This is a genomic window from Streptomyces sp. NPDC001787, from assembly GCF_040297465.1.
GTDB lineage: Bacteria > Actinomycetota > Actinomycetes > Streptomycetales > Streptomycetaceae > Streptomyces.
Genome location: NZ_JBEOZE010000031.1, coordinates 1 through 92,716 on the forward strand (window position 1 = coordinate 1; position 92,716 = coordinate 92,716).

Annotated in this window: 79 protein-coding genes and 2 pseudogenes; 49 read left to right on the forward strand and 32 right to left on the reverse strand. The window is 72.1% G+C overall.

All coding sequences use genetic code 11. The features are described 5' to 3' along the window. Positions 1 to 114: 114 nt before the first annotated feature. The 4 genes from ABT170_RS31905 to ABT170_RS31920 all read right to left on the reverse strand — a co-directional run bounded on the left by ABT170_RS31905 (position 115) and on the right by ABT170_RS31920 (position 3,739). The gene (locus ABT170_RS31905; RefSeq protein ID WP_329940896.1) at positions 115 to 309 is read right to left on the reverse strand and encodes a ferredoxin; all 195 of its coding nucleotides are present in this window, start codon (positions 307 to 309) and stop codon (positions 115 to 117) included. Between the two features lie 61 nt (positions 310 to 370). Beyond that, a complete protein-coding gene (locus ABT170_RS31910) occupies positions 371 to 1,594 on the reverse strand; it encodes a cytochrome P450 (RefSeq protein ID WP_351873205.1) in 1,224 nt (407 codons plus the stop codon). A gap of 50 nt (positions 1,595 to 1,644) precedes the next feature. Beyond that, positions 1,645 to 3,030, reverse strand: coding sequence for an NAD(P)/FAD-dependent oxidoreductase (locus ABT170_RS31915; protein ID WP_351873208.1), 1,386 nt, complete (start codon positions 3,028 to 3,030; stop codon positions 1,645 to 1,647). 67 nt (positions 3,031 to 3,097) lie between these two features. Continuing rightward, entirely contained in the window at positions 3,098 to 3,739 is a 642-nt protein-coding gene (locus ABT170_RS31920; RefSeq protein WP_329940894.1) for a TetR/AcrR family transcriptional regulator, read from the reverse strand. A gap of 146 nt (positions 3,740 to 3,885) precedes the next feature. Between ABT170_RS31920 and ABT170_RS31925 the strand changes: the two genes are divergently transcribed. Further along, positions 3,886 to 5,385 (forward strand): MFS transporter, encoded by a 1,500-nt coding sequence (locus tag ABT170_RS31925; protein WP_502970593.1) that lies wholly within the window; start codon positions 3,886 to 3,888, stop codon positions 5,383 to 5,385. Positions 5,386 to 5,443: 58 nt separating this feature from the next. Here ABT170_RS31925 and ABT170_RS31930 read toward each other — a convergent pair whose 3' ends face one another. Next, positions 5,444 to 6,205, reverse strand: a complete 762-nt coding sequence (locus tag ABT170_RS31930; RefSeq protein WP_351873211.1) for a DUF4118 domain-containing protein — start codon at positions 6,203 to 6,205, stop codon at positions 5,444 to 5,446. Between the two features lie 221 nt (positions 6,206 to 6,426). Here ABT170_RS31930 and ABT170_RS31935 point away from each other — a divergent pair, with 221 nt between their 5' ends. Then, positions 6,427 to 8,331, forward strand: a complete 1,905-nt coding sequence (locus ABT170_RS31935; protein ID WP_351873214.1) for an APC family permease — start codon at positions 6,427 to 6,429, stop codon at positions 8,329 to 8,331. A gap of 50 nt (positions 8,332 to 8,381) precedes the next feature. Here the strand turns inward: ABT170_RS31935 and ABT170_RS31940 are convergent, their stop codons facing one another. Continuing rightward, a complete protein-coding gene (locus tag ABT170_RS31940; protein WP_329940891.1) occupies positions 8,382 to 9,419 on the reverse strand; it encodes a C40 family peptidase in 1,038 nt (345 codons plus the stop codon). A 290-nt stretch (positions 9,420 to 9,709) separates the two neighbouring features. Here ABT170_RS31940 and ABT170_RS31945 point away from each other — a divergent pair, with 290 nt between their 5' ends. Together ABT170_RS31945 and ABT170_RS31950 are read left to right on the forward strand one after the other, a co-directional pair. Further along, positions 9,710 to 10,078 (forward strand): BlaI/MecI/CopY family transcriptional regulator, encoded by a 369-nt coding sequence (locus ABT170_RS31945; RefSeq protein ID WP_266924749.1) that lies wholly within the window; start codon positions 9,710 to 9,712, stop codon positions 10,076 to 10,078. After that, the gene (locus ABT170_RS31950) at positions 10,075 to 10,995 is read left to right on the forward strand and encodes a M56 family metallopeptidase (protein WP_329940890.1); all 921 of its coding nucleotides are present in this window, start codon (positions 10,075 to 10,077) and stop codon (positions 10,993 to 10,995) included. Before ABT170_RS31945 ends, ABT170_RS31950 begins: the two co-directional genes overlap by 4 nt. A gap of 47 nt (positions 10,996 to 11,042) precedes the next feature. Here the strand turns inward: ABT170_RS31950 and ABT170_RS31955 are convergent, their stop codons facing one another. Next, entirely contained in the window at positions 11,043 to 11,609 is a 567-nt protein-coding gene (locus tag ABT170_RS31955; RefSeq protein WP_351873219.1) for a GNAT family N-acetyltransferase, read from the reverse strand. A 228-nt stretch (positions 11,610 to 11,837) separates the two neighbouring features. On the opposite strand from ABT170_RS31955, the gene ABT170_RS31960 reads away from it, so the two are divergent. Genes ABT170_RS31960 through ABT170_RS31975 form a run of 4 tightly spaced genes read left to right on the forward strand, consistent with a single transcriptional unit; the run spans position 11,838 to position 15,642 of the window. Then, a complete protein-coding gene (locus tag ABT170_RS31960) occupies positions 11,838 to 12,887 on the forward strand; it encodes an iron-siderophore ABC transporter substrate-binding protein (RefSeq protein ID WP_351873222.1) in 1,050 nt (349 codons plus the stop codon). A gap of 24 nt (positions 12,888 to 12,911) precedes the next feature. Beyond that, positions 12,912 to 13,949 carry a FecCD family ABC transporter permease gene (locus tag ABT170_RS31965; protein WP_351873225.1) on the forward strand — a complete coding sequence of 346 codons (1,038 nt, stop codon included), beginning with the start codon at positions 12,912 to 12,914 and terminating at the stop codon, positions 13,947 to 13,949. Continuing rightward, positions 13,946 to 15,031: a FecCD family ABC transporter permease gene (locus ABT170_RS31970; RefSeq protein WP_351873228.1), complete on the forward strand. Its 1,086-nt coding sequence runs from the start codon at positions 13,946 to 13,948 to the stop codon at positions 15,029 to 15,031. The genes ABT170_RS31965 and ABT170_RS31970 overlap by 4 nt, the downstream gene beginning before the upstream one ends. Before the next feature lie 59 nt (positions 15,032 to 15,090). Beyond that, the gene (locus ABT170_RS31975) at positions 15,091 to 15,642 is read left to right on the forward strand and encodes a hypothetical protein (RefSeq protein ID WP_329940885.1); all 552 of its coding nucleotides are present in this window, start codon (positions 15,091 to 15,093) and stop codon (positions 15,640 to 15,642) included. A 37-nt stretch (positions 15,643 to 15,679) separates the two neighbouring features. Here ABT170_RS31975 and ABT170_RS31980 read toward each other — a convergent pair whose 3' ends face one another. The 4 genes from ABT170_RS31980 to ABT170_RS31995 all read right to left on the reverse strand — a co-directional run bounded on the left by ABT170_RS31980 (position 15,680) and on the right by ABT170_RS31995 (position 19,404). Then, the gene (locus tag ABT170_RS31980) at positions 15,680 to 16,315 is read right to left on the reverse strand and encodes a response regulator (RefSeq protein ID WP_329940903.1); all 636 of its coding nucleotides are present in this window, start codon (positions 16,313 to 16,315) and stop codon (positions 15,680 to 15,682) included. Next, entirely contained in the window at positions 16,315 to 17,460 is a 1,146-nt protein-coding gene (locus tag ABT170_RS31985; RefSeq protein WP_329940902.1) for a sensor histidine kinase, read from the reverse strand. The genes ABT170_RS31980 and ABT170_RS31985 overlap by 1 nt, the downstream gene beginning before the upstream one ends. A 152-nt stretch (positions 17,461 to 17,612) precedes the next feature. Then, positions 17,613 to 18,275 (reverse strand): DedA family protein, encoded by a 663-nt coding sequence (locus ABT170_RS31990; protein WP_329940884.1) that lies wholly within the window; start codon positions 18,273 to 18,275, stop codon positions 17,613 to 17,615. Positions 18,276 to 18,519: 244 nt separating this feature from the next. Then, entirely contained in the window at positions 18,520 to 19,404 is an 885-nt protein-coding gene (locus ABT170_RS31995) for an SIS domain-containing protein (RefSeq protein ID WP_351873233.1), read from the reverse strand. Positions 19,405 to 19,613: 209 nt separating this feature from the next. On the opposite strand from ABT170_RS31995, the gene ABT170_RS32000 reads away from it, so the two are divergent. The 18 genes and pseudogenes from ABT170_RS32000 to ABT170_RS32085 all read left to right on the forward strand — a co-directional run bounded on the left by ABT170_RS32000 (position 19,614) and on the right by ABT170_RS32085 (position 39,578). After that, the gene (locus ABT170_RS32000) at positions 19,614 to 20,411 is read left to right on the forward strand and encodes a DeoR/GlpR family DNA-binding transcription regulator (RefSeq protein ID WP_351873236.1); all 798 of its coding nucleotides are present in this window, start codon (positions 19,614 to 19,616) and stop codon (positions 20,409 to 20,411) included. Between the two features lie 409 nt (positions 20,412 to 20,820). Then, entirely contained in the window at positions 20,821 to 21,864 is a 1,044-nt protein-coding gene (locus ABT170_RS32005; RefSeq protein ID WP_329940881.1) for an MBL fold metallo-hydrolase, read from the forward strand. A 130-nt stretch (positions 21,865 to 21,994) separates the two neighbouring features. Then, positions 21,995 to 23,578 (forward strand): ATP-binding protein, encoded by a 1,584-nt coding sequence (locus ABT170_RS32010; RefSeq protein WP_329940880.1) that lies wholly within the window; start codon positions 21,995 to 21,997, stop codon positions 23,576 to 23,578. Then, the gene (locus ABT170_RS32015; protein ID WP_266924772.1) at positions 23,575 to 24,000 is read left to right on the forward strand and encodes a roadblock/LC7 domain-containing protein; all 426 of its coding nucleotides are present in this window, start codon (positions 23,575 to 23,577) and stop codon (positions 23,998 to 24,000) included. Before ABT170_RS32010 ends, ABT170_RS32015 begins: the two co-directional genes overlap by 4 nt. Further along, a complete protein-coding gene (locus ABT170_RS32020) occupies positions 23,997 to 24,350 on the forward strand; it encodes a DUF742 domain-containing protein (protein WP_329940879.1) in 354 nt (117 codons plus the stop codon). The genes ABT170_RS32015 and ABT170_RS32020 overlap by 4 nt, the downstream gene beginning before the upstream one ends. After that, positions 24,328 to 24,930, forward strand: a pseudogene (locus tag ABT170_RS32025) (GTP-binding protein); the annotation flags it as partial. The gene ABT170_RS32020 and the pseudogene ABT170_RS32025, both read left to right, overlap by 23 nt. 116 nt (positions 24,931 to 25,046) lie before the next feature. Then, positions 25,047 to 26,300, forward strand: a complete 1,254-nt coding sequence (locus tag ABT170_RS32030; RefSeq protein WP_351873241.1) for a cytochrome P450 family protein — start codon at positions 25,047 to 25,049, stop codon at positions 26,298 to 26,300. A gap of 75 nt (positions 26,301 to 26,375) precedes the next feature. After that, complete coding sequence (locus ABT170_RS32035; RefSeq protein ID WP_329940876.1) at positions 26,376 to 26,777, forward strand: cell division protein SepF; 402 nt, start codon at positions 26,376 to 26,378, stop codon at positions 26,775 to 26,777. 54 nt (positions 26,778 to 26,831) lie between these two features. Then, complete coding sequence (locus ABT170_RS32040; protein ID WP_351873245.1) at positions 26,832 to 28,142, forward strand: AAA family ATPase; 1,311 nt, start codon at positions 26,832 to 26,834, stop codon at positions 28,140 to 28,142. Beyond that, a complete protein-coding gene (locus ABT170_RS32045) occupies positions 28,139 to 28,498 on the forward strand; it encodes a nucleotide pyrophosphohydrolase (protein WP_329940874.1) in 360 nt (119 codons plus the stop codon). Before ABT170_RS32040 ends, ABT170_RS32045 begins: the two co-directional genes overlap by 4 nt. A gap of 124 nt (positions 28,499 to 28,622) precedes the next feature. Then, complete coding sequence (locus tag ABT170_RS32050; RefSeq protein ID WP_329940873.1) at positions 28,623 to 29,138, forward strand: DUF6099 family protein; 516 nt, start codon at positions 28,623 to 28,625, stop codon at positions 29,136 to 29,138. 144 nt (positions 29,139 to 29,282) lie between these two features. Then, on the forward strand, positions 29,283 to 30,206 hold the full coding sequence (locus tag ABT170_RS32055; RefSeq protein WP_329940872.1) for an LLM class F420-dependent oxidoreductase: 924 nt from the start codon (positions 29,283 to 29,285) through the stop codon (positions 30,204 to 30,206). A 192-nt stretch (positions 30,207 to 30,398) separates the two neighbouring features. After that, positions 30,399 to 31,316: a homocysteine S-methyltransferase gene (gene mmuM / locus ABT170_RS32060; protein ID WP_329940871.1), complete on the forward strand. Its 918-nt coding sequence runs from the start codon at positions 30,399 to 30,401 to the stop codon at positions 31,314 to 31,316. A 103-nt stretch (positions 31,317 to 31,419) separates the two neighbouring features. Beyond that, a complete protein-coding gene (locus ABT170_RS32065; RefSeq protein WP_351873251.1) occupies positions 31,420 to 32,916 on the forward strand; it encodes a 3' terminal RNA ribose 2'-O-methyltransferase Hen1 in 1,497 nt (498 codons plus the stop codon). Then, a complete protein-coding gene (locus ABT170_RS32070) occupies positions 32,913 to 35,456 on the forward strand; it encodes a polynucleotide kinase-phosphatase (RefSeq protein ID WP_329940869.1) in 2,544 nt (847 codons plus the stop codon). Before ABT170_RS32065 ends, ABT170_RS32070 begins: the two co-directional genes overlap by 4 nt. A 67-nt stretch (positions 35,457 to 35,523) precedes the next feature. Next, positions 35,524 to 36,756: an arginine deiminase gene (locus ABT170_RS32075; protein WP_329940868.1), complete on the forward strand. Its 1,233-nt coding sequence runs from the start codon at positions 35,524 to 35,526 to the stop codon at positions 36,754 to 36,756. A 72-nt stretch (positions 36,757 to 36,828) separates the two neighbouring features. Continuing rightward, entirely contained in the window at positions 36,829 to 37,839 is a 1,011-nt protein-coding gene (gene argF, locus ABT170_RS32080) for an ornithine carbamoyltransferase (RefSeq protein WP_329940867.1), read from the forward strand. Positions 37,840 to 38,138: 299 nt separating this feature from the next. Beyond that, positions 38,139 to 39,578, forward strand: a complete 1,440-nt coding sequence (locus ABT170_RS32085) for an amino acid permease (RefSeq protein ID WP_329940866.1) — start codon at positions 38,139 to 38,141, stop codon at positions 39,576 to 39,578. On the opposite strand, the gene ABT170_RS32090 is transcribed toward ABT170_RS32085, so the two are convergent. Then, positions 39,529 to 39,978, reverse strand: coding sequence for an ATP-binding protein (locus ABT170_RS32090; RefSeq protein ID WP_351873257.1), 450 nt, complete (start codon positions 39,976 to 39,978; stop codon positions 39,529 to 39,531). The genes ABT170_RS32085 and ABT170_RS32090 overlap by 50 nt on opposite strands. 274 nt (positions 39,979 to 40,252) lie before the next feature. Here ABT170_RS32090 and ABT170_RS32095 point away from each other — a divergent pair, with 274 nt between their 5' ends. Together ABT170_RS32095 and ABT170_RS32100 are read left to right on the forward strand one after the other, a co-directional pair. Then, complete coding sequence (locus tag ABT170_RS32095) at positions 40,253 to 41,080, forward strand: enoyl-CoA hydratase family protein (RefSeq protein WP_329940864.1); 828 nt, start codon at positions 40,253 to 40,255, stop codon at positions 41,078 to 41,080. Further along, positions 41,034 to 43,367 (forward strand): bifunctional salicylyl-CoA 5-hydroxylase/oxidoreductase, encoded by a 2,334-nt coding sequence (locus ABT170_RS32100; protein ID WP_329940863.1) that lies wholly within the window; start codon positions 41,034 to 41,036, stop codon positions 43,365 to 43,367. The genes ABT170_RS32095 and ABT170_RS32100 overlap by 47 nt, the downstream gene beginning before the upstream one ends. On the opposite strand, the gene ABT170_RS32105 is transcribed toward ABT170_RS32100, so the two are convergent. The 4 genes from ABT170_RS32105 to ABT170_RS32120 form a co-directional block, all read right to left on the reverse strand. After that, positions 43,354 to 43,866 (reverse strand): hypothetical protein, encoded by a 513-nt coding sequence (locus ABT170_RS32105; protein ID WP_329940862.1) that lies wholly within the window; start codon positions 43,864 to 43,866, stop codon positions 43,354 to 43,356. The two genes, ABT170_RS32100 and ABT170_RS32105, sit on opposite strands and share 14 nt — an antisense overlap. After that, positions 43,863 to 44,687, reverse strand: a complete 825-nt coding sequence (locus ABT170_RS32110; protein ID WP_351873262.1) for a GNAT family N-acetyltransferase — start codon at positions 44,685 to 44,687, stop codon at positions 43,863 to 43,865. The genes ABT170_RS32105 and ABT170_RS32110 overlap by 4 nt, the downstream gene beginning before the upstream one ends. Before the next feature lie 113 nt (positions 44,688 to 44,800). Next, positions 44,801 to 45,622, reverse strand: a complete 822-nt coding sequence (locus ABT170_RS32115) for a PaaX family transcriptional regulator (protein WP_329940860.1) — start codon at positions 45,620 to 45,622, stop codon at positions 44,801 to 44,803. 67 nt (positions 45,623 to 45,689) lie between these two features. Beyond that, positions 45,690 to 47,348 carry an AMP-binding protein gene (locus ABT170_RS32120; RefSeq protein ID WP_329940859.1) on the reverse strand — a complete coding sequence of 553 codons (1,659 nt, stop codon included), beginning with the start codon at positions 47,346 to 47,348 and terminating at the stop codon, positions 45,690 to 45,692. A 91-nt stretch (positions 47,349 to 47,439) separates the two neighbouring features. Here ABT170_RS32120 and ABT170_RS32125 point away from each other — a divergent pair, with 91 nt between their 5' ends. Beyond that, a complete protein-coding gene (locus tag ABT170_RS32125; RefSeq protein ID WP_351873266.1) occupies positions 47,440 to 48,573 on the forward strand; it encodes an acyl-CoA dehydrogenase family protein in 1,134 nt (377 codons plus the stop codon). Then, the gene (locus ABT170_RS32130) at positions 48,570 to 48,971 is read left to right on the forward strand and encodes a RidA family protein (RefSeq protein WP_329940857.1); all 402 of its coding nucleotides are present in this window, start codon (positions 48,570 to 48,572) and stop codon (positions 48,969 to 48,971) included. Before ABT170_RS32125 ends, ABT170_RS32130 begins: the two co-directional genes overlap by 4 nt. A gap of 56 nt (positions 48,972 to 49,027) precedes the next feature. Here ABT170_RS32130 and ABT170_RS32135 read toward each other — a convergent pair whose 3' ends face one another. From ABT170_RS32135 to ABT170_RS32155, 5 genes are all read right to left on the reverse strand, one after another. Further along, complete coding sequence (locus ABT170_RS32135; RefSeq protein ID WP_351873269.1) at positions 49,028 to 50,161, reverse strand: FAD-dependent monooxygenase; 1,134 nt, start codon at positions 50,159 to 50,161, stop codon at positions 49,028 to 49,030. A 66-nt stretch (positions 50,162 to 50,227) separates the two neighbouring features. Further along, entirely contained in the window at positions 50,228 to 50,797 is a 570-nt protein-coding gene (locus ABT170_RS32140; protein ID WP_266924817.1) for a GTP-binding protein, read from the reverse strand. A 6-nt stretch (positions 50,798 to 50,803) separates the two neighbouring features. Continuing rightward, positions 50,804 to 51,208: a DUF742 domain-containing protein gene (locus ABT170_RS32145; protein ID WP_443034219.1), complete on the reverse strand. Its 405-nt coding sequence runs from the start codon at positions 51,206 to 51,208 to the stop codon at positions 50,804 to 50,806. Continuing rightward, positions 51,205 to 51,642 (reverse strand): roadblock/LC7 domain-containing protein, encoded by a 438-nt coding sequence (locus ABT170_RS32150; RefSeq protein WP_266924819.1) that lies wholly within the window; start codon positions 51,640 to 51,642, stop codon positions 51,205 to 51,207. The genes ABT170_RS32145 and ABT170_RS32150 overlap by 4 nt, the downstream gene beginning before the upstream one ends. Then, on the reverse strand, positions 51,639 to 54,689 hold the full coding sequence (locus ABT170_RS32155) for a nitrate- and nitrite sensing domain-containing protein (protein WP_351873273.1): 3,051 nt from the start codon (positions 54,687 to 54,689) through the stop codon (positions 51,639 to 51,641). The genes ABT170_RS32150 and ABT170_RS32155 overlap by 4 nt, the downstream gene beginning before the upstream one ends. Before the next feature lie 193 nt (positions 54,690 to 54,882). Between ABT170_RS32155 and ABT170_RS32160 the strand changes: the two genes are divergently transcribed. From ABT170_RS32160 to mnhG, 7 genes are all read left to right on the forward strand, one after another. After that, positions 54,883 to 55,314 (forward strand): (4Fe-4S)-binding protein, encoded by a 432-nt coding sequence (locus ABT170_RS32160; RefSeq protein ID WP_351873276.1) that lies wholly within the window; start codon positions 54,883 to 54,885, stop codon positions 55,312 to 55,314. A gap of 104 nt (positions 55,315 to 55,418) precedes the next feature. Further along, positions 55,419 to 58,322, forward strand: coding sequence for a Na+/H+ antiporter subunit A (locus ABT170_RS32165; RefSeq protein ID WP_351873279.1), 2,904 nt, complete (start codon positions 55,419 to 55,421; stop codon positions 58,320 to 58,322). Then, a complete protein-coding gene (locus tag ABT170_RS32170) occupies positions 58,319 to 58,924 on the forward strand; it encodes a Na(+)/H(+) antiporter subunit C (protein ID WP_329940852.1) in 606 nt (201 codons plus the stop codon). Before ABT170_RS32165 ends, ABT170_RS32170 begins: the two co-directional genes overlap by 4 nt. After that, positions 58,921 to 60,573 (forward strand): Na+/H+ antiporter subunit D, encoded by a 1,653-nt coding sequence (locus ABT170_RS32175; protein WP_351873282.1) that lies wholly within the window; start codon positions 58,921 to 58,923, stop codon positions 60,571 to 60,573. Before ABT170_RS32170 ends, ABT170_RS32175 begins: the two co-directional genes overlap by 4 nt. After that, on the forward strand, positions 60,570 to 61,202 hold the full coding sequence (locus ABT170_RS32180; RefSeq protein WP_351873285.1) for a Na+/H+ antiporter subunit E: 633 nt from the start codon (positions 60,570 to 60,572) through the stop codon (positions 61,200 to 61,202). The genes ABT170_RS32175 and ABT170_RS32180 overlap by 4 nt, the downstream gene beginning before the upstream one ends. Next, positions 61,199 to 61,534, forward strand: coding sequence for an MrpF/PhaF family protein (locus ABT170_RS32185; protein WP_329940849.1), 336 nt, complete (start codon positions 61,199 to 61,201; stop codon positions 61,532 to 61,534). Before ABT170_RS32180 ends, ABT170_RS32185 begins: the two co-directional genes overlap by 4 nt. Beyond that, positions 61,531 to 61,884 carry a monovalent cation/H(+) antiporter subunit G gene (gene mnhG, locus ABT170_RS32190; RefSeq protein WP_351873289.1) on the forward strand — a complete coding sequence of 118 codons (354 nt, stop codon included), beginning with the start codon at positions 61,531 to 61,533 and terminating at the stop codon, positions 61,882 to 61,884. Before ABT170_RS32185 ends, mnhG begins: the two co-directional genes overlap by 4 nt. Positions 61,885 to 61,896: 12 nt before the next feature. On the opposite strand, the gene ABT170_RS32195 is transcribed toward mnhG, so the two are convergent. Further along, positions 61,897 to 62,265, reverse strand: a complete 369-nt coding sequence (locus tag ABT170_RS32195) for a nuclear transport factor 2 family protein (protein WP_329940847.1) — start codon at positions 62,263 to 62,265, stop codon at positions 61,897 to 61,899. 190 nt (positions 62,266 to 62,455) lie between these two features. On the opposite strand from ABT170_RS32195, the gene ABT170_RS32200 reads away from it, so the two are divergent. Next, positions 62,456 to 63,199 (forward strand): CDP-alcohol phosphatidyltransferase family protein, encoded by a 744-nt coding sequence (locus ABT170_RS32200; protein ID WP_351873292.1) that lies wholly within the window; start codon positions 62,456 to 62,458, stop codon positions 63,197 to 63,199. On the opposite strand, the gene ABT170_RS32205 is transcribed toward ABT170_RS32200, so the two are convergent. Further along, positions 63,168 to 63,617, reverse strand: coding sequence for an FAD synthase family protein (locus tag ABT170_RS32205; RefSeq protein WP_329940845.1), 450 nt, complete (start codon positions 63,615 to 63,617; stop codon positions 63,168 to 63,170). The two genes, ABT170_RS32200 and ABT170_RS32205, sit on opposite strands and share 32 nt — an antisense overlap. Before the next feature lie 151 nt (positions 63,618 to 63,768). Here ABT170_RS32205 and ABT170_RS32210 point away from each other — a divergent pair, with 151 nt between their 5' ends. Genes ABT170_RS32210 through ABT170_RS32220 form a run of 3 tightly spaced genes read left to right on the forward strand, consistent with a single transcriptional unit; the run spans position 63,769 to position 68,008 of the window. Then, on the forward strand, positions 63,769 to 65,031 hold the full coding sequence (locus tag ABT170_RS32210; protein ID WP_329940844.1) for a glycosyltransferase: 1,263 nt from the start codon (positions 63,769 to 63,771) through the stop codon (positions 65,029 to 65,031). After that, entirely contained in the window at positions 65,028 to 66,743 is a 1,716-nt protein-coding gene (locus ABT170_RS32215) for a lipopolysaccharide biosynthesis protein (RefSeq protein ID WP_351873296.1), read from the forward strand. Before ABT170_RS32210 ends, ABT170_RS32215 begins: the two co-directional genes overlap by 4 nt. 20 nt (positions 66,744 to 66,763) lie before the next feature. Then, positions 66,764 to 68,008 (forward strand): MATE family efflux transporter, encoded by a 1,245-nt coding sequence (locus ABT170_RS32220; protein WP_351873299.1) that lies wholly within the window; start codon positions 66,764 to 66,766, stop codon positions 68,006 to 68,008. Here the strand turns inward: ABT170_RS32220 and ABT170_RS32225 are convergent. Then, positions 67,977 to 69,539 carry a hypothetical protein gene (locus ABT170_RS32225; RefSeq protein ID WP_502970594.1) on the reverse strand — a complete coding sequence of 521 codons (1,563 nt, stop codon included), beginning with the start codon at positions 69,537 to 69,539 and terminating at the stop codon, positions 67,977 to 67,979. The two genes, ABT170_RS32220 and ABT170_RS32225, sit on opposite strands and share 32 nt — an antisense overlap. Positions 69,540 to 69,644: 105 nt before the next feature. Here ABT170_RS32225 and ABT170_RS32230 point away from each other — a divergent pair, with 105 nt between their 5' ends. Continuing rightward, positions 69,645 to 70,808: a glycosyltransferase gene (locus ABT170_RS32230; RefSeq protein ID WP_351873305.1), complete on the forward strand. Its 1,164-nt coding sequence runs from the start codon at positions 69,645 to 69,647 to the stop codon at positions 70,806 to 70,808. A 114-nt stretch (positions 70,809 to 70,922) separates the two neighbouring features. On the opposite strand, the gene ABT170_RS32235 is transcribed toward ABT170_RS32230, so the two are convergent. The 4 genes from ABT170_RS32235 to gmd all read right to left on the reverse strand — a co-directional run bounded on the left by ABT170_RS32235 (position 70,923) and on the right by gmd (position 76,105). After that, positions 70,923 to 71,750: a glycosyltransferase family 2 protein gene (locus ABT170_RS32235; protein ID WP_329940839.1), complete on the reverse strand. Its 828-nt coding sequence runs from the start codon at positions 71,748 to 71,750 to the stop codon at positions 70,923 to 70,925. Beyond that, positions 71,747 to 72,484, reverse strand: coding sequence for an RAD23 family protein (locus tag ABT170_RS32240; RefSeq protein ID WP_351873309.1), 738 nt, complete (start codon positions 72,482 to 72,484; stop codon positions 71,747 to 71,749). The genes ABT170_RS32235 and ABT170_RS32240 overlap by 4 nt, the downstream gene beginning before the upstream one ends. Beyond that, positions 72,484 to 74,736: a LamG-like jellyroll fold domain-containing protein gene (locus ABT170_RS32245; protein WP_351873312.1), complete on the reverse strand. Its 2,253-nt coding sequence runs from the start codon at positions 74,734 to 74,736 to the stop codon at positions 72,484 to 72,486. Before ABT170_RS32245 ends, ABT170_RS32240 begins: the two co-directional genes overlap by 1 nt. 355 nt (positions 74,737 to 75,091) lie before the next feature. Further along, positions 75,092 to 76,105: a GDP-mannose 4,6-dehydratase gene (gene gmd / locus ABT170_RS32250; RefSeq protein WP_329940836.1), complete on the reverse strand. Its 1,014-nt coding sequence runs from the start codon at positions 76,103 to 76,105 to the stop codon at positions 75,092 to 75,094. A 112-nt stretch (positions 76,106 to 76,217) separates the two neighbouring features. On the opposite strand from gmd, the gene ABT170_RS32255 reads away from it, so the two are divergent. Further along, positions 76,218 to 77,201, forward strand: coding sequence for a GDP-L-fucose synthase family protein (locus tag ABT170_RS32255; RefSeq protein ID WP_351873316.1), 984 nt, complete (start codon positions 76,218 to 76,220; stop codon positions 77,199 to 77,201). Between the two features lie 45 nt (positions 77,202 to 77,246). Here ABT170_RS32255 and ABT170_RS32260 read toward each other — a convergent pair whose 3' ends face one another. Next, positions 77,247 to 78,698 carry a sugar transferase gene (locus tag ABT170_RS32260; RefSeq protein ID WP_443034217.1) on the reverse strand — a complete coding sequence of 484 codons (1,452 nt, stop codon included), beginning with the start codon at positions 78,696 to 78,698 and terminating at the stop codon, positions 77,247 to 77,249. Positions 78,699 to 79,358: 660 nt separating this feature from the next. On the opposite strand from ABT170_RS32260, the gene ABT170_RS32265 reads away from it, so the two are divergent. Then, on the forward strand, positions 79,359 to 80,102 hold the full coding sequence (locus ABT170_RS32265) for a DUF4232 domain-containing protein (RefSeq protein WP_329940833.1): 744 nt from the start codon (positions 79,359 to 79,361) through the stop codon (positions 80,100 to 80,102). 422 nt (positions 80,103 to 80,524) lie between these two features. On the opposite strand, the gene ABT170_RS32270 is transcribed toward ABT170_RS32265, so the two are convergent. Together ABT170_RS32270 and ABT170_RS32275 are read right to left on the reverse strand one after the other, a co-directional pair. Continuing rightward, positions 80,525 to 82,411: an acyl-CoA dehydrogenase family protein gene (locus tag ABT170_RS32270; protein ID WP_351873320.1), complete on the reverse strand. Its 1,887-nt coding sequence runs from the start codon at positions 82,409 to 82,411 to the stop codon at positions 80,525 to 80,527. A 389-nt stretch (positions 82,412 to 82,800) separates the two neighbouring features. After that, entirely contained in the window at positions 82,801 to 84,213 is a 1,413-nt protein-coding gene (locus ABT170_RS32275) for a prenyltransferase/squalene oxidase repeat-containing protein (protein WP_351873323.1), read from the reverse strand. Positions 84,214 to 84,877: 664 nt separating this feature from the next. On the opposite strand from ABT170_RS32275, the gene ABT170_RS32280 reads away from it, so the two are divergent. From ABT170_RS32280 to ABT170_RS32300, 5 genes are read left to right on the forward strand one after another with little or no spacing between them, the layout of a single operon-like run. Further along, positions 84,878 to 87,682, forward strand: coding sequence for a prenyltransferase/squalene oxidase repeat-containing protein (locus ABT170_RS32280; RefSeq protein WP_502970596.1), 2,805 nt, complete (start codon positions 84,878 to 84,880; stop codon positions 87,680 to 87,682). Next, complete coding sequence (locus ABT170_RS32285; RefSeq protein ID WP_351873326.1) at positions 87,679 to 88,602, forward strand: hypothetical protein; 924 nt, start codon at positions 87,679 to 87,681, stop codon at positions 88,600 to 88,602. Before ABT170_RS32280 ends, ABT170_RS32285 begins: the two co-directional genes overlap by 4 nt. Positions 88,603 to 88,616: 14 nt before the next feature. Further along, a complete protein-coding gene (locus ABT170_RS32290; RefSeq protein ID WP_502970597.1) occupies positions 88,617 to 89,813 on the forward strand; it encodes a CbiQ family ECF transporter T component in 1,197 nt (398 codons plus the stop codon). Further along, a complete protein-coding gene (locus ABT170_RS32295; RefSeq protein WP_351873329.1) occupies positions 89,810 to 91,624 on the forward strand; it encodes an ABC transporter ATP-binding protein in 1,815 nt (604 codons plus the stop codon). The genes ABT170_RS32290 and ABT170_RS32295 overlap by 4 nt, the downstream gene beginning before the upstream one ends. Next, entirely contained in the window at positions 91,621 to 92,448 is an 828-nt protein-coding gene (locus tag ABT170_RS32300; protein ID WP_351873332.1) for an ECF transporter S component family protein, read from the forward strand. Before ABT170_RS32295 ends, ABT170_RS32300 begins: the two co-directional genes overlap by 4 nt. A gap of 101 nt (positions 92,449 to 92,549) precedes the next feature. On the opposite strand, the pseudogene ABT170_RS32305 reads toward ABT170_RS32300, so the two are convergent. Beyond that, positions 92,550 to 92,716: pseudogene (locus tag ABT170_RS32305) on the reverse strand (ABC transporter permease); the annotation flags it as partial.

Here is a 92,716-nt window from a genome sequence, read left to right on the forward strand (position 1 = left end):
ACGCACGCCGACCACCCGCAGCGCGCCCTCGTCCTGAGGCTCATCCAGAACACCGGTGTGCTGACCCGCCACCTCGTCCAGGCACCGTCGACGACGGTCGCGGCGGGACGGCCTTCAGCCCTCCACTTGGATGGCCAGGGCCGGGCAGACGATGGCGGCGTGGCGGACGCCGTCCGAGTCGTCCGCGGAGGGCGTGGCGTCCAGGAGCACGGCGATGCCGTCCTCGTCGCGCTGGTCGAAGACGTCGGGGGCCGCCATGACGCACTGGCCCGACGAGACGCACTTGTCCTGATCGAGAGTGACTTTCACCGTGCTCCTTGGTTGAGGGGGCGAAGCGTGCTGGCCGTGTCAAGCACCGTACCCGGTGGGATCACCACGTAACGGGGAGTTCGTACACGCCGTACACGGAACCGTCGTGCTTGAACGGGATGTCGTCCATCCCGGCCGCGAGGCGCAGGGTGGGGATGCGCCGGTAGAGGGTGCTGAAGACGACCTGGAGTTCCATCCGGGCCAGCGGCTGGCCCAGGCACTGGTGGACACCGAAGCCGAACGCCACGTGGTGGCGGGCGTCGCGGTGGATGTCGAGGCGGTCGGGATCGGTGAAGGCCTCCGGGTCGCGGTTGCCGATGTCGTTGGGGATCACCAGCCCGTCGCCCGCCCTGATGGTCCGTCCGGCCACCTCGATGTCCGCCAGTGCCACCCGGCGCCGTCCGCTGTGGGTGATGTGCAGATAGCGCAGCAGTTCCTCGACGGCTCCGGCGACCAGCGCCGGATCGTCCGTCTCCCGCAGCGCGGTCAGCTGCTCGGGGTGCTGGAGCAGGGCGAGCGTGCCGAGCGCGATCATGTTCGCCGTCGTCTCGTGGCCGGCGATGAGCAGCAGCACCCCGGTCCGCGCCGCCTCCTGCTGGGACAGCTCACCCTGGTTGACGCGTCCGGCGAGACCCGAGAGCAGGTCCTCGCCGGGGTTCTTCCGCTTCCGGGACATCAGACCGTCGAGGTAGTCGGTCAGACGTCCCAGGGCGGCGCCGCGTTCCTCCGTCGTGGCATCGCGGTTGATGACCGTCCTGCTGTTGTCCTGGAAGAAGTCATGGTCCGCGTACGGGACTCCGAGCAGTTCGCAGATGACGAGGGAGGGCACCGGCAGGGCGAACGCCCCGACGAGGTCCGCGGGGCCGGGGGCGGCGAGCATGCCGTCGATGAGGCCGTCCACGATCCGCTGGACGCTCGGGCGGAGGGCCTCGACCCGTTTGATGGTGAAGGGCGCGGTGACCATGCGCCGCAGGCGGGCGTGCTCGGGGTCGTCCATCAGGATGAAGCCGACGCTGTTCGTCCTGCTGTCGGAGGGGCTGGGGTAGCCGGGCCGGGTGATGTCGGCGCTGACCCGGGGGTCGGCCAGGAGCGCCCGCTGCTCGGCGTACCGGGTCACCAGCCAGGGTGTGCTGCCGTCCCACAGCCGGACCTTGGTGAGGGGCCCGGCCTGCTGCTGCTCCCGCAGGGCGGGCGGAGGGTCGAACGGGCATCCGGCGGCGCGCGGCATCGGGAATCCGGGTATCGCGGCCTCGTGCTGTCCGGCTCGGGACAGGGTCTCTGCCATGACGTCCTTTCATGGGGGCTACGGAGCTACGGAGCTACGGGGTTACGGAGCTACGGGGTTGCGGAGCCGGGGGCGGCGGAGGCGTACGCGTCCACGAGGCGCTGCCGCAGCAGGCGTGCCTGCTTGGGCATGTTCCAGCCGAGCACGCCGGTGACGGTGCCGTCGCGGTGGTACAGGGCGACGAAGCGCTGTTCGGCCATGTCGCCCTCGACGACGGTGAGTTCGGCGTCGGCGGCCGGTGTTCCGTAGACATGGATCCGGGTGGCGTACTGCTCGGTCCAGAAGTAGGGGACCGGACGGTAGGGCCGGGCGTCGCCCAGGACGGTGCGGGCGACCGCCATGGCCTGTTCGGTGGCGTTGGTGCGGTTCTCCAGCCGCTGGAGCGTGCCGAGCCCGTCGTGGTGCCAGCGCGCCACATCTCCGGCCGCGTAGATCCCCTCGGCGGCGCGGCACCAGGAGTCGCACACCAGGCCGTCGTCGACGCGCAGTCCGCTGCCGGTCAGCCAGGCGGTGTTGGGGGCGGCGCCGATGGCGACCACCGCCACATCGGCGGGCAGCGTCTCGCCGGAGTCGAGGTGGACCCCGTCGACGCGTCCCCCGGCCGCGCGCAGGCCGCGTACCGCCGAACCGGGCAGCAGCCGCACACCGTGGTCCGTGTGGAGACGGGCCAGCCGCGCCGCCACCTCGGGGCCCAACTGGTCGGTCATGGGCGCGGGCTGAGGTCCCACGAGTGTGACCTCGGCCCCCATGGAGCGGGCGGTGGCGGCGATCTCGCTCCCGAGGACCCCGTCGCCGATGACGACCAGGCGTGCCCCGGGGGTCAGTTCGCGGCGCAGGGCGAGCGCGTCGTCGAGGGTGCGCAGGACATGGGCGCCCGCCAGGTCCGCCTGGCCGGGAAGGGTCCGGGGGCTCAGGCCGGTGGCGACGACGACGGCGTCCGCGCGCAGGGTCCGCCCGGCTGCCGTGCGGACCGACCTGGCCCCGGCGTCCAGCGCCACGGCGGGCGAGCCGAGGACGAGTGCGGCGTCCAGCCGGGCCAGCGCCTGCGGGTCGCGCAACGTGGCGCGGGAGGGTTCCCAGTGCCCGGACAGCACGTGCTTGGACAGCGGCGGCCGGTCGTAGGGAAGGTGCGGTTCGGCTCCGAGCACGGTCAGCGCGCCGGCGTAGCCGAGGCGGCGCAGGGTCTCCGCGACGGTGAGCCCGGCGGCGGAGGCGCCGACCACCAGGACGCCGGAGGGGTCCGTCGTGAGGCGCGGAGGGGGGACGGCCGGGGCGGGGAGGGCGCGCGGGGCTTCCAGCACCCGCTTCCGCAACGGCTCCGGTGGGGGCTGCTGTGCCGGCTCCGGTAACGGCTTGTGCACCGGCTCCCGTAACGGGCCGGCCGCGAGGGCTTCCGACGGGGCGGCGGTGCCGCCCTCGTCCACGGTCGATTTCATGGGATCTCCTCTGCCGGAAGGGGGTGGGCCCCGCGGTGCCGCGGGGCCTGGGGCGGGCGGCCCGCTCTCAGGGGCCGGGCGTCACGGGGGCGAGCCAGATCGCGGTGATCGCGTCGATGAGACCGGTCGCGAACTCCCGCCAGCTGGCGCGTGCGGTGTGCGTGCCGTCGGCGAGGGCGCGCTCCCGCTCGGCGAGCATGTGCACCAGCAGGTTGCGGGCCATGTCGCCCCGCTCGATCCGTACCGGGAGCGGCAGGTCGAGGCACCGGTTGAGACCGTCCAGGGTCTGCTGGATGGACGGTCCGAACGTCTCGTCGACCATCACCTCGCGCAGGACCGGATCGGTCATCAGCTGCGCGCCGAACCGGGCGTACCACGTCGGACACGGGAGCTCCGTCAGGTGCTCGGTGCTCGGGCGGACCAGACAGGCCACCCAGTCCCGTACGTCGGTGGAGTCCCCGGTCCGTTCGAGCATGCCCCGGCGCAGGGCGTCCATCGGCTCGCTGTGCCGGCGGACGATGGCTCGCAGGAGATCGGTCTTGGTCCCGAAGTGGTAGCCGACGGCGGCGTTGTTCCCCTGCCCGGCGGCCTCGCTGATCTGGCGGTTCGACACGGCGAACACACCGTGCTCCGCGAACAGCCGCTCAGCCACGTCGAGGATGACTTCCTTCGTTCCGTCGGCCCGTTGGGAACGGACGGTCCTGGTCATCGCGGTCTCCTTCCCGTCCTGCGCTGTGTACGGAGCCAGTGAATCAGCTTGCTAACGTAAGTCAAGCGAGTGACTTAAAACTCGGCCGGGTGCCGACGCCGCGCCGGCGGCGCGGCCCCGATACGTGAACAGCGGAGGTAGCAGTGGTGGCCAGCACTTCATCGCAAGCCGGGGACAGCCCCGGGAACAGCCCCGGGGGCAGCCCGAGGGAACCCTCGAAGGGCCTGGTGGCCGTGCTCGCCCTGGCAGGCGTCGTCGTCGCGCTGATGCAGACGATCGTGATCCCCCTGGTGCCCGAACTGCCCCGGCTCCTGCACGCGTCGGCCGCCGACACGACCTGGGCGATCACCGCCACACTGCTCGCCGGAGCCGTCGCCACACCCGTCATGGGGCGGCTCGGCGACATGTACGGCAAGCGGCGCATGCTGCTCGTCAGCCTGGGCCTGCTGGTGGCCGGTTCGGTCGTCGGCGCGCTCAGCGACACACTCGTCCCGATGGTCGTCGGGCGGACCCTCCAGGGCCTGGCCGCCGGGGTCATCCCGCTGGGCATCAGCATCATGCGTGACGAACTGCCGGCCCACCGTCTCGGCTCCGCGACCGCGCTGATGAGTGCCTCGCTGGGCATCGGCGGCGCGCTCGGACTGCCCGCCGCGGCCTTCCTGGCCCAGCACGTCGACTGGCATGTGCTGTTCTGGGGGGCGGCGGGCTTCGGTGTGCTCGCCGCCGTACTCGTCCTGGCGCTGATACCGGAGTCGCCGGTCCGCTCCGGCGGCCGTTTCGACGTGGTGGGCGCCGTCGGGCTGTCGGCCGCGCTCGTGTCCCTGCTCCTGGCGATCTCCAAGGGCGGTACGTGGGGGTGGGGCAGCGCGCTCACGGTCGGCCTGTTCTGCGCGGCCGTCGTGATCCTGCTGCTGTGGGTCCGGTGGGAGCGGCGCGTGTCCCAGCCGCTGGTCGACCTGCGTACCGTCACCCGGCGCCAGGTGCTGCTCACGAACATCGCCTCGGCGGTGTTCGGCTTCGCGATGTTCGCGATGTCGCTCGTGCTGCCCCAGGTGCTTCAGCTACCGGAGGCCACCGGCTACGGACTCGGTACGTCGATGGTCACCGTGGGCCTGGTGCTCGGCCCCTCCGGCCTGATCATGATGGTGATGGCGCCGGTGTCCGCGCACATCACCCGTACCAGGGGCCCGAAGGTGACGCTGATGGCCGGTGCCGTGGTGGTCGCCGCCGGATACGGCCTGAGCATCGGCCTGATGTCGGCGATCTGGCAGCTCGTGCTCGTCTCCACCGTGATCGGGGCCGGGATCGGGCTCGCGTACGGGGCGATGCCCGCCCTGATCATGGGCGCCGTGCCCGTGTCCGAGACGGCCGCGGCCAACAGCTTCAACACCCTGATGCGGGCCATCGGTACGACCATGGCCAGCGCCGTGGCGGGTGTGGTCCTCGCCCAGATGACCACCGCGCTCGGCCCGGTGTCCGTGCCGTCGGAGAACGGCTTCCGCACCGTCATGATCATCGGTGCCGGATCGGCCCTCGTGGCCCTCGTCTTCGCCGCCTTCATCCCCGGCGGGCGCCCCGCCCGGTCGTCCGGGGACCTGCCCGCCGCCGCGGGGGCCGGCGCGGCGGCGGCACCCGTGAAGAGCTGACGCGCAGCGCTGCCGCACACGGGCCGGCGGCGGGCCGGGCGCCGACCCCGCCCCGCCGTCAGCCCGCGCGGGACAGGCCGGCCGTGTCCAGCGCGGAACCGGTCTGCGCGGCCAGGGCGACCGCCACCAGACGGTCCTGCGGCGACGGGAGGGGACCCGCGGCCGGTTCGAGCAGGAAGCGGCCGTAGTGGTGCCCGCCGCCGACGACGCGCAGTTCGACCGTGCCGGGCGGCCACCGGTCCGGCCAGTAGGTGCACTCGGTGTCGCCGGGTCCGAGACCGAGCCATACGTTGCCGTCGTGCTCCAGGCGCGGCAGGTGCCCGATGAGCGACCCGTACGCGAAGCGGCAGCCGCGCAGACCGAGCAGACCGGTCAGCTCCCGCCGCACATGCTCGACCACGTCCTCGGGCGGGCCGCCGCGCTCGACGAGCCGGGCCGTACCCTCAAGCCGCGACAGCCGCGCGGCATCGTCGCCCGCCGTGCGGCGGAGCCCGCGAATCCGGACCGCGAGCCGGGAGACGATCAGCCCGACGGCCAGCAGCAGAACGGCCGTCCGGATGTCGTCGCCGTCGGCGATGGCGACCCGCTCGTACGGTCTGGTGAGGAAGAAGCCGAAGCAGGCCGCCGCCGAGAGGGCGGCCAGGGCGCCGGCGGCCCGGCTGCCGATGGCGGACACCGCCACCACCACGACGACGAGCACCAGAGCCGTGTCCGTCGTGGACAGATCCGTGCGCAGCGGCACGAGTGCGAGGGCCGCCGCCAAAGGGGCCACCAAGCCCACGACCAGTGCGAAACGGTCAAGAAGACGGTAACCGGACATGTGATGCCTCTCGTCCGCACCTCCACCGTGCTCCTCGGCGGGGGGAGGGACCGTGGACGTCCCCGGGTCTTGACGAATCTCGTACGGCGCTGTGGATCCGGCGTCAGGAGTACGTCAGGAACAGCACCGCGGCCGTATGGAAGCCGCCAGAGGCGCTCGCCGCGGGGCCGTGGCGTTCCCACGCTGTCCTTCAGTCAGTCCGACGGAGGAACGAGCGAAAAATGTCCATCGACATGGGAAAACCGAGCGCACCGGGGCACGGTCCGGGCCAGGAGCAGCCTCCTGATACCGGCGCGGCCGTGCCTGCGGAAACCGGAGACAGACACCGGCTGACCGCACTCCAGGGCCTGTCCGCACTGTCCCTCGACGCGATGGCGTCCGTGGCGTACGGCCCGGAGTCGATCGTGCTCGTCCTGGCCGCCGCAGGGGCCTACGGACTGGGCTTCACGCTCCCCGTCACCCTCGCGATCGCCGTGCTGCTCGCCGTCCTGGTCGCCTCGTACCGGCAGGTCATCGCCGCGTTCCCGGACGGCGGCGGCTCGTACGCGGTGGCCGGGAAGCACCTCGGCCGGCGCACCGGCCTGGTCGCGGCCGCCTCACTGATCCTGGACTACGTACTCAATGTCGCCGTTTCGGTCACGGCGGGCGTCGCGGCGCTGACCTCGGCGTTCCCCGGGCTGTACGGGCAACGGGTGTGGATCTGCCTGGCCGTCCTGGCCCTCGTCACGGCGGTGAACCTGCGGGGCGTCGTCGACTCGGCCAAGGCGTTCCTCGTCCCCACCGCGCTCTTCGTCGGCTCGATCCTCTCGATGATCGTGGTCGGGCTCTTCCGGGACGGACCGGTCAGCACGGCCTCCGCCGACGGCCATGCCTCCGCGCTCGGTGAGGGCGCCACCACCGTCGGCGCGCTGCTGCTCCTCAAGGCCTTCGCGGCCGGCTGCTCGGCACTGACCGGAGTCGAGGCGGTGGCCAACGCCGTACCGTCCTTCCGCGCCCCGGCCGTCCGCCGCGCCCAGCGCACGGAGGTGGCGCTCGGCGCGCTCCTCGGGGTGATGCTGATCGGACTCTCGGTCCTCATCGGGCGCTTCCACCTCCAGCCGGTCGAGGGCGTGACCGTACTGGCGCAGCTCGCGGACGCGTCCTTCGGACACTCCCTCGCCTTCTACGTGGTCCAGTTCGCCACCATGGTGCTGCTGGCGCTGGCCGCGAACACCTCCTTCGGCGGACTTCCCGTCCTGATGAGCCTGCTGGCCCGGGACAACTATCTGCCGCACGTCTTCGCCCTCAAGGCCGACCGCCAGGTGCACCGCCACGGTGTCCTCGCCCTGGCGGCCGTCTCCGCCGTACTGCTGGCCGTCTCCGGTGGCGACACCAACACGCTCGTACCGCTCTTCGCGATCGGTGTGTTCGTCGGCTTCACCATCTGCCAGGCCGGGATGGTCCGGCACTGGTGCACGCAGCGCCCCGGCGGATGGCGGGCCAGGGCCGCGCTCAACGGCCTGGGCGCGCTGCTCACCGGCGTCTCGGCGGTCGTCGTCACCGCGACCAAGTTCACCGAGGGCGCCTGGCTGATCGCCCTCGCGCTGCCGCTGCTGGTGCTCGGCTTCGAGAAGATCCACCGCAGCTACGCCCGTGTCGGAGCCCGCCTGGAACTGGGCCGCATCCCCCAACCGCCGCGACGGGAGCGCTCGTTGGTCGTCGTGCCCGTGTCCGGGCTGTCGAAGCTGACCTGCCGTGCCCTGACCGCCGCCCGCTCCCTCGGCGAGGAGGTGCGCGCGGTCACCGTCACCCACCCGGCCCCCGAGGACCGGAAGGCGGCCGAAGCGCTGCGCCGCGACTGGGAGCTGTGGAACCCGGGCGTCGAACTCGTCGAGATCCCCTCCCCGGCCCGCTCCCTGGGGCGCCCGGTCTCCGCCCATGTGGCCGGGCTCGCCCGGTCGCGCCCCGGCGTCCAGGTGACCGTCCTCATTCCCGAGACCGAACCGGACCGGCTCTGGGAGCGGCTGCTGCAGAACCAGCGCGGTGCCGTGGTCGCCCGTGCCGTACGCCGCGACACCGACGCGGTGATCTGCCGGCTCCGGTTCCGGGTCACCCCCGGGCCCGGTTCCACGCCCGGAGCACCCTGACGCGCCGTCGCGGTGACCCCGCGCCGGTGTCAGGGCGACCGGCGCGGGCGTCAGAGGCGCACGCCCCACATGAACGGCATACCGCTGCGTGCGATCGATTCGTAGCGGACCTTGGCACCCGGCTTGGGCGCGTGAAGGATCTGGCCGTTGCCGGCGTAGAAACCGACATGGCTCAGGTCGGTGCGCATGATGACGAGGTCGCCGGGTTTGAGGGCGCTCAGCGAGTTGACGCGGGTGCCGACCTCGGCCTGGGCCTGCGAGGTGCGGGGGATGGAGACACCGGCCTGTCTGAAGGCCCATGAGGTCAGGCCCGAACAGTCGAAGGAGCCCGGCCCCGAGGCGCCCCACACGTACGGCATGCCGACGCGGCTCTGTGCGGCGGAGAAGGCCGAGGCGGTGCGTCCGGAGGCGCTGGCCTCATTGCCCAGATCCGTACGGGCGCTGGCGCGGTCGGCCCGCGCCTCCTCGGCGGCGGCCTTGGCCCTCTCCTCGGCGCTGAGGGTGTTCAGGAGCCGTCGCGCCTCGGCGAGCTTGCCCTGGATCTTCTTCTTCTCGCGCCCCATCTCGGCGCGTACGTCCTGGAGGTCACCGAGTTTCGCCGAGGCCTGGGCACGCTGCTGGTGCAGGGCGCGCTGCCGGCTCTCGAACGTCCGCAGGACACTGAGCTGACGGTCGCCGAGCCGGTCCATGAGGGACGCCCGGTCCAGGAAGCCGTCCGGGTCGGAGGAGAGCATCAGCTGTACGGAGGGGTCGATGCCGCCGCCGCGGTACTGGGCGTTGGCTATCGCGCCGACGCCCTCGCGCAGGGTGTTGAGGTCCGCCTGCTTGCGGGCCGCGGTGTCCTGCAGGTCGGCGACCGACTTCTGGAGGGTGTCGGCCTCCTCCTTCGCGCCGTTGTACTTCTCCGTCGCCTGCGTGGCCTCCTCGTAGAGGCGGTCGATCTGCGCCTGGACCCCCTTCTTGTCCGGGTCGGGGGCGGGGTCGGCCGAGGCGGTCTGCGCCGAGAGCGCGACGGCAGCGGCGGCGGTGGCCGTCAGCGCGCTGGTGTACGCCCGGTGGGGCGGCTTGGGCCTGCGGTGGGACGCCACGATGGGGCCAACTCCTTCTTCCTCGGCTGCCTCCCTGCCGGAGCGGGGGCGCCGGGGTGCCGTGTCCGGGTGCTCCGCAGGGCCACGAAAATACTAAGCGGATTAGCACTTGGTTTCCAAGTGTGGCCGAGTGATTCCCCGTGAGCCATCCGAGATGCCGCTAATCCACTTGGCGGTCCATCGCGAAGAGGTCCGGCGTGCGGCATCCTCCGGCCGCGGCTGTGGTGACGACTACGATGAACGGATACCGATCCCGGAGGGCGTGTTCTCCGGGCGTGAGGGGAGCGGCCGTGCGACAGCTGGGTGAGCTGGAGGCGGAGATCATGCACCGCCTGTGGGCCTGGGGGCGCCCGGCGACCGCCCGTGACGTCCTGACCGACCTCAACAAGAAGCGCCCCATCGCCTACAGCACGGTCAAGACCGTCGCCGACATCCTGCACGGCAAGGGCATGCTCCGGCGCGAGAAGGAGGGACGGGCCTGGGTCTACGAGCCCACCTGCACGCGCCAGCAGTACACCGCGACCCTCATGCAGCAGGCCCTCGGCAGCAATCCCGACCCCGCGGGCGCGCTGCTGAGCTTTGTGGAGCAGATGTCGCCGGACGAGGCCGACGCGCTGCGCGCCGCCCTGCGTACGGCCAAGAGGCGGACGGACGGATGAGTGCGGCGGTGGTGCTGGCCGGGTACGCGCTCCTGGCCGGCGTCGTGGTGCCGGCCGTGCTGTCGCGGGCGCGGTGGCCCCACCGGGCGCCGGCGGCGGCCGTCCTGGCCTGGCAGGGGCTGATGGTGACCTTCGTCGTCTCCACCGCCCTGGCGGTCTATCACCTGGTCGTCTCCGAGCACCATGTGCACGAGGGCTTCCTCGGGCTGCTGAGTGCCTGCGGGCTCGCCCCGGGTGCCCTGGCGGGTGACTCGTGGGCCTCCGGCGGCGAAGCGCTCCTGCTGGCCCCGGCGGCGGTCGTCCTGCTCCCCTCGGCCTCGCTCGTCCGCACGGCGCTGCTGACCCGGCGCGCCCGGAGCCGCCACCTCGATCTGCTCACCCTGGTCGGCAGCCCGGCTCCCGAGTACGGTGCCACCGTCGTGGAGCACGGGGTGCCGGCCGTCTACTGCCTTCCCGGGCGCTCCTGCCGGGTGGTCGTCACGCGGGGCGCGCTGGACGTGCTCTCGGAGGAGCAGTTGCGCGCCGTGCTGGAACACGAACGCGGTCATCTCGTGGGCCGCCATCACCTTCTCCGGATGGAGACGGAGGCGTTCGCCCGCGCCTTCCCCGGCCTCCCGCTCGCCCGGCACGCCAGGGAACAGACGGCGCTCCTGCTGGAGATGGCCGCCGACGACGTCGCCCTGCGCTCCCACCCGCGCGAGGTGCTGGCCGCCGCGATGTGCGAGGTCGCGGGTGGCCGGACGCCCCGGGCGGCGCTGGGCGCGGCGGGCCCGGACAGCGCGGGTGCGCTGATCCGGCTGCGACGGGTGCTCCTTCCGCAGCCGGAACCGCATCGCGTGACCTGGCTGGGCATCGTGGCGGCCTCGGTCCTCGCCCCGCTGCTGCCGCTCTTCCTCGCCTGCGGACCCGTCGCCTGACCCCGTACGGCGGATCCGCCCGTACGCGGCCGATGACGGCGCGGCGGTCACCGTACCGACGGGCGCCGGTGCGCCGCCCAGTGCTCGGCGGCGGTGATGCCGAGCAGCACGACATCGTGGTGGGCGCCCGCGAAGAACTCGTGCTGGCGAAGCCGCCCTTCCTCGGCGAAGCCCAGCGCGCGGTAGAGGGCGAGTGAGGCGTCGTTGAAGGCGTGGACCTCCACCTCGCACTTGTTGTAGCGCTGTTCGGCGAACATGTAGGTGAGCAGGAGTACGGTCGCCTCGGCCGCGTACCCCCGGCGGCGGTGCCGGCGGCCGATCTCGATGCCCGTCCTGAACCGTCCCGCGCGGCGGTCGCTCTCCCCGACGGTCACGGCCCCGGCGAACACCCGGTCGCCCAGTGTCTCGACCACCAGACGGAACGACTCGCCCCCCGGCGGACGGCCGGCCCTCTCGGCGGTCCAGGAACGGAAGCTCCCGTCCGAGCGCGGGGGTTCGACCAGGCCGGCGCCGCGGGCGTCGAGGGTGTTCCGGGCCAGGTCGCGAAAGCCCTCCCAGTCCCCGGGCTCGACACCTCGCAGGCGTATCTTCTCCCCGGTCCACATGTCCGTCATCGCCCCACCGTTTCGCTCCTGGTCGCGGACGGCGACCGCCGGCGGCTTCCGTCCGCGTCGGGTTCAGGGCGCCGGGTCGTCATGGGCGTCCCGGCCGGCCCGCGCCCCTCGGGCGGACGACCATACCCGCGACGCCCGAGGGGTGAGGAGGGGGCGGTGCGGAAGCACTCGTACGTTTAGCTTAGGCTTGCCTAACTCTCACAGGTCCGTCAATCACGAGGAACACCCATGCTCGGCTTCACCCGCGTGCGTCGTCACACACTTGCCGCTTCGGCCACCGCCGCCGCCCTCGCCCTCGTCCTGGGCGGCTGCTCCTCGGACGGCGACAGTGACAAGGACGCGGCCAAGGCCTCGGCGAAGAACGGGGAGGCCTTCCCGGTCTCGATCAAGAGCTCCCTCGGCACCGCGAAGATCGAGGAGGAGCCCGAGCGCGTCGTCACGCTCGGCCAGGGCTCCGCGGAGACCGCCATCGCGCTCGGCCACACCCCGGTGGGCATCGAGAGCTACGAGTGGGGCAGCGACAAGTCCGGCTATCTGCCGTGGATCAACGAGGCCGTGAAGAAGTCCGGCGACAAGCTGCCCAAGCAGTTCACCGGCGGTGAGGACATCGACTTCGAGGCCATCACCGAGCTGGAGCCCGACGTGATCCTCGCCCCGTGGTCGGGCGTCACGCAGAAGCAGTACGACATCCTCAAGGACATCGCGCCGACCGTCGCCTACCCCGACAAGGCGTGGAGCACCGACTGGGACGAGCAGATCGACATCATCGGCAAGGCGCTCGGCCGGACCGAGGACGCCGAGGGCCTGAAGACGACGATCGAGAAGCAGCTCGCCGACGCCGCGGCCACCCGGCCGGACTACAAGGACGTCACGTTCTCGTACATCTACACCTCCGGCCCCGGCACCCTCGGTGTCTTCAAGCCCGAGGAGCAGCGCGTCAAGATGGTCTCCTCGCTCGGCCTGACCGTCGACCCCGTCGTGAACGGCTTCAAGGAGACCGAGGGCACCGACTCGGCGCTCATCGGCCTGGAGAACGCCGAGAAGCTCAAGGACAGCGACGTCGTCTTCACGTTCTACACGGACGAGAAGACCCGCAAGGAGACCGAGGCGCAGCCGCTGTACGCCGCGATCCCCGCGGTCAAGAAGGGGGCCGTCGTCGCGAGCGACGACAACTCCTTCGTCACGGCCTCCTCGATCATCAACCCGCTGACCGTCCCGTGGACGATCGAGCGCTACCTGCCGATCATCGACAAGGCCGTCGCCGCCGCCGGCAAGTAGGGCACCGGGGCACCCCTCACACCCATGGCAACCACCACGGCCGCACCCCCGGGCGGCGCCGGTACCTCGCGTACCGGCGCCGCCCGGCCGGTGTCGTTCCTGCTCCTGGGGCTCGCCGCCCTGGCTCTCGCGCTCTGCGCGAGCGTCATGTTCGGCAGCCGCAGCACCTCGTTCGGAGAGGTGATCGACGTGCTCACCGGCACCGCCGATCCCCACATCACCACCATCATCGAGAGCCGCTACCCCAGAACCGCGCTCGGAGTCCTGGCCGGACTCTGCCTCGCCGTCGCGGGCACCCTCATGCAGGGCGTCTCCCGCAACCCGCTCGCCGAACCCGGCCTTCTCGGCATCAACGCGGGCGCGTCCGCGAGCATCGTCGCCGCGACGGCCTGGTTCGGCGCGTCGGGCGCCACCGACACCATGTGGTGGGCCCTGCCCGGCGCGTTGACCGCCGGAGTGCTGGTCCATGTCATCGGCTCGGCCGGCTCCGGTACGAGCGTGGTGCGGCTGGTGCTCGCCGGGGCGGTGCTCTCCGCGGTGCTGATGGCCTTCATCCAGGCCGTGACCCTCAGCAAGCCGCAGGTGTTCGACAGCTACCGCTACTGGGTCGTCGGGGCGCTCGGGGGCCGCGACTTCGACGTCTTCTGGTCCGTGTTCCCGTTCGCCGCCGTCGGCTTCCTCCTCGCCCTGGTGCTGGGCCCCGGCCTCAACACCCTCGCGCTCGGCGACGCCACCGCGGTCTCGCTCGGCTCGCACCCGGGCCGGATCCGCGTCGGCGGTCTGCTGGCCGCCACGCTGCTGAGCGCCGCCGCGACCGCGGCCGTCGGCCCGATCGCCTTCGTCGGCCTCGCGGTCCCGCATGTCGTACGGGCCCTGGTCGGCGTCGACTTCCGGCTCCAGATCCTGTTCTCCGCGCTCCTGGGCCCCACCCTGCTGCTTCTGGCCGATGTGGTGGGCCGGGTCGTCATGCGGCCCACCGAACTGATGGTCGGCGTCGTGACCGCCTTCATCGGCGCGCCCGCGCTGCTCGTCGCCGTACGCAGGATGAGGGGCACCACATGACCACCGCCACCGGAGGGGACGGCGCGCCGCGCACCACCGCGCGCCCCACCCCGCCCAAGGGCTTCCTCAGAGCCGGCCCCCGGGTGGCGATCCCGGTGCGACGGGTCTCCGTCGTCGCGGCGATCGTCCTGCTGGTACTCATCGTCGTGGCCGCCGTCGCGACCCTGTCCATGGGACGCCTGGGCGTCGACCTGGCCGATCTGCCGGCCGCGCTGACCGGGGACGCGGAGGGCAAGAACCGGTTCGTCATGAACCGGCTGCGCGGCCCCCGGCTGACGGTCGCCCTCGGTACGGGCGCGGCGCTCGGACTCTCCGGCGCGCTGTTCCAGTCCGTCACCCGCAATCCGCTGGGCAGCCCCGATGTGATCGGCCTGGCGGCCGGCGCCGGGGCGGGCGCCGCCATCTCCGCGCTGATGTTCCCCGACACGGTCCCGGTGGCCGTCGGCGCCCTCGTCGGAGCGGTTCTCGCGATGGCCCTGGTGTACGTGTCCACCGGCACCGGCTTCCGCAATCCGGCACGGCTCGTCGTCGCCGGCATCGGGGTCGCCGCCATCGGCGCCGCCATCACCCAGTACGTCGTGTACGCGATGGAGCGGGACAAGGCCTCCGTGCTCACGGCCTATGTCAACGGGAGCCTGGCCGCCCGCTCCTGGAGCGACGCGACCACCATCTGGCTGGTGCTGCTCGTGGTGGCCCCGCCGACAGCCCTGATCGCCCGGCGGCTGGACATCGGCGAGATGGGCGACGACATCGCCGAAGGGCTCGGTTCCGAGCCGAAGCGGACGAAGAGCGCCGCCGTCGTTCTCGCGATCGTCCTCTCCGCGGCGGCCGTCAGCGTGGCCGGACCCGTCGCCTTCATCGCCCTGACGGCGCCCCAGATCGCCAAGCGCGTCACCCGGGTCTCCGGACCCCACCTGCTGCTGTCCGCCCTGACCGGCTCGCTGCTGCTCGTGGCGGCCGACCTCTGCGCCCAGCAGCTCCCGCTGTTCGACGATCTGCCGGTCGGCATCTACACAATGGCCATCGGCGGCGCCTACCTCGGATATCTGCTGGTCCGTGAATGGCGCAGGGGGGTGCTGTAGCAGCGAGGTCCGGCCGGGGCGACTGGTCTCGTACAGGTTCGTCGGCCATACTGCGCGCCGTGGAGCAGAGCATAGAGTCGAACAAGAAACCCGAGTTCGCCGCGGGGACCGACCCGGCGTACATCCCCGGCCTGACGGCCCCTTCAGCGGTCCGGACGGAGGAGAAGGAGCCGACGGCCGACGACGTGACGGACGATGTCCCCGAGGCCGCGGAGGCCGCCGTCGAGGCCGCTCCCGCGACCGCCGTCGAACCGGAGGACGAGCCCGGAGCCGGGGCCGGACCCGAGGCGGCGGCCGATGAGGAGGAGGCGGCCGACGGGAGCGCGGATGAGGGAGCCGTCTTCGAGGTCAGCGACCGCCGGGGCTCGATCCGGGTGGACCGCCTGGGCGTCCGGTTCCGGCTGGACGACCAGGAGGCGGAGTTCCTGTGGGAGGAGATCGGCGCGGTCGAGGTCAAGACCGCCCGTACCGGCCGCAGGCTCACCGTCACCGTGCATCTGTCGACCCGCCGTTGGTTCAACGGCGAGGTCGAGGCGGAGAGCAGGGCCCGGCTCAAGGAGTGGCCGGGCGAGCTCGACGCCGTTCTGGACGCCTACTTCGAAGAATCCTGAGCCCGCCGGACGGCTCCGCCGCCCGGTGGCGGAGCCGTCAGGACTCCAGATAGCGCAGGACGGCCAGCACCCGGCGGCTGTACCCCGTGGTCTGCGACAGACCGAACTTGTCGAAGACGGCGTGCAGGTTCTTCTCGACGGCACTCAGCGAGAGGTGCAGCTGCTGGGCGATCGCCGCGTTGCTGCGCCCCTGGGCCAGCTCCTCCAGCACCGTCCTCTCCCGCGGTGTGAGCCGGGCCAGCGGGTCGCTGTGCGTCGTGAGGGCCACCAGCTGCCGTACGACCTCCGGGTCGATGACCGCTCCGCCCGCCCGGATCCGTTCCAGCGCGTCCAGGAACTCCCCGACCTGCGCGACCCGGTCCTTGAGCAGATAGCCGACCCGCTCGGCGCCCGCGGCGAGCAACTGGGCGGCGTAGGTGCGCTCCACATGCTGGGAGAGCACCAGGACACCGACCTCCGGCCAGCGCTCGCGGATCTCCAGCGCGGCCCGCAGCCCCTCGTCCGTGTGGGTCGGCGGCATCCGGATGTCGACCACGACGATGTCCGGCGTCCGGGCCTCGACCTCGCGGATCAGCGCCGTCCCGTCGCCCACGGCGGCCTGCACCTCATGGCCCTCCTCGGCGAGCAGCCGGACCAGCCCTTCCCGCAGGAGGGTCGAGTCCTCGGCGAGCATTACACGCACGGCAGCTCCGCGATGATGATGGTGGGACCCCCTGGGGGGCTGTCGATGCCGAGCCGCCCGTCGAGCGCGGCCACCCGGCTGCGCAGCCCGGTCAGCCCGCTGCCCGCCGGGTCGGCGCCGCCCCGGCCGTCGTCCTCGATCCGCACGGTCAGCAGGGACGTGTCACCCGTCAGGCTGACCCGGACCCGCCCGGCCCCCGAGTGCTTGGCGGCGTTGGTCACCGCCTCCGACACCACGAAGTACGCGGCCGTCTCGACCGGCCGGGGAAGCTCCGGGGGCAGCGCGAAGTCCATCCGCAGGGGGAGGGCGCACCGCTGGGCGACCCCGCCCAGGGCTTCCTGGAGCCCCAGGCTGTCGAGCGCCGTCGGGTAGACCCGCCAGGCGACGTCCCGCAGTTCCGTGAGGACGTCGGTGGACTCCTGGTGCGCCTGCTCCAGCAGCGCACCGGCCTGTTCGGGTGCGCGGTTGCGGCGGACCCGGCCCAGCAGCATGGCCAGCGCGACCAGCCGCTGCTGCACACCGTCGTGGAGGTCGCGCTCGATGCGGCGGCGTTCGGCGTCGACCGCCCGGAGCACGGCGGCCCGGCTGGCGGCCAGTTCGTCGATCCGCGCCTCCAGCAGCTCCTTCTCGGAGGGCCCGAAGTACTCGCGGGCCAGCCTCGCGTCCAGCGCGCCGAGCGAGGCCAGGCCCTGGAGGTCGAGGAAGAGCAGCACACCGCCGAGGAGCACCTGCGGCGCCAGCTCCCGCCAGCCCGTCGTGGAGCGGGCGACTCCGGCGGCCAGGACGACGGCCAGCACCGCGCCGACGGCCAGCAGACCGATCACCACCGTGCTCAGCAGCCCCGTGTACGTGCGGGCTGCGAGGTGGCGCAGGGCGCGCCGGTCGTCGGGCTCGCGGGCGCCCGGGGGCGGGAACCGGTCGCCGAAGAAGACGGTCCGCCGCATCCGCTCCGGCCCGGTCAGCCGCCGTGCCCCCGCACCGAGCAGGGCCAGCGCCCGGTCGCGGGTGCGGGGCCAGAGGAGGAAGGGTCCCAGCAGGGTGCCCGGCCCGGCGAAGTACAGCAGCCCGAGGAGAGAGGTGCCGCAGCCGAGGAGTACGCCCACGGCCCTGCGGGCCCACCCGGGCGGTCCCGCCACCGGGTCGCCCCGCCCGTCGTCCCGCCCGTCGCTGTCCGGCACGGAAGGCGAGGCTAGCGGCGCGGCGGGGCGGGGGCAAGATCGTCCGGCGGGCGCGGGGGCGGGGCCCTCGTCGAGAACCCGTGCGGGACGCGCGGCCGGGCGCCCGGCGGTCACGAGGTGCGGCGGTGCTGGGCGCGTCCACGGCCGCGTACCCGTGCGACCACGTAACCGGCCACGGCCAGCAGCACCACGACGAGCACCGCCTTGGACAGGACGCCGACGTACGACTCCACCAGGTCCCACTGGTCCCCGAGCACATACCCGGCCATCACCAGGACCGTGTTCCACAGCAGACTTCCGGCCGTCGTCAGCGCGACGAACGTGGGCAGCGGCATGCGCTCGACGCCCGCGGGCACGGAGACCAGGCTGCGGAAGACCGGCACCATGCGGCCCAGGAACACCGCCTTGGTGCCGTGCCGCGCGAACCACTGCTCCGTACGCACCAGGTCGGAGGCCTTCACCAGCGGCAGCTTCGCCCACCACGCGTGCATCCGCTCCCGGCCGAAGACCGTTCCGATCCCGTACAGGACGACCGCGCCGACGACCGAACCGAGCGTGGTCCAGAACAGCGCCGAGGCCACGCTCAGCACGCCCTGCGAGGCGGCGAAGCCGGTCAGCGGGAGGATGACCTCACTGGGCAGCGGCGGGAACAGGTTCTCCAGCGCGATGGCCAGACCGGCGCCGGGCCCGCCGAGGGTCTCGACGAGGCCGGCGGCCCAGCCCGCGATGCCGTCCGTGGGCTCCTGTGCGGCAGCTGACAGTACGAGGTGCATCCGGGCTCTCCAAGGGTGGCGGGAAGACAGCCGCTGGGCATCCTCCGCGGCATACCGTCAACGCTAGGAACCGCAGATCAGTGCCGGTATGAGGTCTTCCGCCGAACCACCCTGCGGTTTCCCGCACCCCCGTGGAGGGGCGGATTCCCGTGCTCCCGCGGCCCGGTGGTGTCCCGCACCCCCGCACCCCCTGCGGGGAGGGTGCGGGACATCACAGCGAACGGGGCCCGGAAGCCGCCCGGTCTCAGCCCTCGCCCAGTACCACCGAGCGCGACAGGTGCCGGGGCAGGTCCGGGTCGAGACCGCGCGCCGCGGCCCGCGCGACGGCCAGCCGCTGTACGCGTACGAGATCGGCCAGCGGGTCCAGCTCGGTCTGCACCCAGCGCGCACCCGTGGCGAGCACCTGCTCCGCCAGGCCCTCGGGGGCGGCGCCGAACATCCAGGTCGCCGTGCCGGTGGTGGCGATGCTGATCGGGCCGTGGCGGTACTCCATGGCCGGGTACGACTCGGTCCAGGAGAGCGATGCCTCCTTCATCTTCAGCGCCGCCTCATTGGCGAGACCGGCCGTCCAGCCCCGGCCGAGGAAGGAGAACTGGGTGCAGTCCACCAGCCCCTCGGGCAGCGGCTCGGCGAGCGCGGTCTCCGCGTCCCGCACCACATCGTCCGTGTGCAGCCCGAGGTGGGCGCGGAGCAGGGTGAGGACCGTGGTGGCGAAGCGGGTCTGGACGACGGACTTCTCGTCGGCGAACTCCAGGACGACGATGTCGTCGGCCGCGGCCATCACCGGGGTGTCCGGGTCGGCGGTGACGGCGACCGTACGCGTCGTGCCGCGCAGCCGGGTCAGCAGCTCCAGCACCTCGGTCGTGGTGCCCGAGCGGGTGAGCGCGACGACCCGGTCGTAGGACCGGCCGAAGGGGAACTCCGAGGCGGCGAAGGCGTCGGACTCGCCCTGGCCGGAGTTCTCGCGCAGCGAGGCGTAGGCCTGCGCCATGTAGAACGAGGTTCCGCAGCCCACGACCGCGATGCGCTCGCCGGTGGCGGGCAGGGCCGCCGCGTGGTCCCCGGCCAGTGCTGCGGCACGGCGCCAGCACTCGGGCTGGCTGGCTGTCTCGGTCTCGACATACGACACGTCTGCACTCCGCTTGGGCGTGGGCGAATGAAGCACTGGATGTTCGATTCTGCACGTTACATCTGCCGATCGAGCAAAAACAAGCAAAACCGGGTGGGTGACGAGCTGAACGGCCGGTGGCCTGTGGCACGCTTGCGCCTGTCCGGCCGGCGGTGACCGCGTTCCCGGGAAGCGCGGTGCGCACGCCGCACGGTGAAGGAGACACGCTCTTGTCCAGGGACGCCCGGTGGGACGCTTTGCTGGAACTGGTCGGCAGGAACGGCCGGGTCGACGTCGAGGACGCCGCGCTGGCGCTGGACGTCTCGGCCGCGACGATCCGCCGTGACCTGGACCAGCTCGCCGAGCAGCAGCTGCTCACCCGGACCCGGGGCGGCGCCGTCGCGCACGGCGTCTCGTACGAGCTGGCGCTGCGCTACAAGACGGGCCGTCGCGCCCCCGAGAAGCAGGCCATCGGCCGTGCCGTGTCGGAGCTGGTCGTGGTCGGCGAAGTGGTCGGCCTGACCGGCGGTACGACGGTGACCGAGGTGGCCAGGGCGCTGGCCACGCGCCCCGACATCGTCGGTGAGACAGCCGCGGCGGGCGGGCAGCCGATGCTGACCGTGGTGACCAACGCGCTCAACATCGCCAGTGAGCTGGCGATGCGGCCGCAGATCAAGATGGTCGTGACCGGCGGTGTGGCCAGGCCGCAGTCCTATGAGCTGACCGGCCCGCTGGCCGTCGGCGTGATGAACGAGATCACCCTGGACATCGCCGTGCTCGGGGTCAACGCGATCGACACCGAGCGCGGGGCGTACGTCCACCATGAGGGCGAGGCCAGTGTGAACCGGCTGCTCGCGCAGCGGGCGCAGCGTGTGGTGGTGGCGGCCGACTCCTCGAAGATCGGCAAGCGGGCCTTCGCCCGCGTCTGCGACCTCGGCCCGGTCGATGTGCTGGTCACCGACTCCGGCATCACGCCGGAGGCGAGGGCCCGGTTCGCCGAGGCGGGCGTGAGCGTGATCGCCGTCTGACGTCGGCCGCGCCGCCGTGTGGGGGCGTTTCGTGCGTCCTCCCGTCCTCGCGGCGGTGCCGCCACGTGCCGGTGCTGCGGTGCGGCCGGGTGTCGGTGCGGCCACGTGCCAGTGCGTCGGAGCGTCTGTTTTCGGCCATGCTCGGTGGGTAGTCGGCTGCTTCCGGTTTGGGTGCAGAGGGGTGGGAAGCGGTCGTACGGAGTCATGGAACCGGGCGACATTCAGTGTTTGGTCCGGAAAGTTCCCGGCATGGTGAGGGGTCGATGACCCCGGACCGTCACCGCCCGCCGTCGGCGGTGGCGTGATGGGGGGTGAATGAGGGCGGAAGAACGGCGAATTCACGCCATTGAGCCCCCTTGATGGCCGAGTTCGAACGCGTGGCCGGATCGTGGTCGGCATAATCGCGTCCATGTCGATCACGGGTGGGGACGTCGTTGATCTGGGCCGGGGCCTGTATGCCTGGCTGCCGCCGAAACGCGGCTGGGGACTGGCCAACTGCGGCCTCCTCGTGTCGCCGCGCGGCGCACTGTGGATCGACACCCCGTACGACCGCGCGCTGGCCGGACAGTTCCTGGCGGAGAGCACCGAACGGCTGCCCGACGGCGTCACCGTCGACCGGGTGATCGTCACCCACGCCAACGGGGACCACTTCTGGGGCGCGGGTGTCCTCCCGGACGCCGAGATCATCGCCACGCGCGAGGCCAGGGAACACATCCACTACGAGCCCACTCCGCAGCAGCAGCACGCCCTGGTGACGGGTGGCGATCCGGCCACCCCGCTCGGCGCGTACCTCGCCCGGCACTTCGGGCCGTTCGACTGGTCGGCGACCGAACCGGTGCGCCCCACCACGTACTTCACCGGGGAACTGGAACTGACCCTGGGGGACTACCCGGTCCGGCTGACGGCGCTGCCGCCCGCCCACACCACGGGCGACCTGATCGTGCATCTGCCCGCGCAGCGCGCCGTGTTCAGCGGTGATGTGATCTTCTCCACCACCCCGCGGCAGCCGGGCGACCACCCGGTGCACTGGGCGGGCCCGCTGAGCAATGTGATCGGGGCCTGCGAGCGGGTGCTCGCGACCGGCGCAGAGATCATCGTCCCGGGCCACGGCCCGGTGCTCGACCCGGCAGGTGTACGGGACCACATCGGCTACCTGGAGTACGTACGCGAGCGTGCCCACGCCTTCCACGCGGCGGGCGTGCCCGCCCCGGAGGCGGCCCGTCGGGTGATCGCCGAGGGCCGTCATCCCGAACTCGGGCTGCCCGAGCGGCTGTCCGTCACCATCGGGACCGAGTACCGGCACCTGGACGGCTCCGAACTGCCCGGTGTGCTCCAGGTGATGACCGGGGTGGCCGTGCTGGCCCAGGAGGTCGAGCGGGCGCGTACGGGCGGGGAGCCCGGCCGTGCAGGCACCGCGGAAGCCGTGCGCGAGCCGGCCGGCGGACCCCGGTGAGTAAGGCCCCGATGGGCACGGCTCCGATGGGCACGATCCCCGTGCTGACGGCCCCGGTGGCTACGGCCCACATGTCCACCGCCACCCGCCGCCGTCCGGTGCGCGGGCTCCGCTCGACACGAAGGACGCGGTGACCGCAGTGGGATGGATCGTGGCGCTCCTCGCCGCCGCCTGGGCCGCGACGGCGGTGGTACGGGCTCAGCAGTCGTCCCGTGACGTCTACGCGGCCACGGCCCGCGCCGAACTCGCGGAGCGGCAGGCGAAGGCCGCCGAGGCCCGCACCCTCGCCCTCACCGACGAGATACGCCAGCTCGCCGAACGGCGCATACCCGCCGCGGCGACCGCGCTGTCGCACCCCACCGCGTCCGTCCCCGGGCTGCGCGAGGCCGCCGACATCGACGGTGATGCCGCCCGTCTGCTGACCGAGGCCGTACAGGCGGCCCGAGCGGCGGTCGTCGAGGAGCGGCAACGTGTCGACGCGGCGGCGAGAGCGGCCATGCGCGGCACCTCGGCCAAGATCCAGTCGCTGCTCAACCAGTCCCAGCAACTGCTCCACGAGCTCCAGCACGAATACGACGACCCGCGCATCCTCCAGCTCGACTTCCGCAACGAACTGGCCCTGCGCCGCACCCAGGCCACCGCCGTGCTCTGCGATGCCTGGCCCGGACTCGCGCGGCAGAACTCACCCCTCGTCGAGATCGTGCTCGGCGCCCAGTCCCGGGTCGCGGGCTACGAGCGCATCCGGGTCGCCAACCATCTGCGCGAGGAGCGGCTCGCGCTCGTGGCCCGTGCCGCCGAACCCCTCGCCATCGTCCTGGCGGAGCTGCTGGCCAACGCGACGGCGTACTCGCACCCGGACACCGAGGTGCCGGTCACCGTTCAGCAGACCCCGGGACGCGGGGCCCTGGTGCTGGTCGACGACGCGGGCATCGGCATGGACGACGACGCGCTGGAGCGGGCCCGAGCGCTGCTGGCCGGGCCGTCGGAGGTGCTGCTCACCGAGTTGGGGGACCCGCCGCAGACCGGGTTCGCCGTGGTCGGCCGGCTCGTGGCGCGGTACGGCTTCAGCTGTCACATCGAGTCCTCGCCGTACGGGGGAATGCGCACCATGCTCCGCGTACCGGCCCATCTGCTCACCGTGATGGAGGACGACCGCACCCTGTCGGTGCTCGCACCGAAGCCGGTGGACGCCCGCCCGCAGCCGGCCCCGGAAGCGCGGTCGGCACCGGCACTGGCACCGAAGACGACGGAAGCAGCGGAGGCGGTGGAGGCGGTGGAGACACCGGGGGCGCCGGGAATTCCGGCGGCACCGGGTGTGCCGGCAGCGGCCGTTCCCGGACGACCGGCCGCCGACGCCGGACCGCGTACCGAGCTTCCCACCCGCCGGCGGCGCACCCGCCGCCCGGCCGCCCAGGAGCCCGCGGGCGCGGGCGGCCCGGTGGCCGAGGAGCCCGCGCCCCGCACACCGGAGCAGGCCGGGGCGTCCTGGACGGCGCTCCAGCAGGGCACGGTCAGCGGCCGCAACGCCGACGCGACCGCCACCACCGCCCAGTCCGGCGGAACCGCGGAGCCCGGCGGAACCGCCGAAGCCGCCCGGTCCGGCGAAGCCGCCGGGCCCGCCGAAGCCGCCGAGTCCGGGCCACCGGTCCCCGTATCACCCGCCCCAGCAGCATCCGCATCGCCATTGGACGATCAAGGAGACGACGAGACGTGAGCGCCCCCAACCCCACCACCGGTGACCTCGCCTGGGTGCTGACCCCGTTGCTGGAACTGCCCGGTGTCCAGCATGCGGTGGTCGCCACCGGTGACGGGCTCGTCGAAGGCGCCTCCCCGGGGCTCGACCGGGCGTCCGCCGAGCGGGTGGCCGCCATGACAGCCACCCTGCACGCCGCGGCGCGTGCCTTCACCACGGCCTTCACCGAGGCGGAGACGCCCCGGCTGGCGCAGACGGTCGTGGAGTCCGAGCTGGGCTTCGCCATCGTCGTCCCCGCGGGCAGGAACACCACCCTCGCGCTCTTCGCCGCCCCCGACGCGCACCTGGGGAACATCGCCTACCAGATGCAGGTGCAGGTCACCGCGCTGACCCGGGCGATGAACGCCCCCGCCCGCCAACCGGACGCTGCCGCCCGGCCATGACCCCCGGCCCAGGACGCCGTCTGATCCCCGCCTATCTGGTCACCGGTGGCCGCTCCGCACCCACCGGCCCCGCGCTCGACCGGCTCGCCGTGCTCGTGCGTACGGACTCGACGCTGCCCCAGGACACCGGAACCGAACACCGCAGGCTGTGCGAACTGCTGGAGCCGGGGGCACTCACCGTCGTCGAGTGCGCCGCCCACCTGGAACTCCCGGTCAGCGCCACGGTCTTCCTGGCCGCGGACCTCGCGACCGCCGGACATCTGCACACCCGACCGCCGATCCCCAGCGCCGGGGAGATCGACCGGTCGCTCGTCGAGAGGCTGCTCGTTGGACTCCGCTCCCTCCACTGACCGGACCGGCATCGGCTATCTGCCGAGTGCCGACCAGACCCTGATGAAACTCGTCGTCACGGGTCCCTTCGGCGTGGGCAAGACGACCCTGATCCGCACCCTGTCGGAGATCCCGACGCTGCACACCGAGGAGGTGATGACACAGTCCAGCACCGGGCTCGACGACACCGCGGGTCTCCCCGACAAGACCACGACGACGGTCGCCGTCGACTTCGGCCGGCTGACCGTCCCCGGTGACCTGGTGCTCTACATGTTCGGCACCCCGGGGCAGGAACGCTTCTTCCCGCTGTGGGCGGACATCGCCCGCGGTGCCCTCGGCGCCCTCGTCATGGTCGACACCCGCCGGCTGGAGGACTCGTTCGCCGTGATGGACATGGTGGAGGAACAGGGACTGGCGTACGCCGTCGCCGTCAACCGCTTCCCGGACGCCCCCGCCCACACCGACGAGGTCCTGCGCAAACACCTCGACCTGGCCCCGGAGACCCCTCTGGTGCAGTGCGACGCCCGCGAACGCCGGGGCTCCATCGGCGCGCTCATCGCCCTGGCCGAGCACGCGCTGACCTGCCTGCCGCAACCGGAATCCCACCCTCAGCAGCAGCCCGCCCCCCGGCCGGGGACCCAGCCCCAGCCCCCGCTCCAGTCCCGTCCCCAACCTCCGTCCCAGTCCCGTCCCCAACCCCTTCCCCGGGATTCGTCATGACGCTCTCCCCGCCCGACCCCGAGCACGACTCGCCGCACCGGCCGCTCGCGCTGTACGGTCCCGACTTCGCCGCCGATCCGCACGGCCACTACCGGCTCCTGCGCGCACAGGGGCCGCTCGCCCGCGTCAGGATCGCACCCGGTATCGACGCGATGCTCGTCACGGACTACCAGGCGGCCGTCGACCTCGTGCGCGACACCGACACCTTCACCAAGGATCCGCGCGCCTGGCAGGCGACCGTACCGGCGGACTCGCCCGTCCTCCCCGTGCTCGGCCACCGGCCCACCGCCCTCTTCAGCGACGGGGCCGTGCACACCCGCTACCGCGACACCATCAACGACAGCATCGCCCTGATCGAACCGCACATTCTCCGGGCCGAGGTCACCCGGGTCGCGCAGCAGCTCATCGGCGAGTTCTCGGCGACGGGCAGCGGCGACCTCGTCGCGCAGTACGCGCGCCGGCTGCCGCTGCACGTCTTCACCACCTGGTTCGGTGTGCCGCCCGAGGACGGCGAACGCATCGTGAACGGCGTCGGCGGCATGATGAACTCCGCCGCGGACGCCGCGGCGGCGTACGCGGATCTCGTCCGTGTCGTCACCGAGCTGGTGGCCGCCCGTCGCGCCCGCCCCGGCCGTGACCTCACCTCGTACCTGCTCGCACACCCGGCCGGGCTCGACAACGACGAGACAGTGCGTCAGATCACACTCATCATGAGCGCGGGACACGATCCCACGACCAATCTGATCTCCAACGCACTGCTCCACATGCTCACCGACGCGCGCTACTCCGGTTCGCTGCACGGTGGTGCGATGACCGCCCACGAGGCGATCGACGAAGTCCTCTGGCAAGACCCTCCGCTGGCCAATCTGGGTGCCCACTACCCTCGTCGCGACACGGAGTTCCATGGCGTCGCGCTGCGCGCCGGACAGCTGGTCCTGGTGTCGTTCGCCGCCGCCAACACCCAGTCCCCGCCCGCGCTTTCGGACCCCGGGGCGGGTTCCGGGTCCAGTGCGCACCTGGCCTGGTCGACCGGGCCGCACCGGTGCCCGGCGAAGCAGCCGGCACTGCTCATCGCGATGACCGCGATCGAGCAGCTGACCAGTCAGCTCTGCGATCTCGAACTCGCCACGGAGCCGTCGCGGCTGATGTGGCGGCCCGGCCCCTTCCACCGCGCGCTCGTGCACCTGCCGGTCCGTTTCACTCCGCTCGATCCGGGTCTTGGCCGTGTCGGTGGTACGCCGAACGGGTGAGGGGCGAGAGGATTGCCCGATGAACATTGAGCGCAGCCGGCGCAAACCCAACAGGCGCACGGACGGGGTGGCCCTGTGAGCAGGTACGACAGGTACGACAGGTACGACGCCACCGACGAACAGTGGGAGGGTCTCGCCCAGGTCGTACCGCTGCGGGGCCGCAACGAGTGGCCGTCCCGGGTCGACCACCGCGCGGTCCCGGACGAGCGCGCCGAACAGCGGCGTCTCGTGGTGCTGCGGGTGCAGGTCTTCGCGGACGCACGCGAGGTCGCCGAGTATCTGGTCGCGCAGGTTCCGGTGCTGCTCGACCTGACGGCGGCGGAGACGGATGTGGCCAAACGCATCCTGGACTTCAGCAGCGGCGTCGTCTTCGGACTGGGCAGCGGCATGCACCGCGTCGACAAGAACGTCTTCCTGCTGGCGCCGGTCGGCATGGAAGTCGAAGGAGTCACGCCCGCGGGACTCCCTCAATCGTAGGAAGGTCTCCGGGTAAAACGGTTCGGCTGCGGCGGGCGTGCATACGGTCCGCACATGACAGCCATCACCTCGCCGCCCCACCCGGACGCTTCGCTCCCGGCCCCCGGAGGCACCGCTCGTCCCTCCGGTCCCACTGGCCGCACTCGCCCCACGGGTCGCTCCCGCCGTGCCGGATCTGCGGGTCCTGTCGGTCCTGTCGGCCCTGTTGGTTCCGCCGGTCCTTCCGGTCCCGCCGGTCCCGTCCGTCATGTCCGCCCGGCGGTCACCGAGTTACGGCTCGCCGCCTTCGCCTCGCTCCGCCGCACGGTCCTTCCCCTCGGGCCGATGACGCTCGTCACCGGCGGGGCGGGCACCGGCAAGACGACCGCGCTGCGGGCGTACGGGGCGCTGGCGCGGCTGGGGGCCGGTGCTCCGCTCGACGAGGTCTTCCCGGACCCGGTCGCCTGTGTGCCCGAACGGGCGGGCACCGACGCCCAGGGCAGGCGCGGGTTCCGGCTCGGCTGCACGGTGGACGGCCCGGCCGGCCCGGTCCGGCTGGAGGTGGCGGTGCAGGCGGAGCCGACCCTCCGCATCGTCGGGGAACGGCTGACCGGAGGAGGCGAGACCCTGCTGGCCACCGCGCTGCGCGATCCGCGGCGCCCGACGGTCCAGGCCGCCTGGCACACGGCGGGGCTGGTTCCGGTGACCCGGGCCCCGCTGCCGGACGACCGGCTGGCGACGGCGCTGCTGCCGCTGCGGGTCGCGGGCACCACCCCGGGGCAGTTGCGGGTGCTGGCCGCCGCCGAGCAGGTGGTGGTGGCGCTGCGGTCGGCCTTCGTCTGCGATCCGCAGCCGCAGCTGATGCGGGCGCCGGTACCGGCCGGTCCGGGGCGCCTGCGGTCGGACTGCGCCAATCTCGCCGAGGTGCTGGCACGGACGCACACCCGGTGCGGTCAGCGGCACGCCAGGGTGGTCACCGCCGCCGACGCCGGGTGCGCCGGACCGGTGACGGGGCTGGGCGCGGAACGGCTCGGGAGCGGGGCGGTACGGGCCTGGGTGGGACGCGAGGCGGGCCGCCGGACGCCCCTGGGCCGGCTCGGCGACGGTGAACTGAGGTATCTGGCCCACACGCTCGTCCTGCTGGCCGGCCCGCAGGCGCTGGCGGTGGACGCTCCGGCGGAGGTGCCGCCCGCGATGCGGGTGCTCACCGTGCTGGCCGACGGGCTGGACCGGAGTCTGGGCGGGAGACAGCTTCGGGAGCTGCTGGCGCTGGCGTCCTCGGTCTGCGGGGACGGGCACATCCGGCTGGTGGGGACGGTCACGGACCTGTCCGCGGCAGGCGCCCGCGGGACAGCGGGAGTGACAGTGGTAGACCTGGGACCGTGACAGAACTCGATGTGGCAGAACTTCAGCGGCGACTGGCGGCGTTCGCGGCGGCCCGGGACTGGGAGCAGTACCACTCCCCGAAGAATCTCGCCGCCGCCCTGAGCGTGGAGGCGTCCGAACTGCTGGAGATCTTCCAGTGGCTGACGCCCGAACAGTCGGCGCGGGTGATGGAGGAGCCGGGATCGGCGCATCGGGTGGCGGACGAGGTCGCCGATGTACTCGCGTATCTGCTTCAGTTCTGCGAGGTGCTGGGCATCGATGCGCTGGCGGCGCTGGCGGCCAAGATGGACCGGAATGAGAAGCGGTTCCCGGTTCCTGACTCTTCGGAACCCTCAAATTGTCACTCTTCGGAGTGATCCACTTATTAACAGTCGACTTTGTGTCCACAGATTTCCGAATTCCTCTGGCCTTTCGGTGCCGTCCACCTCACTGTGGGTAATGGATGGGGTGAGCGGGTTTTCGTACGGACGGGGGAGTGGCATGGAAGCGGAGCGACTCATCGAGATCGGTCGTCGTGCTCTGGCGGAGAGCCGGGGCGCGCTGAGCATCATGGCGGAGGCCTGGCAGGCCCAGGCCCTGGCGCGGACGGTCGGCGGCAGGCTGGCCCAGGGCGGCCCGCTGGAGTTACGGAGCGAGGCGCGGGGCCTCAGCGAGATCGGCGGGAGCGGGGTCTCGGCGCTGGACCACCCGATGGTGCTCGCCGGAGGGACACGGGCCTCGCAGCTGTCCGAAGTCACCGATGTGCGACGGACGCTGGCAGGACTGGCCCTGCTGCTGGGCGAGTCGGGGATCGCGCTGGTGGGTGTTGCCTGCGACACCGGGGAGGACGGGCTCTACTGGCAGTGCATCGAGGCCATAGACGCCACGGACGAGTCGATGGACCGGGTGCACGGAATGCTGAGACGGCTGGCGGAGAAGGAGCGGGAGAGGGGGCGGGAGCGTGATGGCCCCTACGGAGTGCTCCATGGCCCGGCGGGATCGGCGGCGGGTCCATGAGGGGAGCGGCGCGACGGGTGGGCCATGAGCCGCCGGACGGTGCTGGGGCGGTGATGGGCCCGGGGCGGTGACCGGACGCCGGGTGCACGGGGCGGGGCCGGGTGAGGGGAGGAAGACCGGCGCCCGAAGGGGCAGGATGGATGTATGGATCTTCGAATCTTCACCGAGCCCCAGCAAGGGGCGAGCTACGACACTCTGCTCACCGTCGCCAAGGCCGCCGAGGACCTCGGCTTCGACGCCTTCTACCGCTCGGACCACTATCTCCGCATGGGCTCCGGAGACGGACTGCCCGGCCCGACCGACGCATGGATCACCTTGGCGGGACTGGCGCGCGAGACCAAGCGGATCCGCCTCGGCACCCTGATGACGGCGGGCACCTTCCGACTGCCCGGAGTGCTGGCCATCCAGGTCGCCCAGGTGGACCAGATGTCCGGCGGCCGGGTCGAACTGGGCCTGGGAGCAGGCTGGTTCGAGGAGGAGCACAAGGCGTACGGCATTCCGTTCCCGAAGGAGAAGTTCGGCCGGCTGGAGGAACAGCTGGCGATCGTCACCGGCCTGTGGGCGACGGAGACCGGCAAGACGTTCAGCTATGACGGCACGTACTACCAGCTCACGGACTCGCCCGCGCTGCCCAAACCGGCACAGGCCAAGGTGCCGGTCCTGATCGGGGGGCACGGCGCGACCCGTACCCCGCGACTGGCCGCGCAGTACGCGGACGAGTTCAACATCCCGTTCGCCTCGATCGAGGACAGCGAGAAGCAGTTCGGGCGGGTCAGGGAAGCGGCGCGAACGGCGGGCCGCCGGCCGGAGGACCTGGTGTACTCCAACGCGCTGGTGGTGTGTGCGGGCAGGGACGACGCGGAAGTGGCGCGACGCGCGTCCGCCATCGGGCGTGATGTGGACGAGCTCAAGGCCAACGGGCTGGCGGGCTCGCCCGCCGAAGTGGTGGACAAGATCGGCCGGTTCGCCGGGATCGGGTCCTCCCGCATCTACCTCCAGGTATTGGATCTGGACGACCTGGACCATCTGGAACTGATCTCTTCACAGATTCAGTCCCAGCTGACCTGACCTGACCTGACCTGACCTGACCTGACCTGACCTGACTGCGCGAACTGGCCTGACCTGACTGCGCGACCGGCCCGGCGTGCCCGACCGGCCCGGCGTGCGCGACCGGCCCGGCGTGCCCGACCGGCCGGCCTGTCCGACCGGCCCGACCCGGACCGCGGAGAAGCCGGCCCCGGAGAAGAGGGAGTGGTATCTGTGCGGTCCGTCCGTACGCTCGCGGCTGCGCTCGACGCGGGGCCCGTCCTGCTCGACGGCGGGCTCTCCAACCAACTGGAGGCGCAGGGGTGCGATCTGTCCGACGCGCTGTGGTCGGCGAGGCTGCTGGCCGACGCGCCCGAGCAGATCGAGGCCGCGCACCTGGCGTATGTGCGGGCGGGCGCGCAGGTGCTCATCACCGCGAGCTATCAGGCGACGTTCGAGGGTTTCGAGCGGTACGGGATCGGACGGGCCCGCGCCGAGGAGCTGCTGGCCCGCAGTGTGGACCTGGCCGGGTCGGCCGCCGACGCGGCACGGCGGGAGAGCCCGGGACGGGAGGTCTGGATCGCCGCGTCGGTCGGGCCCTACGGGGCGATGGCGGCGGACGGCAGCGAGTACCGGGGGCGGTACGGGCTCTCCGTGCGGGAGCTGGAAGCCTTCCACCGCCCCCGGGTGGCCGTGCTGGCCGCCGCCGGCCCCGATGCGCTGGCCCTGGAGACGGTGCCCGACATGGACGAGGCCGAGGCGCTGCTCCGGGTGACCGGGGAGTACGGGCTTCCGGTGTGGCTCTCGTACAGCGTCCTCGGGGACCGGACCCGGGCCGGGCAGCCGCTGCGGGAGGCCTTCGCGCTCGCCGCCGGGCAGGACCATGTGATGGCCGTCGGGGTCAACTGCTGCGATCCGGCGGACGCGGACCGGGCGGTCGGGCTCGCGGCGGAGGTGACCGGCAAGCCGGCCGTCGTCTATCCGAACAGCGGGGAGCGGTGGGACGCCGGGGGCCGGGGATGGACCGGGGCGAGCACCTTCGACCCGGAGCGGGTGCGGCTGTGGACCAGGGCGGGGGCCCGACTGGTCGGCGGCTGCTGCCGGGTGGGACCGGCGCGCATCGCGGAGCTGGCCGGCCAACTGGGGCGATGACATGTCCTCCGGCGCCGAGTGCGGGTTCCGCGGTGGCGAACGGCCCTGCTGCCGCGGCGAAAATGCCTGGTCGGGCAGGTGCCGGAGGACCATACTCGGACGGGTGTTCCTGACAATCAGCACGACCGGCACCCCGGAACGACCCGCGACCGACCTCGGCTTCCTGCTGCACAAGCATCCCGACAAGGCGCAGTCGTTCTCCACCTCGCACGGCATCGCGCACGTCTTCTACCCCGAGGCGTCCGCCGAGCGCTGCACGGCCGCACTGCTGCTGGAGGTGGATCCGGTGGCGCTGGTGCGGCGCGGAAAGGGCAAGGGCCGGGGCGGTGCGCCCGACGCGGCGCTCGCGCAGTACGTCAACGACCGTCCCTACGCGGCGTCCTCGCTGCTGGCCGTCGCCATGTCCGCGGTCTTCAAGTCCGCACTCAACGGGGCCTGCCGGGCCATGCCGGAGCGGGCCGGGGAGCCCCTGCCGCTGCGCGTCGAGGTGCCCGCGCTGCCCGCGCGCGGCGGTGCGGAGCTGGTCCACAAGCTCTTCGGCCCGCTCGGCTGGACCCGGGTGGAGGCCGAGGCCGTACCGCTGGACGAGGAGTTCCCCCAGTGGGGCGACTCGCGCTATGTGCGGCTCCTGCTGGAGGGCGAACTCCGGCTGGCGGACGCGCTGCGCCAGCTGTATGTCCTGCTGCCGGTGCTCGACGACGCCAAGCACTACTGGGTCGCGCCCGACGAGGTCGACAAACTGCTGCGGGCGGGTGCGGGCTGGCTGGCCGACCATCCCGAGCGGAAGCTGATCACCAGCCGCTATCTGTCCCGTCGCTGGAGCCTGACCCGGCAGGCCGCGCAGGCACTCGAACTGGTGCGGCTGGCCGAGTCGGACGACCTCGACGTGGACCATGTCGACAACGCCGTGGACGAGACCGAGGACACCGAGGAGAAGCCGGTGCCGCTCGCCGAGCAGCGCCGTACGGCGATCCTTGAGGCGCTGCGCTCCGCGGGGGCGAGCCGGGTGCTCGACCTGGGCTGCGGCCAGGGCCAGTTGGTCCAGGCGCTGCTCAAGGACACCCGCTTCACGGAGATCGTCGGCGTGGATGTGTCCATGCGCGCTCTCACCATCGCCTCGCGGCGGCTGAAGCTGGACAGGCTGGGGGAGCGGCAGGCCGGCCGGGTCACCCTCCGCCAGGGCTCGCTGACCTACACCGACAAGCGGCTGGGGGGCTATGACGCCGCGGTGCTCAGTGAGGTCATCGAGCACCTGGACCTGCCCCGCCTGCCCGCGCTGGAGTACGCGGTATTCGGTTCGGCCCGCCCCCGGACGGTGCTGGTGACCACGCCGAACGTCGAGTACAACGTCCGCTGGGAGACCCTGCCGGCCGGGCACGTCCGCCATGGCGACCACCGTTTCGAGTGGACCAGGGCGGAATTCCGGGCCTGGGCGGAGAAGGTCGCCGGGCGGCACGGCTACACCGTCGTGTTCGAGCCCGTCGGGCCCGAGGACCCCGAGGTCGGACCGCCCACACAGCTGGCCGTCTTCACCACGACAGCGGCCGTCGGCGACAAGCCGGCCGAGAACAAGAACAAGAAGGAGGCGGAAGCCGCATGACCAGTACCTCTCGCACCCTGCCGGTGACCGACCTCTCCCTCGTCGTCCTCATCGGGGCCAGTGGCTCGGGCAAGTCCACGTTCGCCCGCAAGCACTTCAAGCCCACCGAGATCATCTCCTCCGACTTCTGCCGTGCCCTCGTCGCCGACGACGAGAACGACCAGAGCGCCAGCCGCGACGCCTTCGACGTGCTGCACTACATCGCGGGCAAGCGTCTCGCGGCCGGCCGGCTGACCGTCGTCGACGCCACCAGCGTCCAGTCCGAGAGCCGCCGGGAACTGGTGCGGCTGGCCCGGGAGCACGACGTCCTGCCCATCGCCATCGTGCTCGACCTGCCCGAAGAGGTCTGCGTCGCGCGCAACGCCGCACGCCCCGACCGCGCCGACATGCCCCGGCACGTCATCCAGCGGCACCGCCGCGAGCTGCGCCGATCCCTGCGCGGCCTGGAGCGCGAGGGCTTCCGCAAGGTGCACGTCCTGCGCACCGAGGAGGAGGCCGAGCACGCCGAAGTGGTGCTGGAGCGCCGCTACAACGACCTACGCCACCTCACCGGACCCTTCGACATCATCGGTGACATCCACGGCTGCCGCTCCGAGCTGGACACCCTGCTCGCCAAGCTCGGCTACATCGACGGCGCGCACCCCGAAGGGCGTACGGCCGTCTTCGTCGGCGACCTCGTCGACCGGGGACCCGACAGCCCCGGTGTGCTGCGCCGCGTGATGTCCATGGTGTCGGCCGGCCACGCCCTGTGCGTACCGGGCAACCACGAGAACAAGCTGGGCCGTTATCTCAAGGGCCGCAACGTCCAGCACACCCACGGCCTCGCCGAGACCATCGAGCAGCTGGACCGCGAGGACGCCGAGCACCCGGAATTCCGCGGACAGGTCAAGGAGTTCATCGACGGGCTCGTCAGCCACTATGTCCTGGACGGCGGAAAGCTCGTCGTCTGCCATGCCGGGCTGCCCGAGAAGTACCACGGGCGCACCTCCGGGCGGGTCCGTTCGCACGCGCTGTACGGCGACACCACCGGCGAGACCGACGAGTTCGGGCTGCCCGTGCGCTACCCGTGGGCGGAGGAGTACCGGGGCCGGGCCACCGTCGTCTACGGCCACACCCCCGTGCCCAGCACCTCCTGGATCAACAACACCATCTGCCTCGACACGGGCGCGGTCTTCGGCGGGAGGATGACCGCGCTGCGCTGGCCGGAGCGCGAACTCGTCGACGTACCGGCGGAGAAGGTCTGGTACGAGCCGTCCAGGCCGCTCACCACGGAGGCCCCCGGCGGGCGGGAGGGCCGCCCGCTGGACATCGCCGATGTGCAGGGCCGCCGGATCGTGGAGACCCGGCACATGGGCCGGGTCGCCGTGCGCGAGGAGAACGCGGCGGCGGCGCTCGAAGTCATGAGCCGGTTCGCCGTCGACCCGCAGCTCCTCGGCTACCTCCCGCCGACCATGGCGCCGACCGCCACCTCCCGGGAGGACGGTTTCCTGGAGCACCCGGCCGAGGCCTTCGCCCAGTACCGGGCGGACGGCGTCGCCAAGGTCGTGTGCGAGGAGAAGCACATGGGTTCGCGCGCCGTGGCCCTGGTCTGCCGGGACGCCGAGGCGGCCCGGGAGCGCTTCGGGGTCGACGGCCCGACCGGGGCGCTGCACACCCGTACCGGGCGGCCGTTCTTCGACGACGAGGAGCTCACCGAGGCGGTGCTCGGCCGGCTGCGCGGCGCCGTCACCGCCGCCGGGCTGTGGGAGGAGTGGGACACCGGCTGGGTGCTCCTCGACGCCGAGCTGATGCCGTGGTCGCTCAAGGCCGCCGGGCTGCTGCGCTCGCAGTACGCCGCGGTCGGCGCCGCCTCCGGTGCGGTCCTGCCCCCGGCCCTCGCGGCCCTGGACGCGGCGTCCGCCCGGGGCGTCGATGTGACGGACCTCGCCGGGCGGCAGCGCGGACGGGCCGAGGACGCGGCAGCGTTCACCCGGTCCTACCGCCGCTACTGCTGGGGCACCGAGGGACTGGACGGGGTGCGCCTGGCACCGTTCCAGATCCTCGCCGTGCAGGGCCGCTCGCTCGCCTCCGTACCGCACGACGAGCAGCTGGCCTGGCTCGACCGGCTGGTCGAGCACGACCCGACCGGGCTGCTCCAGGTCACCCGCCGGCTCGTCGTCGACACCGGCGACGACGACTCGGTCCGCTCCGGCACCGACTGGTGGCTGGAGATGACCGGGCGCGGCGGTGAGGGCATGGTCGTCAAGCCGCTCGGCGCGCTCGTCCGCGACGGGAAGAGCCGTCTCGTGCAGCCCGGCATCAAGGTGCGCGGCAGGGAGTATCTCCGGATCATCTACGGACCCGAGTACACCCGCCCGGAGAATCTGGAGCGGCTGCGCTCCCGGTTCCTCGGCCACAAGCGCTCGCTGGCGCTGCGGGAGTACGCACTGGGCCTGGAGGCCCTGGACCGGCTGGCCGACGGGGAACCGCTGTGGCGGGTCCATGAGGCGGTCTTCGCGGTCCTCGCCCTGGAGTCGGAGCCGGTGGACCCCCGGCTGTAGACCGGGGCCCGGGAACCCGTTGGCGATTCGCCGGGTGAACGGCGCTCCGCGCGGTGAGGATGGAGTCATGGGATTCCATGTCGACTCCGAGACCGGGCGGCTGCGCCGCGTCATAGTGCACCGTCCGGATCTGGAGCTGAAGCGGCTCACCCCCAGCAACAAGAAGGCACTGCTCTTCGACGATGTGCTGTGGGTGCGCCGTGCCCGGCAGGAGCACGACGGGTTCGCCGACGTCCTGCGGGAGCGCGGTGTGGCCGTGCATCTCTTCGGTGATCTGCTCCAGGAGTCCCTGGACATCGCGGTGGCCCGGCGGCTCGTGCTGGACCGGGTCTTCGACGAGAAGGAGTACGGCCCGCTGGCCACCGAGCATCTGCGGGCGGCCTTCGAGGAGCTGCCCTCCGCCGAGCTGGCCGAGGCGCTGATCGGCGGGATGACCAAGCGGGAGTTCCTGGAGCGGCACGCGGAGCCGACCTCGGTCCGTTTCCATGTGATGGACCTGGACGACTTCCTCCTGGGGCCGCTGCCCAACCACCTCTTCACCCGTGACACCTCGGCCTGGATCTACGACGGTGTGTCGATCAACGCGATGCGCTGGCCGGCCCGGCAGCGCGAGACCGTGCACTTCGAGGCGATCTACCGTCACCACCCGCTCTTCACCGGCCCCGAGGCGGGTGCGTTCCACCACTGGTCGGAGGGGCAGGACGACTACCCCTCCACCATCGAGGGCGGCGACGTCCTGGTCATCGGCCGGGGTGCCGTGCTGATCGGGATGAGCGAGCGCACCACCCCGCAGGCGGTGGAGATGCTGGCCCGGGGGCTCTTCGACGCCGGGTCCGCCCGGACGATCGTGGCGCTCGACATGCCCAAACGCAGGGCGTTCATGCACCTGGACACGGTGATGACGATGGTCGACGGCGACACCTTCACCCAGTACGCGGGGCTCGGGATGCTCCGCTCGTACACGATCGAGCCCGGTGGCGGCCCCCGCGACCTGAAGGTCACCGATCATCCGCCCGAGCACATGCACCGGGCCATCGCCGCCGCGCTGGGCCTCGACTCGATCCGGGTCCTCACCGCCACCCAGGATGTTCATGCGGCCGAGCGCGAGCAGTGGGACGACGGCTGCAATGTGCTGGCGGTCGAGCCGGGGGTCGTCGTCGCGTACGAGCGCAACGCCACCACCAACACCTTTCTGCGCAAGCAGGGCATCGAGGTGATCGAGATCCGCGGCAGCGAACTGGGGCGGGGGCGTGGCGGCCCGCGCTGCATGAGCTGTCCCGTGGAACGGGATCCTGTATAGCAATGCAAGCGGTCGTATAGACTTCCAGGGTTACTGTATGACGCGATCACGCCCGACCCAGGAGCAGTCACCATGGCCATAGACCTCGCAGGCCGCCACTTCCTCAAGGAGCTGGACTTCACGGCCGAGGAGTTCCGCGGCCTGATCGCCCTGGCCGCCGAGCTCAAGGCCGCGAAGAAGGCGGGCGAAGAGGTCCAGCGACTGCGTGGCCGGAACATCGCGCTGATCTTCGAGAAGACCTCCACCCGCACCCGGTGCGCCTTCGAGGTGGCCGCAGCGGATCAGGGGGCGTCCACCACCTACCTCGACCCCTCCGGTTCGCAGATGGGGCACAAGGAGTCGGTGAAGGACACCGCCCGCGTCCTCGGCCGGATGTTCGACGGCATCGAGTACCGCGGTGACAGCCAGCAGACGGTGGAGGACCTGGCCGCGTTCGGCGGAGTCCCCGTCTTCAACGGTCTCACCGACGACTGGCACCCCACCCAGATGCTCGCCGATGTGCTCACCATGACCGAGCACACCGAGAAGCCGCTGGACGCGGTCGCCTTCGCCTATCTCGGCGACGCGCGCTTCAACATGGGCAACTCCTATCTGATCACCGGCGCGCTGCTCGGCATGGACGTACGGATCGTGGCCCCCGAGGCCTACTGGCCGCAGGAGGCCGTCGTGGCCCGCGCGCGCGAGCTGGCCGTGCACAGCGGTGCTTCGGTCACTCTCACCGAGGACATCACCGAAGGTGTCCAGGGGTGCGACTTCGTCGCCACGGACGTCTGGGTCTCCATGGGGGAGCCCAAGGAGGTCTGGGCGGAGCGCATCGCGGCCCTCTGGCCGTACGCCGTGACCATGGACGTCCTGCGGGCCACCGGCAACCCCGAGGTGAAGTTCCTCCACTGCCTCCCGGCCTTCCACGACCTCGGCACCAAGCTCGGCCGGGAGATCCACACCGCCCACGGGCTGGCCGAGCTGGAGGTCAGCGACGAGGTCTTCGAGTCCGCGCACTCGGTCGTCTTCGACGAGGCGGAGAACCGGATGCACACGATCAAGGCGGTCCTCGTGGCCACCCTCGCGGGCGGCGGCCGGTAGGCGGCACGACGGGGCGGCACGACGAGGCATCGGTGCGGGGCGCCGGTGCGGGGCGTCCGTGCGGGGCGGCCTGGCGGCGCGTCCGTGCGGGGCGGTGTGGTCGGACGTCCGGCAGTCGCATGATCATGCACCCGATTGGGTGAATATGCGTATCGGTGGCTACGATGTCGCCTCTTGGTGGGGTTCGGGCTCGCACGCTCGGACCCCATTCCCATGTGCCGCCCCGGGGTCCCCCACGACTCCGTGCCCCGGCTCCCCCCACACGCGTCACCTGCGCCACCAGAGAAGAGACCCCCGCCATGAGTTCCGGTCTGCGCCGCAAGAGCCCCGAGCAACTGGTCGCCGAGTCCGGCGCCGACCTGGAGGGGCACGGTCTCCGGCGCACCATGGGCCTGTTCCAGCTCGTCTGTTTCGGGGTCGGGGCCATCGTCGGCACCGGAATCTTCGTCGGGCTGTCCGACAGCGTGGCCGAGGCCGGGCCCGCCGTCGTGCTGTCGTTCGTCCTCGCCGCTGTCACCTGCGTCTTCACCGCCTTCTCCTTCGCGGAGCTGGGCAGTGCGATCCCGGTCTCCGGCAGCTCGTACTCCTTCGCCTACGCGGCGCTGGGGGAGCGCACCGCGTTCCTGGTCGGCTGGTGCCTGCTGCTGGAGTACGGGGTCTCGGTCTCCGCGGTCGCGGTCGGCTGGAGCCAGTACGTCAACGAGCTGCTCGACAGCCTCGTCGGCCTGGAGCTGCCCGCGGCGCTGTCCGCCGGGCCGGGCGACGGCGGCGTGATCAATCTGCCCGCCGTCGTGGTGATCATGATGGCCGCCACCCTGCTGGTGCGCGGCATCCGGGAGAGCGCGACGGCCACGGCGGCGATGGCGGTTCTCAAGATCGGCATCCTGATCGCGTTCTGCTCGATCGCGTTCACGGCGTTCGAGGACGGGAACCTGTCACCGTTCGCCGGCCAGGGGCTGGGCGGCGTCACCGCCGGCGCGTCGCTGGCGTTCTTCTCGTACATCGGCTTCGACGCCATCACCACCGCGGGCGAAGAGGTCAAGAACCCCCGCCGGAACATCCCGATCGCCATCATGATCTGCATCGGAGTGGTCACCCTGCTCTACTGCGCGGTCGCCGTCTCGGCCATCGGCGCGCTCGGTGCCGACGCCGTCTCCGGCAAGCCGGCCGCGCTCTCGCTGATCGTCGACCAGGTCACCGAATCCACCGTGGGCGGCGGGATCATCGCCTTCGGCGCGGTCGTCGCGATCGCGTCCGTGGTGCTCGCGGTGATGTACGGGCAGACCCGCATCCTGATGTCGATGTCCCGGGACGGGCTGATCCCGCAGGTCTTCGAACGCGTCTCGCCCCGGACCCACACCCCGGTCGCCAACACCTGGATCGTGGCGACCGTCTTCGCGCTCCCGGCGGCCTTCTCGTCCCTGGACGTCGTGGTCGGCCTGACGACCATCGGCACGCTGGCCACCATGGTCGCGGTGAATGTCGCGGTGGTCGTGCTGCGGCGGAGCGACCCCGGGCTGAAGCGCGGCTTCCGGGTGCCGCTCTACCCCGTGAGCCCGGTGCTGGGCGTCGCCTTCTGCCTGTATCTGATGTACGGGACGGGCTGGAGGACCTGGGTCCAGTTCGCGGTCTTCCTGGCGGCCGGATCGCTGCTGTACGCCTGTTACGGACGTGGCCGCTCGCGGCTGGTCAGCTCAGCGGCGACGGGCCCGGCTGGGCCGGAATCGCCGGCAGGGTGAACCAGACCGCCTTGCCGTGCTCCGTGGTGCGGTGACCGCAGGCGGAACTGAGGGTGCGGATCAGGAGCAGGCCGCGGCCGTGCTCCTGCCAGGGGTCGGGCTCGCTGCCGGGCCGCGGGCGGGAGAGATCGCCCGGCGGGGCCGGGTCGCCGTCATGGACCTCGACCTGGCAGCCGGTCGGCATCAGCTCCACGACCAGTTCGATGGGCCCGTGACCCTCGGTGTGCTCGACGGCGTTGGCGACCAGCTCGGCCGTGAGGAGTTCGGCGGTGTCGCAGTCGGCGGGGGCGTCGATGTCCGACAGGGCGGTACGGATGAGGGCGCGGGCGATCGGGACGGCGGCGGTGGAGTGCGGCAGGGCGATACGCCAGGAGGCGGGCACGGGGACATCGGGCGGCACGGCGTGGTTCCGTTTCGGGAGCGGGGCTTCCTTGGGGCGGACTTCTCGGACCCGGACTTCTCGGAGTGAGACTTCCTGGTTTCAACCTTACGAATGGCAACGACGCATACATAGAGGCGGTCGACCGGTACAAACGGGACCTTCGGTACAACGGTCTCATGGTCGATGTATCGCGTCCTCGTGACGGTAGTCACGTACGGGTGATAGCTTCGAAGGCGGAACGAGACCCGCGCAGTGCCATCCGGCAGCCCTACGGCTGAAGGGGACCGCCTCCATGAGCCCTTTTCCCAGCTCCGCCCCGCGCACCGAGGACTGGCGCCATCTGCGGCTGACCAGACAGGACGGTGTGGCGACTGTCACTCTCGCCCGCCCGGAAAAACTCAACGCGCTCACCTTCGGCGCCTACGCCGACCTGCGTGACCTCCTCGCCGAGCTCTCCAGGGAACGTTCCGTACGCGCCCTCGTGCTCGCCGGTGAGGGGCGTGGCTTCTGCTCCGGCGGCGACGTCGACGAGATCATCGGGGCCACGCTCGCGATGGACACCGCGGAGCTCCTCGACTTCAACCGGATGACCGGCCAGGTCGTACGGGCCCTGCGCGAATGCCCCTTCCCGGTCGTCGCCGCCGTCCACGGGGTCGCCGCGGGAGCGGGTGCCGTACTGGCCCTGGCCGCCGATTTCCGGATCGCCGACCCGTCCGCCCGCTTCGCGTTCCTCTTCACCCGGGTCGGTCTCTCCGGCGGTGACATGGGCGCGGCCTACCTCCTGCCGCGGGTCGTCGGCCTCGGCCACGCCACCCGGCTGCTGATGCTCGGCGAAGCCGTCCGCGCGCCCGAGGCGGAGCGGATCGGACTGATCAGCGAACTGGCCGAGGAGGGACAGGCCGACGCCCGTGCGGCGGAACTCGCCCGCCGCCTCGCCGATGGACCCGCCCTCGCGCTCGCCCAGACCAAGGCCCTGCTCACCGCCGAACTCGACATGCCGCTGGCCGCCGCCGTCGAGATGGACGCGGCGACCCAGGCACTGCTGATGCACGGCCAGGACTACGCCGAGTTCCATGCCGCCTTCACCGAGAAGCGGCCGCCGAAGTGGCAGGGGCGGTAGCGCCGTGGCAGCCGCCGCACAGCGGATAGCGGTCATCGGCGGCGGGCCCGGCGGGCTCTACGCCGCGGCCCTCCTCAAACGGCTCGACCCGCACCGCGACATCACCGTCTGGGAGCGCAACGCCCCCGAGGACACCTTCGGCTTCGGCGTCGTCCTCTCCGACGAGACGCTCGGCGGCATCGAGAGCGCCGACCCCGTGGTGTACCGGCACCTGAGCGAGGAATTCGTCCGCTGGGACACCATCGACATCGTCCACCGGGGCCGTACCCACACCTCCGGCGGCCACGGCTTCGCCGCCCTCGGCCGGCGCCGCCTCCTGGAGATCCTGCACGCCCGCTGCGCCTCCCTCGGCGTACACCTCCGCTTCCGCACCCCGGCGCCCCCGGCCGCCGAACTCGCGGCCCGCCACGACCTGGTCATCGCCGCCGACGGAGTGCACAGCGCCACCCGCGAGGCCCATGCCGACGCCTTCGGCCCGCGACTGACCACGCACCGCAACCGCTACATCTGGCTCGCCGCGGACTTCGCCCTGGACGCCTTCCGCTTCGAGATCGCCGAGACCGGGCACGGCGTGCAGCAACTGCACGCCTACCCCTACGCGGCGAACGCCTCCACCGTCATCGTCGAGATGCGCGAGGAGGTCTGGCGGGCCGCCGGACTCGACACCGCCGGCCCCGCCGAGTCCGTCGCGCACTGCGCCAAGACCTTCACCGAGGCACTGGACGGCAGGCCGCTGCGCGCCAACAAGTCCTCCTGGCTCACCTTCCGCACCGTCGTCAACTCCCACTGGTCGCACGGCAACACGGTCCTCATCGGGGATGCCGCCCACACCGCGCACTTCTCCATCGGATCCGGCACCAAACTCGCCGTCGAGGACGCCCTCGCGCTCGCCGCCTGCGTGGAGGAGCAGCCCGACCTGCCCATGGCCCTGGCCGCGTACGAGCGGGAGCGCCGCCCGGTCGTCGCCTCCACCCAGCGCGCGGCGGCGGCCAGCCTGCGCTGGTTCGAGGAACTGGCCGCCTATGTGGACCAGCCGCCCCGCCGCTTCGCGTTCAACCTGCTCACCCGCAGCCGCCGTGTCACCCACGACAACCTGCGGCTGCGCGACGCCGCGTTCACCGCCGGCGTCGAGGAGGAGTTCGGCTGCCCGCCCGGCACCCCGCCGATGTTCACCCCGCTGCGGCTGCGCGGTCTCGAACTGCGCAACCGCGTCGTCGTCTCCCCGATGGACATGTACTCGGCCGTCGACGGGGTCCCCGGCGACTTCCACCTCGTCCACCTGGGCGCACGGGCGCTCGGGGGCGCCGGTCTCACCATGACCGAGATGGTGTGCGTCAGCCCCGAGGGCCGTATCACGCCCGGCTGTGCCGGTCTGTACACCGACGAACAGGCCGCCGCCTGGCGCAGGATCACCGACTTCGTGCACACGTCCGCGGACGGCGCCGCGATCGGCGTCCAGCTCGGCCACTCCGGCCGCAAGGGTTCCACGAAACTGATGTGGGAGGGCATCGACCAGCCGCTCGACACCGGCAACTGGCCGCTGTCCGCCGCCTCCCCGATCCCGTACGCGACCGGCGTCAGCCAACTGCCCCGGGCGCTGGACCGGGCCGGACTCGACGCGGTCCGCGACGAGTTCACCGCCGCCGCCCGGCGCGCCGCCCACTGCGGCTTCGACCTCCTCGAACTCCACTGCGCACACGGCTATCTGCTCTCCGGTTTCCTCTCCCCGCTCACCAACCACCGCACCGACGCCTACGGCGGCCCGGTCGGCAACCGGCTCCGCTACCCCCTGGAGGTCTTCGACGCGGTCCGCGCCGTCTGGCCGCAGGACCGGCCCATGACCGTCCGGATCTCCGCCACGGACTGGGCGGAGGGCGGCACCAGCGCCGAGGACGCCCTCACGGTGGCACGCGCCTTCGCCGCGCACGGCGCCGACGCCATCGACGTCTCCACCGGCCAGGTCGTCCCCGGTGAACGCCCCGAGTACGGCCGCTCCTACCAGACCCCGTACGCCGACCGCATCCGCAACACCGTCGGCGTCCCCGTCATCGCGGTCGGCGCCATCTCCTCCTGGGACGACGTCAACTCGCTGCTCCTCGCGGGCCGCGCCGACCTCTGCGCCCTGGCCCGCCCGCATCTGTACGACCCGCACTGGACCCTGCACGCCGCCGCCGAACAGGGCTACAGCGGTACGGCCGCGCCCTGGCCCCTGCCGTACCGGGCGGGCAGCCGTCCCCCGCCCACCGGCCGCACGGACGCGCCGAAGCCGAGACTCACCCTGGACTGACCCGGCCCGCGTCCCCGTCCGCCCCCGCCTCCGCGACCCTGCCCGTCTCCTGGGCCTCGGCGGCCGTCAGGCACTCGTGGCAGCGGCAGGGGACCGGGTGCGGCGCCGCGTGATGCGCGTGCCGCTCCTCCCGGGCGATCCGTTCCAGCAGGGCGGCCAGCTCCTTTGCCCCCTCCTGGGTGCCCGTCGGCGTCCCGGTGCTCCCGGCGCGTGCCAGCACGGCCGGGCTGTACACCAACTGCGCCCGGAAGGTGTGCAGATGACGGGTTCCCGTGTCGATGGTGATGAAGCGCCGGGTGTGCCGGCCGCGCCCCACGGTGGTCAGCTGCTGGTGGCCCGTCCCGGGGTGGGTGCCGATGACGTACACCTTGGTGCCGCCCCGGTACGCCTTGGTCCCCGGGCGCAGTTCCTGGCCGAGATCCCCGTACCGGCGCCACCGCACCACATTGGCCGCGACCAGCCAGACGGCCTCCGGCGCGGACTCCCCGTCCGCGCTCATCGTGTCTCCCGCGCGCTGATCAGCAGCCGGTCGGAGACCGGCTCGTACCCGATGCGCCGGTACACCCCGTTGCTGGTCGGATTCGCGAGGTCCGTGAACAGCAGGACCTCGGCCGCACCCGCCGCCCGCGCCGCCCGGCTGACCTCCGCCGTCACCGCGGCGGCGTAGCCGTGGCCCCGGTGCTCCGGCGGGGTGTACACACCCGCCACCCGCACCGCTCCCGCGGTCTCCGGCGAGACGCAGGCCATCGACACCGCGACGCCCCCGTCCTCCCACAGGGTCAGCCTGCCGTCCGCCGTCCGCTCGTCGACGAACCGTTCCGCGTGGCCGCCCGGCTGGCCGACCTGCTCCGCGAACGCCAGGTGCCAGGCCACGAGCAGTTGCCGGTCGGCGGCGACGGCCGCCCTGGGCCGGCCCGGCGGCGCGGGCGAGGGCGGGACCAACTCCCCCAGCCGGTAGAGCCGCTGTTCCTGCTCGACCCGGTGTCCGGGCCAGCCCGCGGCCAGGACCTCGGCGCTCGCCCGGTCCGCGTTGATGGCCGTCGGGCTCAGGGCCTCGGCCAGCGGACCGAGCGCCTCCGGGGCCACCGAACGCAGCATCGGCGGATACGGCGGGGTGTGCACCAGCGTTCCCGCCACCTCGCCGTCGGCCCCGCGCCACCAGCCGAGCAACGGGTCCTCCTCGCCAAAGGCACGCGGGCCGGTACGCCGCAGCGTCCCGGTGACGGTCAGCACCAGGGTGTTCTCGGCGGGGCGGGCGGCGAGCGAGGCTCCGGCCGCGTTCAGGAACGCGTCGACATCATCGGTGAAGGTCCAGGTCATGCTTCATCCTGACGGGAACGCGGACCGCGCGGCATCCGGATTTCGCCCGGTGGACGGGGCGTACGCCGCGGGTACGGCGCCGTGCGCCGCCGCCGTACCGCCGGCCCCGCGCCTCACCGCCGTACGAACCGCTCCCCGGCATCCCGCAGCCGCTCGTGCAGCAGCCCGAACACCTCCGCCGCGCGGCCCCCCGGCCACTCCTTCGGCAACAGCTCCTCCGGCAGCCCCGGGTCCGCGTACGGCAGCCGGCGCCAGGAGTCCAGCGCCGGCAGATAGTCCCGGTAGGCCTCCTGCGGATCGGGGGCACCGTCCTGCGCGGACCGGTCCTCCCAGGCCCGCAGCACCGGTTCGTGCCGCGCGAGGAAGTCCAGGTGGAGCCGGGCGACGGCGTCCAGGTCCCACCAGCGCGCCACCGACTCCCGTGTCGCGGCGAAGCCGAGGTGCTGGGCGCGGAACAGGTCCACGTAGGGGGCGAGTTCCAGCCGCTCCAGGGTGTGCCGGGTCTCCTCGTACAGCCCGGCGGGTGCGATCCACACGCCGGGGGCCGCCGTGCCGAAGCCCAGCCGGGACAGCCGTGAGCGCAGCAGGTGCCGCTTGTGGCGCTCGGCCTCGGGTACGGAGAACACGGCGAGCACCCAGCCCTCGGCGAGCCGGGGCGCCGGATGCCGGTAGATCCTCCGGTCACCGTCGTCCAGCAGCTGGCGGGCGTCGGCCGACAGCGCGTATCCGGCCGCGCCGTCCGCCGTACGGGCCGGGACCAGCAGTTCGCGTCGTTTGAGACGGGAGACGGAGGAGCGTACGGACGGCGCGTCGACACCGACGGCGCCCAGCAGCCGGATCAGCTCGGCCACCGGCAGCGGGGCGTTGCCGGGGGAACGGCCGTAGGCGCCGTAGAGGGTGACGATCAGGGAACGGGGGGTATGGAGCTCGGCCACGTGATCACTCTAGGGGCTGTCCGGTACATGGCGCCGTCCGCCCGGAGGGCGGGCCGGGCGGGAGGTGTCACCGGGGCGGGACGGTGTTCTCCCGCAGCCGGAACCGTTGGAGCTTGCCGGTCGCGGTCCGGGGCAGGGAGGCCGTGAACTCGAAGACGCGTGGGCATTTGTGCGGGGCGAGCGTGCCTTTCATATGGGCGCGCAGGGAGTCCGCCGACTGCGAGGAACCCTCCCGCAGGACCACGTACGCCACCACGATCTGGCCGCGCAGCTCGTCGTCCCGGCCCACCACGGCGGCTTCCGTCACCTCGGGGTGGCGCAGCAGGGCCTCCTCCACCTCGGGGCCCGCGATGTTGTAGCCGGAGGAGATGATCATGTCGTCGGCGCGGGCGACGTAGCGGAAGTAGCCGTCCGGATCACGGACGTACGTATCGCCCGTCATGTTCCAGCCGTTGCGCACGTACTGCGTCTGCCGGGGGTCGGCGAGATAGCGGCAGCCGACGGGGCCGCGCACGGCGAGCAGCCCCGGTTCGCCGTCGGGCAGTTCCTCGCCGTCCTCGTCGACCACCCGTGCCTCCCAGCCCGGGACCGGGACGCCGGTGGTGCCGGGGCGGATGGCGTCGTCGGCGGCCGAGATGAAGATGTGCAGCAGCTCGGTGGCCCCGATGCCGTTGATGATGCGCAGCCCGGTCCTCTCGTACCAGGACCGCCAGGTCGCGGCGGGCAGATTCTCCCCCGCCGACACACAGCGGCGCAGCGCGGACAGGTCGTGGCCGTCGAGCCGGTCGAGCATCGTGCGGTACGCGGTCGGCGCGGTGAACAGCACCGAGACCCGGTGTCTGGCCAGCGCGGGCAGCAGCTGCCCGGGGCCCGACTGCTCCAGCAACAGCGACGAGGCCCCCACCCGCAGGGGGAAGATCACCAGTCCGCCGAGGCCGAAGGTGAAGCCGAGCGGCGGGCTGCCGGCGAACACGTCGTCGGGCACGGGACGCAGCACATGGCGGGAGAAGGTGTCGGCGACCGCCAGTACGTCGCGGTGGAAGTGCATGCAGCCCTTGGGCCGGCCCGTGGTCCCCGAGGTGAACGCGATCAGGGCGACATCCTCGGCGGCGGTGTCCACGGCCGGGTAGGGGCCGGGGCGCGACTCGGCGAGCCGGGTCAGATCGTCCGGACCCTCCCCGCCGTAGAGGGTGATCCGCACTCCTGGGACCCCGGCGTCCACCAGGTCGTCGGCGCAGCGCGCGTCGCACAGCGCGTGGCTCACCCGGGCCAGCGAGCAGATGGTGGCCAGCTCCTGCGAGCGGGCCTGTGCCAGTACGGTGACGGCGACCGCGCCCGCCTTCATCACCGCGAGCCAGCAGGCGGCCAGCCAGGGCGTGGTGGGGCCGCGCAGCAGCACGCGGTTGCCGGGGGAGACGCCCAGATCGTCCGTGAGGACATGGGCGATCCGGTCCACCCGGTCCCGCAGCTCACCGTAGCTCCAGACGGTGCCGTCGTCGGTGCGGAAGGCGGGGCGGTCGGGGCCCAGATGGCCGATGGTGGCGTCCAGCAGTTCGTAGCCGCAGTTCAGCCGGTCGGGGTAGCGCAGCTCCGTACGGTCGAGTGCCAGCTCGGGCCACTGTGCGGGCGGCGGGAGATGGTCACGGGGAAAGCTATCGGTGTGCGCGCTCGATATGCGCGTGGCGCTCTTGGACGCCTGCGCACCCGGCGAGGAATTCGGCTCCATGAAGGATCGCCCCCTTGTCGCCTCTGGAGCGTATCGTTTGGGTGACGGTAGTCAACGGTCCGCGATAAGACGTGACAAGAGAGGCGCCGGTATGACGGTATTCTCCCTCGATCCGGCACAAACCGCATGGTGTGAAGAGCTGCGTACCCTCGCCGAGGAGCGGCTGCGCCCGCTCGCGGAGAAGGGCGAGCCCGGACACGTCAACCGTCCGCTCCTCGCCGCGCTGGGGGAGCTGGGCCTGCTCGGCAGGCTCTTCGGCTCCGGCGCCCTGGACCTCTGCCTGCTCCGGGAGTCCCTGGCCCGCGGCTGCACCGAGGCCGAGACCGCACTCGCCCTCCAGGGCCTGGGCGCGTCCCCGATCGTCCACGCGGGCACGGCCGCCCAGCGCGAACGCTGGCTGCCGCAGGTCCGCGCGGGCCGTGCCGTCGCCGCCTTCGCGCTGAGCGAGTCCGGCGCGGGCTCGGATGCCGCGGCCCTCTCGCTGGCGGCCGACCGCACACCGGACGGCTGGCGGCTGACCGGGGGAAAATGCTGGATCTCCAACGCCCCCGAAGCCGATTTCTACACCGTCTTCGCCCGCACGACGCAGGGCGCCGGAGCCCGTGGTGTCACCGCGTTCCTGGTGCCGGCCGACCGCCCCGGACTCACCGGAACGGCCCTCGACATGCTCTCCCCGCACCCGCTGGGCACCCTGGACTTCGACGGCGTACCCGTCACCGCCGACGACCTGCTCGGCGAACCGGACCGGGGCTTCCGGGTCGCGATGAACACCCTCAACCTGTTCCGGCCGAGCGTGGGGGCCTTCGCCGTCGGCATGGCGCGGGCCGCCCTCGACGCGACCCTGGACCACACCTCCGTACGCACCGCGTTCGGCGGCCCGCTGCGGGACCTCCAGGCGGTTTCCCACCAGGTCGCCGAGATGGCCACCCGCACCGAGGCCGCCCGGCTCCTGGTGTACGCGGCCGCCGCCGCCCACGACGCGGGCGAACCGGGTGTGCCCCGGCGCGCGGCCATGGCCAAGCTCTACGCCACCGAGACCGCGCAGTACGTCGTGGACGCGGCCGTCCAACTGCACGGCGCCCGCGCACTGCGCCGCGGCCATCTCCTGGAACACCTCTACCGGGAGGTCCGCGCGCCCCGGATCTACGAGGGCGCCAGCGAGGTGCAGCGCACGATCATCGCCAAGGAGCTGTACGCCCGTCCGACCCAGGAGCCGCCCGTATGAGCCCTGTCCAACGCATCAACCCCGCCGAACTCGCCCCGCCCACCGGCTTCTCGCACGCCGTCACGGCCGAGGGCGGACAGCTGGTCTTCCTCGCCGGGCAGACCGCCCTCGACCCCGACGGCAAGATCATCGGAACCACGCTGCCCGAGCAGTTCGCGACGGCGCTCACCAATCTGCTCACCGCCCTGCGCGCGGCGGGCGGCGCCCCCGCGGACCTGGTACGGGTCACGGTGTACGCCACCGACATCGCCGACTACCGCGCCCACGCCGGTGAACTGGGCCGGGTCTGGCGGAGCCTGGCCGGGCGGGACTATCCCGCGATGGCGGTGATCGGCACGGTCAGGCTCTGGGACGAACAGGCCCTGGTGGAGCTCGACGGGATCGCCGTGCTGCCCTGAACGCGGCGGTGGGCGGACCGGTCCGGCCGGGCCCGCCCACCGCGGCGTACCGCGGATCAGTACGGCTTGACCAGCACGTGGGCGGCCCCCGGAATACCGACCTTCAGCAGCTCGTCCTCCTCGGGCGTCGTCGCGTTGCCGGTCTCCTGCTTCAGGATCGCCCGCGACATGTTCTGCACCCACATGGCGCGCGGCCTGCGCCGGGCCTCCCAGGCGGTGAGCGCCGCGGCGACGTCGTCCTCGGCGTCCAGCGACTCGGCCAGCACCTGCGCGTCCTCGACGGCCATCGCCGCGCCCTGCGCCAGATGCGGGGTGCTGGCGTGCGCGGCGTCACCGGCCAGCACGACCCGGCCCACGTGCCACGGCTCCTCGACCGTCACCTGCGAGATCCGCGAGTACACCACGGCCCGCGGGTCGGTGACGTGGCGCAGCGCCTCGGCGACCGGCCCGGAGAACCCGGCCAGCCGCTCCGTGAGCTGCTCGTGCGCCCGCTCCGGGTCCGGCCGGAAGTCCTCGGCCTCGGCGAACACCGCCCCCAGATACATCAGTTCGTCCGTGATCGGGGTCAGCAGCGCCTTCGCGGCCTGATTGCCCGTGCTCATCACGACGCCCCGGACCTCGGGCTGACGGGGCACGGTGACCCGCCAGTTGGCGAAGCCCGTGTACTCGGGCCGGAAGCGGTCGCCGTAGAGCCGGGTGCGCAGGGGCGAGCCGATGCCGTCGAAGCCCACGACCAGGTCCCAGCGGGCGGACGAGCCGTCGGACAGGGTCACATCCACCCCGGAGCCGTCGTCGGCCAGCCCGGTGATCGTCGCGCCGAAGCGGACCGGCACCCCGGCGGCCGTCGCGGCACGGCCGAGCACCTCGGCCAGGGCGGGGCGCGGTATGCCGTTGTTGGAGGGGGCATCGCCCATCCGCGGCTGCGGGATCCTGGCGAGCGTGGCGCCGGCCGGGTCGCAGATCGTCAGCACCTCCCACTCGAAGCCCGCCTTCACACAGGCGTCGAGCACCCCGATCTCCCGCATGACGTGCAGGGCGTTGGAGGGCTGGATGATGCCGACGCCGAGCGCGTCCAGCTCGTCGCGCAGCTCGACGACCTCGACGGTGTGACCGCGCCGGGCCAGCGCGACGGCGAGGGTCAGTCCGCCGATCCCGCCGCCGTGGATCAGTACGCGCAGGGGTGATGCCATCTCGGATCTCCGATACGAAGGGGTGAAGAGAAGAGGTACAGAGAAGAAGGGGGGAGGGGCTGCGGGTCAGCCGGCCGCCGCGGGCAGGCTCATCAGGTGGTCCACCAGGGCCAGCAGCACATCGCGTCCGAACGGCCGCTCGCGCACATCGCCGATCAGCAGCGGGACATGCGGGTCGAGGTCGAGCGCGGCCCGGATCTCCTCGGTGGTACGGGTGTTGTGACCGTGGAAGCAGTTGATCGCCACGACGAACGGGATGTCCCGGCTCTCGAAGAAGTCGATCGAGGCGAAACTGGTGTCCAGGCGCCGGGTGTCGGCGATCACGACACCGCCGAGCGCCCCGTTGACCAGGTCGTTCCACATGAACCAGAAGCGTTCCTGGCCGGGGGTCCCGAAGAGGTACACCACCAGCTCCGGGCTGACCGTGATCCGCCCGAAGTCCAGGGCCACGGTGGTGGTGTCCTTCTGGCCGACACCGGCCAGGTCGTCCACTCCGATGCTGGCCTTGGTCAGGTACTCCTCGGTGCGCAGGGGCGCGACCTCGCTGACGGCTCCCACCAGGGTGGTCTTTCCGACACCGAAGCCGCCGGCTATGAGGATCTTGACGGCGCTGGGCGCGGTCTGAGGGGTTGTCATCTTGGTTCAGAGTCTCCGGAGTCCGTCACGTACAGCGGCCAGCAGGCCCATCTGGGCCCCGCCGGACGCCCGTGCCACCGACAGCGGGGCACGGGCCAGCAGCAGGCCCTGGGAGACCAGATCCGCCAGCAGAATCTTGGTCACCGAGACCGGCAGATCGAGGTCGGCGGAGACCTCGGCGACCGCCGCCGGGCGGCGGCAGCGGTCCAGGATCATGCGGTGCTCCGGCTGGAGCCTGCCCGCCCGCAGGGGAACGCCGTGGACGTCCCGCGGGTCGTCCGCGGTCGTCAGCACGGTGATGAGGGTGAAGTCGTCGCGCTCGGGAGCGGTCCGGCCCCGGGTGATGGTGTACGGGCGGACCATGGTGCCCGCGCCGTCCTCCTCCGGCTCCTCGTCCCAGTAGGGCGTCACACCCGCTGCCCGTCCCCGGTACCGAAGGCGTCGAAGTCACCGCGCACCGGCGCGCTGAGCTTCTGGCCGACCTGCTGGACCAGGTTGTGCATGGCCAGGGACATCACCTCGGCGTCCACCTCCTGCGAGGCGACCACGGCCAGATGGGTGCCCTGGCCCGCCGTGATGATGAAAAGCCACAGGTCGGCCAGTTCGACGATGACCTGGTGGACGGAACCACCGTTGAACAGCTGGCCGACACCCCGGGCGAGGCTCTGCTGACCGGTGCAGATGGCGGCCAGCCGCTCCGCGTCGGCGCGGTCGATGGTGCGCGAATGGCTCACCACCAGCCCGTCGTCGGACAGCAGTACGGCGTTCAGCGTCTCGGCCACCGAGTCCACCAAACCGTCGAGCAGCCAGTCGAGATCCTGGAGGGTGGCCGTTGTGCGTGTCATGACCGTTCTTCTCTCGTGGAAAGGGGGGCTGAGGGGGATTCGGGCCGTGCCTGCGGGTCCTCGGCCGCGCGTGCCGCGCGCGACCTCCGCTGGAACGCCCCGATCGCGGCTCCGGCCCGGCGGGGGGCCGGCCGGAGCAGCGGGTTCTCGTCCCAGCTCGGGGGCCTGGGTACGGCGGGCCGGGCGGCCGGGTCGATCCGCAGCTCGTCCACCAGGCTGGCCTGGCGGACCCGGCGCGGGAGCGGGGGCTCCCCACCGGACTCCGCGGGCGCCGGTGCCGGGGGGAGGGCCGGGTGTTCGGACACCGTTGTGGGCAGCGGGGTGACGGGACCGCGCTCCGTGTACGGCTCGGACGGCGACAGCTCGGAGTACGACGGCTCGGAGTACGAGGGTTCCGGGAACGACGGCTCCGGGAACGCGGGCTCCGGGAACGCCGGCTCGGACGCCGGGTACGGGTCCTCCGCGGACGCGTACGGGTGGCCCGGCACCGGGTACTGCCCCGCGGCCGTCATGTACGGCTGCTCCTGCGCCGCGTACGGGTCCTCGGCCGGGGCGTAGCCGCCCGGCTCCCCGGCGTACGGGCTCTCCGGCGGCGGGTAGCCGGACCCGGCACCGGAACCGGCGGCCGGGTAGGAGGATCCGGAGGCGTACGGCTGCCCGTCCGGACCGTAGGACTGCTCGGGCGACACGTACGGCTGGTCGGACGGGGAGTACGTCTCCTCGGGCGACGTGCAGGGCTGCTCCGGTACGGAGTACGCGCCCTCGGCGCCGCCGTAGGACCGCGGGCCGGCCTCGTACGGGTTCTGCGCGGCGGTGTACGGCTGCCCGGGGGCGGCGAACGGACCGGGCTGCTCGGGCTGCTCGGGCCGGCCCGGCAGGTCCGGCCGGCCGGAGGGGGCCGGACGTTCGGCGCGGGCGGCGGCGTGGTCGACCAGAGCGGTGACCCCGGCCATCGCCCTGCCCTGAACCCGGGTGGGCAGGGCGCCGGGAGCGGCGGCGGGCGCCGCGGGCCGGTCCTGCGGGGAGGGGGTCCCGGCGGCCGACGGCACAGCCACGGGTCCGGCGGACGGATCGGGGACCGTCAGCTCGTCGGGGACCAGGACGACGACCCGCGTACCGCCGAAGGCGGACGGCCGGAACTCGACCCGCAGACCGTGCTGGTCCGCGAGGCGGGCGATCACATAGAGACCGAGCCGGATGTCGTCGGCGTGTGCGAGGACGTCCATCCGGGGCGGCCGGCTCATCAGCTCATTGGCCTCGGCCAGCTGGCTCTCGTCCATCCCGAGACCGCGGTCCTCGACCTCGATGGCCAGGCCCCGGCTCACCTTGGCGGCCCGGACCTCGACCGGGCTCGGCGGCCGGGAGAAGGTCAGCGCGTTCTCGATCAGCTCGGCCAGCACATGGGAGACCGGACCGATGGCCCGTTCGGCCAGCCACGGGGCGCCGTCGAGATCCAGCACCACCCGGCGGTAGTCCTGCACCTCGCCCTGCGCCGAACGCATGACGTCCAGCAGCGGTACGGGCTTGCGCCAGCGCCGGTGCGGGGAGCCGCCGGCGAGGATCACGAGGTTCTCCTCGTACCGCCGCAGGCGCGCGGTCAGATGGTCCAGGTCGAAGAGCCCGTCCAGCACCTCCGGGTCCTCGTGCTTGCGCTCCAGCTCGTCCAGCTTCTTCAGCTGCTGGCCGATCAGCTGCTGGGTGCGGCGGGCGATGCGCTGGAGCAGCCGCTCGAAGCCGCGGTGCTGGTCGGCCTGTTTGACGGCGGCGTTCAGCGCGCTGGTGCGCGCCAGGTTGAGCGCGTCGCCGAGCTGGGTGAGCTCGTCGGCCCTGCCGTCGGCGTTCTCCGGCTCGATCGCGCGTGCTTCGGCCTCGACATCGATCTTCTCGCCCTGGCCGAGCCGTTCGACGACATCGGGGAGGGTCTTCTCCAGCTCCTCGGCCCGCTCCTGGAGGCGGCCGATCCGGCGGCGCAGGTTACGGGTGAGGCGCCAGGTGGTCACGATGACCGCGATCACGGCGGCCAGACCGATCACGGTGGTGAGCGCCATCTTGAGGAGCAGGGACATCACGGTGCCCTTGCCCTCCTCGACGACCAGCGCGGTGCGGTGCTCCAGCAGGTCCACCAGCTGGGGGGTGAGGTCGTCCATCGCCCCGCGCCAGGTCTTCTGCTCCGTGCCGAGGGCCACCATGCCCGCGTCGTCGGGGGAGGCGGGCCGCAGGACCTGCTCCTCGACCGCCGTCTTGGCCTTCCACGCCTCGCTGCCGGTGATCTCCCGCCACATCGCCCGCTCTTCGTCGGGGAGGTAGGGCACGACCTTGGTGCCGTACTGGAAGGACTGGCCGGACACCTCCTGGCGCAGCTGCTGGAGGTCCTCGACGCTCAGCTTCCCCTTGGGCCAGCCGCGGGCCAGGATCGCGTCCGAACGGGAGATCATCTCCTTGGTCCAGAACAGGTCGACGAGCGGCTGTGACAGCGTGGTCACCCGGCCGTTGTCCACATGGCTGAGGGCGGAGAAGAGCTTGAGGTCCACAGCGATCAGATCGGTGTAGTAGTCGTACACCACGGTCTGCTGCTTGTTGTCGCCCTGGTCGACCAGGGTCCGCTGGGCGGGGAGCTGGTTGATCTCCTCGCGGGCCTTGGCGACGGCGTCCCGGACCTCGGCGGGAGCATCGTCCGTGGACACGTCGGAGAAGGACCGGAAGGTGTCGATCGCGTCGTCGGTGAGCTTGCGCTGACGCTCCAGAGCGTCGGTGGAACCTCCGGGGCGGGCGAGAGCCTCGGCGCTGAGCCGCCGCTCCTCCTGCAGGTTGTAATACACGATATTGGACGGCTGGCCGGCCTTCTCGGCCAACTGTCCCTGGGCTGCCTGGCGTTGAAAGTCGAGCAGTGTCTGTCCACTGGTGACGGCCCAGAGGGCTGCCAGTGCGACACCGGGGACGATGGCCAGTACGAGCAGGGCTGTCCGCAGCGACATGGTGGTCGAGTCGGTCCGCCGAGACGCGCGCGTGCGCAGGGCTAGCTCCTTGACGATGGGTACCAGCCTCACGACTGGTCAAATCCGTTGAGAACTTCGACACATAGATATTAGTCACACTGCAAAAAAGAAAAGAAAGCGGCCTCACACGGACAACACGGCGCACCCACGTCTTCGCCATGAATCCCGTGCGGGCGGGCCGTCCGGAGGTGAGGCCGGCTCCGTTCAAGTAGCGGGCCGGCCCGGCCGGGGTGAGGGTGGAACCGTGACCAGTGAACCGCCCCCGCACCCCGCCGCCAGGTCGTACGACGGCGAGGGCATCACCGTGAGCTACGACGCCCACCGCTGTCTGCACGCCGCCGAATGCGTGCACGGGCTGCCCTCCGTGTTCGAGGTCGGGCGCAAGCCGTGGATCATGCCGGCCAACGCCTCCGCCGACGAGGTGGCCGACGTCATCCGCCGCTGCCCGAGCGGAGCCCTCCAGTACCACCGCACCGACGGTCTGCCCGACGAGGTCCCCGATGTGCCCACGCATGTCTCCCTGCACGCCGACGGCGTACTCCATCTGCGCGGGGATCTGCTGGTGGACACCCTCGACGGCCCCCGGCGCGAGACCCGGGTGATGCTGTGCGGCTGCGGGCGCACGGGGAACGCGCCGTACTGCGACCACAGCGGGACGTGCGCCGACCACATCTGACCGTCGTGCGCCGTGCGGTCCGGGTGCCGTACGGCGCGCCGTACGGGTGAACGGTCCTGGGGGATATATCTGTATTTAGTGCTTCTTCTTCCGGATGCTCAGCCGTGACCGCGCTCATCGTCTGTCATTTCCTGCTGGCGGCCTGCGCGGGCCCTCTGGTGCACCGGTTCGGCAGCCGGGCCTTCGTGGTCCTCGCCCTGCCCCCCGCCGCCGCGACCGTCTGGGCGGCCACCCAGTGGGGCGCGGCGGCCTCCGGGCGGGCGGTCACCTCGTCCTGGCGGTGGATCCCGCAGTACGACGTCTACGTCGCCCTGCGCCTGGACGCCCTGGCCGAGCTGATGGTGCTGCTCGCCGCCGGGGTCGGCACCCTCGTACTGCTCTACTGCGCCTCCTACTTCGCCGACGGCACCCCGCAACTGGCCGGGTTCGCCGGAAATCTGCTCGCCTTCGCGGGTGCGATGCTCGCCCTCGTCCTCGCCGACGACCTGATCTCGCTCTATGTGTTCTGGGAACTGACCACGGTCTTCTCCTACCTGCTGATCGGCCACGGCAGCGAACGCAAACAGAACCGCCGCTCCGCCCTCCAGGCGCTGACCGTGACCACGTTCGGCGGGCTCGCGATGTTCGTCGGCTTCCTGATCCTCGGTCAGGCGGCGGGCACCTACCGCATCTCCGCCATCGTCAGCGACCCGCCCGGGACGAGCCTCGCCGTTTCGGTGGCCGTCGTCCTGGTCCTGGTCGGGGCGCTGTCGAAGTCCGCGCTCTGGCCGTTCTCCATGTGGCTGCCGAACGCCATGGCCGCACCGACCCCCGTCAGCGCCTATCTGCACGCCGCGGCGATGGTGAAGGCCGGTGTCTACCTGGTGGCGCGGCTCGCCCCCGCCTTCGCCGACATCCCCGTCTGGCGCCCGGTGGTCCTGGTGCTCGGCGCCGCGACCATGCTGCTCGGCGGCTGGCGCGCGCTGCGCCTGAACGACCTGAAACTCGTCCTCGCCTACGGAACCGTCAGCCAGCTCGGCTTCCTCACCCTGCTCGCCGGGGTGGGCAACCGGGACGCCGCGCTCGCCGCCGCCGTCATGATCTTCGCCCATGCGCTGTTCAAGGCCCCGCTGTTCCTCGTCACCGGCATCATCGACCACGCGACCGGCACCCGCGACCTGCGCGGACTCTCCGGGGTCGGCCGGGCGCTGCCGCATGTCGCCGTCGTCGCCGTGCTCGCCGCGGCGTCCATGGCCGCCCTGCCGCCGCTGCTCGGATTCGCCGCCAAGGAGGCCGCCTTCGAAGCGCTGCTGCACGGGGACACCGCCGACCGGTGGGCGCTCGCCGCCGTCGTCGCGGGGTCGGCGCTGACCACCGCGTACACCGTACGGTTCGTCTGGGGCGCCTTCGCCCGGAAGCCCGGCCTCAAGGACACCCCCGTCCACCGCGTCGGCTGGGCCTTCCTCGCCCCGCCCGCCCTGCTCGCCGTCTGCGGGGTGGTCCTGGGACCCGGTGTCGGCTGGACCGACCGGCTGTTCAGCGCGTACGCCGACGTCTTCCCCGCCCCCGCGCACCCGTACCACCTCTCCCTCTGGCACGGTGCGGGCACGGCCCTGCTCCTGTCGGCGCTGGCCTGGGCGGGCGGTGCCGTGCTCTTCGCCGGGCGCGCCCCCGTCGCCCGGCTCTCCCGCCGCGTCGCCTGGCCCAAGGCCGACAGCGTCTTCGGTCATCTGCTGCTGGGGCTGGAACGCCTGGCCCTCCAGGTCACCGGCTTCGTCCAGCGAGGCTCGCTCTCCGTCTACCTCGCCACCACACTCCTGGTGATGCTCGCCGGGCAGCTCGCGGTGCTCATCACCGACCGCCCCTGGAACGGGGCCGCGGCACCCCGGCTCTGGGACACCCCGCTCCAGGGCGCCGTCGCCGTACTGACCTGCGCCGCGGCCCTCTGCTGTCTGACCGTGAGCCGCCGGATGAAGGCCGTCGTGCTGGCGGGCCTGACCGGATACGGGGCGGCGCTGCTCTTCGTCGTCCAGGGCGCCCCGGACCTGGCGCTCACCCAGTTCTGCGTCGAGACCGTGTCGATGATCGTGTTCGTGCTGGTGCTGCGCCGGATGCCGGTGCACTTCCAGGAGTCCGTGAGCAGCTGGCGGCGCGCGGCCCGCGTCCCGGTGGCCCTGGGCGCCGCGGCCACCATCGGCGTGGTGGTGTGGGTCGCCGCCGCCGCGCGCATCGCCGCTCCGGCCGGTGCCGCGATGGTCGAGGAGGTCGCCCACCACGGACTCAAGGACGTCGTCGCCACGATCCTCGTCGATCTGCGGTCCTGGGACACGATGGGGGAGTCCGCGGTACTCGCCGCCGCGGCCATCGGCGTGACGAGCCTGATCTATCTGCACCGCCGCAGCGAAGGCCCCATGGGCCCGGAGGAGCTGCGCGGCCGGACCGCCTGGTCGCTCTCGGCGAGCTCGCTGAGCGGACTGTCGCGGGGCCTGGAGACGGCCCCCGAGCGAAGCTGGCTGGCGGCCGGCGAGACGCTCGCCCCCGAACACCGCTCGGTCGTCTTCGAGGTGGTGGCCCGGCTGCTGTTCCACCCGATCCTGGTGCTCTCCGTGTACCTGCTGTTCTGCGCCGAGAACATGCCGGGCGGCGGATTCGTCGCCGGACTCGTCGCCGGGGTCGCCCTCATCACCCGCTATCTGGCCGGCGGCCGCTTCGAACTGGCCCAGGCGGCACCCCTGCAGCCCGGACTCTTCACCGGGCTCGGCCTCTTCGTGTCCACCGGGGTCGCGCTGCTCGGCCTCGTCGACGGCACCGTGCTGCACGCCTGGACGTACAAGGGCCGTCTGCCGGTGTTCGGCGACTACCACCTGGGGACGGCCGTGCTCTTCGACTTCGGGGTCTACCTGCTGGTCCTCGGCGTCGTCCTGGACATCGTGCGGGCCCTCGGAGCCAAGATCGACCGGCAGATCGAACGGGCGGCGGGCGTCCTCGCCCCCGCCGGCGGCCCCGAAGCGGGAGGCGGCCCCCGATGACCGTCAGCGCCTCGCTCCTGGCCACCGCCGTGGTGCTCTGCGCGGTCGGCGGCATCCTCATGCTCACCCGGCCGCTGACCCGGATCCTGCTCGGCGCCGTCATCGCGGGCAACGGCATCAACCTGCTCGTCCTGTCCGCGACCGGCTCGGCCGGTGCGGCTCCGCTGCTCTACGGCGTACCGCTGCGCCAGGTCACCGACCCGCTGCCGCAGGCCATCGCGCTCACCGCCATCGTCATCACCCTGGCCACCACCGCGTTCCTTCTCGCCATGGCCTACCGGGGCCACCAGCTCACCGGCAGCGACGAGGTGCACGACGACCTGGAGGACCGGCGCATCGTGCTGCGCGCCGAGGTGATGGGGGAGCGCGCCCAACTGCGCGAGGAATACCGCTCCGGGGCCGAACCCACCCGCGAGGAACGTGACCGCTACCTGGAGGAACGCCGCCGCCTGCGCGCCCGGCTGCGCGCCGACCGCGCCCTCCAGGCCCGCGGCCGCGACGCTTCGGGCGACCTGTGGCACGACGTCCTGGGCGCGGACCCGGAGGACTACGCGCGCCAGGAGAACCCCGGCGTGCGCGACGACCGAGGAGTGACCGGATGAACGCGCTCGTCCCGCTGCCGGTGCTGCTGCCGCTCTGCGCCACCGGCCTCAGCCTCGCCTTCGGCACCAGGCTCAAACGTTTCCAGCGCTTCATCAGCGTCGCCGTGCTCTCCGCCGTCACGGCGCTCTCGGTCGTCCTGATGATCGCCGCCGACACCGGTGGACCGCTCTCCGTCCACCTCGGCGACTTCGCACCGCCGCTGGGCATCACCCTGGTCGCGGACAGGCTCACCGGACTGATGCTGACCGTCTCCTCGGCCGTCACGCTCTGCGTGCTGGTCTACTCCCTGGGCCAGGGCATGGCCGACCGGGACGAGGAGACACCGGTGGCCGTGTTCCACCCCGCGTATCTCATCCTGGTCGCCGGGGTCTCCTGCACCTTCCTGGCCGGAGACCTCGTCAACCTGTACGTCGGCTTCGAGATCATGCTGGTGGCCAGCTTCGTCCTGCTGACCCTCGGCGGCACCGGTCCCCGCATCCGGGCGGGATCCACCTACGTGATCATCTCGCTGTTCTCCTCGATGCTGTTCCTCACCGCCATCGCCATGACGTACGCGGCGACCGGCACCGCGAACTTCGCCCAGCTCGCCCAGCGCCTGGGCGAACTCCCGCTCGGCGTACAGACCCTGATCCAGGCGATGCTGCTGACCGTCTTCGCGATCAAGGCCGCCGTGTTCCCGCTCGCCGCCTGGCTCCCCGACTCCTATCCCACGGCCCCGGCCCCCGTCACCGCCGTCTTCGCGGGACTGCTCACCAAGGTCGGCGTCTACTGCATGCTGCGTACGGAGACGCTCCTGTTCCCCGGCAACCGGCTCGGCGATCTCCTGATGGCCGCCGCGCTCGCCTCCATGGTCATCGGCATCCTCGGCGCGGTCGCCCAGACCGACCTGAAGCGGCTGCTCTCCTTCACCCTGATCAGCCACATCGGCTACATGGTCTTCGGCATCGGACTCGCCACCCGGCAGGCGTACGGCGGTGCCATCGTCTACGTCGCCCACCACATCACCGTCCAGACGACACTGTTCCTCGTCGCCGGGCTCATCGAACGCCGCGGCGGCACCACCGAACTCACCCGGCTCGGCGGTCTGGCCCGCGCCGCGCCGGTCCTGGCTCTCCTCTTCTTCGTCCCCGCGATGAACCTCGCCGGCATCCCCCCGCTGTCGGGGTTCATCGGGAAGCTCGGACTCATGCGGGCGGGTGTCGCCGACGGCGGCGTCTGGCCCTGGATCCTGGTCATCGGGTCGGCCGTGACCAGCCTGCTCACGCTGTACGTGATGGCCAAGGTCTGGAACCTGGCGTTCTGGCGGGCCGCGCCCCCCGGTCAGGCCGCCGACGGCACCGTCCTGGAGTCCGACGACGACAACGACGACGACACCGACGAGGGCCCCGACAACATCCCCGGCACCGGCGACGAGGGCATCGCCCCCCGCCCCCACCCGGCCGGCCGGGTCGTCGCCGCCACCCTGCACGGACGGGCCGTCACCACCACGACCCGGCTGCCCCGCACCATGACCGCGGCCACCGCCGCCACCGTCGTGCTCGGGCTCGCCTTCACCGTGCTCGCGGCCCCCCTGACCTCGTACACCGACCGCACGGCCGCCGAACTCCTGAGGCGGACCCCGTACATCGAGGAGGTGCTCGGCCGGTGAGACGATTCCTCACCCTGTCGTTCCGCGACGCCGATCTGCCGCCCTTCAGCTGCCAGTTCGGCGACCGGCGCAGACGGGTGCTCGACCTGCCGCTGATCGCCTGGCTCACCGTGATCTGGGTCCTGCTCTGGTCCACGCTGACCTGGGCCAACGTGGTGACCGGCGTGGTCGTCGCCGTCGCCGTCTGCCTGGCCTTCCCGCTGCCCCGCGTCGATCTGGGGCTGCGGCTGCACCTCTGGGGCATCCTGCGGCTCGTCGCCTATCTGCTCTACGACATGTACACCTCGGGAGTGAAGGTCACCCGGCAGATCTTCGCCGGGCACCCCCACCGGGCCGCCGTCATCGGCGTACCGCTGCGCTGCCGCAGCGATCTGATGCTCGCCGCGACCGCCGTGGCCGTCTCCAATGTGCCGGGCGGCTCGATCGTCGAGGTGCGCCGGGCCACCTCCACGGTGTTCCTGCACGTCCTGGACGCGGACCGGCCGGAGGAGCTCGAAGCCGCCCGGCGTTCGGTGTGGCGGCTGGAGGAACTGACGGTACGGGCCTTCGGTACCCCAGACGAGATCGACAGGGTGGCCGGACCGCCCCCACCGCACCGCGCCCGGACAGCGGGAGGGGACCTGACATGAGCGCACCCGAGAACGTCGACCGGATCCTGCTGATCGCCGCCGTCGTGATGGTCGTCGTCGCCGGGGCACTGCTGCTGATCCGGATCTGGCGCGGCCCCTCCATGCTGGACCGGGCGATCGCGCTGGACGTGTGCGCCGCCCTGATCATCGCGGGCCTCGGCGCCAAGTCCGCCTTCGCCCGGGACTCGTTCTACTTCCCGATCATGCTGGTGCTGGCGTTCCTCGGTTTCACCGGGTCGGTGGGCATCGCCCGCTTCATCGCCGTACGCGACCGCCCGCTTGCCCGCCGGGTACCACCGCCCGGCACCGGAAGTCAGGAGGGACCGCGGTGAACGTCTGGTTCCGGATCGCCGACACGCTCGGTGCCCTCGTGCTCCTCGTCGGGGCGCTGATCTGTCTGCTCGGAGTCATCGGCATGCTGCGGCTGCCGGACGTCCTGTCCCGCAGCCACGCCGCGACCAAGCCGCAGACCCTCGGGATGCTGCTCGTGCTGGCCGGGGTGGCACTGCGGCTGCGCAGCGGCATGGACCTCGCCACCCTCGCCCTCATCGGCTTCTTCCAGATGCTGACCGGCCCGGTCGCCGCGCATCTGGTGGCCCGGTCCGCGTACCGGACCGGGCAGATCGACCACGCCGAACTGCTCTTCGACGAACTCGACGAACAGCTGACCGAGGAGAGGTGACAGGGAGACCGGTCAGGCCCCCGGGAGCCGGTCCAGGAAGCCGCTGACGGAGCGGATCCGCCCGTCCTCGGCCAGCCTGATCACATCGAACCCGGCGGCGGGCGCCGAACCGTCCGCCCCGGAGACCAGGTCCCAGGTGAAGCGCACCAGGTCGTGGTGCGCGTCCGGGGTGCCCGTCGGCCGGAAGCCGAAGCCGGGGAACTGCCGGTGCGCACCGCTGATCGCGGCCACCAGCCCGTCGTGGCCCCGCACATCGGCCAGCGGGTCGGTGTAGGTGGCGTCCTCGGTGAAGGCCGCGGCCACCGCCTTCTCCAGCTCCTCGGGCGAGGTGGTGTTCCAGGCGGTGAAGTAGCGCTGAACGGCGTCCTCGTATGCGGTCACGGTGCGTCCTCTCGCCGGGGGCCGCGGGGCCCTCGTCCTGCCGCTCCGGTGCTCCGGGGCGGTGGACACACCCTGACGCGGGGGCCGGGCCGGGGTCGATTACCTCCCGGGTAAGGGAGATCGCCGCTCCGCCCCACGGGGACGCGTTCCGCGTGCCATGATGCGGGCAATGCCGGACGCTGGGGGGCGTATGGGAAGCACAGGTACAGTGCTGCGCGAATTGCGCGGCGCGCAGAAGACGTCCAAGGGCGTCTCGCTCTACTCGCGGTACGTGAACCGTCCGGCGGGGCGGGTACTGGCGGCCGGGGCCTTCAGAGCTGGTATGACTCCCAATCAGGTCACTCTCGTCAGCGCCCTGTTCACCTTCGCGGCGATCTCCTCGCTCGCCCTTGCCCCGCCGTCGTGGGGACTGGGCCTCGCCGTCTGCGCGGGGCTGGTGACCGGCTTCGCCTTCGACTCGGCCGACGGCCAGCTCGCCCGGCTCACCGGCAGGGGCGGCCCCGACGGGGAGTGGCTGGACCATGTCGTGGACTGCGCGAAGATGATCCTCGTCCACACCGCTGTACTGATCTCCTTCTACCGCTTCACCGAACTGCCTAGTGACATATGGCTGTTGTTGCCACTGGGCTTTCTGTTCGTCTCGGTGCTCACCTTCTGCGCCGGACTTCTGCGCGAGCAGCTCGGCCGGGCCGCCGCCCGCGCCGTCCCGGCCGGCTCCGACCCGGCCGGCTCCGCCCCCGCGCCGGCGTCCCGGCTGCGGGCCGTGGTGCTTCTGCCCGCGGACTACGGGGTGTTCTGCCTGGTGTTCCCGCTGCTCGGCGCACCCGGGGCCTTCCGGACCGGGTACGCCGTGCTCGCGGCCGTGCACGCGGTGTTCCTGGTGGCGTTCCTCGCCAAGTGGTTCAGGGAGCTGAAAGCGTTCCGGGTTGACTGACCAGGACGTCCAGCGCCCGGCGCAACTGGGTGCTGGAGGTGTGCACGGTGTACGGGAAGTAGACGACCTCCACGCCCACTTCGGCGAAGTCCCGCTCCAGCCGCTTCCCCTTTCCGGTGCCCCGCCAGTCGTCGCCCTTGAAGATGACGTCGAACCGGACCTGCTGCCAGGTCTCGACCTTGTCCGGCACCGTCTCGACGAACGCGGCGTCCACGTAGCGGACGCTGCGGACGATCTCCAGCCGCTCGGGCAGCGGGATCACCGGTCTGTGGCCCTTGGCCAGGGCGGCCATCTCGTCCGAGACGACCCCCGCGACCAGGTAGTCGCACTGGCTGCGGGCGTGCCGCAGGATGTTCAGGTGCCCGACGTGGAACAGGTCGTACACCCCCGGTGCGTAACCGACTCTGTGCTGCGCCATCCGTTCTCTCCCCCCCACGGTGAGCGCGATGTGTGCTGATGTGCCAACGACACTACTGTGAAGAACACTTGGGCAAGCCGTGAACGGATAAGCTCAAGGGGGGCTGCCCCCTGGGGATTGGCTGCCGTTCCGGGGGGAAGGCGATCGTGTGATGTCCGCTGTCGAGCAGCACAGGCCGTTCGAGAACCGCCGACTCCTGGTGGTCTCGACCAACTACGCACCGGAGCTCACGGGCATCGGCCCGTACGCCACCCAGCTCGCCGAGCACTGGGCCGCCTCCGGCGCGCTGACCCAGGTGCTCACCGGCATGCCGCACTATCCGTCCTGGCGGGTCGACGCGCGCTACCGGGGAGTGTGGCGGACGACCGAGACCCGTGAGGCCGTCGGCGTGCACCGCCGAAGACACTATGTGCCCTCCCGCCAGACGGCCCTGCGCAGAGCCGCGTTCGAGGCCACGGTCCTCGGGCACGGGCTCCTCGCGCCGCCGCCCGGACGCCCGGACGCCGTGATCGCCCAGATGCCGAGCCTCGCGGGCGGGGTCATCGGTGCCCGGATCGCCCGCCGCCACCGTGTCCCCTACCTGCCCGTCGTCCAGGACCTGATGGGCGCGGCCGCCGCGCAGAGCGGTATCCGGGGCGGCGGCCGAGCGGCGGCGGTCGCCGCCGCCGCCGAGCGGTACGCGCTGCGCCATGCCGCCCTCGTCGGCGTCATCCACGAGAGTTTCGTCCCGGGCGTCAGGGCCCTCGGTGTCGACCCCGCACGCATCCGGCTGGTCCCCAACTGGACCCATGTGCAGGGGCCCACCGCCGACCGGGCGGCCACCCGCGCCCGCCTCGGCTGGGCCGAGGGCACCCCGGTCCTGCTGCACTCCGGGAACATGGGCCTCAAACAGGGGCTCGAAGTCCTGGTCGACGCCGCCCGCCGGGCGCCGGACATCCGTGTCGTGCTGATGGGCGACGGGAACCAGCGCGACGCGCTGCGCGCCCGTGCCGCGGGACTGGCCAACCTCGACTTCCTGCCACCCGCCGGGGCAGGGGAGTTCACCGACATCCTCGCCGCCGCCGATGTCCTCGCGGTGACCCAGCGCGCCTCGGTGCTCGACATGAGCGTCCCCTCCAAACTGACCTCCTACTTCGTCTCCGGGCGGCCCGTCGTCGCCTCCGTCGCCGACGAGGGCGGCACGGCCGATGAGGTACGCCGCTCCGGCGCCGGCGCGCTGGTCGCCCCGGAGGACCCGGCCGCCCTGCTCGACGCCGTACGGAAACTGGCCCAGGACCCCGTCACGGCCGACGCGCTCGGCGCACACGGACCTCGCTACGTCGCACAGCATCTGAGCAGGCAGGCGGGACTGGCCCGCTTCGACGCACTGCTGGCCGAGGTCCTCGGCACCGGACAAGGGAGCCCACGCCGATGACGCATCAGATCCGCACCCTGGACGAACAGGACGAACCGGCCCTGCTGCGGGACCAGTTCCGCCAGCTCCTGCGCTACCGGCGGCTGCTGATCGCCGGCATCGCGGTCGGGCTGCTCGGCGGCGCGTACCTCGCCCTGGGCGGCGAGGACACCTACACCGCGACCGGCGAGGTCCAGGTCCGCTCCGCCACCGCCGACCCCTTCGCCACCGGCGCCTCGGCCGACAAGGGCATCAACATCGGCTCCGAGCGGCAGACCGCCGTCAGCGACACCGTCGGCGCCCTGGCCGCCAACGCCCTGGCCCAGTGGGGCGACCACGTGCCCGCCGGTGAACTGCTCTCCGGCCTCCAGGTCACCAACCCGCCCAACACCCTCACCCTGCGCTTCTCCTACACCGGCCGCACCCCCGCCCAGTCCAGCACCCGGGCCGAGGCCCTCGCCAACGCCTACCTGGAACACCGCAAGGCGCGCACCGAGGAGAGCATCGCGAACATGGCCACCGGCTACCGGGCCCAGCTCGAACCGCTGGAGGACAAGCGCGATCTGCTGGAGGAGGAGATCGGGGCGGGCGAGGCCGACGACGTGAGCAGCGCCCGCGCCAACATCATCGTCTCCATCTCCGAACTCAGCAGGAAGATCTCCGAGTTGGAGGCTCTGGACACCACGCCCGGATATCTCAACAAGAAGCCCGTCCCCCCGACGGAGCCCACCGGGGCCGGGCTGTTGCTGCTGCTCGGACTCGGCGGCGTCGTCGGACTCGCGCTCGGCCTGCTGATGTCCTGGGTGCGCCTCGTCTTCGACCCGGCCGTCCGCTCCACCCGCGAGGTCGTCCGCTGTCTGGGCGCCCCGCTGCTGGGCACCCTGCCCCGCGAGCGCACCGCCCCGGGCTCCCTGCTCGCGATCGGGCGCGGCGGCAGCCGGCTCGCCGAGGAGTACCGCGCGGTCGCCTTCCGCCTCGCCTACGACCCGTCGTTCGCGCGGAGCCGCCGGCTGCTGGTCACCGCGCCGCGCGGCGACAACGCCGCCGCGGCCGCGGCAGCCGCCAACCTGGCCGCCGCCTTCGCCGAGATGGGACGCGACGTACTCCTCGTCGAGGCCGACCTCCGCACTCCGTCACTGGCCCGGGACCTGGGCCAGGCCGCCTACGGCGTACGGCCGCGCTGGGCCGGGGACCCGGCGGCCTCCCCCCGGAACGCCCGGAACACCCCGCACGCCCCGGGCAGCTGGCCCGCGGGTACCCGCTCCAACGTGGACGTCCCCGGCTCCGGAGCCTTCGCCCTGGTCGCCGGGGTCACGGTGGACAATGTGCCGCGAGCCCTGACCTCGGCGTCCGTCGGACGCATCGTGGCCGAGGCCGACCGGCCCGGAGCCGTGGTCATCGTCCTCGCCCCGCCCGTCCTGGCGTACGCCGACGCGGTCGCCCTGGTGGACCGGGTGGAGGGCGTCATGGTGGTCTGCGACCCCCGTGAGGTGCACCGCAGCGACCTGGAACGCATCCGGGAGATCATCGGCGCGTCCGGCGGCTCCGTACTCGGCGTCCTGCTCCACCCGGGCCGCGGCCGGGCCGTACGCCGGCCGCGCGCCGGGCGCCAGAAGTCCGCCCGGCGCCGCAACGGCTCCGGACCGGGCGCCCACACCGGACCGGTGAGCACCGGTGACCCCAGCGAGACGCTCGGCCTGCGCCCCTACGACCTTCCCGCCGGGCGGCCATGAGAACACCCTCACGGGAGCCCGTGAGGACCCGGACCGCGATCGTCTGCTCGGTCGCGGACCAGGGCGTGGCGGCCCTCACCAACATCCTGGTGCTGGTGGCGGCGGCCCGGCTCTCCACCGTGGCCGACTTCGCCCGCTTCTCGGCGGTCTACCTCGTGTTCACCGTGCTGCTCGGGATCTCCGGCGCGTACACCGGACAGCCCCTGGTGCTGAGCCGCGGACGCGGCCGGGAGACCCGGAGCGCCTGCCGCTCCGCCGTCGCCCTCACCCTGCTCGCCTCGGCGGCGCTCGGCGCGCTCCTCGCCACCGTCTGCCTCCTGCTGCCCGGCGACACCGCCCGTGCCCTCATGATGCTGGGGCTCGTCCTTCCCGTGGTCCTCGGCCAGGACGCCGTGCGCTACGCGTTCTCCACCCTCCAGCGGCCCCACCTCGCACTGACGGCCGACCTGCTCAGGCTCGCCTGCGTACTGGCCGCGCTGTCCGCCCAGCCGCACGGCGCCGGGGCCGCGCGGCTGATCACCGTCTGGGGCCTGTCCGCGCTGCCCGCCCTGCTGCTCTCCGCCGCCCTGCTGCACCGGGAAGTGGCCGGGAGCCCGGTGCGGCTGCCTCCGCTGCTGCGCCGGGGCCACCTCGGCAGGCGCTTCGTCGTGGAGTTCGGGGTGGGCAACGCGACCGGACAGCTCTCCGTCCTCGGGCTCGGCGCGGTCGGCAACCCGCTCCTGGTCGGCGCGCTGCGCGGGGCCACCACCCTGTTCGGGCCGCTCAACGTGCTCTTCACCTCGGCCACCGGCTTCGGCCCGCCGCTGCTCGGCCGCATCGGCGACGAGCGACGCAGAGTACGGGTCACCGCCGCTCTCGCCGCCGTGCTGGCCGCGACCGCCGCGGCCTGGGCCACCGTGCTCGCGCTGCTCCCGGACGGGGCGGGCCGCGGACTGCTGGGCGACACCTGGCCGGTGGCATCGGCGCTGCTGCCCGCGACCGGCAGCCAGTACGCGGCGATGGCGGTGGGCACCTGTGGGCTGCTGGCTCTGCGGATGCTCGACCCACGGACCACCCTGGCGATCCAGGTGGTGTTCTCGCTGGCCGCCGTCGCCTTTCTGACCTGCGGCTATCTGCTCGCCGGAGTCCCCGGTGCCGCCTGGGGGCTCTGCCTGGGCTCGGTCTGCAAGGCCGCCGCCACCTGGATCCGGGTGTACCGGCTGCGCCACCGCGCCCCGGCACCGGGGGAGCGGCTCAGCGCCGGCGCCGTACGGCCCGCTCCCTGAAACCGGTCACGAGCAGCAGACACAGCGCGGCGATGGCGAGCTTGCCCACGGACTGGAGCAGCGGCCCGCGCAGCAGGATGAAGGTGTACCCGGCGATGAGCGGGGCGGCGATCGCCAGGACGCTGCCGGGTCCCGGCCCGTCCCGGGAGACCGCCAGTGCGTAGCGGCGGTCGGTACGGGCGGCGGCGTAGCCGATCAGCGCGAGACCGCCGGTCATTCCGGCCGGACCGAAGTCCACCCAGAACTCGGTCCACAGCGGCGCGGACAGGTTGGTCATGTTCATCCCCATCCACTGTCCGACCCTGACCCCGGTGTCCTCCGGTTTGCCGCTCCACACCGCCCGGGGCACGAAGAAGAGCCCGGAGCCCGCCAGTTGCCTGCCGTAGGTGTGGCCGCGGGTGTCGACCCAGGAGATGGTGTTGGCGAACATCACCGTCTGGTCGTAGTCCTTGGTGGCCAGCGGTTCGAAGACGGACGCCGACTGCACGGGCCGGTACCCCTCGTCGTCGTACCGGAACCGGTCCGCGTACGGGAACAGCACCAGCGCCCCGACGACTCCCGTCGTGAGCACCGAGCGGTACATCGCGGCACTGCTCGGGAACGCGGTGAACAGGAAGGAGACCAGGACCGTCAGGAACCAGTAACGGGCGTTGGAGACCGGGTTGTTCACGATCAGGTTGAGCAGAGCGAGGCCGACCCACACCAGCACCGTGGACGGGGCGCGGCGGGCGGCACGCGAGGTCACCAGCCGCCGGGTGTAGAAGAGCAGCGCCAGGAGCGCCGGTACGGTGCCGAAGCCCTTCAGGAACGCCGAGCCCACATTGGACTCGGTGGACGCGACCCCGCTGGCCGCCACGGACGCGCTGATCTCCTGGCGGCTGGAGAAGAAGACGGCGGGTCCGCCGAGCTTCAGCACGTAGTACCCGCTCGCCGCGAAGGCCAGCAGCACCAGCAGCCGGAGCCGGACCGGGTGCGCGACGGCGGAGCCGCGCACGCCTCCCGTGCCTCCGGCGGCTCCCGTGCCGGGCGCGACGCGCGGGCCCGTACGGTGCCGCAGGGGCCGCCGGGACGCCAGGAGCGCCCCCAGGTCGAACGCGGCACAGCCCACCAGGATCATCGCGATGGCCGTCACCAGGTCCGAGCGGGGCCCGACCAGCGGTGTCGGCGTCTGCCCGATCACCGCCTGCGCGAACGGCGCCACTCCCATCGCGATGTACACGAACATCCAGAAGACGCCCTGGAGCAGCCGCCGCCGGGTGGACAGGATCATGGTGGCGAGCCGGGCCCCCGCATAACAGGTCAGCACCAGCTGGAGCCAGTACCCGTTGTCCCGGACCCCCGCCCCGGGCTGCGCGGCGATCAGCGCGGGCAGGAAGCACACCAGCCCCAGGATCAGCGGCACGGCGAGCGCCCGCGACAGCATCGCCCACGACATGGGCCTGGCCGGAGCCCTGCCGGACCCGCTCCCACCGCCCCCGTCCGCGGGTGCGGCCAGGGGCGCGGACGGTGCCGGATCCCGCACGGACGTCATGCGCCCCCCGTTTCGTGGACCTGTGAACACTCTAACGAATCACCCCACTTGAGGGGATGTGCTGACTAGTCTGTGGAATGTCGGCCGAGGTTGAGGGGAACCCTGGTGAAGGTTCTGCACGTTGTCACATTGCACACCCCGGACCATGCGTTCGGTGGCCCGACCCGGGTGGCGCTCAACCTGTCCAAGCTCCAGCGCGCGGGCGGCGACGACGCCCGGATCATGGCTCTGGGCGACGGCTTCGGCCCCGGCGCACTGCCCGGCGAGGTCGAGGGGGTTCCCGCCCATCTTTTCCAGGCCCGGCATCTGCTCCCCAGGTTCGAGGTCAGCGGCATCACCTCCGGACCCCTGCTGCTGGCCGCACGCCGCATGATGCGCGGCGCCGACCTCGTACACGTCCATCTCATGCGCGACCTGGTGACCCTGCCCGCCGCGCTGCTCGCGCTGGCCACCCGCACGCCGCTGGTCGTCCAGACGCACGGAATGGTCGATCCCACCGAGAACAGGGTCGCCCGGCTCACGGACCTGCTGGGCGTGCGGCGGGTGCTGCGCGGCGCCGATGCCGTCCTGTGTCTGACCGAGACGGAGCGCGTCGATGTGAACGCCGTCGCCGCGCCCGTCCCGCTGACCCGCACCGTGCGGCTGGTCAACGGCGTACGGCCGCAGGAGCGCAAGCCCGCCCGGGACCGGGACCGGCCGCCGACGGTTCTCTTCCTCGCCCGGATCCAGGAACGGAAGCGGCCGGAGGACTTCGTCGCCGCGATGCCCGCCGTCCTGGCCGAGCACCCCGACGCGCGCTTCGTCCTGGCGGGGCCCGACACCGGCGCACTGCGCGGAACACTCGAACTCGCCCGCAGACTGGGGGTAATGGACTCCCTCGACCCGGTGGGGCCGCTCGGTCACGAAGAGGTCCTCGAAGCGGGCCGGCGGGCCGATGTGTATGTGCTGCCCTCGATCGAGGAGCCGCTGGGTGTCTCCGTGCTCGAAGCGATGTCCGTGGGCACGCCCGTCGTCATCACCCGAACCTGCGGTCTCGGCCCGGAGGTGGCGCGGGCCGGGGCGGGCCGGGTGATCGACAGCCGGCCGGGCGAGGACGGGGCCAACGCGGCGAAGGTCGCCGGTGCGGTCCTGGAACTGCTGGAGCCCGAGGCCAATGAGCGGGCGGGCAGGGCGGCTTGGGAGCTCGTCGGCGAACACTTCACCATTGCCGCCGTGACCGGAACCCTCCGGCGGACCTACGAGGACGTGGTCCGCCGGAAGGCCGTCTGACGGGAACGGGTCCGTACCCACCCCGGTCCGTTCCCGCCCTGGGGCCGTTCCCACGGCCCGGGTCCGTTCCCGCCCCGGGGCCGTTCCTTCCCCGCCCGGTGCGGCGGCGGGCGCTCAGCCCTTCCGGCCCTCACGGGACTTGAGCGCGATCTGCCAGCGGTAGAAGCTCATCGCCAGCGCGAAGTCGAAGCCCGCCCGTCCGTCCAGGAACCCCCGCCGGTAGACGTACATGTACGCGAAGGACACCAGCGGCTTGAACGGCGCCTTGTGGAACAGCTGCCCCTGCCGGGACTTGACCCTGCGGACCTGCTCCTTCACCTCGGGGTGGTGCTCCAGCCACGCCTCCCAGTCCGAGTAGCGGTTGTGCCGCTCGAACCAGGCGGTGACCGGGTCGAGGTCCTGGTGTTCGATGGGGTTGCGGAGCGAGCCCGCCGTCCCGGCGACCGGCTGGTAGTGACCCTCGACCTCTCCGATCCCGGGGGCGTCGAGATCGCCGACCTCCGGGTAGTGGCAGCGGGTGCGGTCGGTGAGGGACCGCTTGCGGATGGTGTAGCCGTGCCTCAGCCGCTTCCCCGAGAACCAGTAGCCCAGGGGAATGTCATATGCCGCGGGCTTCGGAGCCGTCGGATCGGCGAAGATCTCCCGCAGCTCGGCGAGCAGCCCGGGGCTGAGCCGTTCGTCGCCGTCCAGCAGGAGAATCCAGTCCAGATCGGTGCGGACATGGTCCAGGCACCACTGTTTCTTCCGCGGATGCCCGCCCTCCCAGGTGTAGTCGATCACCTCGGCGCCGCACTCCTCGGCGATCCTCACCGTGTCGTCGGTGCTGTGGGAGTCCACCACGACGACCGCCTCGAAGTGGCCGAGCACCGACTTCACCGCCTCGGCGATGTTCAGTCCCTCGTTCTTCGTGGGGATCGCCACGGCGATCGGCAGTCTGGTCATCCGGCCTTTCCTTCGGGGAGCCAGGCGTAGCAGCCTGTGGAGGTGAAGGCGCGGGCCGCCTCCGGGACGGTGATCCGCGTCCGCTCGGCGGATGCGGCGCCGGACGGGCCCGAGCCGGAGGACCTGGAGCCCGAGGTGCCCGAGCCCAGGACCTTGCCGCCCGCACCGGTGATCTGCCAGGAGCAGTCGGGGGTGGGGGAGACCGCGCGGTAGCGGCCCGGCCGCAGGCCCTTGCCGGTGTGCGTGCCGTCCGGGTAGCCGAGGGCCGCCTCGACCGCCAACTCCCGGTGCTGGGTGCACAGATGGGACACCGCGGGCTTCGCGCCGGCGATCTCGCCGGTAACGATCGCCGCGACGGCGGTGTCCCGGTCGGCCTTGACCAGATAGCCGAGCCTGTCGCAGGTCTCCTGCCCGGTCTGCAGCACGGCGGCCGGGTCCATGCCCACCGGGACCCGGTCCACCAGGTACTCCTTCTGCTTCTTCGTGAAGGAGCCGGTGGCCGGGGTGATCCGGTCGGCGGGCACCTTGGGCGGCTCGCTCGTGGGCCCGGCGGAGGGTCCGCCCGCCGGACCGGTGGACGTACCTTCGGCGGACGGCCCGGCGACGGGCCCGGAGGCCGCGGGGCTCCGGGCCCCCGCGGCCTCCGGGCCGTTCCCGTCGGCGGACGAGCCGCAGGCGGCCAGCGCCGCCGTCATGACGACGACGGCGGCACCGGCCAGGAACGGATGCCGCATCAGCCGTTCCTCAGGGCGTAGTGCGCACTGACCTGGGAGGCGCTCAGCGCGGTGGGGTAGACGGCCGTCTCGTCGATCTGCCCGGCGAAGTAGTTGCTGGTCGGACGGCTGGGCCAGCCGGAGAGACTGTCACCGCCGGCCCGCCAGTAGCCGGGGTAGTTCTCATTGGCCGTGTACAGGAAGTTCGACGCGCGCAGTTGTCCGTCGACGTACAGCGCCATCCCGCCGGTGCCCTGGGTGGCGACGACATGGTGCCACTTGCCGTCGTTGTACGCCCCGGTCGTGGTGACGGTGCGGGTGCCCCCGCTGCGGACGCCGAAGACCAGCCGTCCGTCGTCGCGCATGTAGACGTGCTTGTCGAACGTGGTGCTGTTCTGCATGATCTTGTTCCCGAACCCGATGATCCTGCCGCCCCGGGTGGTGGTGGTCTTGATCCAGGTCTCCGTGGAGAAGCGGGTGGGCTGCGCGTACCGGGTGTTGCCGTACACATACTCGTCGAGCCCGTTGAACCCGATCGCGGTGGAGTCGCCGGCGATGGCGGCCGGGGTCTGCCGGTAGGCGGGGCCGTTGCGCAGGAAGCCGTTGCTCAGCTTGCTTCCGGTGTCGGCGGCGAAGGTCGCCGCGCCCTCGTCGTAGCGCCAGTACAGCGAGGCTCCGTCGGCCAGCACCCGTGCCGGGTAGCGTTCCGTGGCGGCCGCCACGGTGGCGGACTGTGCCGGGGACTTGGCGCTGGTGTTGGTGCCGTCGCTCGCGGTGATCCGGTACGAGTGGGTCTCGCCCACAGCCACGTCGGTGTCCGCCCAGGTCAGCTGCGGCCGGTCCCAGAACAGCGAGTACCCCGTCGTGGTGTGTACGGGGGTGCTCGCCCCGTCCTTGTAGATCCGGTACGTCAGCTCCCCGTCGTCGGTGTCGAAGCTGGTCTGCCAGTTGACGGTGATCCTGCCCGGGGTGACCGTGGAGAGGCTGACGTTGGGCACCCACGGCGCCCCGGTGTCGGGACCGTCGGCGAACCGGGTCAGACCTTGCTGGGCCGAGCCGTTGACCGTGGTGAACTCCCCGCCGACCCAGAGGTAGTGGCGTCCGCCGCTGTCCGTCTGGGACATCGTCCGGGGTCCCACGGGCTCCCCGATCCCGTCGTTGGTGTCCGGGAACCACGGCAGCAGCTTCGGGTCGTCGACCGACTGCGCCAGCAGGTGCTTGCGCTCCTGGTCCGGGAACTCGCCCATGCTGTAGCAGTCGTGGGCGTGGCTGCCGCTGTACAGCACGCCCTTGTGGACCAGCACGGCCTGCGTCGCTCCCAGGCAGGTGTCGCGCCACCGCTGCTGGAAGTCGTCCAGGTCGAGTGCGATACGGCCGTCGAAGACCCCACCGCCGGTGCCTTCGTTGGCGGTGTAGAAGCCGGTGGCGTCCGTGGTCAGGTCCTGCACCGTGGAGGTGTTCGGGATGAATCCGGGATAGCTCTTGGTGAGCGCGCCGGTGGTGGCATCGACCACGGCCAGCGCGTGCGAGCTGGTGCCGTTGACGGTGAAGAAGTCCCCGCCGAGCAGGACGTGCCGCCCGTCCGGGGTCACCTCGACGGCCCGTGCCACCTCGTCCGCGTTCGCGGTGAAGGGCAGCAGGTCCGCGCCCGTGGTGACGGCGGCGAACTTGTTGCGGGTCTTGCCGCCCACGTTGTTGAAGTCCCCGCCCAGATAGACGGTGTCGGCGGTGACGGCGAGCGCCCGCACCGTCGCCGAGACGGAGATCTTGAAGTCGTCGCGCGGGGTGCAGGTCGCGGTGTCGATCGCCACGAGATTGCTGACCCCGACCCCGTTCACCGACCCGAACTGGCCGCCCGCGTAGAGGGTCTCACCGTCCGGGGACAGCGTCAGCGCCCGCACGGTCGCGGTCCCCGAGGACTGGGTGAAGGACAGGGAACAGCCGGTCGGTGCCCCGGTCGCCGCGTCGAACGCGGCGAAGTTGACCGCCGGCTGTTCGGCGGTGCCGGGCGCGGCGTCCGGCGGGCGTACGGTCGAGAAGGTGCCGCCCGCGTACACGATGCCGTCCCGCGCGGCCATCGACCAGACGATGCCGTTGGTCTGCCAGGTGGTGAGGTCGTCCGCCGTGAGGGACACCGGCGGGGTCAGCGCGGCCGAGGGGGATGTGCCCGCCGCGGTCGCGGTCAGGGCCCCGGCCAGCAGGCAGAGCGCGGCGGCGGCGGCTCGCACACGGCCGCGTCCCCCAGGGCTTTGCCCCGTACTTCCGTTCATCATTCGGCTCCGAAGGTGAGAACGATCTGCGGCCGGTGGGCCGCGTTTGCTGTTCCGCCCCACCGGACGCGGGGACTGGCCGTCCCGCTGCCCGGTGAGGGCGGTCGAAGAGGCGGGGCCCAGGGCCCCGCCCGGTGCGGACACGCCCCGGTCCACCGAGGGACCGGTGGAAGGCGATGTCACGCCGTCGATGGTTCCCGGGACGGACGCGGGGAGCGCCGGGCCGGGTGCCGTGGGGGAGCACCGGCCGTGCCCGGGAGCCGCCGAACGGCACCGCGCGGGGGCCCTCGGCGGCGAACGCGGGAGTACGCCGGACGGGACGCGGAGGGCGGCACACGTCCACGGGGACCCGGGCCTCTCACCGGTCCACCCGTACGGCCGCTCCGGTGAGCTGGTCCGCCAGCAGGCGGATGTCCGCGTCCACCATGATCCGGGCCAGTTCCCGCGACCTGACGGCGGGCTTCCAGTCGAGCAGTTCGCGCGCCTTGGAGGCGTCGCCGATCAGCGCGTCGACCTCGCTGGGACGCTCGTACTTCGGGTCGTGGCGCACATGCTCCCGCCAGTCGAGCCCGGCGTGCTCGAAGGCGAACTCCAGGAACTGGCGGACGCTGACCCCCTCGCCGGTCGCGACCACGTAGTCGTCCGGCCGCTCGCACTGGAGCATCCGCCACATGGCGTCCACATACTCGGGGGCGTACCCCCAGTCCCGTACGGCATCGAGATTGCCCAGGTGCAGACGGTCCTGGAGCCCGGCCTTGATCCGTGCCACCCCCCGGGTGATCTTCCGGGTCACGAAGGTCTCGCCGCGGCGCGGTGACTCGTGGTTGAACAGAATGCCGTTGACCGCGAACATTCCATACGCCTCACGGTAGTTGACCGTCGCCCAGTACGCGTACACCTTCGCGACGCTGTAGGGGCTGCGCGGGTGGAACGGGGTGGCCTCGTTCTGCGGCGGCGGGCTGGCACCGAACATCTCGGAGGACGAGGCCTGGTAGACCCGGGTCTCGATCCCGCTGGCCCGGACCGCCTCCAGCAGCCTCATGGCGCCGAGCCCGGTGACATCACCGGTGTACAGCGGGGCGTCGAAGGAGACCCGGACATGTGACTGGGCACCCAGGTTGTAGACCTCCTCCGGCCGGATGTCGCGCAGCAGATTCACCAGCGCGACGCCGTCCGCCAGATCGGCGTGGTGCAGCACGAAGGAACGGTCCGCTTCCTCGGGACCCTGGTAGATGTGGTCTATCCGCTCGGTGTTGAAGCTCGACGAGCGGCGTATCAGCCCATGGACCGTGTACCCCTTGCCGAGCAGCAACTCGGCCAGATACGAACCGTCCTGGCCCGTGACGCCGGTGATGAGCGCGGTCTTCGCCACGAGTCCCCCTTCTGTGTTCGCCCGAGAGGCGAGTGGTCACCGATATTCCGGACTTCGATCGTTCTGCGGTAAAACGTCTCCGCGAGGTGTGTCTGCTGGCACAATCCGAGCCATGACGACTGATCTCCCAGGCCCTCCCCAGGAATCCGTCCGCCCCCTACTGCGTCCCGGCTCCCGTGTCTTCGTGGCGGGCCACCGGGGTCTCGTCGGCTCGGCGCTGGTGCGCCGCCTCACCGCCGAGGGCCATGAGGTGCTCACCCGGGGCCGTGAACTGCTCGATCTGCGCGAGGCCGCGCCGACCGGGGCATATCTGCGCGAGATACGGCCGGACGCCGTGGTGCTGGCCGCCGCCAAGGTGGGCGGGATCATGGCCAACAGCACCTGTCCGGTGCAGTTCCTGGAGGACAACCTGCGCATCCAGCTCAGCGTGATCGCCGGAGCGCACGCGGCGGGCACCGGGCGGCTGCTGTTCCTCGGCTCGTCCTGCATCTACCCCAAGCACGCCCCCCAGCCGATCCGCGAGGACGCCCTGCTCACCGGCCCGCTGGAGCCGACCAACGAGGCGTACGCCCTCGCCAAGATCGCCGGAATCGCCCAGACCCGGTCGTACCGCCGGCAGTACGGCGCCGCGTACATCAGCGCCATGCCCACCAACCTCTACGGCCCCGGCGACAACTTCGACCTGGAGACCTCGCACGTCCTGCCCGCGCTCATCCGCCGCTTCCACGAGGCGAAACGCGACGGGGCCCCCGAGGTCACGCTGTGGGGTTCGGGAAGCCCCCGCCGCGAATTCCTCCATGTCGACGACCTGGCCGCCGCCTGCGTACGGCTGCTGGAGGTCTACGACGGCGACGAACCCGTCAACATCGGCTGCGGAGAGGACCTGACGATCCAGAAACTGGCCGAAACCGTACGGGAGGTGACGGGCTATCAGGGCGCCATCACCTGGGACACCTCCAAGCCCGACGGAACCCCGCGCAAGCTCCTCGATGTGTCCCGACTCTCCTCGCTCGGTTTCGAGCCGAAGATCCCGTTGCGCGAGGGCATCGCCTCCACCTACGCCTGGTGGCTCGGCCAACACCGGCCGAACGCCTGACCGTTCACCGCACAGGGCTCCTCGCGTCCGCATGCCCCCGCCCCCTCAGTAGGCCCCGCGGCCGTCGGTGACGGCGCGCACCGTACGGGCGAGGAGCCCCATGTCCGTGGCCACCGACCAGTTGTCGACGTACCAGAGGTCGAGCGCGACGGTCTCCTGCCAGGACAGCTCCGACCGCCCGCTGACCTGCCACAGCCCCGTGAGCCCCGGCTTCACGGAGAGCCGCCGGTGCTCGCGCTCGTTGTAGCGGGACACCTCCTCCGGGAGCGGTGGACGCGGCCCCACCAGGGACATCTGACCCATCAGCACATTGACGAGCTGGGGCAGTTCATCGATCGACGTCCGCCGCAGCGCCCTGCCGATCGGTGTCACCCGCGGATCGCGGCGCATCTTGAACATCGGCCCGGCACCCTCGTCGGCCGCGAGGAGCTGCGCCTTGCGGCTCTCCGCGTCCGCCACCATCGTGCGGAACTTCCACATGGTGAACGGCTGGTTGTGCTGCCCGTGCCGGACCTGGCGGTGGAACACCGGACCGCGCGAGGACATCCGTACGCTCAGTGCCACCGTCAGCATCAGCGGAGCCAGCAGCAGCAGCCCGAGCAGGGCGCCGCACCGGTCCAGCGCGGTCTTCACCGCCGCCTGCGGGCCGTGGCGCAGCGGCGGCGAGACATGCAGCAGCGTCAGGCCGGCGACCGCACAGGGTCTGACCCTGGCCGCTGCGACGCCCGAGAGTTCCGAGAGCACGCAGAGGGAGATCCCCCCGTCGTGCAGTCCCCAGCCGAGCCGTCTCAGCCGTTCCCCGGTCAGCTGGGGGCCGGGGGCCACCAGCACCAGATCCGCCGCGTGCGCGAAGGCCCCGCCCAGCACCGTCGACACATCGTCGTCGGCGGGGCAGGAGGCAAGCCGGCCCGGGACCCGCACATCGTGCTCCAGGGCCACCGGTCCCACCGGTATCGCGGCCACCACGTCATAACCGTGTCCCGTACGGGAGTTGAGGAGGCGAACCGCCCGGTCGACCCCCGGCGCCTCGCCGACCAGCAGCACCCGCCGCCCCTGCCGCGCGGCCCGGGGCCAGCGCCGCAGCTGCGTCACGAGAGAGGCGGACACCAGGGCCGGCGCGAGCGCCACGATCTCCGTGGCCGGGTCCACGGAACCGCCGGTCACCGTACGCAGCACGGCGAGGGCCCCGATGAGCAGCAGCCAGTCCGCGGGCACGCCCCATGCCCCGGACGCGCCGGGCCCCCCGTGGCGCGGCGGTTCCGCGTACCGGCCGCGCGAGGCCCGCAGCCCGGCCCACACGAGAGAGGCGAGCACCGCGGTGGCCAGCGGATCCGACTGGTCACCTGCGCTCAGGACCGGCCAGGCCGGCAGCGCGAGCCCCAGAGCCTCGGTCAGGGCGAGCAGCGCCGGGTGCCGGCCCGGCCCTCTCCTCGCCCGGCCCGGACCGAGCCGGTCGCGCCGTAACTCCCGGACCCGCCCCGACTGCTCCGGGGCCATGGCGCGGTACCGGGACGCGGCGGTCCGGGGACGCGGTGCGCCCCGGAGCCCGACCGGCCCGGATGTATCGGTTTCAGGTGTTTCGACATGCCCCATGGACCCCCCAGTCACGGTTGCACCCCCACAAAACGGGACGCATCCGCCGATCCCATGGACTGACGGATGCGCCCTCGCTCGGTGCACGATATCCACACAGGTGCCATTTCGCTGGAGTTCTCGTGAAGTTCAGACACATCGGAGGCATGGCCGCCGGATCCCTTTCGGGGGTGATCTTGCCTTCTGTGTATGGGTGTTGGGATTTGAAGGATTTGAGCAAGCGCTTGCGGGCAGCCCGCTCCAACCCCGCTCGCGCTCTCAAGTACCCATGAAACCAGGATGTTTGTCTCGCGCAGGGAGGGTCCCGGATTCATGTCCACCGGATGTCGTGGACGTGGCGTCGGCTTTGCGGAGGGGCGGCGCATGGGGAGCTTCTGCCCTTCGAGGGGAGGGCCGCACCCTCCACCCCCGGGGGCGAGTGGGCTGATGGCCGGGATGTGTGCGTCAGCGGGACGTCAGTGGGACGTCAGCGGGACGGCAGGACGGGGCCGCAAGCTGTGGGCGGACCAGGTGCCCGTCGTGGGCACCGACCATCACTGGCCGTAACTTCCGGGGGAGCCCCACATGCGTACTTCCATCCGTCGTCCCGTTGTTCTCGCCGCGACCGCCGTGGCCGCGCTCAGCCTTTCGCTCACGGCCTGTGGCGGTGAGGACGGCGCGAAGAGCGACGGCGCCGCGAAGCAGGCTTCGGCGTCGAAGGCCGCCGACGGCGGTGCGGGTACCTCCGGCTCGGGTACGGGCGGTTCGGACACCGCCGGCTCGACCGGGGGCGGCACCGAGAAGGCCGGTTCGGGGACGGCCGGTTCCGGGGAGTCCGGCTCCGGGGGTGTGGCCGCGCAGGCGGGCTCGAAGGGGAAGCAGGGCGCCAAGAAGGCCCCGGCCTGCACCGCCGACGACGTGAACGTCTCCGCGGCGAAGCAGGAGGGCGTGCCCACCACGCACATCACGCTCACCGCGAAGAACGTCTCGGGCCGCGCCTGCACGCTGCTGAAGTACCCGCTGCTCGCGTTCGGCGACCTTCCCCAGACCTCGAAGGACGTTCCGCCGGTCGCCAAGAGCAACCCCGGCGTCCCGATCGTGCTGGAGGCCGGTGCCCCGGCCTACGCGGCCGTCCGCGTCAACAACGGCGGCGTCGACGACAAGAACCACGCCGTCACCTCGTTCTACGTGAACTTCTTCGCCACCGACGGCCCCGCCGAGGGCAGCAAGTCCGTCACCGCGCCCAAGGGCGGAATCGCCGTCGACGACGCCGCTGCCAAGACCGGCTACTGGACCCACGAGCTGCGCAACGGCGCCGACGAGTTCTAAGGGCTGTCCCGCAATTCCTGGCGGGCGCACGACGACAGCTACGGCACCTCGCCGCGTTGTCGAAACGCCCGAATACATCCAGTATGCGGGCGCCTCTCCGCCTTGCGATGCACCGCATCCGACGCCGCGCGCTGATCCACCAGGAACTGTGGGACAGCCCTTAGGGATGGCGAACGTCGCCGGCCGGTTCCTGAGGTTCTGAACGGCGCCGCCCGGCTCCGGAATCTCCGTACGGCACCGGCCCGTTCCCGGAGACTCCGTACGGCACCAGACCTCCGAGGCACCCCCGAGCCTTGGCGGAACCGCGTCCATCCGCTCACCGAGCGGGTGGACGCGTTCGTGTGCGGGGTCCCGCGGGCCGGCGGCCGGACGCACGCTCACCCGCTCACCCGGTCATGGCCCGGTGGCGGGGAGCGGCGGTCTCATCGGGTCAGAAGGTCTCCCGCGCGGTCCCGGACGCCGATGCCCTCGAAGCCGCCTACTCCGGCATGGCCCTCGTGGCTCTCGTGGTCGTCGCGGCCGTCGTGGCCCGCCTCCCCGTCGAAGCGGTCGAAGCCGTCGAAGCCGTCGGGCCGGCTGATGGGGTGATCCAGGAGGATCTCGTCCGCGACGGCGAATCCCTTCGTCAGGGTCAGGGCGTGCGGTGCGAGCTCCGCGACGGCATCCTCGGCCGCGTCGGGAAGCTGCCTCACCTGGGCGCTGGTGAGGTATCCGTCCGCGAGCAGGTCCCCACTGTGGGCCGCGATGCGGCGAAGTGCGAACAACCGCTGCAGCAGGCGCAGTTGGCGCTGCGCCTCCGGGTGCGTGGCCTCGTCGGCGGCGTCCAGCAGCGCCTGCGCGGCCTGGCGGTGGGCGTAGGCGTCGACCAGTTCCAGGGCCGGTGTGACGGCGGCGTTCCATCGGTTGAGCGGATTGCCCGCGGGTCCGCCGCGCAGGCGGGTCCGCGCACGCCCGTGCCAGACGCGCTCGATGTCCGACAGCAGGTCCTGGAGAAACTCGGGGTCGCCGAGGTCGCGGGCCTCCGGGGACGTCTCCCGGGACGCCTTCGGCGTGAAGTGTCCGAGAAGCATCTCACCGGCGGCCTTGACCCAGATGACGAGGTTGTCGCCCTCCGCGGTGATGGTTCCCTCGTTGGCCGCCAGCTGGCCGGCGATCCCGTTGGCCAGGAAGAGCCCCTGCGCACCGCAGCGTTCGCGGCACTCGGTCATGACGGCGCGGGCCCGCCAGGTGATCCAGCCCTTGGCGACGGCCGCGAACCGCTCACCGTTCTCCCGCTCCGACTCCGACTCCGAGGACATCGCCCATCGCCGTACCGCGGCGCGGTGCAGGAAGGTCGCGGCGTAGGTGGTGGCGATGGCGTCGAGGAGCGGAGTGTGATGGCTGCGGTGGGCGAACAGGGGGACGCTGCCGCCGGCGGACACCCCGGAGGTCCGCCGTGTGTGGGCGTGCCGCACGGCCACCGCCAGCGCGTGGCGCGTGACGCCCAGGCTGTAGGCGCTCATACAGAGCTTCCCGGCCGTGACCCGGCCTATGGAGTGCAGGAAGCGCTTGCGCGGGCTGCCGACCGAACTGGTGAAGACGCCCTCCGGCGTGAGCTGTCCGTGGGCGGACTGGAGAAGCGCCGTGTGCGGCAGCCGGACCCGGTCGAAGGAGGTCACACAGTGGTCGACGGAAGCGGTGGCCGTCTGCGGCAGCCTGCGTATCCCGACTCCCGGCACCGGGCGCCCGGACGCGTCGCTGAGCTCGGCGAGGAAGAGGAAGACCCCCCGGTCCTTGCCGTCGACGATCAGGCGTGCGGCGACGACGGTGCTCTTGGGGCCACCGGTGGGGCTGGTGTTCGGCATGAACTTGCGTGCGGCGGCACTGGGCGTGTGCAGCGTGAACGCGCGCGCGGCCGGGTCGTAGGTCGCCGTGGTCTCCAGCTGCGCGGCGCTGTTGCCGTGTCCGCTCTCCGTACACAGAAACGTTCCTGTGCGCCGCAGCTCGGTGAACTCCCGCAGATCGCGCTCCGGGCCCGCCGCGTGATCGACGAGGCTCCCCAGGAAGAGGTTGTAGTGGATGCTCGCCACGGTGCCCAGCCCCGCGTCCACCGGGCCGACCCATTCATGCAGCGCCGTGAGCCGCTCCACATCGGTCACGAAGTCCTCGGGACTGTCGAGCGCGTCGTTGATCAGACGTAAACGCTCGTAGGACAGCGCGGCGCGGCCGGAGGGCGACAGCCCTTCCCGGAAGCGGAACGGCTCGGTGCTGAACAGCTTTCGCCAGGGCTCGTGAACCTCCGGCCGGTCACCGAAGAGCGCACGCGTCAACGCCGCAACGGTCGAAACTGCCTGGTCGGAAGGGAGGGAGAAGTTGATCACGCCTCGGAACGCTAGCCCACACGCTGGGTTGCGACGGGGAGATGATCATCACGATTAGGAGCCGCCGGATGACGGTATGTGCTCCGTTCCGCGGCACGGGAAACCTTGATCGCGGAATGGGTGGAATGGGCGGGAAAGCCGGGTAGTGCGGATCCCGCGGTCGTACGAAAGCCCTCCCGCGCTCCTCGCCGTCCGAGGCGGTCACTTCGTCCGGGGCGGTCACCTCGGCCGCCTCGATCACTTCGGCCGCCTCGGTCACTTCGTCCGCCGCCCCGGGGCGGCCGGGCCTCCGCGCGGCTCCGGCCGCCCCGGGGGTGACCTCATGTCACCGGAGAGGGTCAGACGCCCCAGCGGAGAGCGACCGTGTCACCCACGTTGATCACGCTGCCGCGGGCGGCTCCGGTGAACGCGGCACCGTCGACACTGACCTTCCAGGTGCCCTGCCCGCTGTTGGCCATGCCGTTGAGGGCGGTGAGCGTGCCCGTGCCGGAGGAAGGGGTCACACCGCTCGCACAACCGGCGGGAGTGGCCCCGGCCACGGCGGAATCGAGTACCGAGCCGAGCGTGGCCGTGGTCCCCGTGGGGGTGAAGGCTACGGAGCACACCTTCGGACTCCCGCTCCCGTCGTCCACGGTCAGTGCCAGTTTCGTGGCGGTGCCGGTGGTGAAGGCGCTCTGCGCCACCCATCGGGGCGCACCACCGGTGGCGGGGACCGGGGGAGCGGCGGTGAAGCCGCCGCCCGCGACGGCGCGCAGTCCGTCGATGGACGCGTAGGCGGACGGCGTCGTGTCGCTGGGCAGGTACTTGAAGCCGCCGCCGGGGTTGAACTGCTGGGAGATGAGGAAGTCGACGGGGGTCTTGCCCGCGGAGGTGAGGAAGTCCCCGGTCTGCGGGTTGACGCCGCAGGCGTTCAGGCCGGACACGGCCCAGCCGTTGGAGTCGGTGTTGACGCCGAACATCGCGTTGAACGCGCCGCTGGTGGGCACCAGTTTGCTCTTGAGGAACGCCTTGGCCCGCGCGATGTCCGTGTCGGTGTTCGCGACACCGGAGACACAGAGGGCGGCCATCGCGGCACCGGTCATGTCGATGTCGCTCGCGGAGCCGAGTTGTCCCGGATCGCCCTCGGCCTTGCCGTAGTTCCAGCCGCCGTCGTTGTGCTGGTTGGCGCGGATACGGGTGACCAGGGCGTCGCGCAGCGACTGGGGTATGCGCTGCGCCCCCGTCTGCGTCCTGGCGCCACCCAGGGCGAGTGCGGCGAAGACGGTGCCGTTGAAGTTCGCCGAAGGGCCGAAGTATCCCGGCTCGGCGGTCTGCCAGTAGCTGTAGATTTCGCCGATCAGATTGCGGGAGGCGGAGACCCGGGCCGGATCGATGCCGGCCGCGTAGGCGTTGAGGGCGGCACGTTCGAAGTCGGTGACCACCGGGGTCGCGGACGGCCAGGCCGCTGTGGCGAGGAGCGAACGATAGACGGATCTCGCGTTCTTCGTGGTGTCGCCGCCGGGTGCGACATCGACGGCCGCCGTGCCGGCGGAGGCCAGCGCGCTGAACGCCCACTCGTTGGAGAGCCCCGGCCCGGCGTACGAACCGTCCGCCGCCTGGAGGGACTTGAGGTAGGCGACGCCGTTCGTTCTCGACGTGGCGATCTGGGCCGGCGTGGCGGTCGCCGCGGCCGGCAGGACGCTCAGACAGAGCGCCCCCACGGAGACGGCTGCCGTGAACGCGAGACGGGGTGAGATCGAAGTACGGGGCATGGCCTGCTCCTGGGATGAGGGGCGCGCCGACCGGGCCCGACGCCCCGTCTCAAGAAGGGCGGCAACGGGCTGGGCCGCCGTGCCCGAACGCGTGGACCGGCTTCCTGTGATGCACCGCCGCCATGGGCATTCGGGCTCGGAACGGCCCCCGGCCGTCCCACACCGCTGCGCGTCAGCCCCGGCCTCTCACCGGGTTCCCCCACGTGGCAGCCCAGGACGCTACCCCAGTCGGTCCGGTCCTGCCAGCGGTCCCGTGAACCGCAACGCGCGCCGCACGGCGGTGCCTTGACGCCTTGCGGACCGGCGTGCTGCAATCCGCCTGAAAAGCACTGAGTTCCAGGGGAAGCCGGTCGAAATCCGGCGCTGACCCGCAACCGTGGACCCGGCATCGCCGGGTGAGCCGGATTACCTGGGGCCTGATCTGCAGCGATAAGCGCCGTCGTGGACTACGGCGTGGTCGACCGGCTCCGCCCATGACGAATCCTGGGGTGAGGGCTCCTCTGCCACGTTCGTGTCCCCGCGGAGACAGGACGAGGGGGCCGCGGTGGGGACCGCACAGCGCAGGAACCGCCTGGTGAGGACCGTGCGGCGCGGAGACCGCCGGGCGGGGACGGTACGGCGCGCGAACCGCCGGGCGGGGACGGTACGGCCCAGGAACCGCCTGGTGGGGACCGTGCGGCGCGGAGACCAGCAGGTGAGGACCGGATCGCTCCCGCCCCTGACGACGGTGATGCTCCTGCTGCTCGCCATGTGCGTGACACTCGTCACCGTTCCCCCGGCCGCCGCCGACCCCGTCGGGGAGTGCACGGCGGACCGGGGCGCGGTCGTCGCGGTCGACTTCGGCCCCTTCGCGGGCAAGGTCGAGCGGGGCTGCGACACGACCCCGACCACCGGATACGAACTCCTCCGCGAGGCGGGTTTCACCACCGAGGGCACGCAGCACGACGGCCCGGCCTTCATCTGCCGCATCGGCCACGGCTCCGGTACGCGGTACCCGACCGAGACCCAGGAGTCCTGCGTACTCACCCCGCCGGCCACCGCCTACTGGTCGTACTGGATCGCCTCGCCGGGGCAGAACACATGGTCCTACAGCCAGTACGGAGCCATGGACCGCAAGCCGAAGGACGGTGACGTCGATGCCTGGGTGTTCGGCGGTACCGACGCCGGAGGATCCACCGGCAAGCCGGACTTCACCCCGGACGAGGTACGCGCCGGGGGCGGCACCGGAACCCCCGGCCCCGGGGGACCGCCCACGGTCCCGGCGGGGGAGATCGACACCGAGGCCGCCGCGGCCTGGGCGGGCAGCGCCCTCAAGGACGGCGAACGCGTCGTCGACGACGGGGCCACCGACTACCCGCTGACCACCGAGGCGGCCTACGCTCTCGCCGCCGACGGCGCGGGCAGGGCACTCGACAAGGTCACCGCGTATCTCGCCGCGCACACCGACGCGTACGCCTACCCCTCCGGCGGGGACCAGGCCCCCGACGCGCCGGCGGCGGCCCGGCTGGCTCTCCTCGCCGAGGTGACGGACGCCGATCCGCGTGACTTCGGCGGCCATGATCTGATCGCCGCTCTCCTGTACAACGTCTGTGCCGCAGGCCCCGAATCGGGCGGTGCCACCCCCGGTTGCACCGCCAAGGGCGACTTCCGCAACGCCGCCTACGGCGACGGCCAGGCGCTCGCCGTGCTCGCCCTGCTCCGCGCCGGTGCCGTACCCCCGGCAGCGGCGGTCGCGAGGCTGAGCCAACTGCAGTGCGACGACGGCGGGTTCACCAGCATCCTGATCCGCCCCGGGGAGAACTGCGACGGAGACCTCGCCACCACCGGACTCGCGACCCTGGCCCTGCGGAAGACGGGGAGCCAGGACGCCGCCGTGGCCAGGGCCCGGACGTACCTGAGGAAGGCACAGGCCAAGAACGGTTCCTTCCCCGGTTACACCGGCGCCACCACCGGCAGCGTCCACGCCACCGCGTACGCCGCGCAGGCCTTGCGCGCCCTCGGCGACACCGCGTACGCCGACGCCGCCGTGTCCTGGCTGTCCCGTGAGCAACTGGCCGGCGGCGGCTTCGGTTTCGAGGAAGGGGCCACCGATCCGGCCCTCTACGCGACGGCGCCGGCCGTCCTCGCCGGCGCCGGTACCGACCTCGCCCGCCTGACGGCGAAGGAACCGGGGCCGACCGGCCCGCCGGCCACCGCGCCCCCCACCACCGCCCCGCCGTACCCGCCGGGCGAAGGCCCGGACCTGAAGAAGGGCGTCGCCTACCTGACCAGCGCGACCAGCCTCCGGCAGGGGCAGTACTACACCGCGGGCACCGGCTCCTCCCGCGCGGACTTCGGGCTCACGATCGACGGCGCCTACGCGCTCACGGCCACGGGTCTGAACAACGGCAAGCTGCGCGGCATCGTCGACTTCCTCGACAAGGGCGGCAAGGACGGCGAGGGCAGGACCCTGCGGGACTGGACCGGGGCAGGTACGAAGTACGCGCTCGGCGGCTCCCTGGGCAAGGCGGCCCTGCTGGCCCGCGCCGTGGGCCGCGACCCCCGCTCCTTCGGCGGCGACGACCTCGTCGCCGCACTGGACAAGGCCGTGTGCGCCGGGCCGAGCGAGGCCCCGGACCGCAGCTGCGCGGCCAGGGGCGCCTACACCTACGCCCCTTCCGTCTTCGCCCAGTCCCTGGCGGTCATGGCCCAGTTGAGGGCCGACGAGAAGGCGGCGGCCCGGGAGCCGATCGCGTACCTGGAGAGTCTCCAGCACAGCAGCGGGGCATGGCCCAGCCTGATCCCCGCCACGGGCGACTCCGATGTCGACTCCACCGCCATCGCCGCCATGGCGCTGGACCTGGCCGGCGGAGAGAAGGCCGACAAGGCCGTCGACAAGGCGCTGACCTGGATCGCGGGCAAACAGCTGGCAGACGGCGGCTTCCCGGGAGCCGCGGGCGATTCCGTCAACTCCGCCGCACTCGCCGTCCAGGGGCTCTCACTGGACGCGAAGCGGTACGCCTCCGAGATAGCCGGGGCCCGGAAGTTCCTCGCCGGTCAGCAGAACAGCGACGGGGGATTCAACGTGGACAGGGAGGGACAGCGCGGATCCGACCTGCGCGCCTCCACCCAGGCGGTCAGCGGCGCGACCGGCATCTCCTTCGGCACGCTGGAGCGCGACCTGACCGGCACCGCGCCGCAGCCCGCGCCCAGCGCCTCCACCCCACTGATCGTCACCCCCGAAGAGTCGACGGGCGCCATTTCCGCCACCGGCACGGGCGGCTTTGGCGGGGGAGCGCTGGCCTCGACCGGCGTACAGCTCGGCGCGCTCATCGGCTGCGCGGCGCTGCTCGTCGGTGCCGGGTGGCGCGTGGTCGTCACGACCCGCCGTCGGGCCCCCGCAGGGGGACGGAGCGGCGGAGCCACGGGAGGACCGGCCCGGGGAGCCGCGGGAGGACGGAGCCGGGGAGCCACGGGGGGACGGATATGAGCAACCTTCTGTGGCGCAGGGCCGTACGGGCTGCCGCCGCCCTGGGGATGTCGACCGCCGCGATGACGGCGAACGCGCCGTCGGCGGCGGCCGATCCGCAGCCCATGGGCCGGTGCACCACCACGTCCGGAACCGTGCTCGCCGTCGACTTCAGCCACTGGGGCGGCCCGGTCCACCGCTCCTGCGGCACGACCCCCACGACCGGATACGAACTCCTCAACCAGGGCGGCTGGCGGACCACCGGCACCGGGCACGACGGTCCGGCCTTCATCTGCCGGATCGGCTACAGCGGACACCAGGGCGGCAAGCAGTACCCGACGCCCCAGCAGGACGACTGCGTGCTGACGCCGCCCGCCTCCGCGTACTGGTCCTACTGGCACGCCGATCCGGGCGCGAACTCCTGGGAGTACAGCCGGCTCGGCGCCATGCTGTACCGACCGAAACCCGGCAGCGTCGACCTGTGGATCTTCGGCGGTACCGACATCGGCGGTACCGAGGGCCGGCCCCAGCTCACCCCGGACCAACTGCGCGCCCACAACTCCGAGGCGAAGGGCGACGCGGGCAGGCCCACGTCGACCGACCGGGCTCCCGAGCTCCCACCGGGCACCGACACGGGCCCGAAGGCACCCGGGCGGAAGGAGCCGTCGCCGACGAGGAGCGCCTCCGCGTCGGCGAAGCCATCGCAGAGCCCGTCTCCCAGCACATCGCCGTCCGGGCCGCCCGGCCCCTCCCCGAGCGTCCCGCCCGGCTCCTCGGAGGGCGCTCCCGGGACCGGAACCAGGGTCGTCGACGCGGCCCCGGCCGCCGACGCGAAGGCCGACGCGGGGTCCGTCCTCCCGGTGGTGGCGGGCGGCTCCCTGATCGTGCTCGTCTGCGGGGCGGCCGTGTACGCGGCCGGACGCCGACGCCGCACGGAGTGAGCGGGGTGAACGGGGTGCCGAACACCGACCACTCAGCGACGGTGCCGGTACCGGTGCCGGTGCCCGCCCAGGCACCGGACACCGGTGGACGCCGGCTGCCCAGGACGCTCCATCCGGTCGCCTGGTGGATCTGGGCGCTCGCCCTGGCCACAGCCGTCAGCCGGACCAACAACCCGCTGCTGCTCCTTCTCGTGCTCGCGGTCCTCGGATACGTCGTCACCGCGCGCCGCACCGAAGCGCCCTGGGCGCGGGGCTTCAAGTACTACCTCTGCCTCGCCCTCACCGTCGTGGCGATCCGCGTCCTGTTCCGGGCCGTTTTCGCCACCGGTATCACCCCGCACGACCACTTCCTGTTCTCGCTTCCGCACATTCCCACCCCCGACTGGTATGCGGGCATCCAGCTCGGCGGGCCCGTGTCGCTGGAGGCCCTGCTCTCGGCCGCCACCGACGGGCTGCGGCTCGCCTGCATGCTGTGCTGCATCGGGGCCGCCAACACGCTCGCCAACCCCAAACGGGCCCTGCGGGTTCTGCCGGGAGCCCTCCACGAACTGGGCGTCGCCGTCACCGTCGCCATCAGCGTCGCTCCCCAACTCGTGCAGAGCGTGCAGCGCGTCGCCCGCGCCCGCAGACTCCGGGCCGGACGCAACAAGGGGCTCAAGGCCCTGCGCGGCATCGTCGTCCCCGTCCTGGAGGACGCTCTCGAACGCTCCCTGCGCCTCGCCGCCGGAATGGACTCCCGGGGGTACGGGCGTGCCGGCACCGCCTCCCGCCGCTCCCGCCGCGCCACCGGCGCACTCATGCTGCTCGGAATGTGCGGCCTGTGCGCCGGGGCGTACGGGCTCCTCGACGCGACCACGCCCACGTTCCTCGGGTTCCCGGCGATGGCGGTGGGAGCCGTGCTGTGCGTGGCGGGTCTGCGTCTGGGCGGACGCAGGGTCTCGCGCACCACCTACCGGCCCGACCCCTGGCGACTGCCCGAGTGGGCCGTCGCCGGAGCCGGGGTGCTCTCCGCCGTCCTGCTCTTCAGCAACACGGGCTACGACGCGGCCGAGCTGAACCCCTCCATCTACCCGCTCAGCTGGCCCTCGCTGCCGCTGGTACCGACCCTCGCGATCCTGCTCGCCGGGACCGCCGGGTTCCTCGCACCACCGCCGACCCCGCTCCGCCCGGTCGTTCCCCGACAGCGCACCGAGAAAGCCGAAACCACGTGATCACCTTCGATCAGGTCACCGTCCAGTACGACGACGCGGACGAACCCGCCCTGCGCGACGTCGACCTCACCATCGAGGAGGGCGAACTCTGTCTCGTCGTCGGTCATACCGGTGTCGGCAAATCCACTCTCCTGGGCGCCGTCAACGGGCTCGTACCCCACTTCACCGGCGGCACCCTCTTCGGCCGCGTCACCGTCGACGGACGGGACACCGCCCACCATCCGCCCCGGGAACTCGCCGACGTGGTCGGCGTGGTCGGACAGGACCCGCTCGACGGATTCGTCACCGACACCGTCGAGGAGGAACTCGCGTACACCATGGAGCAGTTGGCGATCCCGCCCGCGGTGATGCGCAAGCGGGTGGAGGAGACCCTGGACCTGCTGGGTCTGGCCGACCTCCGCCACCGGGCGCTGCACGAACTGTCCGGAGGCCAGCAGCAGCGCGTGGCGATCGGCTCGGTCCTCACCGCCCACCCCCGTGTCCTCGTCCTCGACGAACCCACCTCCGCACTGGATCCGACCGCGGCGGACGAGGTCCTCGCCGCCGTCACCCGCCTCGTCCACGACCTCGGGGTCACCGTGCTCATGGCCGAGCACCGCCTCGAACGAGTCGTCCAGTACGCCGACCGCGTGGTCCATCTTCCCGGCAACGGGCGCGTCGTGCACGGGCCCCCCACCGAGATCCTCATGACCTCCTCCATCGCCCCGCCGATCGTGGAACTGGCACGCGCGGCGGACTGGCGCCCGCTGCCGCTCTCCATCCGCGACGCCCGCCGCGCCGCGGCCCCGCTCCGCACCACGCTGACCGGCACGACGCCCGCCCCGGTACGCCCCGCCCCGGCGGCCCGCCGCGCCGCACTGCTGACCGCCCGCGGCGTCACCGTCAGCTATCACGGAGTCCCCGCGGTCCGCGAGGTCGGCCTCGACCTGCGCAGCGGTGAGATCACGGCACTGATGGGCCGCAACGGCTCCGGGAAGTCCTCCCTGCTGTGGGCGCTCCAGGGGTCCGGCCCGCGCGCAGCCGGAAGTGTGCGTGTCACGGACCCCGGGACGGGGGGAGCGAGCGATCCGCGCACCCTGTCCGCGGCGGAGGCGCGCAGGCTCGTCGGGCTCGTCCCGCAGACCCCCGCCGACCTCCTCTACCTCGAAAGCGTCAAGCAGGAACTCGGTCAGGCAGACAGCGAGTCGGCCGTCGCAGGCAAGACCTCCAGCGGCACCGCATTCGGTGGCGACACCTCCAGTGGCAGGACCGCCGGGAGCGATGCCCCCGGGAGCCATACCCCCGGGGCGCGGGAGATCCTCGACCGCCTGGCCCCGGGCATCGCCGACGCGACCCATCCCCGTGACCTGTCCGAGGGCCAGAAACTGGTCCTGGTCCTGGCGATCCAACTCACCGCCGCCCCCCGGGTCGTACTGCTCGACGAACCGACCCGCGGACTCGACTACCGGGCCAAGGCGGAGCTGACACGGGTCGTCGCCGCGCTCGCGGGGGAAGGCCGTTCGGTCGTCATCTCCACGCACGACGTCGAGTTCGCCGCGCGGACCGCCGACCGGGTGGTGGTCATGGCCGAGGGCGACATCGTCGCGGACGGTCCCACCCCCGAAGTCATCGTCGCGTCACCGGTGTTCGCGCCGCAGACCGCCAAGATCCTGGCACCCCTGCCTTTCCTCGCCGTCGACCAGGTGACGTCGGCACTCGAAACGGCCGCTGCGGCATCGGCTGCCGCCATATCCGAATCGGGATCCGCATCCGATGCCGATACCCGTACCCATATCCATGCCGATTCCGCTGAGGGCGAGGACCGGACATGAGTGCCGGCGCCGCGACGGCCATCCGGCTCACCCCACGGGTCTCGCTGGTCATCGCCCTGGCCGCCTTCGTCGGAGTGGTGGCGTTCTTCTGGCCCTTCGTCGTCGCTCCCGGAAAGTTCGGCTCGAACTACGCCCCGCCCCTCATCTTCGGCGTCCTGCTCGTTCTCGTACTCTGCGTGGTGCTGTCCGAGATGGCCGAGGGCGGCATCAACTCCAAGGCCCTGGCCATGCTCGGTGTGCTCTCCGCCGTCAACGCGGCGCTGCGTCCCCTGGGCGCCGGCACGGCAGGCGTCGAAACGGTCTTCTTCGTCCTGGTCCTGGCCGGCCGTGTCTACGGGCCCGGCTTCGGCTTCACCCTCGGCTGCACGTCGCTCTTCACCTCGGCGCTCATCACGGGCGGGGTCGGGCCCTGGATGCCGTACCAGATGTTCGGCTGCGCCTTCGTGGGCATGCTCGCAGGGTTCCTGCCCCGCGCCACCGGCCGCCGCGAGGTTCTGATGCTCGCGGCGTACGGATCGGTCTCCGGCTACCTCTTCGGCTTCCTGCTGAACCTCTCCTTCTGGCCGTTCTCCCTCGACCCGAACAGCTCCATCGCCTACCTTCCGGGTCTGCCGTTCACGGAACAGTGGCACCGCTACCTCGCCTTCGACCTCGCCACCTCCCTCGGCTGGGACACCGGGCGGGCCGTCACCAACTTCGTCTGCGTCGTGCTGGCCGGCCCGGCCGTGCTCACCGCCTTCCGCCGTGCGGCCCGCCGCGCCCGCTTCCACGCCCCGGTCCGCTTCACCCCCTCCGGACCGGCGGGCCCGGGGGACAGGAGCTGAGGAACGCCTGCGGGGCGGGGTCGTACGCCGACGTGGTGCCGGCGTACGACCCGCCCCGGGCGGGTCGGGCTGTGAGGATTGGTCCGAAGCCGCTGCGCGGGTTACTTCGGGTCGTGGTGGAACGTGGAGGTGGACCAGAGGTAGCCGAGGATGGTGAGGCCGAGGGACCAGGCGAGGGTGAGCCAGCCGTTGTGGCCGATCTCGGTGCCGAGGAGGAGGCCGCGGAAGGTTTCGATGGCGGGGGTGAAGGGCTGGTACTCGGCGATCG

Excerpts from the sequence above, each read along its gene's own strand:
- ABT170_RS32175 (WP_351873282.1), top strand. The coding sequence starts at position 58,921 with ATGAACGCGCTCGTCCCGCTGCCGGTGCTGCTGCCGCTCTGCGCCACC.
- ABT170_RS31955 (WP_351873219.1), bottom strand. The coding sequence starts at position 11,609 with ATGACGGACATGTGGACCGGGGAGAAGATACGCCTGCGAGGTGTCGAG.
- ABT170_RS32210 (WP_329940844.1), top strand. The coding sequence starts at position 63,769 with ATGTCCGCTGTCGAGCAGCACAGGCCGTTCGAGAACCGCCGACTCCTG.
- ABT170_RS31935 (WP_351873214.1), top strand. The coding sequence starts at position 6,427 with ATGTCCATCGACATGGGAAAACCGAGCGCACCGGGGCACGGTCCGGGC.
- ABT170_RS31910 (WP_351873205.1), bottom strand. The coding sequence starts at position 1,594 with ATGGCAGAGACCCTGTCCCGAGCCGGACAGCACGAGGCCGCGATACCC.
- ABT170_RS32215 (WP_351873296.1), top strand. The coding sequence starts at position 65,028 with ATGACGCATCAGATCCGCACCCTGGACGAACAGGACGAACCGGCCCTG.
- ABT170_RS32185 (WP_329940849.1), top strand. The coding sequence starts at position 61,199 with ATGAGCGCACCCGAGAACGTCGACCGGATCCTGCTGATCGCCGCCGTC.
- ABT170_RS32130 (WP_329940857.1), top strand. The coding sequence starts at position 48,570 with ATGAGCCCTGTCCAACGCATCAACCCCGCCGAACTCGCCCCGCCCACC.
- ABT170_RS32240 (WP_351873309.1), bottom strand. The coding sequence starts at position 72,484 with ATGCGGCATCCGTTCCTGGCCGGTGCCGCCGTCGTCGTCATGACGGCG.
- ABT170_RS31990 (WP_329940884.1), bottom strand. The coding sequence starts at position 18,275 with ATGCACCTCGTACTGTCAGCTGCCGCACAGGAGCCCACGGACGGCATC.
- ABT170_RS32225 (WP_502970594.1), bottom strand. The coding sequence starts at position 69,539 with ATGACGTCCGTGCGGGATCCGGCACCGTCCGCGCCCCTGGCCGCACCC.
- ABT170_RS32110 (WP_351873262.1), bottom strand. The coding sequence starts at position 44,687 with ATGACCTGGACCTTCACCGATGATGTCGACGCGTTCCTGAACGCGGCC.
- ABT170_RS32120 (WP_329940859.1), bottom strand. The coding sequence starts at position 47,348 with ATGGAGCCGAATTCCTCGCCGGGTGCGCAGGCGTCCAAGAGCGCCACG.
- ABT170_RS31915 (WP_351873208.1), bottom strand. The coding sequence starts at position 3,030 with ATGAAATCGACCGTGGACGAGGGCGGCACCGCCGCCCCGTCGGAAGCC.
- ABT170_RS32040 (WP_351873245.1), top strand. The coding sequence starts at position 26,832 with ATGACAGCCATCACCTCGCCGCCCCACCCGGACGCTTCGCTCCCGGCC.
- ABT170_RS32125 (WP_351873266.1), top strand. The coding sequence starts at position 47,440 with ATGACGGTATTCTCCCTCGATCCGGCACAAACCGCATGGTGTGAAGAG.
- ABT170_RS31960 (WP_351873222.1), top strand. The coding sequence starts at position 11,838 with ATGCTCGGCTTCACCCGCGTGCGTCGTCACACACTTGCCGCTTCGGCC.
- ABT170_RS32235 (WP_329940839.1), bottom strand. The coding sequence starts at position 71,750 with ATGACCAGACTGCCGATCGCCGTGGCGATCCCCACGAAGAACGAGGGA.
- ABT170_RS32020 (WP_329940879.1), top strand. The coding sequence starts at position 23,997 with ATGACCCCCGGCCCAGGACGCCGTCTGATCCCCGCCTATCTGGTCACC.
- ABT170_RS32300 (WP_351873332.1), top strand. The coding sequence starts at position 91,621 with ATGAGTGCCGGCGCCGCGACGGCCATCCGGCTCACCCCACGGGTCTCG.
- ABT170_RS32095 (WP_329940864.1), top strand. The coding sequence starts at position 40,253 with ATGAGCCCTTTTCCCAGCTCCGCCCCGCGCACCGAGGACTGGCGCCAT.
- ABT170_RS32030 (WP_351873241.1), top strand. The coding sequence starts at position 25,047 with ATGACGCTCTCCCCGCCCGACCCCGAGCACGACTCGCCGCACCGGCCG.
- ABT170_RS31970 (WP_351873228.1), top strand. The coding sequence starts at position 13,946 with ATGACCACCGCCACCGGAGGGGACGGCGCGCCGCGCACCACCGCGCGC.
- ABT170_RS32055 (WP_329940872.1), top strand. The coding sequence starts at position 29,283 with ATGGATCTTCGAATCTTCACCGAGCCCCAGCAAGGGGCGAGCTACGAC.
- ABT170_RS32255 (WP_351873316.1), top strand. The coding sequence starts at position 76,218 with ATGACGACTGATCTCCCAGGCCCTCCCCAGGAATCCGTCCGCCCCCTA.
- ABT170_RS32085 (WP_329940866.1), top strand. The coding sequence starts at position 38,139 with ATGAGTTCCGGTCTGCGCCGCAAGAGCCCCGAGCAACTGGTCGCCGAG.
- ABT170_RS31980 (WP_329940903.1), bottom strand. The coding sequence starts at position 16,315 with ATGCTCGCCGAGGACTCGACCCTCCTGCGGGAAGGGCTGGTCCGGCTG.
- ABT170_RS32005 (WP_329940881.1), top strand. The coding sequence starts at position 20,821 with ATGTCGATCACGGGTGGGGACGTCGTTGATCTGGGCCGGGGCCTGTAT.
- ABT170_RS32050 (WP_329940873.1), top strand. The coding sequence starts at position 28,623 with ATGGAAGCGGAGCGACTCATCGAGATCGGTCGTCGTGCTCTGGCGGAG.
- ABT170_RS31950 (WP_329940890.1), top strand. The coding sequence starts at position 10,075 with ATGAGTGCGGCGGTGGTGCTGGCCGGGTACGCGCTCCTGGCCGGCGTC.
- ABT170_RS32135 (WP_351873269.1), bottom strand. The coding sequence starts at position 50,161 with ATGGCATCACCCCTGCGCGTACTGATCCACGGCGGCGGGATCGGCGGA.
- ABT170_RS31920 (WP_329940894.1), bottom strand. The coding sequence starts at position 3,739 with ATGACCAGGACCGTCCGTTCCCAACGGGCCGACGGAACGAAGGAAGTC.
- ABT170_RS32245 (WP_351873312.1), bottom strand. The coding sequence starts at position 74,736 with ATGATGAACGGAAGTACGGGGCAAAGCCCTGGGGGACGCGGCCGTGTG.
- ABT170_RS32105 (WP_329940862.1), bottom strand. The coding sequence starts at position 43,866 with ATGAGCGCGGACGGGGAGTCCGCGCCGGAGGCCGTCTGGCTGGTCGCG.
- ABT170_RS32275 (WP_351873323.1), bottom strand. The coding sequence starts at position 84,213 with ATGCCCCGTACTTCGATCTCACCCCGTCTCGCGTTCACGGCAGCCGTC.
- ABT170_RS31965 (WP_351873225.1), top strand. The coding sequence starts at position 12,912 with ATGGCAACCACCACGGCCGCACCCCCGGGCGGCGCCGGTACCTCGCGT.
- ABT170_RS32150 (WP_266924819.1), bottom strand. The coding sequence starts at position 51,642 with ATGACACGCACAACGGCCACCCTCCAGGATCTCGACTGGCTGCTCGAC.
- ABT170_RS32260 (WP_443034217.1), bottom strand. The coding sequence starts at position 78,698 with ATGGCCCCGGAGCAGTCGGGGCGGGTCCGGGAGTTACGGCGCGACCGG.
- ABT170_RS32100 (WP_329940863.1), top strand. The coding sequence starts at position 41,034 with ATGCCGCCTTCACCGAGAAGCGGCCGCCGAAGTGGCAGGGGCGGTAGC.
- argF (WP_329940867.1), top strand. The coding sequence starts at position 36,829 with ATGGCCATAGACCTCGCAGGCCGCCACTTCCTCAAGGAGCTGGACTTC.
- ABT170_RS32205 (WP_329940845.1), bottom strand. The coding sequence starts at position 63,617 with ATGGCGCAGCACAGAGTCGGTTACGCACCGGGGGTGTACGACCTGTTC.
- ABT170_RS32075 (WP_329940868.1), top strand. The coding sequence starts at position 35,524 with ATGGGATTCCATGTCGACTCCGAGACCGGGCGGCTGCGCCGCGTCATA.
- ABT170_RS32285 (WP_351873326.1), top strand. The coding sequence starts at position 87,679 with ATGAGCAACCTTCTGTGGCGCAGGGCCGTACGGGCTGCCGCCGCCCTG.
- ABT170_RS32140 (WP_266924817.1), bottom strand. The coding sequence starts at position 50,797 with ATGACAACCCCTCAGACCGCGCCCAGCGCCGTCAAGATCCTCATAGCC.
- ABT170_RS32170 (WP_329940852.1), top strand. The coding sequence starts at position 58,319 with ATGACCGTCAGCGCCTCGCTCCTGGCCACCGCCGTGGTGCTCTGCGCG.
- ABT170_RS32265 (WP_329940833.1), top strand. The coding sequence starts at position 79,359 with ATGCGTACTTCCATCCGTCGTCCCGTTGTTCTCGCCGCGACCGCCGTG.
- ABT170_RS32070 (WP_329940869.1), top strand. The coding sequence starts at position 32,913 with ATGACCAGTACCTCTCGCACCCTGCCGGTGACCGACCTCTCCCTCGTC.
- ABT170_RS31930 (WP_351873211.1), bottom strand. The coding sequence starts at position 6,205 with ATGTCCGGTTACCGTCTTCTTGACCGTTTCGCACTGGTCGTGGGCTTG.
- ABT170_RS32200 (WP_351873292.1), top strand. The coding sequence starts at position 62,456 with ATGGGAAGCACAGGTACAGTGCTGCGCGAATTGCGCGGCGCGCAGAAG.